General features: G+C 74.8%; 109 protein-coding genes, 3 tRNA genes and 3 pseudogenes (2 of these 115 cut by a window edge). 48 read left to right on the top strand and 67 right to left on the bottom strand.

From position 1 onward, the window contains the following. Nucleotides 1-130, bottom strand: partial view of an ArsR/SmtB family transcription factor gene (locus HOP40_RS00585; protein ID WP_172153890.1) — the beginning only. Its footprint begins 203 nt before the window's first position; the window shows 130 of its 333 coding nt (coding positions 1-130); its start codon is at nucleotides 128-130; the stop codon falls past the left edge of the window. Nucleotides 131-246: 116 nt separating this feature from the next. On the opposite strand from HOP40_RS00585, the gene HOP40_RS00580 reads away from it, so the two are divergent. Then, nucleotides 247-1011 (top strand): IclR family transcriptional regulator, encoded by a 765-nt coding sequence (locus HOP40_RS00580; protein ID WP_172153889.1) that lies wholly within the window; start codon nucleotides 247-249, stop codon nucleotides 1009-1011. Here HOP40_RS00580 and HOP40_RS00575 read toward each other — a convergent pair. Together HOP40_RS00575 and HOP40_RS00570 are read right to left on the bottom strand one after the other, a co-directional pair. Beyond that, nucleotides 1001-2338, bottom strand: coding sequence for an MFS transporter (locus HOP40_RS00575; protein ID WP_172153888.1), 1338 nt, complete (start codon nucleotides 2336-2338; stop codon nucleotides 1001-1003). The genes HOP40_RS00580 and HOP40_RS00575 overlap by 11 nt on opposite strands. A gap of 23 nt (nucleotides 2339-2361) precedes the next feature. Further along, nucleotides 2362-3129 carry an IclR family transcriptional regulator gene (locus tag HOP40_RS00570; RefSeq protein WP_172153887.1) on the bottom strand — a complete coding sequence of 256 codons (768 nt, stop codon included), beginning with the start codon at nucleotides 3127-3129 and terminating at the stop codon, nucleotides 2362-2364. Nucleotides 3130-3301: 172 nt separating this feature from the next. Between HOP40_RS00570 and HOP40_RS00565 the strand changes: the two genes are divergently transcribed. The 8 genes from HOP40_RS00565 to HOP40_RS00530 all read left to right on the top strand — a co-directional run bounded on the left by HOP40_RS00565 (nucleotide 3302) and on the right by HOP40_RS00530 (nucleotide 11373). Continuing rightward, the gene (locus HOP40_RS00565) at nucleotides 3302-4159 is read left to right on the top strand and encodes an NAD(P)-binding domain-containing protein (protein ID WP_172153886.1); all 858 of its coding nucleotides are present in this window, start codon (nucleotides 3302-3304) and stop codon (nucleotides 4157-4159) included. A gap of 45 nt (nucleotides 4160-4204) precedes the next feature. Continuing rightward, nucleotides 4205-5284: an extracellular solute-binding protein gene (locus HOP40_RS00560; RefSeq protein WP_172153885.1), complete on the top strand. Its 1080-nt coding sequence runs from the start codon at nucleotides 4205-4207 to the stop codon at nucleotides 5282-5284. Continuing rightward, entirely contained in the window at nucleotides 5281-6228 is a 948-nt protein-coding gene (locus tag HOP40_RS00555) for an NHL repeat-containing protein (RefSeq protein WP_172153884.1), read from the top strand. The genes HOP40_RS00560 and HOP40_RS00555 overlap by 4 nt, the downstream gene beginning before the upstream one ends. Then, nucleotides 6225-7121, top strand: coding sequence for an LLM class F420-dependent oxidoreductase (locus tag HOP40_RS00550; RefSeq protein ID WP_172153883.1), 897 nt, complete (start codon nucleotides 6225-6227; stop codon nucleotides 7119-7121). Before HOP40_RS00555 ends, HOP40_RS00550 begins: the two co-directional genes overlap by 4 nt. A 63-nt stretch (nucleotides 7122-7184) precedes the next feature. Further along, complete coding sequence (locus HOP40_RS00545) at nucleotides 7185-8918, top strand: ABC transporter permease (RefSeq protein WP_172153882.1); 1734 nt, start codon at nucleotides 7185-7187, stop codon at nucleotides 8916-8918. A 16-nt stretch (nucleotides 8919-8934) separates the two neighbouring features. Beyond that, nucleotides 8935-10065 (top strand): ABC transporter ATP-binding protein, encoded by a 1131-nt coding sequence (locus HOP40_RS00540; protein ID WP_172153881.1) that lies wholly within the window; start codon nucleotides 8935-8937, stop codon nucleotides 10063-10065. Between the two features lie 4 nt (nucleotides 10066-10069). Next, nucleotides 10070-10951 (top strand): SDR family NAD(P)-dependent oxidoreductase, encoded by an 882-nt coding sequence (locus HOP40_RS00535; protein WP_205347039.1) that lies wholly within the window; start codon nucleotides 10070-10072, stop codon nucleotides 10949-10951. Then, nucleotides 10942-11373, top strand: coding sequence for a cupin domain-containing protein (locus HOP40_RS00530; RefSeq protein ID WP_172153880.1), 432 nt, complete (start codon nucleotides 10942-10944; stop codon nucleotides 11371-11373). The genes HOP40_RS00535 and HOP40_RS00530 overlap by 10 nt, the downstream gene beginning before the upstream one ends. Here the strand turns inward: HOP40_RS00530 and HOP40_RS00525 are convergent. The 9 genes from HOP40_RS00525 to HOP40_RS00485 all read right to left on the bottom strand — a co-directional run bounded on the left by HOP40_RS00525 (nucleotide 11274) and on the right by HOP40_RS00485 (nucleotide 20852). Next, the gene (locus HOP40_RS00525; protein ID WP_240157441.1) at nucleotides 11274-12602 is read right to left on the bottom strand and encodes an alpha/beta hydrolase; all 1329 of its coding nucleotides are present in this window, start codon (nucleotides 12600-12602) and stop codon (nucleotides 11274-11276) included. The genes HOP40_RS00530 and HOP40_RS00525 overlap by 100 nt on opposite strands. After that, nucleotides 12599-12844 (bottom strand): hypothetical protein, encoded by a 246-nt coding sequence (locus tag HOP40_RS00520; RefSeq protein ID WP_172153879.1) that lies wholly within the window; start codon nucleotides 12842-12844, stop codon nucleotides 12599-12601. The genes HOP40_RS00525 and HOP40_RS00520 overlap by 4 nt, the downstream gene beginning before the upstream one ends. Further along, the gene (locus HOP40_RS00515; RefSeq protein ID WP_172153878.1) at nucleotides 12841-13455 is read right to left on the bottom strand and encodes a VOC family protein; all 615 of its coding nucleotides are present in this window, start codon (nucleotides 13453-13455) and stop codon (nucleotides 12841-12843) included. Before HOP40_RS00515 ends, HOP40_RS00520 begins: the two co-directional genes overlap by 4 nt. Before the next feature lie 10 nt (nucleotides 13456-13465). After that, nucleotides 13466-14227, bottom strand: a complete 762-nt coding sequence (locus HOP40_RS00510) for a maleate cis-trans isomerase family protein (RefSeq protein WP_172153877.1) — start codon at nucleotides 14225-14227, stop codon at nucleotides 13466-13468. After that, nucleotides 14224-15744 (bottom strand): FAD-dependent monooxygenase, encoded by a 1521-nt coding sequence (locus HOP40_RS00505; RefSeq protein WP_172153876.1) that lies wholly within the window; start codon nucleotides 15742-15744, stop codon nucleotides 14224-14226. The genes HOP40_RS00510 and HOP40_RS00505 overlap by 4 nt, the downstream gene beginning before the upstream one ends. After that, nucleotides 15741-17396: an AMP-binding protein gene (locus HOP40_RS00500; RefSeq protein ID WP_172153875.1), complete on the bottom strand. Its 1656-nt coding sequence runs from the start codon at nucleotides 17394-17396 to the stop codon at nucleotides 15741-15743. Before HOP40_RS00500 ends, HOP40_RS00505 begins: the two co-directional genes overlap by 4 nt. Continuing rightward, nucleotides 17393-18643: an MFS transporter gene (locus HOP40_RS00495; RefSeq protein ID WP_172153874.1), complete on the bottom strand. Its 1251-nt coding sequence runs from the start codon at nucleotides 18641-18643 to the stop codon at nucleotides 17393-17395. Before HOP40_RS00495 ends, HOP40_RS00500 begins: the two co-directional genes overlap by 4 nt. A gap of 140 nt (nucleotides 18644-18783) precedes the next feature. After that, on the bottom strand, nucleotides 18784-19494 hold the full coding sequence (locus HOP40_RS00490; RefSeq protein ID WP_172153873.1) for a TetR/AcrR family transcriptional regulator: 711 nt from the start codon (nucleotides 19492-19494) through the stop codon (nucleotides 18784-18786). A 140-nt stretch (nucleotides 19495-19634) separates the two neighbouring features. Continuing rightward, nucleotides 19635-20852 carry an ROK family transcriptional regulator gene (locus HOP40_RS00485; protein ID WP_240157440.1) on the bottom strand — a complete coding sequence of 406 codons (1218 nt, stop codon included), beginning with the start codon at nucleotides 20850-20852 and terminating at the stop codon, nucleotides 19635-19637. A gap of 265 nt (nucleotides 20853-21117) precedes the next feature. Between HOP40_RS00485 and HOP40_RS00480 the strand changes: the two genes are divergently transcribed. The 5 genes and pseudogenes from HOP40_RS00480 to HOP40_RS00460 all read left to right on the top strand — a co-directional run bounded on the left by HOP40_RS00480 (nucleotide 21118) and on the right by HOP40_RS00460 (nucleotide 27005). Further along, the gene (locus tag HOP40_RS00480; protein WP_172167603.1) at nucleotides 21118-22647 is read left to right on the top strand and encodes a sugar ABC transporter ATP-binding protein; all 1530 of its coding nucleotides are present in this window, start codon (nucleotides 21118-21120) and stop codon (nucleotides 22645-22647) included. Further along, nucleotides 22640-23677, top strand: a complete 1038-nt coding sequence (locus HOP40_RS00475) for an ABC transporter permease (protein ID WP_172153872.1) — start codon at nucleotides 22640-22642, stop codon at nucleotides 23675-23677. The genes HOP40_RS00480 and HOP40_RS00475 overlap by 8 nt, the downstream gene beginning before the upstream one ends. Before the next feature lie 91 nt (nucleotides 23678-23768). Next, a pseudogene (locus HOP40_RS00470) lies at nucleotides 23769-24826 on the top strand (substrate-binding domain-containing protein). Beyond that, a complete protein-coding gene (locus HOP40_RS00465) occupies nucleotides 24823-26007 on the top strand; it encodes a Gfo/Idh/MocA family protein (protein WP_420821778.1) in 1185 nt (394 codons plus the stop codon). Before HOP40_RS00470 ends, HOP40_RS00465 begins: the two are co-directional and overlap by 4 nt. Further along, a complete protein-coding gene (locus HOP40_RS00460; RefSeq protein ID WP_172167599.1) occupies nucleotides 26001-27005 on the top strand; it encodes a sugar phosphate isomerase/epimerase family protein in 1005 nt (334 codons plus the stop codon). The genes HOP40_RS00465 and HOP40_RS00460 overlap by 7 nt, the downstream gene beginning before the upstream one ends. A 20-nt stretch (nucleotides 27006-27025) precedes the next feature. Here HOP40_RS00460 and HOP40_RS00455 read toward each other — a convergent pair whose 3' ends face one another. The 5 genes from HOP40_RS00455 to HOP40_RS00435 are packed head-to-tail and all read right to left on the bottom strand — an operon-like array spanning nucleotide 27026 to nucleotide 30823. Beyond that, nucleotides 27026-27598: a TetR/AcrR family transcriptional regulator gene (locus tag HOP40_RS00455; protein WP_172153871.1), complete on the bottom strand. Its 573-nt coding sequence runs from the start codon at nucleotides 27596-27598 to the stop codon at nucleotides 27026-27028. A gap of 32 nt (nucleotides 27599-27630) precedes the next feature. After that, nucleotides 27631-28764, bottom strand: coding sequence for a CaiB/BaiF CoA transferase family protein (locus tag HOP40_RS00450; RefSeq protein WP_172153870.1), 1134 nt, complete (start codon nucleotides 28762-28764; stop codon nucleotides 27631-27633). Continuing rightward, the gene (locus tag HOP40_RS00445) at nucleotides 28761-29546 is read right to left on the bottom strand and encodes an SDR family NAD(P)-dependent oxidoreductase (protein WP_205347038.1); all 786 of its coding nucleotides are present in this window, start codon (nucleotides 29544-29546) and stop codon (nucleotides 28761-28763) included. Before HOP40_RS00445 ends, HOP40_RS00450 begins: the two co-directional genes overlap by 4 nt. 9 nt (nucleotides 29547-29555) lie before the next feature. Beyond that, nucleotides 29556-30371 carry an enoyl-CoA hydratase/isomerase family protein gene (locus HOP40_RS00440; RefSeq protein ID WP_172153869.1) on the bottom strand — a complete coding sequence of 272 codons (816 nt, stop codon included), beginning with the start codon at nucleotides 30369-30371 and terminating at the stop codon, nucleotides 29556-29558. Between the two features lie 5 nt (nucleotides 30372-30376). Then, nucleotides 30377-30823, bottom strand: a complete 447-nt coding sequence (locus tag HOP40_RS00435; RefSeq protein ID WP_172153868.1) for a thiolase C-terminal domain-containing protein — start codon at nucleotides 30821-30823, stop codon at nucleotides 30377-30379. Between the two features lie 272 nt (nucleotides 30824-31095). On the opposite strand from HOP40_RS00435, the pseudogene HOP40_RS00430 reads away from it, so the two are divergent. After that, nucleotides 31096-31455 (top strand): annotated as a pseudogene (locus tag HOP40_RS00430) (hypothetical protein); the annotation flags it as partial. Then, a complete protein-coding gene (locus HOP40_RS00425; protein WP_172153867.1) occupies nucleotides 31452-32792 on the top strand; it encodes an MFS transporter in 1341 nt (446 codons plus the stop codon). The pseudogene HOP40_RS00430 and the gene HOP40_RS00425, both read left to right, overlap by 4 nt. 151 nt (nucleotides 32793-32943) lie before the next feature. Here the strand turns inward: HOP40_RS00425 and HOP40_RS00420 are convergent, their stop codons facing one another. Both HOP40_RS00420 and HOP40_RS00415 read right to left on the bottom strand, forming a co-directional pair. Then, the gene (locus tag HOP40_RS00420) at nucleotides 32944-34371 is read right to left on the bottom strand and encodes an FAD-binding oxidoreductase (protein WP_172153866.1); all 1428 of its coding nucleotides are present in this window, start codon (nucleotides 34369-34371) and stop codon (nucleotides 32944-32946) included. Further along, nucleotides 34368-35660, bottom strand: a complete 1293-nt coding sequence (locus HOP40_RS00415) for an MFS transporter (RefSeq protein WP_172153865.1) — start codon at nucleotides 35658-35660, stop codon at nucleotides 34368-34370. The genes HOP40_RS00420 and HOP40_RS00415 overlap by 4 nt, the downstream gene beginning before the upstream one ends. 123 nt (nucleotides 35661-35783) lie before the next feature. Here HOP40_RS00415 and HOP40_RS00410 point away from each other — a divergent pair, with 123 nt between their 5' ends. Beyond that, on the top strand, nucleotides 35784-37493 hold the full coding sequence (locus HOP40_RS00410) for a helix-turn-helix domain-containing protein (protein WP_172153864.1): 1710 nt from the start codon (nucleotides 35784-35786) through the stop codon (nucleotides 37491-37493). 4 nt (nucleotides 37494-37497) lie between these two features. Here the strand turns inward: HOP40_RS00410 and HOP40_RS00405 are convergent, their stop codons facing one another. From HOP40_RS00405 to HOP40_RS00390, 4 genes are read right to left on the bottom strand one after another with little or no spacing between them, the layout of a single operon-like run. Then, nucleotides 37498-38319: an alpha/beta fold hydrolase gene (locus HOP40_RS00405; protein WP_172153863.1), complete on the bottom strand. Its 822-nt coding sequence runs from the start codon at nucleotides 38317-38319 to the stop codon at nucleotides 37498-37500. Nucleotides 38320-38327: 8 nt separating this feature from the next. Beyond that, nucleotides 38328-39395: an ABC transporter ATP-binding protein gene (locus HOP40_RS00400; RefSeq protein WP_172153862.1), complete on the bottom strand. Its 1068-nt coding sequence runs from the start codon at nucleotides 39393-39395 to the stop codon at nucleotides 38328-38330. Next, the gene (locus HOP40_RS00395; protein WP_172153861.1) at nucleotides 39392-40093 is read right to left on the bottom strand and encodes an ABC transporter permease; all 702 of its coding nucleotides are present in this window, start codon (nucleotides 40091-40093) and stop codon (nucleotides 39392-39394) included. Before HOP40_RS00395 ends, HOP40_RS00400 begins: the two co-directional genes overlap by 4 nt. Before the next feature lie 22 nt (nucleotides 40094-40115). Beyond that, nucleotides 40116-40955, bottom strand: a complete 840-nt coding sequence (locus HOP40_RS00390; protein ID WP_205347037.1) for an ABC transporter substrate-binding protein — start codon at nucleotides 40953-40955, stop codon at nucleotides 40116-40118. A 26-nt stretch (nucleotides 40956-40981) separates the two neighbouring features. Here HOP40_RS00390 and HOP40_RS00385 point away from each other — a divergent pair, with 26 nt between their 5' ends. Beyond that, nucleotides 40982-41905: a helix-turn-helix transcriptional regulator gene (locus HOP40_RS00385; protein ID WP_172153860.1), complete on the top strand. Its 924-nt coding sequence runs from the start codon at nucleotides 40982-40984 to the stop codon at nucleotides 41903-41905. 10 nt (nucleotides 41906-41915) lie between these two features. Here HOP40_RS00385 and HOP40_RS00380 read toward each other — a convergent pair whose 3' ends face one another. Then, nucleotides 41916-42428, bottom strand: a complete 513-nt coding sequence (locus HOP40_RS00380; RefSeq protein WP_172153859.1) for an antibiotic biosynthesis monooxygenase family protein — start codon at nucleotides 42426-42428, stop codon at nucleotides 41916-41918. 150 nt (nucleotides 42429-42578) lie between these two features. Between HOP40_RS00380 and pdxR the strand changes: the two genes are divergently transcribed. Continuing rightward, entirely contained in the window at nucleotides 42579-44078 is a 1500-nt protein-coding gene (gene pdxR, locus HOP40_RS00375) for a MocR-like pyridoxine biosynthesis transcription factor PdxR (protein WP_172153858.1), read from the top strand. A 69-nt stretch (nucleotides 44079-44147) separates the two neighbouring features. On the opposite strand, the gene HOP40_RS00370 is transcribed toward pdxR, so the two are convergent. Next, nucleotides 44148-44597, bottom strand: coding sequence for a cupin domain-containing protein (locus HOP40_RS00370; protein WP_172153857.1), 450 nt, complete (start codon nucleotides 44595-44597; stop codon nucleotides 44148-44150). A 108-nt stretch (nucleotides 44598-44705) separates the two neighbouring features. Between HOP40_RS00370 and HOP40_RS00365 the strand changes: the two genes are divergently transcribed. Beyond that, nucleotides 44706-45422 (top strand): winged helix-turn-helix transcriptional regulator, encoded by a 717-nt coding sequence (locus HOP40_RS00365; RefSeq protein ID WP_172153856.1) that lies wholly within the window; start codon nucleotides 44706-44708, stop codon nucleotides 45420-45422. Nucleotides 45423-45435: 13 nt separating this feature from the next. Here HOP40_RS00365 and HOP40_RS00360 read toward each other — a convergent pair whose 3' ends face one another. Then, the gene (locus HOP40_RS00360) at nucleotides 45436-45735 is read right to left on the bottom strand and encodes a hypothetical protein (RefSeq protein ID WP_240157439.1); all 300 of its coding nucleotides are present in this window, start codon (nucleotides 45733-45735) and stop codon (nucleotides 45436-45438) included. A gap of 116 nt (nucleotides 45736-45851) precedes the next feature. Then, complete coding sequence (locus HOP40_RS00355; protein ID WP_172153855.1) at nucleotides 45852-46148, bottom strand: hypothetical protein; 297 nt, start codon at nucleotides 46146-46148, stop codon at nucleotides 45852-45854. Between the two features lie 169 nt (nucleotides 46149-46317). Between HOP40_RS00355 and HOP40_RS00350 the strand changes: the two genes are divergently transcribed. Then, nucleotides 46318-47163, top strand: a complete 846-nt coding sequence (locus tag HOP40_RS00350) for a LuxR C-terminal-related transcriptional regulator (protein ID WP_172153854.1) — start codon at nucleotides 46318-46320, stop codon at nucleotides 47161-47163. Between the two features lie 96 nt (nucleotides 47164-47259). On the opposite strand, the gene HOP40_RS00345 is transcribed toward HOP40_RS00350, so the two are convergent. Genes HOP40_RS00345 through HOP40_RS00305 form a run of 9 tightly spaced genes read right to left on the bottom strand, consistent with a single transcriptional unit; the run spans nucleotide 47260 to nucleotide 54988 of the window. Further along, nucleotides 47260-48093 carry a mycofactocin-coupled SDR family oxidoreductase gene (locus HOP40_RS00345; RefSeq protein WP_338053045.1) on the bottom strand — a complete coding sequence of 278 codons (834 nt, stop codon included), beginning with the start codon at nucleotides 48091-48093 and terminating at the stop codon, nucleotides 47260-47262. Nucleotides 48094-48137: 44 nt separating this feature from the next. Next, nucleotides 48138-49160 (bottom strand): VOC family protein, encoded by a 1023-nt coding sequence (locus HOP40_RS00340; RefSeq protein WP_172153853.1) that lies wholly within the window; start codon nucleotides 49158-49160, stop codon nucleotides 48138-48140. A gap of 32 nt (nucleotides 49161-49192) precedes the next feature. After that, the gene (locus HOP40_RS00335) at nucleotides 49193-50353 is read right to left on the bottom strand and encodes an FAD-dependent monooxygenase (RefSeq protein WP_240157438.1); all 1161 of its coding nucleotides are present in this window, start codon (nucleotides 50351-50353) and stop codon (nucleotides 49193-49195) included. A 3-nt stretch (nucleotides 50354-50356) separates the two neighbouring features. Next, the gene (locus tag HOP40_RS00330) at nucleotides 50357-50746 is read right to left on the bottom strand and encodes a nuclear transport factor 2 family protein (RefSeq protein ID WP_172153852.1); all 390 of its coding nucleotides are present in this window, start codon (nucleotides 50744-50746) and stop codon (nucleotides 50357-50359) included. Then, complete coding sequence (locus tag HOP40_RS00325) at nucleotides 50743-51204, bottom strand: SRPBCC family protein (protein ID WP_172153851.1); 462 nt, start codon at nucleotides 51202-51204, stop codon at nucleotides 50743-50745. Before HOP40_RS00325 ends, HOP40_RS00330 begins: the two co-directional genes overlap by 4 nt. 42 nt (nucleotides 51205-51246) lie before the next feature. Beyond that, nucleotides 51247-52149, bottom strand: a complete 903-nt coding sequence (locus HOP40_RS00320) for a VOC family protein (RefSeq protein ID WP_172153850.1) — start codon at nucleotides 52147-52149, stop codon at nucleotides 51247-51249. 29 nt (nucleotides 52150-52178) lie between these two features. Beyond that, nucleotides 52179-52919, bottom strand: a complete 741-nt coding sequence (locus tag HOP40_RS00315; protein WP_172153849.1) for an SDR family NAD(P)-dependent oxidoreductase — start codon at nucleotides 52917-52919, stop codon at nucleotides 52179-52181. Then, nucleotides 52916-53839: a fumarylacetoacetate hydrolase family protein gene (locus tag HOP40_RS00310; protein WP_172153848.1), complete on the bottom strand. Its 924-nt coding sequence runs from the start codon at nucleotides 53837-53839 to the stop codon at nucleotides 52916-52918. The genes HOP40_RS00315 and HOP40_RS00310 overlap by 4 nt, the downstream gene beginning before the upstream one ends. 9 nt (nucleotides 53840-53848) lie before the next feature. Next, complete coding sequence (locus tag HOP40_RS00305; RefSeq protein ID WP_240157437.1) at nucleotides 53849-54988, bottom strand: alcohol dehydrogenase catalytic domain-containing protein; 1140 nt, start codon at nucleotides 54986-54988, stop codon at nucleotides 53849-53851. Nucleotides 54989-55181: 193 nt separating this feature from the next. On the opposite strand from HOP40_RS00305, the gene HOP40_RS00300 reads away from it, so the two are divergent. From HOP40_RS00300 to HOP40_RS00290, 3 genes are all read left to right on the top strand, one after another. Next, on the top strand, nucleotides 55182-55901 hold the full coding sequence (locus tag HOP40_RS00300) for a GntR family transcriptional regulator (RefSeq protein ID WP_172153847.1): 720 nt from the start codon (nucleotides 55182-55184) through the stop codon (nucleotides 55899-55901). 108 nt (nucleotides 55902-56009) lie between these two features. Next, nucleotides 56010-56915, top strand: coding sequence for a sulfurtransferase (locus HOP40_RS00295; RefSeq protein WP_205347036.1), 906 nt, complete (start codon nucleotides 56010-56012; stop codon nucleotides 56913-56915). Next, a complete protein-coding gene (locus HOP40_RS00290; protein WP_172153846.1) occupies nucleotides 56912-58165 on the top strand; it encodes an acyl-CoA dehydrogenase family protein in 1254 nt (417 codons plus the stop codon). The genes HOP40_RS00295 and HOP40_RS00290 overlap by 4 nt, the downstream gene beginning before the upstream one ends. 73 nt (nucleotides 58166-58238) lie before the next feature. On the opposite strand, the pseudogene HOP40_RS35715 reads toward HOP40_RS00290, so the two are convergent. Then, nucleotides 58239-58880: pseudogene (locus HOP40_RS35715) on the bottom strand (AMP-binding enzyme); the annotation flags it as partial. A gap of 107 nt (nucleotides 58881-58987) precedes the next feature. Next, the gene (locus HOP40_RS36680) at nucleotides 58988-59116 is read right to left on the bottom strand and encodes a DUF5710 domain-containing protein (protein ID WP_420821810.1); all 129 of its coding nucleotides are present in this window, start codon (nucleotides 59114-59116) and stop codon (nucleotides 58988-58990) included. A gap of 162 nt (nucleotides 59117-59278) precedes the next feature. Between HOP40_RS36680 and HOP40_RS00280 the strand changes: the two genes are divergently transcribed. Continuing rightward, nucleotides 59279-60526 (top strand): cytochrome P450, encoded by a 1248-nt coding sequence (locus tag HOP40_RS00280; RefSeq protein ID WP_172153845.1) that lies wholly within the window; start codon nucleotides 59279-59281, stop codon nucleotides 60524-60526. A 250-nt stretch (nucleotides 60527-60776) separates the two neighbouring features. Here the strand turns inward: HOP40_RS00280 and HOP40_RS00275 are convergent, their stop codons facing one another. From HOP40_RS00275 to orn, 4 genes are all read right to left on the bottom strand, one after another. Further along, entirely contained in the window at nucleotides 60777-61886 is a 1110-nt protein-coding gene (locus tag HOP40_RS00275; RefSeq protein ID WP_172153844.1) for a tyrosine-type recombinase/integrase, read from the bottom strand. A gap of 100 nt (nucleotides 61887-61986) precedes the next feature. Then, a tRNA-Lys gene (locus HOP40_RS00270) sits at nucleotides 61987-62059 on the bottom strand. 79 nt (nucleotides 62060-62138) lie between these two features. Continuing rightward, nucleotides 62139-62214, bottom strand: a tRNA-His gene (locus HOP40_RS00265). Nucleotides 62215-62250: 36 nt separating this feature from the next. Continuing rightward, nucleotides 62251-62874 carry an oligoribonuclease gene (gene orn, locus HOP40_RS00260; RefSeq protein WP_172153843.1) on the bottom strand — a complete coding sequence of 208 codons (624 nt, stop codon included), beginning with the start codon at nucleotides 62872-62874 and terminating at the stop codon, nucleotides 62251-62253. Nucleotides 62875-62979: 105 nt separating this feature from the next. On the opposite strand from orn, the gene HOP40_RS00255 reads away from it, so the two are divergent. Next, nucleotides 62980-64527: a helicase HerA-like domain-containing protein gene (locus tag HOP40_RS00255; RefSeq protein WP_205347035.1), complete on the top strand. Its 1548-nt coding sequence runs from the start codon at nucleotides 62980-62982 to the stop codon at nucleotides 64525-64527. Between the two features lie 6 nt (nucleotides 64528-64533). Here the strand turns inward: HOP40_RS00255 and HOP40_RS00250 are convergent, their stop codons facing one another. From HOP40_RS00250 to HOP40_RS00230, 5 genes are all read right to left on the bottom strand, one after another. Continuing rightward, on the bottom strand, nucleotides 64534-65604 hold the full coding sequence (locus tag HOP40_RS00250) for a glycosyltransferase (RefSeq protein ID WP_172153841.1): 1071 nt from the start codon (nucleotides 65602-65604) through the stop codon (nucleotides 64534-64536). Continuing rightward, nucleotides 65589-67097: a PH domain-containing protein gene (locus tag HOP40_RS00245; protein WP_172153840.1), complete on the bottom strand. Its 1509-nt coding sequence runs from the start codon at nucleotides 67095-67097 to the stop codon at nucleotides 65589-65591. The genes HOP40_RS00250 and HOP40_RS00245 overlap by 16 nt, the downstream gene beginning before the upstream one ends. Then, nucleotides 67094-67582 (bottom strand): PH domain-containing protein, encoded by a 489-nt coding sequence (locus tag HOP40_RS00240; RefSeq protein ID WP_172153839.1) that lies wholly within the window; start codon nucleotides 67580-67582, stop codon nucleotides 67094-67096. Before HOP40_RS00240 ends, HOP40_RS00245 begins: the two co-directional genes overlap by 4 nt. Nucleotides 67583-67646: 64 nt before the next feature. Next, entirely contained in the window at nucleotides 67647-68537 is an 891-nt protein-coding gene (locus HOP40_RS00235) for a sucrase ferredoxin (RefSeq protein WP_172153838.1), read from the bottom strand. A 48-nt stretch (nucleotides 68538-68585) separates the two neighbouring features. Continuing rightward, the gene (locus HOP40_RS00230) at nucleotides 68586-70157 is read right to left on the bottom strand and encodes an AMP-binding protein (protein WP_172153837.1); all 1572 of its coding nucleotides are present in this window, start codon (nucleotides 70155-70157) and stop codon (nucleotides 68586-68588) included. A gap of 511 nt (nucleotides 70158-70668) precedes the next feature. Between HOP40_RS00230 and HOP40_RS00225 the strand changes: the two genes are divergently transcribed. Further along, nucleotides 70669-71331, top strand: coding sequence for a DUF2461 family protein (locus tag HOP40_RS00225; RefSeq protein WP_172153836.1), 663 nt, complete (start codon nucleotides 70669-70671; stop codon nucleotides 71329-71331). Between the two features lie 238 nt (nucleotides 71332-71569). Here HOP40_RS00225 and HOP40_RS00220 read toward each other — a convergent pair whose 3' ends face one another. Then, nucleotides 71570-72139, bottom strand: coding sequence for a TetR-like C-terminal domain-containing protein (locus HOP40_RS00220; protein ID WP_205347034.1), 570 nt, complete (start codon nucleotides 72137-72139; stop codon nucleotides 71570-71572). Between the two features lie 38 nt (nucleotides 72140-72177). Here HOP40_RS00220 and HOP40_RS00215 point away from each other — a divergent pair, with 38 nt between their 5' ends. Beyond that, nucleotides 72178-73650, top strand: a complete 1473-nt coding sequence (locus tag HOP40_RS00215) for an acetyl-CoA acetyltransferase (protein ID WP_240157436.1) — start codon at nucleotides 72178-72180, stop codon at nucleotides 73648-73650. Next, nucleotides 73647-74789 (top strand): acyl-CoA dehydrogenase family protein, encoded by a 1143-nt coding sequence (locus HOP40_RS00210; RefSeq protein WP_172153834.1) that lies wholly within the window; start codon nucleotides 73647-73649, stop codon nucleotides 74787-74789. Before HOP40_RS00215 ends, HOP40_RS00210 begins: the two co-directional genes overlap by 4 nt. A gap of 48 nt (nucleotides 74790-74837) precedes the next feature. Here HOP40_RS00210 and HOP40_RS00205 read toward each other — a convergent pair whose 3' ends face one another. Beyond that, nucleotides 74838-75575 carry a siderophore-interacting protein gene (locus HOP40_RS00205; protein WP_172153833.1) on the bottom strand — a complete coding sequence of 246 codons (738 nt, stop codon included), beginning with the start codon at nucleotides 75573-75575 and terminating at the stop codon, nucleotides 74838-74840. Further along, nucleotides 75572-76168, bottom strand: a complete 597-nt coding sequence (locus HOP40_RS00200) for a TetR/AcrR family transcriptional regulator (RefSeq protein WP_172153832.1) — start codon at nucleotides 76166-76168, stop codon at nucleotides 75572-75574. Before HOP40_RS00200 ends, HOP40_RS00205 begins: the two co-directional genes overlap by 4 nt. 69 nt (nucleotides 76169-76237) lie before the next feature. On the opposite strand from HOP40_RS00200, the gene HOP40_RS00195 reads away from it, so the two are divergent. The 7 genes from HOP40_RS00195 (at nucleotide 76238) to HOP40_RS00165 (ending at nucleotide 85411) form a co-directional block, all read left to right on the top strand. Next, a complete protein-coding gene (locus tag HOP40_RS00195) occupies nucleotides 76238-77695 on the top strand; it encodes a flavin-containing monooxygenase (protein WP_172153831.1) in 1458 nt (485 codons plus the stop codon). A 4-nt stretch (nucleotides 77696-77699) separates the two neighbouring features. Continuing rightward, the gene (locus HOP40_RS00190) at nucleotides 77700-78629 is read left to right on the top strand and encodes an o-succinylbenzoate synthase (RefSeq protein ID WP_172153830.1); all 930 of its coding nucleotides are present in this window, start codon (nucleotides 77700-77702) and stop codon (nucleotides 78627-78629) included. 466 nt (nucleotides 78630-79095) lie between these two features. Next, nucleotides 79096-80022 (top strand): NAD(P)/FAD-dependent oxidoreductase, encoded by a 927-nt coding sequence (locus HOP40_RS00185; RefSeq protein ID WP_172153829.1) that lies wholly within the window; start codon nucleotides 79096-79098, stop codon nucleotides 80020-80022. 10 nt (nucleotides 80023-80032) lie between these two features. Next, nucleotides 80033-81409 carry an FAD-binding oxidoreductase gene (locus tag HOP40_RS00180; RefSeq protein ID WP_172153828.1) on the top strand — a complete coding sequence of 459 codons (1377 nt, stop codon included), beginning with the start codon at nucleotides 80033-80035 and terminating at the stop codon, nucleotides 81407-81409. After that, nucleotides 81406-82815 (top strand): AMP-binding protein, encoded by a 1410-nt coding sequence (locus tag HOP40_RS00175; RefSeq protein ID WP_172153827.1) that lies wholly within the window; start codon nucleotides 81406-81408, stop codon nucleotides 82813-82815. Before HOP40_RS00180 ends, HOP40_RS00175 begins: the two co-directional genes overlap by 4 nt. 18 nt (nucleotides 82816-82833) lie before the next feature. Next, entirely contained in the window at nucleotides 82834-84303 is a 1470-nt protein-coding gene (locus HOP40_RS00170; RefSeq protein WP_172153826.1) for a CYTH and CHAD domain-containing protein, read from the top strand. A gap of 85 nt (nucleotides 84304-84388) precedes the next feature. Beyond that, nucleotides 84389-85411: a PHP domain-containing protein gene (locus HOP40_RS00165; RefSeq protein ID WP_172153825.1), complete on the top strand. Its 1023-nt coding sequence runs from the start codon at nucleotides 84389-84391 to the stop codon at nucleotides 85409-85411. Nucleotides 85412-85532: 121 nt separating this feature from the next. Here the strand turns inward: HOP40_RS00165 and HOP40_RS00160 are convergent, their stop codons facing one another. The 6 genes from HOP40_RS00160 to HOP40_RS00135 all read right to left on the bottom strand — a co-directional run bounded on the left by HOP40_RS00160 (nucleotide 85533) and on the right by HOP40_RS00135 (nucleotide 88990). Next, nucleotides 85533-85910, bottom strand: a complete 378-nt coding sequence (locus tag HOP40_RS00160) for a cupin domain-containing protein (RefSeq protein WP_172153824.1) — start codon at nucleotides 85908-85910, stop codon at nucleotides 85533-85535. 170 nt (nucleotides 85911-86080) lie between these two features. Beyond that, complete coding sequence (locus HOP40_RS00155) at nucleotides 86081-87034, bottom strand: carbohydrate kinase family protein (protein ID WP_240157434.1); 954 nt, start codon at nucleotides 87032-87034, stop codon at nucleotides 86081-86083. Further along, entirely contained in the window at nucleotides 87027-87470 is a 444-nt protein-coding gene (locus HOP40_RS00150; RefSeq protein WP_172153823.1) for an SRPBCC family protein, read from the bottom strand. Before HOP40_RS00150 ends, HOP40_RS00155 begins: the two co-directional genes overlap by 8 nt. A 25-nt stretch (nucleotides 87471-87495) precedes the next feature. Beyond that, the gene (locus HOP40_RS00145; protein WP_172153822.1) at nucleotides 87496-88404 is read right to left on the bottom strand and encodes a WXG100-like domain-containing protein; all 909 of its coding nucleotides are present in this window, start codon (nucleotides 88402-88404) and stop codon (nucleotides 87496-87498) included. After that, on the bottom strand, nucleotides 88401-88694 hold the full coding sequence (locus HOP40_RS00140) for a type VII secretion target (protein ID WP_172153821.1): 294 nt from the start codon (nucleotides 88692-88694) through the stop codon (nucleotides 88401-88403). The genes HOP40_RS00145 and HOP40_RS00140 overlap by 4 nt, the downstream gene beginning before the upstream one ends. Then, complete coding sequence (locus HOP40_RS00135) at nucleotides 88694-88990, bottom strand: YbaB/EbfC family nucleoid-associated protein (RefSeq protein WP_172153820.1); 297 nt, start codon at nucleotides 88988-88990, stop codon at nucleotides 88694-88696. The genes HOP40_RS00140 and HOP40_RS00135 overlap by 1 nt, the downstream gene beginning before the upstream one ends. Before the next feature lie 79 nt (nucleotides 88991-89069). On the opposite strand from HOP40_RS00135, the gene HOP40_RS00130 reads away from it, so the two are divergent. Both HOP40_RS00130 and HOP40_RS00125 read left to right on the top strand, forming a co-directional pair. After that, nucleotides 89070-90017, top strand: coding sequence for an asparaginase (locus tag HOP40_RS00130; protein ID WP_240157433.1), 948 nt, complete (start codon nucleotides 89070-89072; stop codon nucleotides 90015-90017). Nucleotides 90018-90186: 169 nt separating this feature from the next. Further along, nucleotides 90187-90732, top strand: coding sequence for an FKBP-type peptidyl-prolyl cis-trans isomerase (locus HOP40_RS00125; RefSeq protein ID WP_172153818.1), 546 nt, complete (start codon nucleotides 90187-90189; stop codon nucleotides 90730-90732). 699 nt (nucleotides 90733-91431) lie between these two features. Here HOP40_RS00125 and HOP40_RS00120 read toward each other — a convergent pair. From HOP40_RS00120 to HOP40_RS00095, 6 genes are read right to left on the bottom strand one after another with little or no spacing between them, the layout of a single operon-like run. Then, a complete protein-coding gene (locus HOP40_RS00120) occupies nucleotides 91432-93627 on the bottom strand; it encodes a heavy metal translocating P-type ATPase (RefSeq protein ID WP_172153817.1) in 2196 nt (731 codons plus the stop codon). Beyond that, nucleotides 93624-94556 carry a hypothetical protein gene (locus tag HOP40_RS00115; protein WP_172153816.1) on the bottom strand — a complete coding sequence of 311 codons (933 nt, stop codon included), beginning with the start codon at nucleotides 94554-94556 and terminating at the stop codon, nucleotides 93624-93626. Before HOP40_RS00115 ends, HOP40_RS00120 begins: the two co-directional genes overlap by 4 nt. A 2-nt stretch (nucleotides 94557-94558) precedes the next feature. Further along, a complete protein-coding gene (locus tag HOP40_RS00110) occupies nucleotides 94559-94765 on the bottom strand; it encodes a heavy-metal-associated domain-containing protein (protein WP_172153815.1) in 207 nt (68 codons plus the stop codon). A 29-nt stretch (nucleotides 94766-94794) separates the two neighbouring features. Continuing rightward, nucleotides 94795-95076 (bottom strand): metal-sensitive transcriptional regulator, encoded by a 282-nt coding sequence (locus HOP40_RS00105; protein WP_172153814.1) that lies wholly within the window; start codon nucleotides 95074-95076, stop codon nucleotides 94795-94797. Continuing rightward, entirely contained in the window at nucleotides 95073-97046 is a 1974-nt protein-coding gene (locus tag HOP40_RS00100) for a copper-translocating P-type ATPase (protein ID WP_172153813.1), read from the bottom strand. The genes HOP40_RS00105 and HOP40_RS00100 overlap by 4 nt, the downstream gene beginning before the upstream one ends. Nucleotides 97047-97084: 38 nt before the next feature. Beyond that, nucleotides 97085-97402: a PASTA domain-containing protein gene (locus HOP40_RS00095; protein WP_172153812.1), complete on the bottom strand. Its 318-nt coding sequence runs from the start codon at nucleotides 97400-97402 to the stop codon at nucleotides 97085-97087. A gap of 108 nt (nucleotides 97403-97510) precedes the next feature. On the opposite strand from HOP40_RS00095, the gene HOP40_RS00090 reads away from it, so the two are divergent. The 7 genes from HOP40_RS00090 to HOP40_RS00060 all read left to right on the top strand — a co-directional run bounded on the left by HOP40_RS00090 (nucleotide 97511) and on the right by HOP40_RS00060 (nucleotide 104916). Then, nucleotides 97511-98974 carry an aldehyde dehydrogenase gene (locus HOP40_RS00090; protein ID WP_172153811.1) on the top strand — a complete coding sequence of 488 codons (1464 nt, stop codon included), beginning with the start codon at nucleotides 97511-97513 and terminating at the stop codon, nucleotides 98972-98974. Nucleotides 98975-99036: 62 nt separating this feature from the next. After that, nucleotides 99037-100311, top strand: a complete 1275-nt coding sequence (gene glnT / locus HOP40_RS00085; RefSeq protein WP_172153810.1) for a type III glutamate--ammonia ligase — start codon at nucleotides 99037-99039, stop codon at nucleotides 100309-100311. Then, a complete protein-coding gene (locus HOP40_RS00080; protein ID WP_172153809.1) occupies nucleotides 100311-101171 on the top strand; it encodes a class II glutamine amidotransferase domain-containing protein in 861 nt (286 codons plus the stop codon). Before glnT ends, HOP40_RS00080 begins: the two co-directional genes overlap by 1 nt. Continuing rightward, the gene (locus HOP40_RS00075; protein ID WP_172153808.1) at nucleotides 101159-101827 is read left to right on the top strand and encodes a glutamate synthase; all 669 of its coding nucleotides are present in this window, start codon (nucleotides 101159-101161) and stop codon (nucleotides 101825-101827) included. Before HOP40_RS00080 ends, HOP40_RS00075 begins: the two co-directional genes overlap by 13 nt. 1 nt (nucleotide 101828) lies before the next feature. Continuing rightward, on the top strand, nucleotides 101829-103121 hold the full coding sequence (locus tag HOP40_RS00070; protein WP_172153807.1) for an FMN-binding glutamate synthase family protein: 1293 nt from the start codon (nucleotides 101829-101831) through the stop codon (nucleotides 103119-103121). Beyond that, nucleotides 103118-104290, top strand: coding sequence for an NAD(P)/FAD-dependent oxidoreductase (locus tag HOP40_RS00065; RefSeq protein WP_172153806.1), 1173 nt, complete (start codon nucleotides 103118-103120; stop codon nucleotides 104288-104290). Before HOP40_RS00070 ends, HOP40_RS00065 begins: the two co-directional genes overlap by 4 nt. After that, complete coding sequence (locus tag HOP40_RS00060) at nucleotides 104287-104916, top strand: helix-turn-helix domain-containing protein (protein WP_172153805.1); 630 nt, start codon at nucleotides 104287-104289, stop codon at nucleotides 104914-104916. Before HOP40_RS00065 ends, HOP40_RS00060 begins: the two co-directional genes overlap by 4 nt. Nucleotides 104917-104935: 19 nt before the next feature. Here HOP40_RS00060 and HOP40_RS00055 read toward each other — a convergent pair whose 3' ends face one another. Together HOP40_RS00055 and HOP40_RS00050 are read right to left on the bottom strand one after the other, a co-directional pair. Continuing rightward, nucleotides 104936-106159: a PP2C family protein-serine/threonine phosphatase gene (locus HOP40_RS00055; protein ID WP_172153804.1), complete on the bottom strand. Its 1224-nt coding sequence runs from the start codon at nucleotides 106157-106159 to the stop codon at nucleotides 104936-104938. Nucleotides 106160-106234: 75 nt separating this feature from the next. Continuing rightward, a complete protein-coding gene (locus tag HOP40_RS00050) occupies nucleotides 106235-107131 on the bottom strand; it encodes an SDR family oxidoreductase (RefSeq protein WP_172153803.1) in 897 nt (298 codons plus the stop codon). A 151-nt stretch (nucleotides 107132-107282) separates the two neighbouring features. Between HOP40_RS00050 and HOP40_RS00045 the strand changes: the two genes are divergently transcribed. Then, nucleotides 107283-107807: a DUF1360 domain-containing protein gene (locus tag HOP40_RS00045; protein WP_172153802.1), complete on the top strand. Its 525-nt coding sequence runs from the start codon at nucleotides 107283-107285 to the stop codon at nucleotides 107805-107807. Nucleotides 107808-107817: 10 nt separating this feature from the next. Here HOP40_RS00045 and HOP40_RS35335 read toward each other — a convergent pair whose 3' ends face one another. Both HOP40_RS35335 and HOP40_RS00035 read right to left on the bottom strand, forming a co-directional pair. Next, entirely contained in the window at nucleotides 107818-108864 is a 1047-nt protein-coding gene (locus HOP40_RS35335; protein ID WP_205347032.1) for a hypothetical protein, read from the bottom strand. A gap of 157 nt (nucleotides 108865-109021) precedes the next feature. Continuing rightward, nucleotides 109022-109098: transfer RNA gene (locus HOP40_RS00035), tRNA-Arg, on the bottom strand. Nucleotides 109099-109219: 121 nt separating this feature from the next. Between HOP40_RS00035 and HOP40_RS00030 the strand changes: the two genes are divergently transcribed. Further along, on the top strand, nucleotides 109220-110020 hold the full coding sequence (locus tag HOP40_RS00030) for a PP2C family protein-serine/threonine phosphatase (RefSeq protein ID WP_172153801.1): 801 nt from the start codon (nucleotides 109220-109222) through the stop codon (nucleotides 110018-110020). A gap of 31 nt (nucleotides 110021-110051) precedes the next feature. On the opposite strand, the gene HOP40_RS00025 is transcribed toward HOP40_RS00030, so the two are convergent. Continuing rightward, nucleotides 110052-110642 (bottom strand): hypothetical protein, encoded by a 591-nt coding sequence (locus HOP40_RS00025; RefSeq protein ID WP_172153800.1) that lies wholly within the window; start codon nucleotides 110640-110642, stop codon nucleotides 110052-110054. Between the two features lie 49 nt (nucleotides 110643-110691). On the opposite strand from HOP40_RS00025, the gene HOP40_RS00020 reads away from it, so the two are divergent. Continuing rightward, nucleotides 110692-111135: the 5' portion of a bifunctional copper resistance protein CopD/cytochrome c oxidase assembly protein gene (locus tag HOP40_RS00020; RefSeq protein WP_172153799.1), read on the top strand. The gene runs 1740 nt beyond the window's last position; only the first 444 of its 2184 coding nucleotides appear in the window; its start codon is at nucleotides 110692-110694; the stop codon falls past the right edge of the window.

Here is a 111135-nt window from a genome sequence, read left to right as displayed (position 1 = left end):
GGGTCATCCCCAGCTCCCGGGCCAGCTCGGTGACCGGCCGCTCACCGCCGCGCAGCAGCGCCAGGATCTCCCGGCGCTGCGGCTCGGCGATCGCGTTGAAGACGTCCGACGTCGTCGCTGCCCGGGCCACGGCGCCCATCGTATGCCGATATCGGTATGCGTCAAGCCGCCGGGCGGCGCCTCCGCCAGTCGGAAAATCAGTGCCGCACTGTTCCGTCATGCGGGAGAACGTCGTACCCTCGGCGGATGACGCTGCAGTCGGTCGACCACGCGCTCACCGTCCTGGAGATCCTGCGCGTCGAGGACACGGTCGGGGTCACCGAGCTCGCCGAGCGGATCGGCGTGGCGGCGTCGACGGCCCACCGGCTGCTGGCGACGCTCGCCGAGCGCGGCTACGTGGCGCAGGACCGGGACGACCGGCAGTACCGCCTGGGCGACTGCGCCCTGGGCCTGCGCCGGACGATCGCCGCCGACGAGTGCGCGGTACTGGCGCGGGAGACGCTCGTCGAGCTGGCGCGCGACGCCGGGGAGACGGTGAACCTGGCGGTGCTCGACGGGCGCGACGCCCTGTACCTCGACTCCATCCCCGGGCGGCGCCGCGGCGCGATCCCGAGCCGGGCGGGCATGCGGACCGCGGCCCACTGCTCGTCGGCCGGCAAGGCGCTCCTCGCGGCGCACCCGCAGCCCGCCGTGGACCGCCTCCTCCCCGGTGACCTGCTGACGGTCCGGACCGGCGCCACGATCGCCACGAAGACCCAGCTCGCGCACGAGCTGGGATCGGTCCGGCGCCGCGGCTACGCCCGGGACATCGAGGAGTGGGAGCCCGGCACGCTCGCCCTCGCCGTCCCCGTGCGGGTCCGCGGGGCGCAGCGGCTGGCCCTCACGGTCGCCGCCCCCCGCAGCCGGCTCCGGATGGACCGGCGGAGCCCGACCCCGACGCCCCGTGAGCGCGAGCTGGTGCTGCGCCTGCGCGCCGCCGCCACGGAGCTGCAGGCCCGGCTCACCCGCTGACGCCCGTGCGGCGCCTGCCGAACGCGAGGGGCAGGCCCTCGAGGGAGCGGCCGTCGGGCATCAGCGCCACGGTGACCATGGCCAGGACGATCACGCCCGCCCACCAGGCGGCCACCGCGGCGACCCCGCCGAGGCCGACCAGCCAGGCGCACAGGAACGGCGTGGGGGCCGCGAACACCACGTTCACGCCGGTCAGGCCCAGCGCGGAGCCGGTGTAGCGCAGGTGGGTCGGGAAGGCCTCGGCGAACAGCGCGGCCTGGGCGGCGTTGCCGAACTGCGCCCCGCAGGACGCGACGACCACCGCGAGCAGCACCGCCGTGAAGTCCCCCGTCGCCACCGCGGGGAAGAAGGTCACCGCCGAGACGAGCGTGACGCCGCTGCCGATCAGGAGCACCGTCCGGCGGCCGATGCGGTCGGCCAGCCTGCCGCCCCAGAACGCGGCGCCCGTCGCGAGGACGTTGGCCACCGTCAGCATCGTGAAGGTCGCGCCCGTGGTGAAGCCGTTCGCGGTGATGTGGCTGATGCCGAACACGGTGACCAGGTAGAACGTCAGGGTGATCGGCGCGAAGCCCAGCACCAGCCGCAGGATCGCGACGCCGTGGAGGCGGACCACCGACAGCGGTCCCGGCAGGGCGCCGTCCGCGACCTGCTCGCGGAACAGCGGGGTCTCCTCGACCCGCAGGCGGACGTAGACGCCGACGGCCACCAGCGCGACGCTGAGCAGGAAGGGGATGCGCCAGCCCCAGGAGAGGAACTCGGGCTCGCTGAGGGTGGCCGCCAGCACCGCGAGGATCGAGTTCGCGGCGACCTGGCTGATGGGCGAGCCCATCCCCAGCACCGCCCCGTAGAAGGCGCGCCGGTCGGGCGGGGCGTGCTCCATCGTCATCAGCTGGACGCCGGTGGCCTCGCCGCCGAGGGCGAAGCCCTGCAGGAAGCGCATCGCCACGAGCAGGACCGGCGCCACGACGCCGACCGCGGCGTACCCGGGGATGAGGCCGATCGCGGTCGTCGCGAGGCCCATGACCAGGAACGTCGCCAGCAGGACGTTCCGGCGGCCCAGGCGGTCGCCGAGGTAGCCGAACACGACTCCGCCGAGCGGGCGGGCGAGGACGCCGACGCCGAACGTCGCGAACGAGGCCAGCAGCGCGACGGAGGGGTCCGAGCGCTCGAAGAACACGACGGGGAACACCGTCGCCGACATCGCGCCGTAGAGGGCGAAGTCGAAGTACTCGAGGGTCGCGCCGAACGCCCCGCTCGCGAGCGCCCGGCGGGACTGCCGGGTGGGCGCCTGCGGGACCGAGGAGGTCGTGGCCGGCTCGAGCTGCATCGGATCTCCCTCTCCGCCGAGGATCAGTACCGCAGGTCGGCCTCGACCGCGGCCGCCGCCTCCCGCAGGCGGCCGAGCAGGACCGCCTCCCTCGCCGACAGCTCCTCCCCGGGCCCGACCTCGATGCGCGAGGCCGGGCCGGCGATCGTCAGCGAGCAGATCGGGCGGCCCACCGGCCGCCGGATCGGGACGGCGAGGGCGTAGACGCCGTCCTCCGACTCGCCGACGTTGCGGGCGAAGCCGAGCCGCCCGGCCGTCTCGACCTCGGCCTCGAGGGCCGCCCGGGTCCTGAGGGTCCGGTCGGTCAGCGGGGTGAGCTCCGCGGCCGGGAGCAGCAGGTCGCGCTCCCGCGACGTGAGCGCGGCCATGAGGATCTTGCCCGCCGCCGCGGCGTGCGCGGGCACGGCGGACCCGAGCCGGGTGGAGACCTTCAGGGCCCGGTCCGGCTCGACGCCCGCGATGTACTCGGAGTGCCCACCGCTGAGGACGCTGACGTGCACGGTCTCCTGCGTGGCGGCGCACAGCGCGACGAGGTGCGGGTGCGCCACCTCGGCGCAGTGCGCCGCCGACTCCGCCTCGGCCGAGGCGCTCATGGCGGGCCCGAGCCGGTAGCTCCGCGCCGGGGTCTGGTCGACGTACCGGTCGGTCTTGAGGGTGGCGAGCAGGCGGTAGGTGGAGGACTTGCCGATGCCCAGCCGGTCGGCGATCTCGGTCAGCGTGAGGTCGTCGTGCCGCCGCAGGAGCGTGAGGATCCGCAGCGCCTGGTGCACCGACTGGAGGGTCTCGGCCACGGCCCCACTCTCTCGTTGTGCGGAACGTTGGACCGTGACTATCCCACATGGCGGAGTCGCACCAGGGATTCCGCAGAGAAGAAGAACGTCGACCGGTGCGCGGAGCGGGTGCCAACCTCGTCGCCACGACCCGGGGCGCGGCCCGGGACCCACCCGAGATCGAGGACGATCCATGGACGCACCCACCGAGGTTCCCGGAGCGGGACGGCGCGGGGCCGGACCCGGCCCGTCGGTCGTCGTCGTGGGTCTGGGGCCGATCGGCGCCGGTGTCGGCGCCGCGCTGGCCGAGCGGGGTGCGCGCGTGTTCGGCGTCGAGCCGGACAGCGAGCGCGCCGCCGCGTGGGCGGCGGAGACCGGGATGCCCGTCGCCGGCCGCCTCGACGAGGGACCCGACCGCGACGACGTGGACGTCGTGATCGTCGCCGTCCGGCTCGCGGCCCAGGTGTGGTCCGTCCTCGACGCCCTCCCGGTCGGCGACGGGCCGGTGCTCGTGCTGACCACCCTGGCCCTGGCCGACGCCCGCGCACTGGCGGGCTCGCCGCACCGGATCGTCGAGGCACCCGTCTCGGGCGGTCCGCGCGGTGCCCGCGACGGGGCGCTGACGGTGTTCCTGCACGCCCGCACCCCGCTCACGCCCGCTGCGGAGCGGGTCGTCGAGGACATCGCGGGCACGGTCTTCCGGTTCGACGCCCCCGGGCTGCCCGCCGTCGCCAAGCTCACGAACAACACGCTGGCCGGCTACATCGCCCTCGCGGTCGCGGGGATGGCCGACGTGGCGGCCGCGGCCGGGCTCGACCACGCCGGCTTCCTGGCGGTCGTGGCGGCCTCGTCGGGCCGGAGCTGGATGGGCGACCACTTCGCCGGGTTCCGGCAGGACCTGCTGTTCAAGGACGTCGAGCTGCTGCAGCAGGACGTCCCCGAGCTGCCGGTGATCCACATGGCCGGCGTCGCCGGCCGCGCGGCCGAGATCGAGAGCGCCCGCCGCCGGATGGCGGGCCCCGCCGTCGAGGCCGCGCCCGCCGCGACCTAGTCCCGTTCCCGATCCACCCCCACCACCCCACGCTCTGGAGCAACGATGCATCCGAAGGCCCGCAGGTCCGCGCGTCCCCGACGGGGGCACGCCGTCGCACTCGCCCTCGTCCTCGCCCTGCTGACCGCGTGCGGGTCGGAGGGGGGCGGCGGCGCGTCGAGCGGCGTCGACCCCGCCGCCGCCGGCGACCCCCGGTGGCAGGAGACGGTTCGGGCGGCCGAGGAGGAGGGGACGGTCGTCTTCTACACCAGCGCCGTCCAGGGCACGATCGACCGGCTGGAGGAGGCGTTCGAGGAGCGGTACCCGGCGATCGACCTGCAGGCCAGCCGGGTGCCGGGCGTCGAGCTGGGGACCGCCCTGGAGAACGAGCGCAACGCCGGCGGGAGCGGCGCGGACATCGCGCTGCACGACATGGTGCCCTTCCACTTCCGGAACCTGGCGAGCTTCACCCCGCCGACCGGGCCGAACACCCAGCGCCCCGAGTACCAGGACGAGGACGTCACGCTCCAGGGCGTCTCCCAGATGCACCACGTCGTGCCGTACGGCCTCGCCTACAACACGACCCTGGTCCCGAACCCGCCGACCGACTTCACCGCGCTGCTCGACCCCGCGCTCGCGGGCCGGATCGGGCTCCTGGACGGCGCCATCCCCGCGGCGTCCGACCTGTACGGGTTCCTCGAGCAGCACTACGGCGGCGAGGACTTCCTGAGGAGGCTCGCCGACCAGCGGCCGCAGTTCTTCCCGACGATGGCCCCCACCCTGCAGGCGCTGACCTCCGGCGAGATCGCGATGACCGACTACTCGAGCGTCATCGCGGTGCAGGACCTGGTCGACCAGGGTGCGCCGGTGGCCTTCGTCCCGACGAAGCCGCAGTGGGCGATCCAGTTCTACACCTACGTCGTCGGCTGGGCGGAGCACCCGAACGCGGCGCAGGTCCTCTACGACTTCATGGCGAGCCCGGAGGGGCAGGCCGTGATCAACGAGAACGCCATCAGCGTGCTGCCGGACGTCCCGGGCACCGTGGGCCGGATCGACGACGTGCAGACGATGAACGTGGAGAACGTCGTCGACACCGACCACGTCGACACCTACAACGCCCGCTGGCGACAGATCTTCGGCCGATGAGCACGACGTACCGCACGACGACGTACCGCGAGACGCCCGGCTGGCCGTCGCTTCCCGACGGCCTGACCTTCGCCGGCGACGCGGCCTCCGTGGCGGTCGGCGCGGACGGGCGGGTCCACGTCTTCAACCGCGGCCCGCAGCGCATGGTGGTGCTCGAACCGGACGGCACCGTCGCGGGGGGCTGGGGGACCGCGCGCGACTACCCCCGCCCCCACGGGGTCACCGTCTGCGCCGACGGCGACCTCCTCCTGGTCGACGCGGGGTCGCACGTCGTCGACAAGGTCCGCCCCGACGGCGAGCGCGTCCTGCGGCTCGGCACGCACGGCCGTCCGTCGCCCGCGTACTCCGGCGAGCCCTTCCACCAGCCCACCGACGCCGCCGAGCACCCGGTGAGCCGGGACGTCTTCGTCGCCGACGGGTACGGGAACTCCCGGATCCACCGGTACGACGCGACCGGCGCGCACATCGCCTCCTGGGGCGCACCGGGGTCCGGGCCGGAGCAGCTGTCGAACCCGCACGGGATCTGCCTGCTCGACGACGACCACCTCGCCGTCTGCGACCGGGAGAACTACCGGATCCAGGTCTTCGACCTCGACGGCGGGCTGGTCGACAGCTGGCACTGGCACCACCCCTGCGCGATCCGCCGCAGCGGGGACCTGCTGTTCGTCGCCGAGCTGGGCCCACCCCGGTACATGCACGGCTCCATCCCGGACATGGGGTGCTGCGTCACCGTCGCGACCCTCGACGGCACGGTCGTCGACCGCCTCGGCGGCCGCCACCCCGGTGTGGACGAGGGCCGGTTCCTGAGCCCGCACGGGATCGCCGTGGGCCCCGACGGGACGGTCTACGTCGCCGAGGTGAACGCCCTGTACCTCGGCCTGCTCGGGCAGCCGGTGCCGCCCGCGGAGGAACTGCCGTGCCTGCGGCGCTGGAGCCCCCGATGAGGATCGCCGCGGCCCTGCCGATGACGGAGATCGGCGCCGACACGGCGGCGGTGAAGCGCTGGGCGCTCGCCGTCGAGCGGCAGGGGTACGACGCCGTCGTCGTCTACGACCACGTCGTGGGGGCCGAGCGCCGGGACCGCACGCCGCCCATCACCCGGGACTACGACGAGGCGACCCCCTTCCGCGAGCCGCTGGTGCTGCTGGGCTACCTCGCGGCGGCGACCGAGCGGGTCGAGCTGGTCACGGGCGTGCTCGTGCTGCCCCAGCGGCAGACCGTGCTGGTCGCCAAGCAGGCCGCCGAGGTCGCGCTGCTCAGCGGCGGCCGGCTGACGCTGGGCGTGGGCATCGGCTGGAACGTCGTGGAGTACGACGCGCTCGGCGTCGACTTCGGCGGCCGCGGGCGGCGCCTCGACGAGCAGGTCCGCCTCCTGCGCGCGCTGTGGACCGACGGGCTCGTGAGCCTCGAGGGGAGCTTCCACCGGATCGAGCGGGTCGCCCTGTGCCCGCGCCCCGCGCAGCCGATCCCCCTCGTGTTCGGCGGCGGGTCCGAGGTCGCGGTCCGGCGGGCCGTGCGGTCCGGGGACGGGTTCCTGTTCGCGACCCCGTCGGCCGAGTCGCTCGACCTGCACGCGACGCTCGTCGAGCACCTGGTCGCGGCCGGCCGGGACCCGGAGCGGTTCCGCGTGCTGGTCCAGGTGCACGCCCTGCGCGGCGAGGAGGACCTGAAACGCGGTCTCGACGGCTGGCGGGGCAGGGGCGTCGACGACGTGGTCGTGTCGACGATGCGCAACCGGATGCTCGGTGCGGTCGACGGTGGCTGCCGCGGCACCGACGAGCACCTCGACCTCCTCGGCCGCACCCGCGAGATCGTCCTGGAGGTGCTGGGTGGGTAGCGCGCTGCCCGGGCTCCGGGCCCCTCGTCCGACCTCCACCACCACCCCGAGGAGTGCTGCACCGTGACCTCCCCGCCGTCGTTGATCGTGGCCACCGAACCGGAGCGCGACGCGCGCCCGTCCGCGCCCGCCGTGCGGCGCGTCGCCCGCTCGTCGGGCACCGCCCTCACGGCGGTGCTGGCCGCCGTGCTCGTCTACCTCGTCCTGTTCCCGATCGTCCGACTCGTCGTCCTGGCACTGGGGGACGGCGGGGAGAACCTCGCCCGCGCGGTCGGGACGCCCGGTCTCGGCCGGACGCTGCTCACGACGCTGGTCCTGGCCCTCGTCAGCGTCGTGGCGGCGGCCGTCCTCGGGACGCTGCTCGCGTGGCTGGCGATGCGGCTGCCGGTCCGGCACCGCTGGGCCGCCGTCCTGCCGGTGCTCCCGATCGTCCTGCCGCCGATCGCGGGCATCAGCGCCTTCGGGTTCCTCCTGGCCCCCCGCTCGGGGCTGGTCAACGACCTGCTGCGCAGCCTGCCGGTGTTCTCCGGGTACACCGCCGCCACCGGCGGTCCGATCGACGTCTACGGCTTCGGCTGGATCGTCGCGATCACCGGGCTGTACCTGACGTCGTTCATGTTCGTGTTCATCCGGGCCGGCCTGGCCCGGGTCGGCCCGCAGGTGGTCGAGGCGGCCCGGTCGAGCGGCGCCACGCCGTCGCGGGCGTTCCTCACGGTGGTGCTCCCGCTGCTGCGGCCCTCCCTGACCTACGGCGGCGCGATCTGCCTGCTGCTGGGCTTCAGCCAGTTCACCGCGCCCCTGATCCTCGGCGCCAACAACAACGTCCGGGTGCTGACGACCGAGGTCTACTACTTCGTCAACCTGAACGAGTACGGGATCGCCTCCGCGCTGTCGATGCCGCTGCTGGTCCTGGGGACCGCGCTGGTCCTGGGCCAGCGCGGGCTGCTCGCCAACAGCAAGCGCTTCGCCACCGACTCGGGGAAGGGCGTGCAGGGCGGCGGCCGCGCCTCGCGGTGGGCGCTGCCCGGACTGGTGGTCTACGGGCTGCTGGCGGTGGTCGTCCCGGTCCTGACGCTCCTGGTGGTCTCGTTGTCGCCCTTCTGGACCGGGCACGTGGACGTCGGCACCTTCACGCTGCGGAACTTCACGGAGACGCTGGGCTCGCCGGCCGCGCGCACCGCCGTCCGGACGAGCCTGCTGACGTCGGTGGCCGGGGTGCTGCTGGCGCTGCCGATCGGGTACCTGGCCGCGGAGGTGATCTACCGCCGGCGCGGTGGCCGCGTGCTCTCGGCGCTGGTCGACTTCGTGGTCGGTCTGCCCCTGGGCATCCCCGCCGTCGTGTTCGGGCTCGGGTTCCTCTACTCCTACTCCCAGCCCGGGTTCCGGCTCTACGGGACGCCGTGGATCATCGTCCTGCTCTACGTCACGCTGATGCTGCCGTACTCGGTGCGCCTGCAGCTCACCGCCCGGCTGTCGCTCGGCGACTCCTACGAGGCGGCGGCCCGGTCGTCCGGCGCGGGGGTGCTCCGCACGCACCTGCGGATCGTCGTGCCGATGATGCGCAGCTCGATCGCCGGTGCGGCCGCGCTGATGTTCGTCCTGCTCAGCCACGAGTTCACCGCGTCGGTGTTCGTCCGGTCCGTCCGGACCCAGGTGATGGGGACGCAGCTCTACGACTTCTGGTCCACCGGGACCGCGTCGAAGGTCGCGGTCATGGGGATCGTCATGTGCGTGATCACCGCGGTGGGCGTCGCCCTCGCGGCCCGGGCGGGCTCCGGAACCCTTGAGAAGCTCTGAGAACGAGGAGAACCCGATGCTGGCGGTCGAAGGTCTGGAGAAGTCGTTCTCGGCGAAGGGCGACGTGGTCCGTGCGGTCGACGACGTCACGTTCGACGTCGCCGACGGGGAGCTGCTGGTGCTGCTCGGTCCGAGCGGGTGCGGCAAGACGACGGTCCTGCGGTGCATCGCGGGGCACGAGACGGCGCAGGGCGGCAGCATCCGCCTCGCCGGTGAGCCGGTCTTCGACGCCGCCCGCGGGGTGGACCTCCCGCCGGAGCGCCGCCGGATCGGGATGGTCTTCCAGAACTACGCCCTGTGGCCGCACCTCACGGTGCAGCGGAACATCGAGTTCCCGCTGCGGGCGCAGAAGATGAAGGCCGAGCTGGCCGCCGGCGACGCCGTGCAGCAGGCCGCGGGCCTGGTGGACTGCGTGCCCTACCTGCAGCGGTTCCCCAGCGAGCTGTCCGGCGGGCAGCAGCAGCGGGTCGCGCTGGCCCGCGGGCTGGTGGCGGGGCCGCGGTTCATGCTGTTCGACGAGCCGCTGAGCAACCTCGACGCGCTGCTGCGCGCGCAGGTCCGCCACGACCTGCACGAGCTGCACCGGACCGTGGGCTTCAGCGGCATCTACGTCACGCACGACCAGAGCGAGGCGTTCGCGCTCGGCGACCGGCTCGCCATCATGCGCGCCGGCCGCGTCGAGCAGATCGGGACGCCGCAGGAGATCTACGGGCGGCCGCTCACCGAGTACGCCGCGAACTTCGTGGGGCTCAGCAACCGGCTCGAGCTCGAACCCGGCGGTGCGGGGGCGTGGACGCTGCGGGGCGGGCCCGGCCGGGAGGTCCCGGTCGACGCGGGCGGGGCCTGCGACGCGCTGACCCTGCGGTTCCGGCCCCACGACGTGGACCTGCTGCCGGGCACGACGACCGACTACGACGGCCTGGTGCTGGAGGGGCGGGTCGCGGACTCGGTCTACGAGGGGCGGCACTACGACGTGAGCGTGACGGCCGGGTCCGCCACGCTCAACGTGCACGTCGCGGCGGCGGAGGGGGCCCGGCTCGGTCCGGGCGACCCGGTCCGGATCGGGCTGCGGTGGCACGACGGATCGTGGTTCGGCGACGGGCGCAGGGTGGAGGTGGCGGCCCGTGCGGCGACCGCCTCGGCCTGACCCCGTGACCGCGTCGCCGCAGGAGAAGGCGTGGAACCCGAGCGGCCTGCCCGTGGTGGTGATCGTCGGCGCGACGTCGAAGTGGCGGGCCGACGGCCCGAACACGGTCTTCGTGCACGGCCGGAGCCTCACGGCCGCCGACGTGCCCGACGACGTCCGCTGGGGCCTCGGGGGCGCGCTCGCGAGGACGTTCGCGCAGGAGGGCTGCTTCGTCGTGCTCACGACGCGGACCGCGGCGAACGCGGCCCCGCTCGTCGGGAGCCTCCAGCAGGACGGCGGCCACTGCGCCGCGGTGGAGCTGGACCTCGGGGACCCGGACTCGATCCGCCGCGCGTTCGCCCGGATCCGGGACGCTGCGGGCGATCCCGAGGTGCTGGTCTACAACCCCGGCTACATGGCGGGCCGGGAGCTCCCGCCCGAGCAGGAGCTCCTGGAGCTCTTCCCGCCGGAGCTCTTCGAGACCGCGCTCGACATCGCCTGCCGCGGCCCGTTCCTCGTCGCGCGCGAGGTGCTGCCCGCGATGCGCCGCCGCGGCCGGGGAACGATCCTGTTCTCGAACAACCAGTACTCGCTGCGCGGCCGGAGGCGGCGCACGGGGGAGTCGCTCTACTACCCGCGCACGATGATGCGCGCTCTCGCGCAGGCCCTGACCGACGAGTACACCGAGCACGGCGTGCACGTCGTCAACGTCGTCGTGGACGGGGTCATCGACTCCCCGGGGACGCGGGCGATGCCCGGCGCCGCCGGCGCGCCGCAGGCGCTGATCAGCCCGCGGAGCATCGCCGACGCGTTCCTCTACCTGCACCGCCAGGACCCGAGCTGCTGGACCCACGAGCTGCAGCTGACCGCACGACCCCACCACCAGGAGGTCCCGTCATGTCCGTAACCGACCGCCCCACCAGCCCGTACTCCCTGTCGGTCTCGCACCTCGACGCCGACTCCTTCGCCACGACCGGCACACGGAGCTTCTTCGCGTACCGCGACCTCGGGATCCTGGCGGCGACGAACGGCGAGTTCAACGCCCAGCACGTCCGGGCCCTGCCCGGGGAGCACGGCACGACCGGCTGGCACTACCACCCGCTGGCGCTCCAGATCGTGTACTGCCTGCGCGGCTGGGAGGACATCGCCTTCGAGGACGGCAGCCTCGTCCGCCTCGCCGCCGGCACCTGCGTGAACATCCCCCCGGGCGTCGGGCACAACGAGCTCGCCTACTCCGACGACTTCGAGGCGCTGGTGCTGTGGGCGCCGGAGGAGTTCGAGACGGTGTCGATCCCCGGGCCCGACCCGGCAGCCAGTTCGAACCGCTGACCGAGCCAGGCGAGGATCCGCTCCCCGGCCAGCCGGGAGCCGGGGGGCGCGCCCTCCTCCACGGGCCCGCCGAAGTGCGTGCCGCGGACCTTCTCGGCCGTCAGGTCGGTCGAGCCGAGCGCGGCGAGCATCGCGCGGGAGTCGGCCGGGAAGGCGGCCTGGTCACCGGTCAGCTCGACGAACAGCGTCGGTGCCGTGACCGACGGGGCGCAGCGGACGAAGTCGGCGTTGGTGCTGAGCCCCGACCAGGTGGAGAGCCAGGCGTCCGGGGTGGTGAGGCGGCCGAACCCGACGAGGCCGTGGTTGATGAGGTCGGGCCTGCGGCCGAACAGCGAGCCGTAGGGGCGCTCGTTGGGGTCGAGGGACAGGTCCACGGTCCGCGGGTCGGCGTCGGTGCGGTACACGGTGATCAGGCGCGGGGCGAGGGCCGCGCGACGGTCCCGGGGGTCGCCCGAGGCCTTCCCGCGGGCGCGCGCCTGCGCCGCCTCCGCGACCCGCTCGCGGGCGCGGGCGTCGATCCGGGCGACGCGGTCGTGCTGGGCGGCGCGGTAGCGCCGGAGGAACTCCGGCGGGTACCGGGAGCTCGCCGGGGGGTCGGCGAAGCCGTTGGCCGGGTCGTAGGGGTCGAGCTCCGGTGTCCGGGAGAGCGGGTCGTCCTCGTCGGAGACCGACGGGTCGATGCATGCGAGCAGCAGCAGTCCCTGGCCCGGGTGAGGGGCGAGGAAGACCGCGGCGTCGGCCGCGGGCAGGTCGGCGTCGGGCAGGCCGGTCGGCCGACCGGCCGGGGTGAGCGCCACCCGGCGGGCGGGGTCCAGCCCGGCCTGCTCGTGGTAGTAGGCGTAGAGGGTGCCGCCCCCGGAGTGGCCGAGGGTCACGACGTGCTCGAAACCGAGGTCCCGCAGGTGACCGAGGCCGACGGCGACGTCGAGGAGGGTCTGCTCGTGGACGAGGGCCAGGTCGTTGTTCACCGACCGCGACACCTGCGTCCACACCGCCGCCCCGCCGCGGAGCAGGACCGGCACCAGCGGGTGGTGGGTCTGGTCCTGGCGCGGGTGCATGATGCAGACGACCGTGGTGGCGCCGGGGACGGTCCGCAGCACGCCCGTGACGATCGCGCCGTCGGCCGTGGACAGCTCGTGGAGGCTCGTGCGCGTGGCGTCGGGCAGGGGCTCGCTGCGCACGTGGCGCCCCGCGCCCAGCCGTGGTGCGGCGAGCCGGGGCCCGGTCACGACGGCTCCAGGCGCAGCGCGTCCTTGTCGTGCTGCACGACCGTGGCCGCGGTGAGGCCCGCGACGCAGCTGTACCAGACGGCGTGGCGGCAGCCGGTCGCCCGGCGGTCGATCGTGATGGTGCCCTCGGCGGTGATCGCGAAGTAGGGGCCGACGCGGTCGACGGTCACGGCGGGGTCGGCGTCGGCGACCGCCGGCACGCCGACGTTCTCCGGGACGTCGAGCACGTAGAGGGTGGTCACGACGGCACCGCCTCCCACTGCGGTGCACGGGCGACGATCAGCTCGGCCTTGCGGGTGAGCAGCTTCGCGAGCGTCGGCTCGGGACCGGACGCCACCTCGACGAGCGCCTCGATCGTCAGCTCGGCGTCGAGGTCCTCCTGCGGGGTGACCGGGCGCAGCGCCCGCGTCAGCTCGACCATGTAGCCGTTGGGGTCGTGGGTGTAGATCGACTCGATGGTCTCGTGCTGCACCTGCATCTCCACCGGCCACGCACTGGCGTCGAGCCGCCTGCGGTACTCGAGGAGGTCGTCCTCGGAGTCGACGTGCAGGGCCAGGTGGCGGGAGTTCACGAAGTAGGTGGGGACCTCCGGGCCGAAGCCCGCGTACACGTCGCCCCGGTCGTGGGCGTGGAAGGGCTGCACGCCGAAGTAGTAGAAGAACGCGATGCGGTCGTCGTTGCCGATGTCGAAGAAGAAGTGGATGAAGTCGGGGTGGTCCTCGGGGCCCCAGCCGGCCGCGCAGATCGAGTGCACGACGGGGAAGCCGAGCACGTCGCGGTAGAAGCGCACGGTGGCGGCGGGGTCGAAGGTCGGGAAGGCGGCGTGGTCGACGCCGTTGACGAGGTGGTCCATGGGGTCCCTCTCAGTGGGTGGTGGCCGCGACGGCGCGGTCGCGGGCGAGCAGGCGCCCCGCGCCGGGGAGGTCGACGGGCAGGCCGAGGCCGTCGAGCAGGGTGAACGCGCCGGCCGTCGCGGCGGAGAGCACGGGCATGCCGAGCTCCTGCTCGGCGTCGGCGACGAGGTCGAGCGAGGGCATCTGGACGCACGCCGACAGCACGAGCGCGTCGGCCCCGGACAGGTCCAGCCCGCGGGCCGCGGACCGCACCCGGTCGCCCGGGATGCAGCCGACCTGCGCGTTGTCGCCGACCTCCAGCGCGGTCCAGGCGACGACGTCGAACCCCTCCGCCGCCAGGTAGTCGACGACGAGCCGGGCGATCGGTGCGAGGTAGGGCATGACCAGGCCGATCCGGCGGGCGTCCAGGGCGCGGAGCGCGGTCACGAGGGCCCCGGCGCTCGACGCGACGACCGGGTCGAGCCCCCGCTCGTGGAACTGCTGCCGCACCAGGGCCTCGGTGCGCGTGTGCTCGCCCGCGCCCTGCGCCATCAGCGCGACCAGGCAGGCGTACAGGACGGCGTCGACGCCCGCGTCGGCGATCTCGTCGACGCAGCGCCCGCGCTGGGCGTTCATCGCCCGCAGCTCCTCCTCGGACACCGAGTGCAGCCGCATGCGGCTCGCGTGGAAGGAGAACGCGGCGTCCGGGTGGCGGGCCAGCAGGCGCGGCATCTCGGTCTCCACGGTCACGTTGGAGCTCGGGACGACGAGCCCGATCCGGTGGTGGCTCACGGGTTCCCTCCGAGGGCGATCAGGTCGGTCCGGCCGGCGGCGAGGCCCGCGGCCAGGTCGGGCAGGAGCTCGGGCGGCCCCTCGGTGACGACGCGCTGCCCACGAAGGCGCAGGCGCTCGGCGACGTCGAGGCGGGTGAGCAGGCCGGCGCGGTCGACCGCGCCGGTGACCCAGGCCGTGCGCCCGTCGCGGGAGACCCGCCGGACGAGCGCGTCGGCCGCGGGGCCCCACGGGTCGTCGGGCACGGCGTCGACCTCCACGAGCGCCCCCTCGGCGAACGACGTCCGGTCCACGAGCCGTCCGGGCAGGTCCCGGTGCGGCCGCGCGACCGTCCACGGCACGGGGGCGGCGAGGTCGACCTCCTGCGGCGCGACGTCCGCGTACTGGGCGAGCCCCCGCCGCGTGACCTCGGGGCTGCTGGCGGCGAAGCGCTCCAGCGAGACGTTGCCGGCCCGGGTCATGTACGCGACGGTGAGCTGGTCGACGGGCAGGTGCGTGCGGGCGGGGAACGAGTCCCACCACCACTGGCTGCGCCGGGCGATCTGCTGCATGCGCGTCACCGCGGGCTTGCGCTCGGCCTGGTACCGGGCGAAGGCGCGGTCCCGGTCGTCCTCGGCGGTGAGCGCGGCGCACAGCGCGATCGCGTCCTCCATGGCGAGCTTCGTCCCCGAGCCGACCGAGTAGTGCGCGGTGTGGGCGGCGTCGCCGAGGAGCACGAGGCGGCCGTGCGACCAGCGGTCGCAGGTGACGGTGCGGAAGCGCAGCCAGCGGGTGCGGTTGCCGATGAGCCGGTGCCCGCCCAGGTGCCCGGCGAACGCGTCGGTGAGGTACCCCAGCGCCTCCTCGTCGGAGTCCTCGGGTGCCGTGGCCACGGTGGTGGCGTCGAACCCGGCGCGGCGCCAGGTGTCCTGGTCGACCTCGACGAGGAACGTGCTGCGGTCCGGCGCGTAGGGGTAGGCGTGGGCGACGAAGGTGCCGTGCGGCGTCCGCGCCGGGGCGAACACGGCCTCGTCGAGGGCGAACCCGGTGCCGGCCCACAGGTACAGGCCGCGCCCCACCTCGACGCGCTCACCGAGCTCGGGGGCCAGCGCGGTGCGGGTCGCGCTGTTCACGCCGTCGGCGACGACGACCACGTCGGCGTCGAGGTCGCGGGCGTCGACCCGCTCGCCGTACCGGAGGTCGACCCCGGCCTTCTCCGCGTGCCGGGTGAGGACGGCGAGGAGCTCGGTCCGGGCGATGGCGACGAGCCGTCCACCCGGCACGCGGGCGACGTCGTCGCCGACGCGCATGCTCATGTCGTGCGGGTGGGACGCGGCCAGGATGTCGCGCAGCGAGTCGCGGTCGGCGTCCTCCAGGTTGCGCTGGGTCCGCGCCCCGAGCGCGACCCCGAAGCCGAAGGTCGTCTCCGGCAGGCCCTGCTCGTGCACGGTGACCTCGGCGTGCGGGTCCGCCAGCCGCAGGAGCCGGGCCGCGTACAGCCCGCCCGGTCCACCGCCGACGACGGCGACGCGCCTCATGCCGACACCGCCTCGGCCAGCCGGTCCCGCAGGTCCTTCTTGGACACCTTGCCCACGTTGGTCAGCGGGAGCTCCGCGACGACCTCGACCCGCTCCGGCCACTTGTAGCGGGCGAGGCCCTCGCCCCGGAGGAACTCCCCGAGCCCGGCCACGTCGAGCGGCGGGGCCCCGGCGGCCAGGATCAGGAAGACGCACGCGCGCTCCCCGAGGACCGGATCGGGCATGGCGACCAGCGCCGCGGTGGTCACGTCCGGATGGCGCACGACGATCTCCTCGACCTCCTCGGCGTGGATCTTCTCCGCGCCGCGGTTGATGACGTCCTTGATGCGGCCCTCGATGGCGTAGTAGGTGCGGCCGTCGACGACGTGCCGGACCGCGAGGTCACCGGTGCGGTAGAACCCGTCGCCGGTGAAGGTGGCGGCGTTGTGCGCGGCCGCCCGGTAGTAGCCCGGCACGGTGTACGGGCCGCGGCAGGCGAGCTCGCCCAGCTCCCCGTCGGGCACCTCGTCCTCGCCGCCGATCTCCAGCACCCGGATCTCGTCGCCCGCGGAGATCGGCGTGCCGACGGTCCGCTCCCGCACCCACCCGGGCGCGTCCGGGGGAGTGGCCAGGAACATGCCCTCAGCCATGCCGAACATCTGGGCACACGGCACCTTCAGCACCGGCTCGACGCGGGCGGCGGCCTCCGCGGGCAGCTTCTGCCCGCCGACCAGCATCCGCTCGACCGGGCGCAGGTCCTCGCCGGTGGTCGCGGCGCGCTCCAGCAGCCGGATGACGACGGCGGGCGGCAGCAGCGGGATGGTCGTCACCCGCTCCCGGTGCACGATCTCGAACACCGCCGCGGCGTCCGCGGACGCGCCGAGGACGAACGTCGCCCCCGCCCAGTGCGCCGGCTGCATGGCCGCGGCAATCCCGGCGTTGTGCATGATCGGCAGGACGTGCAGGACGACCGACCCGGGGCCGATCCCGAGCGGGCCGGTGAAGGCCTCGGCGTTGTGGACGTACTCGCGGTGCCGGCGCGGCGCCACCTTCGGCAGGCCCGTCGTGCCTCCGGAGAGCTGGAACGCGACCAGCCCGTCGGGGTCGATCTCGACGGCCGCGAGGGCCGCGCGGGCGGGGGCGGTGGCCCCGGCCGCGAGGATCTCGTCGTACCCGACCGCGCCCGGCAGGCGCCCGCGCAGGGAGATCACGACGTCGAGCCCCACGGTCGCGGACAGGGCGGCGAGGTCCTGGCGCCCGAAGTCGGCCTGCACGACGTGGCCGCGGGCGCCGGTGTGCTCGGCGAGCAGGCCGATCTCGCGGTGCCCGTGCGCGGGCAGGGTGCAGACCGGCAGCAGGCCGGCCTTCACGCAGCCGTAGTAGGCGACCACGGTCTCGGCGACGTTGCCCGCCGAGAACATCACGCGGTCGCCGGGGCGCAGCGCGGTCGTCGCCAGGACGCCGGCGGCGAAGGCGTCGGTCGCGTCGTCGAGCTCGCGGTAGCTCAGCCGCTGCTCGGCGGTGACGAGCGCGGGCCGTCCGGCGAAGCGCTCGGCCGAGTCGCGCAGCCGGTCGCCGACGGTGCGGCTGCCCCACAGCCCGTCCCGGAGGTAGGCGGCGGCGCGGTCCGGGTCGAAGGGCGGCAGGTCGGTGGCCGGCTCGGGGGCGCTCATCGGGCGACCGCCTCGGAGGAGGGCGCCGTGGTCGTCGCGCCCGGCCCGGCCGCCGGGGCGAGGACGGGGACGGCGACGGCGGCCAGCGCGCCGACGAGGGCGACGGCGGCGAACGCCGCGAAGTTCCAGCCCAGCGGGAGCCCGGACGCGATGAGGTAGCCCCCGAGGATCGGGCCCGCGGCCGCACCGAGGCGGCCCACGCCGCTGGTGACGCCCAGCGCGGTGGCGCGGTCGCGGAGCGCGAAGTGGGTCGCGACGTAGCCGTAGACGACGATCTGGGTGCCGACCGACGCGGCGCCGGCCACGGCGATCAGGGCGTAGAGCACGAGGGTCGGCAGGGGCAGCGCGAGCAGGGCGATCGACACGACGCCGATGCCGAACGCCGCGGTGGCCACCGGGCGGGGGCCGTGCCGGTCGGCGAGCGCGGACCCCGCCAGCCCGCCGGCGACGGCGCCGAGGTTGAACACGAGCAGGAACGCGATGGCGGAGCCGAGCGCGTAGCCGGCCTGGCGCATCAGCTGGGGCAGCCAGGTGTTCAGGCCGAACACGAGCAGGAACCCGGCGACGTTGGCCACGGCCAGCAGTGCGAGCGCGACGGCGGGCCGGCCGCGCAGCAGGCCGGTGGAGCGGACCTGCCGCGGTCCTCCGGCGACGAACCCCGGCGACTCCGGGAGCAGCAGCAGGGCCAGCGGGACCAGGGTGACCAGCGGCAGCGCGCCGAGGGCGAACAGGGTCCGGAAGCCCGCCGGCTCCAGCAGCGCGATGCCCGCGAGCGCGGCGAGCACCCCGCCGACCGGGAAGCCGCAGAGCATCACGGCGTTGAGCAGGTTGCGCCGCCCGGGCGGGGCCCACTCGACGACCAGGGCGATGGCCACCGGCGCGATGCCGCCGAAGCCGAGACCGGCGAGGAACCGGGCCGCCCCCAGCAGCTCGGGCGTGGGAGCGGCCGCGACGGCCAGCATCATCAGCGAGAACCAGGTGACGCAGGCGATGAACATCCGGCGCCGGCCGATGCGGTCGGTCAGCGCGCCGACGCCGATCGCCCCGACGAACATGCCGAGCAGCGCGTAGCTGCCGATGGCGCCGACCTGGGGCGGCGTCAGGTTCCAGTCGGGGTGCGCGAGCAGGGCCGGGACGGCCGATCCGTAGACGATCAGGTCGTAGCCGTCGAACACGATCGCGGCGAAACCCAGGGCGACGACGGCCCACGGCGAGCGGGTCCGTCGGGTGGTGAGCAGTGCAGTCATTGCGCCTCCTCGAAGCGGGTCGACATCAGTGTTGGTTTCCCGACATTAATGTCACAAGCCGCCGTTCGGGTGGTGGCACGGGCGCTGCGGGCAGGGCGGTGCCGCCGACGGCCGGCGGCCGGCGGCGGGGAGGGTCGGCGTCAGCCGGGGCGGTCGGTCTCGGGCGGCACGACGGCGGCCAGCGTCCGCTCGAGCTGCGCGAGGTCCTCCCTGAGCTGGGTGACCGCGGTCCAGGGGCTCGTCGCGGGGGAGCGGCCGTCGTCGCGCTGGATGCCGGCCATGGTCATGCGGGTCATCACGTCGGCGACGTCCTCGGCCGGGTCGTCGACCCCTGCGCGGTACCACCAGGCGATCCAGTTGAGCATCCCCAGGATCGACAGGGCCGCGGTGCGCGCCGGCACGGGGCGCACGGCCCCCGCCGCGATCGCGTCCTCGACGAGCGTGACGAGGAGGGCCAGCACGCGCCGCCGGGAGTCGCGGTGCTCGGCGGCCAGCTCGGGCGGGAGGTGCGGCTCGCTGCGGTCGAGCAGCCGGAACCGCGTGGTGTTGCGGCAGTTGTGCACCGCCATCGCGTGGACCGCGTCGGTGAGGCGCACGTCCGCCGCGGCGTCGGTCCGCGCGATCGCCTCCTCGAGGATGCGCACCGTCGGACCGAGGACGTCCTGGACGAGCGCGGCGAGCAGCTCCTCCTTGTTGCGGACGTAGGTGTAGAGGGACGGGCGGCTGATGCCCATCGCGTCGGCGATGTCCTGCAGCGACGTCGCGGCGAACCCCTTGTCGGTGAACAGCCGCGCGGCGTGCTCGAGCAGCTCGTTCGACACGAGCTGTCGCCTGCTGCTCGGCCTCGCCATCGTGCTGTCTCCCCGTCCGCCGATCGGGCGGCCGGCCCCGACCGTCCCTCCGTCCGCCGGACCAGTGTCGCCGACCGCGTCGCCGACGCCACCGTCAGGTGCCGGGGCGCCCACCGACGAGGCTCCTCGAGGAGGCGTCGTCAGCCGTCGGGGCGTCCGGCCCGCCTCATGACCGGTCCCGGGTCGGCCACGACGGCGTCGAGCACCGCGACCGCGCCCCCGAGCACCGCCGAGTCGTCGCCGAGCGCGGAGGCGAGCACCGGCGGTGCGCTGCCCCGCAGGTTGCGCAGCCGGGCGGCCAGGTTGGTCTCGAGGGTGTCCAGCAGCCGCGGTCCGATCGCGGCGAGCGGCCCGCCCAGGATGATCGCGCCGGGGTCGAGGAGGTTCACCGCCGCCGCGAGGGCGACGGCGAGCGCCCGGGCGGCGGCGTCGACGGCGGCCAGGGCCCGGGGCTCGCCGGATCCGACCCCCTCGATCAGCGGGCGCAGCCCGTCGCGCGGATCGAGGCCGGCCGCCCGGAGCAGGGCCTCCTTCCCGGCGACGGTCTCGAGGCAGCCGCGGGCACCGCAGCCGCACAGGTCGCCGTCCGGCGTGACGACGACGTGGCCGAGCTCGCCCGCGTACCCGCCGGCCCCGGAGTGCAGCGCCGAGTCGATGACCAGCCCGGCCCCGATGCCCACCTCGCCGGTGACCAGCATGAACGAGTCGTAGAGGGTGCCCGCGCCGAGGCGGAGCTCTCCGATGGCGGCCAGGTTGGCCTCGTTGTCGACCTGTGTCGGCAGCGCGGCCGCCCCGAGGACGCTCCACCGGTGGTCGAGCGGCACGTCGTGCCACCCGAGGTTGGGGGCCACGGTGATCCGCGACGACGCCCGGTCGAGCAGGCCCGGGACCGCCACCGTCGCGCCGACCACCGAGAGGCCCTGTTCGCCGGCCAGTCGCACCGCCTCCGCCGCGAGCCCGCTGATCTCGCCGAGGACGGTCATCGGGTCGCGTCGGTTGTCGGCCCACCGCTCCAGGCGCACCCGCTGGCGCATCCGCAGGTCGAGGACGCTGACGGCGAGGCGGTCGACGCTGATCTCGCACCCGAGCGCCGCCACGTGGTCCCCGTCGAGGCTGAGCCCCGATCCGGGGCGGCCCCGGTCGCCCTGCCCCCGGACCGCCTCGGCCTGCGTGACGAGCCGGTCCCGGACCAGGTCGGCGACCAGTGCCGACACCGTGGTCTTCGTGAGTCCGGTGGCCGCCGCGACGCGTGCGCGGCTCACCGGCTGCTGCCGCGCGACCTCCCCGAGCACCACGGCCAGGTTGTGCTCGCGCATCCCGCCGGGGCGCATGGGCGTGGCTCCACCGACCGGTCTCATCGGACCACCTCATCACGGCCGAGCGGCGGGATCCAGAGTCTGGACCACAGGATCGATACACGATCGAGATGCGATCCTCCCAGCGCGCGTAGCTGGAGGGAAGCAGTCGGAACACTTCGTCCACTTTCCTGACTAACGGTCTTGGCAGGTGCCGGGGGCTCGTGCAGGATGGGCGCGTTCGTTGTGATCGGTGCCACTCACCCGAGGCGAGGGTCGTCCTGTGACAGCTGCTCCCGCTGCTGCGTCCGCTCCACCCCTGCTCACGATGCGCGGGATCGTCAAGCAGTTCCCGGGCGTCCGCGCGCTCGACGGCGTCGACCTCGACGTGGCCGCCGGCGAGGTGCACTGCCTGCTCGGCCAGAACGGCGCCGGGAAGTCCACCCTGATCAAGGTCCTGGCCGGTGCGCACCGGCCGGACTCCGGCGAGGTCACCTTCGTCGGGCAGCCGGTCTCCTTCGCCTCGCCGCACGCGGCCGACGTCGCCGGGATCGCCACGATCCACCAGGAGCTCGACCTGGTGCCCGGGCTGTCGGTCGCGGAGAACGTCGTCCTGGGCCGGGAGCCGTCGCGCTACGGGTTCACCCGCCCCCGGGACGCCGACCGCCGAGCCCGCGAGCTGCTCACCCGGCTGGGGCACCCGGAGATCCCGGTGCGCCGTGAGCTGGGCCGGCTCTCGGCGGCCGGGCAGCAGGTCGTCAGCATGGCCCGCGCACTGGCCCGGGACGCCCGGCTGATCGTCATGGACGAGCCGTCGGCGGTGCTCGACCCGGAGGAGGTGCGCAACCTCTTCCGCGTGGTCCGCGAGCTGACCGCCGAGGGCGTCGCCGTCGTCTACATCTCCCACCGGCTGGAGGAGATCCGCGCGATCGGCGACCGGGTGACCGTCCTCAAGGACGGGCGCACCGTGGCCCGGGACCTGCCGGCCCGCACCACTCCCACCGCCGACGTCGTGCGCCTGATGACCGGGCGCACCGTGGAGCACGCGTTCCCGCCGCGGACCGGGGAGCCCTCGGACGAGGTGGTCCTGGAGGTCGAGGGGCTCTCCCGCGCGGGGGAGTTCGCCGACGTCTCCTTCACCGTGCGCGCCGGCGAGGTGCTCGGGCTCGCGGGGCTGGTCGGCTCCGGACGCTCGGAGGTCCTGGAGACCGTGTACGGCGCGCGCACGCCGACCGCCGGGACCGTGCGGGTGCGTGGCGCGGCGCTGAGGCCCGGGGCGGTGCCCGCGGCGGTGCGTGCGGGGCTGGGGCTGAGCCCGGAGGAGCGCAAGAGCCAGGGCCTGCTGATGGCCGAGCCGGTGTCGCGCAACGTGTCGCTGCCCGGGCTGCGCCGCTTCGCCCGCGGCGGGTTCCTCGGGCCGGAGGCGGAGCTGTCCGCCGCCCGTGAGGTGACCGGGCAGCTCGACGTCCGCCCGGCCGACCCCCGGCGCCCGGTGCGCACGCTGTCGGGCGGCAACCAGCAGAAGGTCGTCCTGGCCCGCTGGCTGCTGCAGGGCTGTTCGGTGCTGCTGCTCGACGAGCCCACGCGGGGCGTCGACGTCGGCGCCCGGAGCGAGATCTACGCGGTGATCCGTTCGCTGGCCGCGTCGGGCGTCGCGGTCGTCGTGGTGTCCAGCGAGGTGCCCGAGGTGCTCGGGCTGGCCGACCGCGTGCTCGTCCTGCGCGAGGGCCGGGTCGTGCACAGCGCGCCCGCCGACGAGCTCGACGAGGGCCGCGTGCTCGACCTGGTGATGGAGGGCCATCACGTGACGGACCGGGACACGACGGACCGGAAGACGGAAGGGAGTTCCCATGGCTGACCAGGAGCTGGTCACGGCGCCGGCCGCCGACGAGAGCGGACGGGTCGAGAAGGCCGCCTCGGCCGCGGGCCGGGGCCCGTCGCGTGCGGCGCGGCTGCTCGACAGCGGGGCCGGGCGCAACCTGGGTCTGGTCGCGGTGCTGGTGCTGCTGTGCGTGGTGGGGGTGTCGACCGCCGACACGTTCGCCACGACGTCGAACCTGCTGACGATCCTGACCTCCGCGTCGATCATCGGTGTGATCACCGTGGGGGTCACGTTTGTGATCATCGGCGGGGGTATCGACCTGTCGGTGGGCAAGGTGATGGCCCTGGCCTCGGTGTGGGCGACCACGGTCGCGACCCAGTCCTACGGGCCCTGGGTGATGATCTTCTGCGCGTTGGCGGTGGGGGCGGGGGCGGGTCTGGTCAACGGCCTGTTGATCGCCTACGGCCGGATCGTGCCGTTCATCGTGACGCTGGCGATGCTGATCACCGCGCAGGGGTTGGCGGAGCGGATCTCGGGGCGGCGCAGCCAGATCGTGGTCGACCCGGTGATCGCCGGGATCGCCAACACCCGGCTGTTGGGGATCCCGCTGCTGGTCTACATCTTCGCCGCGGTGGTGGCGCTGGGGTGGGTGCTGCTCAACCGGACCACGTTCGGGCGGCGCACGTTCGCGATCGGCGGCAACCCCGAGGCGGCCCGTCTGGCCGGGCTGGACGTGAAGCGGCACACGATCGCGCTCTACGTGCTGTCCGGGCTGTGCTGCGGCATCGCCGCGATCATGATCGCCTCGTTGACGACGACGGGGTCGAGCACCCACGGCACGCTCTACGAGCTCGACGCGATCGCCGCGGTGATCATCGGCGGGACGTTGTTGACCGGTGGTCGCGGCACGCTGATCGGTTCGATCCTCGGGGTGCTGGTGTTCACCACGATCACGAACCTGTTCGTGCTGAACAACCTGGCGACCGAGGTCCAGAACATCGCCAAGGGCGTGATCATCGTGGTCGCGGTCCTGATCCAGACCCGCGCCCAGCGCACCTCCACCTGACCCGTTCCCCCTCTTCCCGGTTCCCCCTCTTCCCGGTTCCCCTCTTCTCGGCCCCCGCACGTCCCCCTTTGCACGAAGGAGTGCCCTTCTCATGTCCGACTCGTCCGCTCTCGCGCGCCGCGGTTTCCTCGTCGGCGCCCTCGGTGTGGGTGCCGCGCTGACCACGGCGTGCACCAGCAACGCCGCCGCCCCGACCGCGGCCGGTACCAACACCGCCCCCAGCCGCGGGGGGACAACGCCGAGCCCGGCACCCCGGTCACGATCGGGTTCTCGGCCCCGGCCGCGGACCACGGCTGGATCGCCGCGATCGCGGCGAACGCCCAGGCGCAGGCCGGGCAGTACCCGGATGTGACGTTGGAGGCGGTGAACCCGACCAACGACATCACCCAGCAGATCGCCGCGGTCGAGACGCTGATCAACCAGGGTGTGGATGCGCTGGTGATCCTGCCCAACGACGGCAGCCAGCTCACCTCGCTGGGCCGTCGGGCGATGGACGCGGGTATCCCGGTGATCAACCTGGACCGGATCTTCGACTCGCCGCTGGCCTACCGGACCTGGATCGGTGGGGACAACTACGGCATGGGCGTGTCCGCGGGCACCTACATCGGGACCCGGCTGCGTGAGGCCGGGGTGGCGAACCCGATCATCGGGGAGATCGCCGGGATCGACAACCTGCCCCTGACCCAGGCCCGGAGCCAGGGGTTCTCCGACGCGCTGGCCTCGTTCGGGTTCGCCGTCGGGCCGCGGCAGGCCGCGGACTTCACCGCCCAGGGCGGGCAGCGGGTGACCGCGAACCTGCTGCAGGCCGCCCCGCAGCTGGACGCGGTGTGGAACCACGACGACGACCAGGGCATCGGCGTCCTGGCGGCGATCACCCAGGCCGGGCGCAGCGAGTTCTTCATGGTCGGCGGCGCGGGCTCGGCCAACGCCATGCGCGAGATCAAGGCCGACACCTCGGTGCTCAAGGCCACCGTCACCTACAGCCCGACGATGGCGTCCTCGGCGATGGCGCTGGCCCGCCTGGTCGCACAGAACCGCGGCATGGGCGACCTGGTCGAGAAGGAGGTGCCGACCTCGATCACGCTGGCCTCGGCCACGATCACCAAGGAGAACGTGGACACCTACCTGCCCCTCGGGTTCGAGTCGTGACGCCCGGCCCCCCGAAGCCCGCGCTCGGGATCGGCCTCGTGGGCCACGCCTTCATGGGCGCGGCCCACTCCCAGGCGTGGCGCACGGCGGGGCGCTTCTTCGACCTGCCGTGGGAGCCGGACATGGCGGTGCTCTGCGGCCGCGACGCGGGGCGCGCCCGCGCGGCAGCAGCCCGGCTGGGCTGGCGGGAGGCCGAGACGGACTGGAAGGCGCTGCTGCGGCGTGACGACGTCGCACTCGTCGACGTCTGCACGCCGGGCGACACGCACGCGGAGATCGCGGTCGCGGCGCTGGACGCGGGCAAGCACGTGCTGTGCGAGAAGCCGCTGGCCAACTCGGTGGAGGAGGCCCGGGTGATGGTGGCCGCGGCGGAGCGGGCCCGGGCGCGGGGCGTGCACGCCATGGTGGGGTTCAACTACCGCCGCGTGCCCGCCGTCGCGCTGGCCCGGCGGCTGGTGGAGCAGGGCCGCATCGGGGAGGTGCGCCACGTCCGCGGCGCGTACCTGCAGGACTGGATCGTCGACCCGGAGTTCCCGCTGGTCTGGCGGCTGCAGGAGGAGCGGGCCGGGTCCGGGGCGCTGGGCGACATCGGGGCGCACGTCGTCGACCTCGCCCAGTTCGTCACGGGCCAGGCGCTCACCGGTGTCTCCGCACTCACCGAGACGTTCGTGCGCGAGCGGCCCCTGCCGGCCGACGCGCACGGCCTCGCCGCGTCGGGCGGGACGGGCCGCGGGCCGGTCACCGTCGACGACGCCGCACTGTTCGTCGGCCGGCTCGCCGGGGGCGGCCTGGCGAGCTTCGAGGCGACGCGCTTCGCGACGGGCCGCAAGAACGCCCTGCGGCTGGAGGTCAACGGCAGCCTCGGCTCGCTGGCGTTCGACTTCGAGGCCATGAACGAGCTGGAGTTCTACGACGGCACCGAGGACGCGGTCACGGCGGGCTTCCGCCGGATCCTCGTCACCGAGGCCGACCACCCGTACGCGGGCGCCTGGTGGCCGCCCGGCCACGGGCTGGGCTACGAGCACACCTTCGTCCACGAGGTCGCCGACCTCGTGCGTGACCTGGCCGCCGGGACCGGGCCGTCGCCGTCGTTCGCCGACGGGCTGCAGGTGCAGCTCGTGCTCGACGCCGTCGCGCGCTCGGCCGCCGGGGGCAGCAACTGGGAGGAGATCGGATCATGAGGCCCGTCACGCTGTTCACCGGCCAGTGGGCCGACCTGCCCTTCGAGGAGGTGGCGCGCCTGGCGGGGGAGTGGGGCTACGACGGCCTGGAGATCGCCTGCTGGGGCGACCACCTCGACGTTGTCGCCGCCGCGGAGGACCCCTCCTACGTGCAGGGCCGCCGCGACATCCTCGACGAGCACGGGTTGCAGGTCTTCGCGATCTCCAACCACCTCGCCGGGCAGGCCGTGTGCGACGACCCGATCGACGAGCGCCACCGCGGCATCCTGTCCGACCGGGTGTGGGGCGACGGCGACGCCGAGGGCGTCCGCCGCCGAGCCGCCGAGGAGATGCAGGCCACCGCGCGGGCCGCCGCCGCGCTGGGCGTCGACACGGTCGTCGGGTTCACCGGGTCGAGCATCTGGAAGACCGTGGCGATGTTCCCGCCGGTGCCGCAGTCGATGGTCGACGCCGGCTACCGCGACTTCGCCGACCGCTGGAACCCGATCCTCGACGTGTTCGACGAGGTCGGCGTGCGGTTCGCCCACGAGGTCCACCCCAGCGAGATCGCCTACGACTACTGGACGACCGTCGCGGCCCTGGAGGCTGTCGAGCACCGCCCGGCGTTCGGCCTCAACTGGGACCCCAGCCACTTCGTGTGGCAGGACCTCGACCCGGTCGGCTTCCTGTGGGACTTTAAGGACCGGATCTACCACGTGGACTGCAAGGACGCGAAGCGCCAGGTCGGCAACGGCCGCAACGGGCGGATGGGCTCGCACCTGGCGTGGGCCGACCCGCGCCGCGGCTGGGACTTCGTGTCCACCGGGCACGGCGACGTCCCGTGGGAGGCGTGCTTCCGGATGCTCAACACGATCGGCTACGACGGCCCGATCTCCGTGGAGTGGGAGGACGCGGGGATGGACCGGCTCGTCGGGGCGCCCGAGGCGCTGGAGTTCGTGCGCCGCCAGGCCTTCGACCCGCCGTCCGCGGCCTTCGACGCGGCCTTCTCCTCCTCCTGACCGCTCCGGCGGGGGAGGGCTCAGTGCCGGAACAGCGCCCCGAGCAGCTCCTCGATCTGCTGGGAGAGCTGCTCGGGCGTGACCGGCCCCGCCGGGTCGTACCAGCGGTAGAGGGTGGAGAGCATGGACAGGACCAGGTTCGCCGCGATCGTCGTGTCGATGCGGCTGCCCTCCGGGACGCACTCGTCGAGCAGCAGCCGGAAGTCGCGCGTGCGGTCGTGGGCCCAGGCGCGGAACGACGCGCGGCCCTGCTCGGACAGCTCGACCTCCTCGCTGAAGACGATCGCGTAGAAGGTGCGGTTGGCCGACGCGGCCTCGATGTGACCGGAGATCATCCCGCGCAGCCGGGTCTCCGGCGGCTCCCCGCTGTCGAGGACCTCCGCGAGCCGACGCCGCAGGTCGCTGGTGACCTCCTCGACCATCAGGTCGAGGAGGTGCTGCTTGCTGCGCGTGTACTTGTAGACGGTCGGGCGGGAGATCCCGGCCGCCTCGGCGATGTCGTCGATCGTGGCGTTGCGGTACCCCTTGCGGCGGAACGCCTCTCCCGCGGCGGCGACCAGAGCGGTGGTGTCCGTCGCCCGTCCTCGCGCCATGAGACCAATACTGCCCCATCAGTCTTGCCCCATCAGCCTCGCCCCGTCAGCGCCGCCCCGAGCACCGCCGCCACCGTCTCCTCCGCCACGCCCGCCTCCCGCAGGACCTCCCCGGTGTGCGCCCCGAGCCCGGGCACGCCGCTGCGCGGACCGGGAGCGGTGCCGTCGACGACGAGCGGCTGCCGCAGGTGGCGGCGGCCCTCGACGGTCTGCAGGAGCCCCCGACCCCGCAGGTGCGGGTCCTCGACCAGCCCGGCCAGGTCCTGCACGGCGCCGTACGCGACGCCCGCCGCCGGCAGCACCCGCTCCCAGTGGGCCAGGGGCTCGGCGGCGATGCGCCGGGCCAGCTCGGCCCGCACCCCGTCGCGCCGGGCGGCGCGCTCCGGCGCGGTGAGGCCGGCCAGCGCGTCGAGCCCCGATACCGCGCAGAGCGCCCGCCAGAAGTGGTCCTCGAACACGATGGAGAGCGAGATCCAGCGCCCGTCGGCGGTGGCGAACAGGCCGTACCCGGGGTCCTGCCCGAGCGCGTCGGCCGGCATCCCGTTCGCGACGGGCACGAGCCGGGTGACCACGAAGGACACCAGCGCGTCGAACATGCCGACGTCGTAGTGCCCGCCGCGCCCCCCGGTCGCCCGCCCCGCCAGGCCGGTGAGCGCGGCGATCGCGGCGAACAGCCCGGCGGCGACGTCGGCCAGCGCGACCTGGGGCACCACCGGCGCCTCCGCGTCGAGCAGGCCCGCGACGGCCTGGAACGACAGGTCGTGGGCCGGCCGGTCGCGGTAGGGGCCGTCCTGGCCGAAGCCGGAGACGGAGACGACCACCAGGCCGGGGTGGTCGCGGGTGAGGTCGGCGGGGGAGAGCCCCAGCCGGTCGAGCACGCCCGGGCGGAAGCCCTCCACCAGCACGTCGGCCCGTGCGACCAGGGCCCGGCACGCCGCGAGCCCGGACGGCGTCTTCAGGTCCAGCGCGACCGAGCGCTTCCCGCGGTTGAGCGCGGCGTGGTGGCCCGGGAAGGCCCGGGACGGGTCGCCGCCCTGCGGGCGCTCCACCTGCACGACGTCCGCCCCGAGGTCGCCCAGGACCATCGTGGCGAAGGGGCCGGGGTACTGCTCGGCCAGGCTGACGACGCGGTACCCGTCCAGCGGCCGGACCGGCTGGGCGCTCACGGCGTGATCGCGTATCCGCCGTTGACCGGGTACGTCTGCCCGGTCACCCACGACGCCGCGTCCGAGGCGAGGAACAGCACGGCGTTGGCGGCGTCGGTCGGCTCGCCGAAGCGGCGGACGACGTAGCTGCGCAGCGCCTTCCTGGCCACCTCGGGATCGGCGATGACCGAGGCGACCCCCGGGGTGTTGATCGTCGACAGCGCCACGCAGTTCACGGTGATCCCGTGCCGCCCCACCGCCTTCGCGAGCCCGCGGCTGAAGCCGGCCGCGCCCGCCTTGGCCCCGCCGTAGACGGCGAGGTGGGGCTCGCCCGTGCGGCCGGCGTCGGAGATCACGGAGACGACCCGGCCGTAGCCGCGCTCGACCATGCCGGGCAGCACGGCCCGGCAGGAGTGCAGGACCCCGTAGAAGTTGGTCGCGATCCAGGGCTCCCAGTCCTTCGGGCCGGTCTCCCAGAACGGCGGTGTGCGGTCGAGCGCGTTCTCGGCGGGTCCGGCGTTGCCCGCGTTGTTGACCAGCACGTCGATCGGTCCGAGCCGTTCGGCCCCCTGCGCCACCATCGCGGTCACCGCGTCGAGGTCGGTGACGTCGCAGCGCAGGCCGACGGCCCGGCCGCCCTGCCCGGTGATCTCGGCGGCGACCGACTCGGCGCGGTCGAGGTGGTAGTCGTTGACCACCACGGCGCCGCCGTGGGCGGCGATGTGCAGGGCGACCTGCCGGCCGACCCCCTGTCCGGCGCCGGTCACGAGGGCGACGCGGTCGGTCATGTCCAGGACGTTCACGGGTGTCTCCTAGTGGCCGGGGAAATCGGGGGTGCGCTTCTCGGCGAAGGCGGTGATGCCCTCCCGCCAGTCGGCGGAGCGCTCGTGCAGGGCGGAGGCCTCGAGCTCCCGCAGGACCGCGACCGGCAGCGGGGTGTCGTGCGCGTCGTTGGCCAGCCGCTTCATCGTCGCGAGCCCCACGGGGCTGCGGCCGGCGACCGTCGCGGCCAGCCGGTCGACGGCGGGGACGAGCTCGTCGGGGTCGACCACGTCGACCACGAGGTCGGTGCCGAGGTAGCGCTCGGCGGGGTGCAGCTCACCGGTGAACAGCAGGTGCTTCGCGGTGGAGAGGCCGAGCCGCCGGACGAGCCGGACGGAGGCGCCCCCGCCGGGGATCTGCCCGTAGACCGCGTGACCGTCGCCGATCCGCGCGGTGCGGGAGGCGACGACCAGGTCGCACACCAGGAGCAGCTCGAGGCCGCCGCCGACCGCGATCCCGTTCACCGCGGCGATCACCGGCTTGGGGAAGGACTCGACGACGTCGAGGACGGCGCGGACGCGGTGCAGGAACGCGTTGCCCGCACTCGCGCTGCCGGGCGGCGCGGGGACGTCGGCGAGGGACCGGGCGTAGCGCAGGTCCGCACCGGCGCAGAAGGCCGGGCCGGCCGCCGCGAGGACGACGACGCGCACGTCGGGGTCCGCGGCGGCGGCGTCGAGGCCCGCGGTGAGGCCGTCGAGGACGTCCTGGTCGATGCCGTTGAGCACGTCGGGCCGGTTGAGCCGCAGCCAGAGCGCGGCGCCACGGCGTTCCCGCAGCACGGTGGTGCCGGTCAGGGTGGAGGTCATGGTGATCAGTCCTTGCTGAGGATCGTGACGACGCACGCTGCGCCCTCGGGATGGGTGTGGCCGCCGGCGTTCTCGGCGAGCGCGACGCGGGCGGAGTCGACCTGCCGGTCGCCCGCCCGGCCGCGGAGCCGGGTGACGAGCTCGACGAGCTGTGCCGCGCCGGTCTCGCCGACCGGTGCCCGCGGGAGACGAGCCCTCCGCTCGGGTCGACCGGCACGCGTCCGCCGAGCCGGGTCGCCCCCGAGTGCAGGAGCTTCAGGCTTTCTCCCGGGCCGCACGGGCACGGCGGTCGAGCTGCCCGCGGCGTGCACGACCAGGTCCACGTCGACGGGCGCGAGACCGGCGTCGGCGAGCGCCTCGTCGATCGCGGCGGTGCCCGGTGCGCGCAGGGAGGTGTCGGGGAACGTGCCGGAACCGGTGATCCCGACCCCGGCGATGCTGACGTCTCGCACGGCGCGCCTTCCGTCCACGGTGACTACCTGCCGTCCGAGGATTGCAAAATACTTACTGATAAGTCAATATTGCCGCCGACGCCGAGCGCGCGCCGTGGCGCAGCGCGGAGAGGGGAGAGCGACGTGGCTCCCGGACCGACCCTCCACCACCGGGTGGGCCCCTCCTGCAGCGACGTGATCGTCGAGGCCCTCGCGCGCTACCCGGCCCGAGACGCGTTCGTCCTCGGTGAGCGGCGCGTGACCTACGCGGTGCGGGCAGCGCCGCGGACCCGCACGACGAGCAGGCCCGGACGGACTGCCTGCTCGGCACCTGGCTGTCGATCTTCGGGCTGCCCCACGTCGGGGTGGGCCTCTCGCACGGCATCGGGCACCAGCTCGCCGCCGAGTTCGACATGGTCCACGGGGTGACCTCCGCGATCATCATGCTGCCGCTGGTCATGGAGTTCACCCGGGCGCAGACCCTGCCCCGGCTGCGGGTGATCGCCGACGCGATGGGCGTCGACACCCGCGACCTCGACGACGACGCCGCCGCCGACGCCGCGATCGGCGCCGTCGGGGACCTCGTGTCCCGCCTGGTGAGCCGTACCTGCACGTTCCTGTCCCGCAGTGCGAGCGAAGGAGCTCCACCATGACCGTCCCCGCAGACAGCGCCCCCTCCGGGACCGCCGAGCCCGACACCGTCGCCGTCGTCGAGCGGCCCACCGCGGCCGTCCGGCGCCGGGCGGTCGTCGCGATCGCCATGGGCAACCTGCTGGAGTGGTACGACTTCGCGGTCTACGCGACGCTCGCCAGCATCCTCGGGCCGCTCTTCTTCCCGTCCACCAGCGCCTCGGCCAGCCTGCTGGCGAGCCTGTCCGTCTTCGCCGTCGGCTACGTCGCCCGGCCGATCGGTGCGCTCGTGTTCGGCCGGCTGTCCGACCACCGCGGCCGCAGGTCCGGGCTCGTGGTGATCATCGTCCTGATGGGGGTCTCGACCGTCGGGATGGGGCTGCTGCCCACCTACGCCGCGATCGGGGTGGCGGCGCCGGTCCTGCTCGTCCTGCTCCGGGTCGCGCAGGGCATGGCCATCGGCGGGGAGTTCGCCACGGCCACGACCTACCTCGTCGAGGTCGCGCCTCCCCGGCGCCGCGGGCTGTACGGCTCGATCACCTACGTCACCGCGGCACTGGGCTTCGCGCTCGGCCTCGCCGTGGTCGTGGTGCTCAACGCGGTCGTCACGCCGCAGGGCGTGGCCGACGGCTGGTGGCGGCTGGCGTTCCTGCTCAGCGTCCCGCTCCTGCTGATCGGCCGCTACCTGCGGCGCCGCGCGACCGAGTCCCCGGCCTTCCAGGCGATGAAGGCCGAGGCCGCGGCGGCCGCGCCGGGGCAGGCCGCCCCGTCGCGTTCGATCCGGCCGATGCTGCAGGTCTTCGGCATCGGCATCGCCGTCGCCGTCGGCTCCTACACCGTCCTCGGGTTCGTCCTGTCCTACCTGCTCGTCGTGGTGCAGCAGCCGCCGGGCGTCGCCTACGGCACGGCCCTGGTCGCCACCACCATCGGCTCGCTGCTCGTCCTGGCCGCCGGACACCTGTCCGACCGCGTCGGACGCAGGCCGATGATGCTCGCCTCGGCCGTCCTGCTCGCCGTCCTCGCCTTCCCCGCCTACCTGCTGCTGTCGACGGGCGGGTTCGGGCCGGCGCTCGCCGGGCAGCTCCTGCTCTGGGTCCCCGTGGCGATCGGGCTCGGCGTGATCCCGTCGCTCTTCGCCGAGATGTTCCCCGCCCGCAACCGCACCACCGCCATGGCCTTCCCGCACGCACTGGTGACCGCGATCTTCAGCGGTACCGCCCCGCTCGTGTCGACGCTGCTGGTGTCGGCGACCGGCAGCGTGATCGCCCCAGCGTGGTACCTGCTCGCCGCCGCCCTGCTGAGCGGCGCCGTGTCGCTCGGGATCCGCGAGACGGCCTGGTCGGACCTGCGCACGCACTGAGACGAGCAGGCACGGAGACGAGCAGGCACCGAGACGAGCAGGCACCGCGCTTGACCGACGACCGATCGGCGCGGTCGTGAGACGGGAGGAGAGGCACCCGCATGTCCTTGACCGTGCACACCCGCGTGGTGGTCGTGTGAGGGCTGCCGCTCTACGGCCGCGCGGCGACGACCTTGCCGGGGTTGAGGATCCCGTGCGGGTCGAGCGCGCGCCGCAGGGCGCGGTGCATCTCGGTGACGGCCGGGTCGAGCTCGGCCTCCAGGCCGTCGCGCTTGAGCAGGCCCACGCCGTGCTCGCCGGTGACGGTCCCGCCGAGGTCCAGCGCCGCCGTGATGATCTCGGCGAAGGCGCGCTGCGCCCGCTCGCGGGCGGCGTCGTCGCCGGGGGGCGTGATGAGCAGCGGGTGCAGGTTGCCGTCGCCCGCGTGGGCGATGGTCGCGACCCGGACGTCGTGGCGCCGCCCGATCTCCTCGACGCGGGCGAGCATCGCGGGGACGGCGCCCACCGGGACGCAGACGTCCTCGGTGAGCACCGGGCCGAGCCGTTCGAGCGCGGGGTAGGCGAGGCGGCGCGCGGCGAACAGCGCGTCGGCCTCCGCCTGGTCGCCGGACCGGGCCGCCCAGCTCGCGCCGGCCGTCTCGAAGGCGGCGAGCACCGCGTCGGCCTCGGCGTCCCCGGCCGGCCCGGGGGCGTCGACGCGGGCCAGCAGGATCGCGACGGCGTCGGCGCGCAGGCCGGTGTTCTTCCACGCGTCGACCGCGGCGAGGCACTGCTCGTCGAGCAGCTCGAGCGCGGACGGGACCACGCCCGCCGCGGCGACGGCGGCGACGGCCCCGCCCGCCGCCACCAGCGAGTCGAAGTAGCCGACGACCGTCTGCTCGGCCGGCCGGGCCGGGCGCAGCCGGACGGTGACCTCGGTGACGATGCCGAGGGTGCCCTCGGACCCCACGAGCAGGCCGACCAGGTCGTAGCCCGCGACGCCCTTGGCGGTGCGCCGCCCGACCCGCACGAGCTCGCCGGTGCCGGTGACGACCTGCAGCGCGAGCACGTAGTCGCGCGTCACGCCGTACTTCACGCAGCAGACGCCACCCGCGTTGGTGGCCACGTTGCCGCCGATCGTCGACCAGGGGGAGCTGGCCGGGTCCGGCGGGTACCAGAGCCCCACCTCCGCGGCGGCCGAGCGCAGGTCGTCGTTGACGACGCCCGGCTGCACGACCGCGTAGCGCTCGAGGGTGTTCACCTCGACCACCGCGTCCATCCGCTCCAGGCTGACGACCACGCCGCCCTCGACGGCGTTGGCGCCGCCGGACAGGCCGGTGCCCGCCCCGCGGGCGACGACGGGCGCGCCGTGCCGCAGGCACAGCCGCACCACGTCGCGGACCTGCTCGGCGGTGGTCGGCCGCACCACCGCGACCGGGAGGGCGGACGGCGCCCACTCGGCCTCGTCATCCCGGTACTGCTCGCGGGACTCGGGGGCGGTGAGGACCGTCCCCTCGGGGAGCAGCAGCACGAGGGCGGAGCGCAGCGCGTCCTCGGCGTGGTGCCGGTCCCGGTCGACGTCGGGCAGGACGGCGGTCATCGGACCGACCGGATCGGCAGGACGGCCACCGCGCCGATGATGACGAACACGATGCCGGAGACGAACACGGCGGGGTAGCCGCCGGTGGCGCTCACCAGGCCGGCCGCGATCGACGGGCTCAGCGCCTGCGGCAGCGTGGTGGCCAGGCCGAGGACGGCCAGGTCGCGTCCCGCGGTGCTCTGCCCGCCGGCGGGCCGGGCGGGCAGGACCTCGGTCATCAGGGCGAGGTCGATCGAGATGTAGGTCCCGAAGCCCAGGCCGAGCAGGAAGCTGTAGACCAGCACGCCGGTGACGGTCGGCACGAACAGCGGGACGGCCAGGGCGATCGCCATGACGACCGAGGACCACACGATGAAGGGCTTGCGCCGGCCCACCTTGTCCGACAGCCAGCCGCTGGCCAGAGCCGAGAGGAGGACGCCGACGAGCAGCACGATGCCGACCTGGGCGGCGACGGCGGTCGACTCGGTGTCGGACAGGCCCACGTAGTCGCGCAGGATGTAGAGGCCGTAGGTCTGGGCGCCGTAGAAGCCGATCACCATGAGGAAGCGTGACGCGAAGGCCCAGGCGAAGTCGGGGTGGCGGCGCGGCGAGACCCAGAAGCCGGCGAGGAACGCCGTCGGCGAGAACGGCTCGCGCGGGGCGTCGGTGAGGCTGGACGAGTCGCGGTTGACCAGCACGAACGAGCCGACGACCACGACCATCAGGACGGCCAGCACCAGATAGGGGAGCGCGCCCTGCGCGGCCAGCGAGCCCGCGACGATCGCGCCGACCGCGTTGCCGATGGTGATGCCGAGGCCGACCATGCCGGAGACGCCGCCGCGGCGGGCGGGCGGGAAGCGGTCGGGGACGAGCGCGGTGGCCGCGGCCTGCAGGGCGTTCACGCCGAGCTGCACGGCGAGCCAGACGATCGCGACGGTGACGACCGAGCCCGCCATCGGCAGCCCGACCATGAACCCTGCGGCCACGAGTCCACCGCCGACCATCCACGGCGTCCGGCGGCCGAACCGCGAGCGCGTCGCGTCGGACAGGGCGCCCGCGATCGGCTGCGCGAAGACGTTGGCGAGGAACGCGACGGTGGAGACGATCGCGAGGTTGCCGACCTTGTTCGCCTCGTCGATGCGGCTGACCAGGTCGGGGATCAGGATGCCGAGGCCGCCGGAGTTGATGGCGAGGATGGACACGTACACCATCAGCAGCCCGAACGACAGGCGGCGCAGGCCGGACGGCCGCACCCCGGCGGCCGGGGCGTCGGCACCGTCCGTGGTGGGCGACGGGATCGCTCGGGTCATCGTGTTCTCCTGGAGTCGGCGGCGCTGTCGCTCGGTGGTCGCACCAGGGTGCGGTGCGGGCACCCCGCCGCGTAATGGACGGATCCTCCGTCGTCCCGCCGATCCGGTGGCAGGATCCTCCACATGACGTCGGACTGGGTGCACCTGCTGGCCGGCCAGGCGTCGCTCGACGCGCTCGAGGCGCACCGGCGCGCCCTCGTCGCCGCGGGGACGCCCCCCGAGCGGGCCGACGCGCAGGCCCGCGCGGCGCTCGAGGTGGCCGCGCTGCTGGCCGAGCGCCGCCAGCGGGCGGTCGAGCTCGCGGCGCTCAACGACGTGGCGGGACGGCTCGCCGTGGTGCTCGACCCGGAGGACCTGCTGCGCGAGGTCGTCGCGCAGGCGCGGCGGCTGCTCGGCGTCGACCTCACCTACCTGGCGCTGGTCGAGGGCGAGGACCGGGCCATGCGGATCGCGGTGGCCGACGGTGCCCGCAGCCCGCGGCTGGTGGGCGTGCGCCTGCCCGCGGGCGGCGGCCTGATCGGCCGGGTGATCGCCTCGGGCGAGGCGATGTGGACCCGCGACTACCGCACCGAGGCCCGGATCGAGCACGAGGAGACGGCCGACCGGGCGGCGTCGGCCGAGGGGCTGCGCGGCCTGCTCGGCGTCCCGCTCGCCGTCCGCGGCCGGGTCCTGGGGGCGCTGCTGGCGGCGAAGCGCCAGGAGCGGGTGTTCGACGACGACGAGGTGCGGCTGCTGCAGGGCCTGGCCGCGCACGCCGCCCTCGCCATCGACAACGCGCGGTCGCGGCAGCGGCTGGCGGAGTCGGAGGCGGTGCTGCAGCGCACCCTGGCGCTCGACGCCGAGCTCACCGCGGCCGTCCTCGAGGGCGGCGACCTGGACTCGCTGCTGGAGCGGGTGCGGGCGATGACGCCCACCCCGCTGCGGTGGCTCGACCCGGACGCCGCGCGGGGCCCGCACGTTGGCGTCGTCCGCCCCGTCGTGGCCGCGGGCGACCTCCTCGGCGCCCTCGCCGTCGACGACCCCGATCCGGACCCGGCCGTCGTGCTCCTCATGGAGCGGGCGGCGCCGGTGCTGGCGCTCACGCTGACCGGGCGCCGCGCCGCGGAGCGCGCCGACCGCCTCGGGCGCGACATCGCGACCGTCGACCTGCTCACCCGCGCCGAACCCGACGCCGCGGCGGAGCGGCGCCGGCTGCGCGGTGCCGGCCTCGACCCGCGCCGCGAGCACCTGGTGCTGGTGGCGGACGGCGACCCCGAGGCGGCGCGCCGGTGGGCGGCCGGGCTGCCCGGCGAGCCGGGCGCCGCCGCCGCACTACGGGGCCAGCTCGTGCTGGTGCGCCCGGTGGGTGCGGGCGCGGACGGCGCGGACCTGCACGACGCCTGGACCCGCGCGGGGGCGCCGACGGCCGGCCTCGCCGGGCCGGTGCCCGCGTCGGAGCTGCGCCGGGCCTACGCCGACGCGAGCCGGACCGCCCGGGCGCTCACCGCGCTGGGACGTGACGGCGAGCTGGTCCGCGCGGGCGACCTCGGCGTGTTCGCCGTGCTGCTCAGCCACTCCGGGCGCCGCGAGCTCGCCGACCAGGTGCAGCGCGAGCTCGGCCGGGTGCTGGCGGAGGAGCGGGTGCGCCGGGTGCCGCTGGTCGACACGCTGCGCACCTACCTCGAGCACGGGCGGCGCCCGACCTCTACCGCCGCCGCGCTCGGCGTCCACGTCAACACGCTCTACCAGCGGCTGGCGACGCTCGACCGCCTGCTCGGGGACGGCTGGCAGAAGCGGGCGCTGGACCTGCAGGTGCTCCTGGTCCTGCACGCGGCGTCGGGCCGGCTCGGCTGAGGGATCAGCCCAGGCCCTGCACGAACTCCAGCAGCGCCCGGTTGAACGCCGCGGGCTGCTCCATGTTCACCGCGTGGCCGGCGCCGGGGATCGTGACCGCGCGGGCGCGGGGGGTGAGTGCGGCCGACGCGTCGGCGTGGGCGGCGGGCCACAGCTCGCTCTCGGCCCCGGCGACGAAGAGGACGGGCACGTCCACCGCACGCACCGTGCCGCGCCAGTCGGCGGCGCCGTGGTCGTCGAGGAGCACGTGGTCGGCCGGGCTCAGCGTGCGCCGCGCGCCCCGCATCGCCCGGAGCAGCCGGACCAGGCGCAGGCCCCGGCGCCACAGCGGCGTGCCGTGCCCGGTGCCCGGGATGCCGTCGTCGAAGAACGCCTCCCGGTTGGCCTCGGTGTAGCCGTAGAACCCGTGCGGCCAGTCGGCCGTGTTGACCATCGTCGGCGTCTGGTCGGCGATCACGACGCCGGCCAGCCGCCCGGTGCCGTGGGCCGCCACGCGCGCCCAGATCGTGTTGCCGCCCATCGAGCCGCCGACGAGCACGGCGCCGTGCAGGTCCAGGTGCTCGAGCAGCGCGTGCAGGTGGTCGGCGCGGCCCGCCATGGTGCTGCCGTCCGGCGTCGGGCCCGCGGTGCCGTGGCCGGGCAGGTCCACGGTGACCACCCGGTGGTCCGCCCGCACGAGCGCGGGCACCTGGTGCAGCCACGAGGTCGCCGGCGCCCCGAACCCGGCGAGCAGCACCACCGGGCGGCCGGCGCCGGAGCGGTGGTGCTCGGTGTAGTCGACGCGCGCGCCGTCGGTCGCCGTCGTGGAGTGCGTCGTGGCGGTCATAGTCCCTTCTACCACCGGTGACGCCGCCCGCCCCGGAGGACGGGTGCGGGCAGGGGAGCTGCGTCGCCGGACGCCGCGACCGCGCGCAGATCGGCGCTCCCGACGGTGACGACCGTGGGCGTGCCGCGGTGCAGGTCTCCGTCGGGGCCGGTGGGAACGAGGCAGGTCAGTGCCGGACCGCCGGTCCCGGGGTCGACGTCGACGCGCACGCCGGCACCCCACGGCACGATCCGGCGGACGGTGCCCCGCACCCGGACGTCGCCGTCGCCGGGCGGCGCGCTGTCGTCGGGCCGCAGCGGGCGGCAGTGCTCGGGACGGGCGGCGAGCAGCCCGGACCGCCCGGTGAGGGAGGGCGGGAACAGGTTGGTGCAGCCGACGAGCTGCGCGCAGTCGGCGTCGGCGGGCCGGTCGAGCACCTCGGCGGTGGGGCCGTGCTGGCGGATCCGCCCGGCCACGAGCAGCGCGGTGCGCCCGGCGAGAGCACGGGCCTCGTAGCGGTCGTGGGTGACGAGCACGGTGGCGGTGTCGAGGTCGTCGAGCACCGCGCGCAGGTCGGCGAGCAGGTCGGTGCGGGTGGTGGCGTCCAGTCCGCTGAAGGGTTCGTCGAGCAGCAGCACCCGTGGCCCGACGGCGAGCGCGCGGGCGATCGCCACCCGCTGGGCCTCGCCGCCGGACAGCGTCCGGGCGTCGCGGCCGGCCAGGTGCCCGACGCCGAGGGCGTCGAGCCAGGGCGCGGACCGGCGGGCGGCCTCGGCACGGCCGGCACCGCGCAGCCGCAGTCCCGCGGCGGCGTTGGCCGCGACCGTCCCCCGGCGCAGGATCGGGCGCTGCAGCACCGCGGCGACCGCGCCTCGCATCGCCCGGGCGTCGACGGGGCGCCCGTCGAGCAGGACCTGTCCGGTGCGGTGCAGCCGGCCGATCTGGGCGAGCGCGCGCAGCAGCGTGGACTTCCCGGCGCCGTTGGGTCCGAGCACCGCCAGCGCCTCACCGGCCTCGACGTCGAGGTGCTCCACGTGCAGCAGTTCGCGGTCGCGCACGCCGACCCGCAGGTCGCGGCACCCGATCCGGGGGCTCACGGTCGGGCGGGCTCGCGGTGGTGGGCGAGGGTCAGCACCAGGTTCACGGCGAACGCGATGAGCAGCAGGATCATCCCGAACGCGATGGCCAGGGCGAAGTCGCCGCGGCTGGTGGCGAGCACCGCCGCGGTGGTGAGCACCCGGGTCTCCCCGGCCAGGTTGCCGCCCACCATCTGCGCCGCACCCACCTCGCTGACCACCGCCCCGAACGCGGCCATGGCCGCGGCGAGCAGCGGGAGCCGCGCCTCACCGAACAGCGCGAGCAGCGCCCGGCCGCGGGTCGCGCCGAGGCCCTGCATCTGGACGAGGAAGTCCGGGTCGACCTGGTGCAGCGCCACGGTGGCCAGCGCGACCACGACGGGCGTGGCGATCGCCGCCTGCGCGACGATCATCGCCGTCGGTGTGTAGAGCAGCTCGAACGCCCCGAGCGGGCCGCTGCGCCACAGCAGCACGGTGACGAACAGCCCGATCACCACCGGCGGCAGCCCGAGGCCGGTGTTGGCGGCGGCGAGCACGACCCGTCGCCCCCGGAACCGGGTCAGCGCGACCACCGCGCCCAGGGGCACACCGAGGACCAGTGCCACGGCGGTCGCGGTCAGCGAGACCCGCAGCGTCAGTGCGGTGATCTCCCAGGTGTCCGCGTCGCCGCCGACCAGCAGCCGCCACGCCTCCACCAGGCCGTCGAGCAGGACGTCCATCAGGCCACGCCCACGGGCCGGCTCATCCGGTGGGATCGGGCTTGCCGGCGTCGGGCACGAACAGCGGCTGCCCGTACTCCGCGCGGCCGAAGTCGCCGATCATCTCCTGAGCGGGGGCGCCGAGGATCCAGTCGGCGAAGGCGGCGGCGCCGTCGGCCTGCACCCGCTCACCGGCGCCGGTCGTCATCTCGATCACGTGGTAGACGTTGAGCAGTCCCGGGTCGCCCTCGCCCAGCACCACCAGCGAGCCCGCCTGGCTCAGCCACGTCGCCCGGTCCGAGAGGGTGTAGCCGCCGTTCTCGTCGGCGACCCGCAGCGTCGCCCCCATGCCCTGCCCGGTCTCCTGGTACCAGGGTCCGCCCGGAGCGATCCCGGCCGACTCCCAGAGCCGGTCCTCCCGGGCGTGGGTGCCGGAGTCGTCGCCGCGGGAGACGAACACCGCGCCCGAGCCGGCGATCCGCGTCATCGCCTCCACCGCACCGGCCCCGCGGACGCCGGCGGGATCGGACGCGGGCCCGACGAGCACGAAGTCGTTGTGCATCACCAGCCGGCGCCGCCCGGCGGTGCCCTCGGCCACGAACTCCTCCTCCGCCGCCGGGGAGTGCACGAGCAGCACGTCGGCCTCGCCGCGGCGGCCCAGCTCGATGGCCTGACCGCTGCCCACGGCCACCGTCTTCACCTGCCATCCGGTGTCGGCGGTGAACGCCGGGAGCAGCGCGTCGAGCAGGCCGGAGTCCTGCGTGCTGGTGGTGGTGGCCAGGATCAGCGACCGCTCCGCCGACGGCCCGGCCGCCGGGGCGCCGCACCCCACGAGCAGCAGCAGCGCGAGTGCGGCGAGGACTGTCCTGTTCTGACCTATCACAGAGCGGGAGCCTAGGGTGCGGGGCTGTGACGCGATACCGGGAGATCTGCACCGATCTGGCCGAGAGGATCAGCGCGGGCGACATCGCCGCCGGCGCCGAGCTCCCCCCGGTGCGCGAGCTGGCGCAGCGGTTCGGGACGACGGCCACGACGGTCGGCCGCGCGCAGCGGACCCTGGTCGACGCCGGGGTGATCGTCACCGCCGACCGGCGACGCACCCGGGTGGCGGCCGCAGGCGCGGTCGCCGCCCGCCGGTTCCTGCACGCCGAGCTGGTGTTCCGCCTCGCCGGCAGCGACGACCCGGCCCTCGACGTCGTCACCCGGACCCTCGGCCAGTCCGTCCACAGCATCGGGACCGACGGCAGCTTCGACGGGCTGCGCGCGGTCCGCCAGGGCCGGGCCGACGGCGCCGCGGTGCACCTGCTGCACCACAGCGGCGTCTACAACGCGCCGTTCGCCCGCAGCCTCCTGCGCGACCGGCGGCCGCACCTCATCCACCTGTGGCGACGCGAGCAGGGCATCATCGTGGCCCCCGGCAACCCCCGCGGGCTGTCCGGCGCCGCCGACCTGGGGCCGCTGCGGGTCGCCAAGCGCCGACCCGGCACCGGCACCCGCATCCTGCTCGACACGCTGCTGCTCGCCGCCGGTCGGGACCCCGACGCGCTGCGCGGCCCGGAGACCGGCTCGCACATGGAGGTGGCGCTGTCCGTCGCGTCCGGGACCGTCGACGCCGGCCTCGGGGTCCGGTCCGCTGCGCACGACCTGGACCTGGACTTCCTGCCGCTGGTCACCGAGGACTACGACATCGTCCTCGGTGCGGCGGCGCTCGACGCCGCCGCACCGCTGATCGCCGCGCTGCACGAGCCCGCCGTGCGGGCCGCGGTCACCGCGCTCGGCGGCTACGACACCACCCGCAGCGGTGAGGTGTCCGACCTCGCGGCGACCCCCTGACGGGCGGCGCCTACGCCTGGACCGCCTGCCGTTCCGCGGCGGCGGGTTCCTCGATCTGACCCAGTGGCGCGTCCTTGAACACGGCGAAGCTCGAGGGCTGCTCGGTCAGGTAGGGGAAGTGGAAGCCGCACTTCGGGCACTGCTCCCGCAGGACCGCCTGCTCCTGGGCCAGCTCGTAGACCTTGTCCTGGAGCTCGTTGCAGCAGGGGCAGATGCGCAGCAGGCGCGTCCCGACGAGCTCGAAGTTGGTGATGATGTCCTCCATGATCGCGCCGTTGGCGGCCCAGGCCTTGGCGTGCTTGTGGTAGGTGTCGGTGTGCCAGTCGTAGAGCGCGGTCTTGCTCGTCCAGAAGCTGCACTCGTTGAACCACGTCGGGTCGTCCGGGTGCTCCCACCAGGTGAGGTGCAGGAAGCCGGGGAGCTTCATCAGGTGGTGCCGGGTGTCGCCGAAGACGACCTTGAACTTCTCGTAGGCGTCGGGGCTGGAGAACCGCACGCGCTGCATGCTCAGGTAGATGGGCACAGCTCTGCTCCTGTTCGACTCGGTCATCGGTGCTGGACAGGGCGCTGCTGCAGCAGCCTCGGGCTAGTCTGACCCGGCCTGTTGGTTCCTGACGCTAGCCCGGATCCGGGCATCGGCCAGAGCCAATCGAGCGGCGACGGGGGGAACCACGTGTCATCTGCGCGCAACACGCCGGATGCGGACGGGACCAATCCGGGTCGGGCGAGGACACCGGCCTACAAGGCGCTCTACGAGCAGCTGCGGTCCAGCATCCTGACCGGGCAGCTGGGAGCGGGGACCCGGCTGCCGCCCAGCCGCACCCTGGCGGTCGAGACGGGCCTGTCGCGCAACACGGTGCTGGCCGCCTTCGAGCAGCTGCAGGCGGAGGGGTACATCACCGGCCGCCAGGGATCGGGCACCTACGTCGCCCACCTGCTGCCCGAGCAGCTGCTCACCAGCGGGTCGGTGAGCGCGAGGGCGGGCGCGGCACCGCCGTCCGTGAGCACGACGGCGAAGCTGTCCGCCCGGGGCGAACGGCTCGCGATGACCCGCCGAGTGCCCCTGCCCTCCGTGCTGGGCCGCGCGCCCCGGGGCACGTCCTTCCTCATCGGCCTCCCCGCGCTCGACGCGTTCCCCCGCGAGATCTGGCTGTCGCTGTACACCGAGCGGTTCCGCAGGTCCGGGGTCCGCCTGATGCGCTACGACGACCCCGCCGGGTACCGCCCCCTCCGCGAGGCGATCGCCGGCTACATCAGCACCGCCCGCGGCATCCACTGCCGCGCCGAGCAGGTCATCATCACCACCGGCTCCCAGCAGGCCCTCGAGTTCTGCGCGCGGATCCTGCTCGATCCCGGGGACGCGGCGTGGCTCGAGGACCCGGGGTACCTCGGCGCGCGCGCGGCGCTGGTGTCGGCGAGCGCCCGGATCATCCCGGTCCCCGTCGACCGGAACGGGCTCGACGTCGACGCCGGCCGGATGCTCGAACCGCGGGCGCGCCTGGCCGTCGTCACCCCGTCGCACCAGTTCCCGCTCGGTCACACGATGACCCTGGAGCGCCGCCTCGCCCTCATCGACTGGGCCAGCACGCACGACTCGTGGATCGTGGAGGACGACTACGACGCCGAGTTCCGGTACCTCGGCCGGCCCCACGCCGCGCTCATGGCGATCGACTCCCGCCAGCGCGTCATCTACGTGGGCACGTTCAGCAAGGTGCTGTTCCCCGGCCTGCGGCTCGGCTACGTCATCGCCCCACCCGATCTCGTCGACGGCTTCCTGGCCGCGCACCTGTCCACCGACATGCACGCCCACGTCATCGACCAGGCCGTCGTCACCGACTTCATCGAGCAGGGCCACTTCGCCCGCCACCTGCGCCGCACCCGGGTGCTGCACCGCGAGCGCCAGCAGGAGCTGCTCCGGCTGGCCGAGCCGCTCGGGGAGCAGCTGCGCCTGGTCCCGTCGGACGGCGGGCTCCACCTGGTCGGCCTCCTCGAGGCGCACCGCGACGACCGCGCCGTCGCCAAGAACGCGCTGCGCCAGGGCGTGCACGTCTGGCCGCTGTCGAACCACTACCTGCGCCCCGAGCAGATGCCCGCGCTCCTGCTCGGGTACGCCGGCACCACGACCGAGGACATGCGCCACGGCATCGCCACCCTGGCGACGGTGCTGGCCTGATCGCGGGGCGCGGGGCGACCCCGGGGCGGGCGCGCCCTGACATCCGGTCCCGCAGCGCGGCCCCGCCCGTCAGACGGGGACCGAGTCGTACCGCGCGGATATCGCTGCTCGCACGGCCGGGTCGCGCAGGCTGTCGGCCCCCAGGGCTCCGAGCTCGTAGAACATCTCCTCCTGGCCGCCGGGCACCATCAGGACGAGGCAGCGCGCGTGCTCGGTCGTCGCGGCCAGGACGTGCGGGGTGTCGCGCGGGACGAGGAGGTAGCTGCCCGTGCCACCGGTGACCTCCTGCTCGCCGATGGTGAAGGCGAACTCGCCGTCGAGCACGAAGAACGACTCCTCCATGCCCCGGTGCAGGTGCGGCACCGTCCACGGTCCCGCGCCGCCGCTGAACTCGGCCAGCGTGAACGTGCCCCGGGTGACGTCCTGTCCGGCGGCGAGCACCCTCATCCTGGTGACGCCGAGGTCGACGACGCGGCCCTCGCCCGGCGCCACCACATGTCCCTGCCCCGGAATGAGCATCCGGCCCACCACCTCTCTGTCCGAAGGCCAGGCTCCTGGCTCGGTCGCCGTGGGGAAAGCCCAGAAACTGAAGTTGTGTCGCCCTCGCACTCGGCCCACGCTGGGCGGATGCAGACCTACGGGCAGTTCTGCCCGATCGCGCGTGCCGCGGAGCTGTTCGCGCAGCGCTGGACGCCGGTCATCGTGCGCAACCTGCTGGTCGGGTGCCGCACCTTCACCGAGATCCGGCAAGGTGCCCCCGGGATCTCCACGGCGCTCCTCGCACAGAGGCTGGACACCCTGGAGCGCAACGGCGTGATCACCAGCAGGCCTGCCCCGACCGGCCGCGGACGCTGGTACAGCCTCACCGACATGGGGCGCGAGCTCAAGCCGGTCTGTGACGCCCTGGGACGGTGGGGCGCCCGCTGGATCGAGGTCGAGCCGCACCACCTGGACCCTGCCTACGTGTTGTGGGCCACGACGAGACTCGTCGACGTGGATCGGCTGCCGGACCGGACCGTCGTCGTTCGGGTCGACCTGCGCGACCGCCCCGAGGAGCACTACTGGATGATCCTCCACCGCCCGGCCTCCGAGCTGTGCACGCGAGGAACGGGCTACACCGAGGACCTGGTGGCGCGGACCGACGCCGCCTGTCTCGTCGACATCCACCTCACCCGGACCACCTACGCCGATGCCCTGCGGTGTGGCCGGTTGGAACTGGCCGGCGCGACCGGCCTGATCCGTGAGTTCTCCTCGTGGATCCGCCCCAGTCCCTTCGCCGCACACGTTCCGGGCACAGCGGCCCATCGAGCCGCACGGACGGACTCGATGCCGCCGTCGCGCTGACCGGCAACACCGATCAGGACGGCACGACGGGAGCAAGGGGGGTGCGCAGCACCTCGGCCACGAGACGGGTGAGCAGGTGATCGGCAGCGAAGCGGTAGCCGAACTCCGCGTGGGCCGTGAGCTCGCGCGCCAGGAGCTCGCCGATCGGTCCCGGGTAGGCGCGTCTGGCGTGGTGGGCGGCGGCGCGGAGGCGGGAGGCCTCGTGCAGGGGCAGGCGGCCGCGCGGATCGCCGGTGATCGGCGGCTCGGACGGAGGGAAGAGCCGGATCCCGCCGGCCGGCGCGCGGGGGACGAGGCGCGTGTTCGCGTCCATCGTGTTCCTCTCGGCGTGCTCAGGTGTGTCCGGTGCGGTGATCGGCTCGTCGACGAGCCGGCCGGGGCAGAGCCGACGGACGTGGGCGGGAGTCGGGCCGCCTCGCCCGGGTCGCGTCACGGCCGTGCGTCGACCACGACCTCGCCCTGGGCGATCGTCGGCGGGTTCGGCACCAGCTCCGCGAGGCCGGTCTCGCGCAACCACCGGCCTGCTGCCCGCGTCGACTCCTCGGCGCCCGACCGGTCGTCGAAGACGCCGACCGTCGTCACCGCGCCGTTGCCGAGGTCCAGCAGGTAGTAGGCCACGACGCCGTCGATGCCGTGCATCACGTCGCGGAGGCCGTCCGCTCGCGTGCGGATCTCCTCGACCACTCCCGGCGCCTCGTCCTCGTAGGTGCGGATGACAGCGAACACGTCGTCCCCCTTCGTCGAGGGCTGCCCGGGTGGGCGGCCCGCGGGGACGAGCTTCGGCGGCGACGCCGGCTCCGGTCACGTCCGAAAGGAGGAGGAGCCCGGTGGTCGCCGCGTGCCACACTCGGCCCCAGCCCACTCGAGGCGTGGGTGCGTCCGATCCGAGGCCATCATGATCGACACCGCGACGGGTCCAGACCTGGGCCGCCCCCTGCGCCACGCGCTGCCCCGGTTGCAGCGGGCCACCGGGCTGGACGGTGCCATGGCCGGCACGGTCACCCAGGACGGGCGGCGACTGGTCGTCACCCAGCTGCACGGCATGCTGACCGAGACGATGCGCGGCTTCGTCGTGACGCGGGGCATGGGCGCCGGGGGCAAGGCGCTCCAGCTGGGGCGGCCGATCCTGGTGAACGACTACCTGCACGCGACGACCATCAGCCACGTGTACGACCACAAGCTCGTCGAGGAACGGACCCACGGTCTGCTGGCCGTGCCGGTGCACGTCGGCCGGGATGTCCGGGCACTGCTCTACGGGTCGGCGCGGACGACCCAACCGCTCGGCGAACGCACTCTCGACGCCTCGGCCCGCGTCGCGGCCGCACTGGCACGGGAGTTCGCCGTCGAGTACGAGGTGGCCCGCCGGCTGCGGATCGTCGACGAGCTCCGGCGGCGTGAGGAACCGCGGCCCGTCGCCGCCCTGCACGAGATCCACGAGGAACTGCTGTCGATCGCCCGGGCCACGTCCGACGACGGCCTGCGCGACCGCCTGCACGTGCTGTGCGATCGACTGCGGCCGCCGTCCGTGCGCGGCGGGAGTGCCGTTCCCCACCTGACCGGGCGGGAGCACCAGGTGCTCGCCGCAGTCGCGCTGGGCCGCACGAACGCCGAGGTCGCGGAGCAGCTCGCCGTCATGCCCACGACGGTGAAGACCTACCTCCAGAACGCCATGCGCAAGTTGGGCACGCGCAACCGCACGGAGACGGTCCGCGCGGCCCGGGAAGCCGGTCAGATCGACTGACCCGAGCTGCGGCGTGGGGCACGTCAACCTCGACGACATGCCCCACGCCACCCACTTCATCGCCGACTGGGTCGCCGAGACCTTCGGCACCGCCGCTCACTTCACGGCGTACCCCGCGTCCACCGGCAGGGCGACGCCCGTGATGTAGCGCCCCTCGTCGGAGGCGAGGAACAGCACGGCGTTGCTGATGTCGTCGGGGTCCAGGTAGGCGACCGGCAGCGCGTTGAGCGTCCGGTACACGGGCCGGACGTCCTCCTCGGTCGGGTCCTCCAGGTCGGGTCGGAACAGGCCGAAGTTGACCGGGTTGAGCAGCATCGGGGTCCCGACGGTGGTCGGGTTGACGGTGTTGACCCGGATCGAGTGCTCCGCCAGCTCCAGCGCGAGGGTGCGCATGAGCCCGGTCAGCCCGGCCTTCGCCGCTCCGTAGGGGGCGAGGTTCGGCACGGACCGGAGCCCGATCGACGAGCTGGTGATCACGATCGAGCCGCCACCCCGGGCGATCAGGTGCGGGATCGCCGGCCGGACCGTGTGGAACACCCCGGTGAGGTTGGTGTCGATGACCGCCTGCCAGTCGGCCGGCGAGGTCGACGCGGCCGGGCCCGGGTTGCCCTGGATCCCGGCGTTGGCGATCACGACGTCGAGCCCGCCCAGCTCGGCCACGCCGCGCTCGACCAGCTCCGCGACGGCGTCGGGGTCGCGGACGTCGGCCCGCGTGGCGACGATGCGCCGGTCGCGGTCCTCCACGAGCCGCACGGTCTCGGCGAGGTCCGCCGGTGTCGCCGCCGGGGCGCCCTGCGCGGGCACCGCGGCGGCCACGTCGAACGCGATGATGTCCGCGCCCTCCTCGGCCAGCCGCAGGGCGTGGTTGCGGCCCTGGCCGCGGGCCGCGCCGGAGACCAGCGCGACCTTCCCTTCCATCCGTCCTGCCACGTTCCCCTCGTTCCCGTCCGTTCCGGCTGTGGTCGGTGCGCCCGTCAGACGAGGTCGCGGTCCTTCCAGCCGTCGAGGAGCTTGTCCTGGCCGTCGGTGGCGGGGGTGCCGTAGACGAAGTAGGTCTCGGCGGGCAGGGTGGCGCCGCCGATGGCCAGGCCGGTGTCGAAGTCGGCGAGGTCCCAGGTGACGGTGTCGTGGTCGGGTTCGAACTGGAGGATGCCGGAGTTGCCGAACAGTTCGATGCGGTTGCCGCCGGGTTCGAAGACGTAGAGGAATGCGCCTTGGGTGATGCCGTGGACGTCGGGGCCGGCTTCGATCTGGATGCCGTACTCGCGGCAGAGTTCGGCGGCGTCGGTGTTGTGCTGGGGCACCCCGTACCAGAACGCGAGGTGGTGCAGGCGGCCCCGGGAGCCGGTGGAGTCGCGCATGACGGCCATCTCGTGGCCGAGGTTGTTGACGCTGAGCCAGGCGCCGATCTCGGTGCCGCCGCCGGCGGCGTCGATGACGCGTTCGCGGGTCTGGAACCCGAGGGTGCGTTCGAACAGTTCCTTCTGGGTGGTGACGTCGGAGGCCATGAGGTTGACGTGGTCCAGGCGTCGCGGGGGGAGGCCGTGGAGGGGGCGCTTGGAGCGGCGGGTGAGGATCCGGGACTGCAGTGCGGGTGGGGCGGTGTACTTCTCGATGTCCCAGACGAGTTCCATGGGGTGTCCGTCGGGGGAGGTGAAGCCGAAGGTGCGGCCGACGCCGATGTCGCCGGTGGTCCAGCCGGTGCCGAGGCCGGCTTGGTCGAGGGCGGTGGCGCGGCGTTGGAGGGCGTCGGGGGAGGTGGTGCGCCAGCCGATGTTGCCCAGGCCGGGTCGGTCGTGGGCGGTGAGTTTGAGGCTGTGGTGGTAGGGGTCTTCGTAGCAGCGCAGGTAGATCGAGTCCTGGTGGCGGGCGGTCTCGCGCATGCCGAGGAGCCGGGTGAAGAACCAGAGGCTGCCCTCGAGGTCGGGGGTGTGGAGCTCGGCGTGGGCCATGTGCGCCAGCTCGAAGCGGGCGGCGGCGGTGTCGTACGCGGTCATGATCGGGCCTTCCGTGCGGTCGGGGCTGGGGGTCAGGACCGGAGCGCGGGCTCGCGGTGGTCGTAGGCGTGGATCCAGCTGAAGTCGTCGACGAGGGCCCGGAGCTTCCGGTCCCGGTGCGTCGCGGCCTCGCCGTCGGGCAGGTGGAGCAGGGGCGAGGTGACCCAGGAGCTGCGCTGGACCTGGCGGGTGCGGGAGCGGCGCAGGCGCTCGTAGCGGGCCACGGCGGTGTCGACGTCGACGGATCCGTCGAGGCAGTCGGCCAGCACGGCGGCGTCCTCGATGGTCTGGTTGGCGCCCTGGCCGTGGTGGGGCAGCATCGCGTGCGCGGCGTCGCCGAGCAGCACGACCCGGTCCCTGCTCCACCGCGTCAGCGGGGGCAGCGCGAACATGCCCCACCGCGGGCTCTGGGGGACGGCCCCGATCATCTGCCGCACCGCGGGGTGCCAGTCGCGGAACGCCGCGGCGAGCTCGCCGTCCGCTGCCGGTGCGACGCCTCCCGGTCCGTCCCAGGTGCCGGGTCCCTCGATGACGGCGAGGAAGTTGACGACGTCGCCGATCGCGTAGTGCAGCAGGTGCGCGTCCGGCCCCATCCAGAACTGGACGGCGTCGGGATCGGGGAGGTCGGGCAGCGCCGAGCGCGGGACCAGCCCCCGGAAGCCGGTCGTGCCCGAGTAGACCGGCTCGGCGTCGGTGATCCACCGGCGCACCCGCGAGCGGATGCCGTCGGCCCCGACCACCAGTCCGGCACTCGCGGTGGTGCCGTCGGCGAAGGTCAGCTCGGTCGTGCCGTCGCGCTGCTCCAGGCCGACGACCGCCCGGCCCAGGTGCAGGTCCTCGGTGCCCCACGCCTGCGCGAGGGCCCTCTGCAGGTGCGCGCGGTGCACGCCCCAGAACGGGGCGCCGAACCGCTCGGTGTACCAGTCGCCCACCGGGTGGTCGGCGAGCCTGCGGCCGTCGGCCCAGTGCCGGTAGACCAGTTCGGACGGGACGGTCGAGCACGTCCCGAGGTCGATGCCCAGTGAGCGGAGGATGCGCGTGCCGTTGGCGGCCAGCGCCACGGCCGCCCCCACCTCGCCGAGCTCCGGCGCCTGCTCGTAGATGCGGGCCCGGATGCCGAGCCGGCGCAGCGACAGGCCCAGCGTCAGCCCGCCGATGCCCGCTCCGATGATCGCGATGTCGGGACGGTCCACGCTTCAGCCCGCCTGCACGGGTGTGGGGTCGATGTAGATGCGCATGTCGTCGATGACCCCGTCGCGGTGGTCGATGACGGTGAGCGCCGGCACGGAGACCTCGCGGCCGTCGGGGCGCCCGTAGGTGACGGTGGCCTCGAGCAGCACCGTCGAGCCGGACTGCCAGACGCCGCGGAACTCGTGGCCGATGCGGCGGTAGGACGTGAAGAGGAACGTGAGCCCGGCCCGGATCCCGTCGTGCCCGGGCATCGGGTCGCCGGAGCCGTAGCGCATGGTCGCGTCGGGAGCGAACCCGGCGAGGACCCCCTCGGTATCGAGGGCGTCGACCTTCTCGTAGAACCTGGTCAGCCAGGCGGGCGCAGCGACGGCCCGGGCGGCGGTCGCCCCGGTCATCGGGCCGGCTCCACGACCTGCGCGCGCACCGCGGCGAGCGTCGACTCCACGGCCGCCTGGTAGGCGGCCGTCATCTGCACGGAGAGCTCCTCCTCGGTGACGGGCAGGTCGTCGCCGGGGCGGATGACCAGCGCGAACCCGAAGCGGAGCGTCAGCTCGCCGTCGGACTCGAGGACCTCGTTGGTGATGGTGCCCAGGACGGGGCCATCGGTGCGGGTGAACACGACGCGGTCGGGCTCGCCGAGCCAGACGCGCTCGACGTAGCGCTGCCCGTGGAGCAGGACCTCGCGGTCGAAGACGCTGTCGCTGATCTCGTCGATCACGCGGCACTCGGTGATGGCCGCGACGTACGGCACGGCGTCGCGGGCCTTCTGCTCGAGGCCCTTCCAGATCTGGGCCCGGTCGAGCGGGACGGCCCCGGGCGGGTTGGCGGGCAGGGCGAACTCGCTGAAGATCATGACTTCCTCCACGTCGTCGTGCGGCTGGCTGGCAGGCGGGGATCAGTGCTCGAGGACCTCGGGCAGGACGGGGCCCCAGGCGTTGGCCGTCGCGATGTCGACCTCCCAGGTCTTGGGCACCTGGGGGCGGTCCTCGTGCCACGGGCGGGGCTCGAAGTGGCCGGCGCCCTCGTCGATCATCTGGTCGAGCTGGGTGAAGAGCTCGACGGTGTTGCCGTCGGGATCGCGGTGGTAGGTGAAGACGTTGTGGCCCGGCCCGTGCCGCCCCGGGCCCCAGTGGAGCCGGACGTCGTTGCGGGCGAGGTGGTCGAGCGTGGTCTGCAGGTGGTCCAGGTCGCGCATCTCGTACGCGACGTGGTGCATGCCGGTGAACCGGGTGCTCTGCAGGAAGTTCGCGGCGTGGTGGTCGGCGTTGCAGCGCAGGAACACGAAGAAGTCGCCGATCGTGTCGGACCAGCGGAACCCGAGGAGGTCCTGGTAGAAGCCCTGGATCCGGTCCAGGCTCGGGCTGAACGCCGCGACGTGGCCGAGCTTGGTCGGGCGGTGCGCCGGGCCCTGGCCCCCGTCGCTCGCGGCCTGGACGTCGTAGAGGTGCAGCGGCACGTCCGTGCCCGGCTCGTGCAGGACGAGGACGTCCGGGGTGCTCGGGGCCACGTCGGTGCGCCGGGAGACGGGGACGCCGGCGTCGGCGAGCCGTTCGTGCGCGTCGTCGAGGGGCACGGCGAGCCGGTAGCCGACGGACGTGCGGGCGGCGGCCTCGCCCTTGCGGACGACCACGCTGTGGTGGTCCAGCCCGGTGGTGAGGAAGGTCAGGTCGGGTGAGCCGTCCTCGACGTGGAAGCCCAGGCAGGTCCGGTAGTACTCCACGAGGCGGTCCGGGTCGGGGCTCGTGAACTCGACGTAGCCGAGCGTCGAGACGCGGGCGGCCGGGATGTCGTCGGGCATCGGGTCTCCTTCGGAGGTCGGGTGGCGGGTCAGGCGGCGAGGTAGCCGCCGTCGACGGGGAGCACGACCCCGTTGACGTAGGCGGCGGCGGGCGAGCAGAGCCAGACGACGGCCTCGGCGACCTCGGGGGCCTCCCCGTAGCGGCCGAGCGTGGTGCGACCGAGGACCGGGGCCATGGCCTCGTCGGGCACGGCGGCCGTCATCGCGGTGCGGATGGGGCCGGGCGCCACGGCGTTGACCCGGATGCCCCGGCCGCCGTAGTCGATGGCCGCGGCCCGGGTCAGGCCGGCGACCCCGTGCTTGCTGGCGACGTAGGCGGCCTGGGCGGCGGAGCCCTGCTCCGACCAGATCGAGGCCGTGTTGACGATCGCGCCGCCGGTCTCGAGCAGGTGCGGGATCTGGTGCTTCATCCCGTGGAAGACCCCGCCCAGGTTGACCGCGATCACCCGGTTCCAGTCCTCGTCGGCGAGGTCGGCGAGCGGCGCGACGGCGAAGGTCCCGGCGTTGTTGTGCGCGAAGTCGAGCCGGCCGAAGGTGCGCACGGTCGCGTCGACCGCCTCGCGCACCGCGGCCGCGTCCGACACGTCGAGCTGCACGGCCAGGGCCTGCACCCCGTGCTCCCGCACCTCGGCCGCGGTCTCCGCCGGGTCCTTCAGGTCGCAGACCACCACGGAGGCCCCGCGGGCGGCGAAGGCGAGCGCGCTGGAGCGGCCGATGCCGCCGGCGGCGCCGGTCACGTACGCGACCCGCCCGTCGAACTCGCGGCTCATGCGGTCCCCCCGACCTGCGCGACGGCGCGGTCGCGGGGGAGGGCGCCGTCGACGACCGGGTTGCGCAGCACACCGAGGCCCGCGATCTCGATCACGACCTCGTCGCCGGGCCGCAGGAAGTCCCCGCGGGCCGCACCGACACCGGCCGGGCTGCCCGTGGCCACGATGTCGCCCGGTTCCAGGGTCATGATCCGGCTGGCCGCCGCCACCACGGCGAAGGCGCTGTTCATCATGTCGGCGGTGCTCGAGTCCTGCTTCACCGCGCCGTTGACGCTCAGCGTGATGCGCAGGTCCTGGGGGTCGTCGACGAACCAGGCCGGGGTGACGCCGGGACCGGTCGGGCAGAACGTGTCCTCGCCCTTGGCCGAGGTCCAGTCGAACCCGAAGGGCGGGGCGACGGCGTCGTCGCGGCGGAGCCGGTCGCGCGCCGAGACGTCGTTGACGATCGTGTAGCCCGCGACGTGCGCGGCGACCGCGGACTCGTCGAGGTCGCGGGCGCGGCGCCCGATGACGACGCCGAGCTCGGCCTCCCAGTCGATCCGCCGGTCGGGGCGGTCCGGCAGCACGATCGCGTCACCGGGCCCGATGACCGTGGTCGACGGGGGCTTGAGGAAGAAGAACGGTGGTCCGACGGGGTCGGGCCGGTCGACCTGCATCTCCGCCAGGTGTGCGAAGTAGTTGGCGCCCGCGCAGACGACCTTGTTCGGGCGGACCGGTGCCAGCAGGCGGACCACGCCTGCGGGCGGCAGGTCGGCGACGACGGTGGCCCGCAGGTCGTCGGCGACCACCTCCCAGCGCCCGAGCAGGTCGAGCAGGGAGTACCCGGCGTAGCGGGGCAGCGCGCGCACGGTGCCGCTGTCGAGGACGCCGACGGCGCTGCCGCCGTCGCCGGTGTCGTAGGTGACGAGTGACCAGGTCATGGTTGTCCTTCAGGCGTTCGGGGCCGGGGCCCAGTCGTCGTCGGTCGTGGTGAGCACGACCCGGCCGGTGTTGGCGGAGTCCTCGAGGTGGCGGTGCGCCTCGGCGGCCCGCGCGACGGGGAAGGTGCGGTCGATGACGGGCCGGAGCCCCTCGGCCACGGCGGCCCAGACCTTCCGGGCGCTGCCGGGGTTGCCGCTGCGCACGCCGATGAGGCGCTGCGAGCGGGAGTAGAGCGTGAGCAGGTCCAGCTCGACCTTCCCGCCGAGGAAGGCGCCGGAGGTGACCAGGCGGCCGCGGATCGCGAGGACGTCCACGGCCGTGTGGAACAGGTCCGGGTCGCCCAGGTCGTCGACCACGAGGCCGACGCCCGCGCCCCCGGTCAGCTCGCGGATCCGGTCGGCGACGCCGGGCTCCACGGGGTCGACGACGGCCTCGGGGCGCAGGGCCAGCAGCCGCTCGCGCTTGGCGGCCGAGCGGGAGGCCGCGATCACCCGCGCGCCGCGGTGCACGGCGAGCGCGGTGGTCAGCGAGCCCAGCGCGGAGGAGGCCCCGAGCACGAGCACCCACTCGCCGGCCCGCAGGCCGGCCGCGTCGAACTGGTTCTGGGCGACCGCACCGGACAGCGCCAGCGCCGCGGCCTCCGCGGGCCCGACACCGGGCGGGACGACAGTGACGTTGGCCTCGGGGACCACGGTGTACTCCGCGTAGGCGCCCCGGGTGTGCAGGCCGGTGATCCGGGCGGTCGGACACGCCTCGGTGGCGCCGTCGGCGCACGCGGCGCAGTCGCCGCAGCCCAGGAGCGGGAAGACGGCCACGTGGTCGCCGGGCCGGACCGACCCGACCCCGGCACCGACCGCGGCGACGGTGCCCGCGTGCTCGGCCCCGGGCACGTGGGGCAGTGCGATCCGGGCGTAGGGGTGGGTGCCGGCCCGCGCGCTGACGTCCAGGAGACGCCCCACGCTGACCGCGGCCACCCGCACGGCCACCTCGCCCGGTCCGAGAACGGGTGCATCCACTTCGCGGACCGTGAGGACCTCGGGAGGGCCGAAGGCGTCGAAGGCGACGGCCCGCATCCGCGACGGCAGGGTGATCCCGGCCGGGTCCACACCTGGCCACGAGGTGGCGGTGGCCACGAGCGACTGGGACATCTGTGTCCTCCTCGTCCCGGGCGACGCGGAGTCGTCGCCGGTCGATGCTGGTCAGGGCCGGATGGCTGACATGCTCGCCACCTGTCGTGCGGCAAACTGTACGCACTTTGTGCGCAGAGGGGAAGGGGGAGGTGGTCGATCGGGTCGCTGCTCCGGATGTCGCGGAGCGCATCGGTCTGCATACACTGGCGCCATGAGCGCAGATCCCGTGGTCGAGCCCAGACCCGGTCGGCGGCTGGCCCTGGACGTCCACGCCGCCGTGCGGGCCATGATCCTCAGCGGTGAGCTCCCGCCGGGGGAGCCGATCCTGCAGGCCGCGCTGGCGCGCCGGCTCAACGTCAGCCGCACCCCCATGCGCGAGGCGTTCCGGCTCCTCCAGGAGGAGGGGCTCATCGACAGCGAGCCCGACCAGCGCGCGGTGGTGCGGGCGGTCGACCCCGCCGAGCTCGACGCGGTCTACGCCGAGCGGGTCCTGCTCGAGTCGGTGGCGGTGAGCATCACGGTCCGCTCCGCGCGCCCCGAACTGGTGGCACGGCTGGAGGAGTCGCTGGCGCTGATGCGCGCGCAGGCCGGAGCGGGCGACGTCGAGAGCTGGCGGGAGACCCACCGCGAGTTCCACCGGCTCACGACCGAGGGCGCGCCGATGCTGGCGGACGCGCTCTGCACCCTCGGGGAGCGCGCCGACCGCTTCCTGCGGCTGGCGCAGTTCGGCACCCCCGTGGCCTCGTCGCGCTGGGACGCCGACCACGGGACGCTGGTGGACGCGTACCGCACCGCCGACCACGACCTCGCGGTGCGCACCATCGCCCAGCACCTGGCCCGCACCGCGTTCACGGCGCTGGCCGACATCGCGCCGTGCGAGGACGCCACGGCCACCCGCGCCGCACTCAAGCTGCTGATGGCCGAGGGCTGACGCCGGTCACCGCTCGTCGCAGAGATCGCCCGGAGGTCGGCGCTGATCGTCATGTCGACATGTGATGACGTGTTGGCGCGCGAGGCCCTCACGGGGCAGGATGCGGCGGTGCCCGCTGCTCGCGTTCCCCCGGAGGACCAGATGCACCCGCTCGTCGACGCCGCCCGGCTCGAAGCCCGCCTGGGCGACGCGGACCTCTGCGTGCTCGACTGCTCGATCACGCACCAGTCCTACGACGACAGGCCCGCGTACGGCAACGGCCGCTCGTCCTGGGTCGAGGGCCACATCCCCGGCTCCCAGCACGTCGACCTCGTCGGTGACCTGTCGGACCCGACGGCCGGCATCCCTCTGATGATGCCCCCGGTCGAGCGGTTCCGGGACGCGATGCAGGCCGTCGGCGTCCGGGACGGGCAGCAGATCGTGCTGTACGACAACAACTTCAGCATGTGGGCCGCTCGCGTCTGGTGGATGCTGCGCGCGGCCGGCGTCGACGCCGCGGTGCTCGACGGCGGGTGGCGGACGTGGACCCGGGAGCAGCGGCCGGTCGAGACCGGGGAGCAGGCGCCCCGCGCGACCGGCACCCTGACGGTCTCGCCCCGGCCCGACCTCTTCGCCACGAAGGACGACGTGCTCGCCCAGCTGGACGACGACACCACCTGCCTGATCGACGCCCTCCACCCCGCGGTCTTCCGCGGCGACCGCCTGGACTACGCGCGCCCCGGGCACATCCCCGGCGCCCGGAACGTGTCCTCGATCCACCTCGTCGATCGCGAGACGCACCGCTACCTGCCGATCCCGGAGCTGCGCGAGCGCTTCGACGCCGCGTCGCCCGACACCGCCGAGCGCGTGATCACCTACTGCGGCGGCGGGGTCGCCGCGTCCTCCGCCGCGCTCGCGCTCACGCTGCTCGGGGTTCCCCGGGTGGCGGTCTACGACGGTTCGCTGAACGAGTGGTCGAACGACCCCGCCCTGCCGATGGTGAGCGGGTCCACCGAGGAGACGGGACGACGATGACAGCCACCGAGGAACGACCGACCGAGGTGATCGCGGGTCCGCCGCGGATCGCCGACCGGCTCTACCACGACATGCTCGCCCCGGCGGAGATCGTCGAGCTGCGGGCGCGGGTGCGGGGGATCGCGTCCCGGGTGGTGGCGCCGGTGGCGGCGCGGATCGCCAACCAGGACGAGCGCACCGACGGCTTCCCCCGGGACGTGTTCGACGCCCTGGGTGCGGAAGGCCTGTACCGGATCCCGTTCGAGGCCGACGTCGACGGCGACGGCCTGACCCACCGCGCCACGGCGACGGCGGTGGCGGTGGAGGAACTGGCGTACTACTCCAACAGCGTGGCGGCGATCTTCGACGTGCACTGCATCCTGGCCGGGAACGCGGTCAACCAGGGATCCCCGGAGCAGCGCGAGCGCTGGCTCAAGGCGTTGATCAAGGGCGAGACGGTGGGGGCGTTCGCGACCTCGGAGCCCGGTGCGTCGTCGGACCTGTCCCCGGACGCGGTGGCCACCCGCGCCGAGCGCGACGGCGACGGCTGGGTGATCGAGGGCCGCAAGCGGTGGATCACCAACTCGGTCGCGGCCGGGTTCGTCGTCGTCCTGGCCGGCACCGGCAGCAGGCTGTCGACGTTCATCGTGCCCACGAACACGCCGGGTCTGACGATCGGCACGGCGGACCGGAAGATGGGCAACCGGGGCCAGATCACCGCCGACGTCGTCCTCGACCGGGTCCGCGTCGGCCCGGAGGCGCTGCTGGGCACCGAGGGCGGTGGCCTGAAGATCGCGCTGCAGACCCTGACCTACGGCCGGATCGGGATCGCCGCGGCCGGGGTGGGGATGGCGCAGGCGGCGTTCGACCACACCGCCCAGCACCTGAAGACCCGGCACGCGTTCGGGGGGCCGCTGGCGGGGATGCAGCACTGGCAGTTCCTGATGGCCGAGCGGGCCACCGAGATCGAGGTCGCCCGCGACCTCTACCTCAAGGCGGCGCTGCGGCTGGATTCGGGGATCCCGTTCCCGGAGCCGGAGGCGGCGATGGCCAAGCACTACGGCACCCGCCTGGCCGGGGACATGGCGCGGGACGCGGTGCAGGCGTTCGGCGGGTTCGGGTTCACCTCTCAGCGGGGCGCGGACGACGAGCCGGGTCCGGTGGAGGCGATCTACCGCGACTCCAAGATCGGGGAGATCTACGAGGGCGCCAACGAGGTGCAGAAGTGGGTCATCGCCCGGCAGATCTTCGGCCGCGACATCACCGGATGAGGAACCGCCGTGCCCGCGACGATCGCGGGCACGGCGGCGGCTCCCGGGCTCCGTGTCGACGCGGGGTGGCCGCTCAGCCCTGGACGCGCGAGCCGCGGCCGGCCCACTCCTTCTCGCGCAGTTCGAACTTCTGCACCTTGCCGGTCGACGTCTTGGGGAGGCTGGTCACGATCTCGACCTCGCGGGGGGCCTTGTACCGGGCTATCCGGCTCCGGACGTGGTCGATCAACTCCTGCCCGTCGACCTGCTGCCCCTCCTCGAGGACGACGAACGCCTTCGGTCGTTCGCCCCACCGGTCGTCCGGCACGCCGATGACGGCGGCCTCCAGTACGGCGGGATGGGACGCGATCGCGTGCTCGACCTCGATCGTCGAGATGTTCTCCCCTCCGGAGACGACGACGTCCTTCGCCCGGTCGCGCAGTTCCACGTAGCCGTCCGCGTGCATGACGCCGAGATCCCCCGAGTGGTACCAGCCACCGGCGAAGGCCTTCTCCGTCGCGGCCGGGTCGTCCAGGTAGCCGAGCATGACGTTGTTGCCGCGCATCACCACCTCGCCCATCGTCCGGGCGTCGGCGGGGACGTCGACCATGTCGGCGTCCACCACACGGAGGCGGTCGGAGCAGAGCATGCCGACCCCCTGGCGGCTCTGCAGCAGCGCGCGCTGTTCGGGGTCGAGCTCCTGCCAGGCGGGCTGGTCCTGGTTGACCGAGTACGGCCGTCGAGCTGGTGAACACCGACCACGCCGGGGTGGGCGAGCTGCAGGTGCGCGCGGAGTTGGTGGTGCGCGGCGACCCGGGCTGACCAGGTAGTGGCGGACGCGGATCAGCATCCGCAGGCCGATCGTGGCGTCGGTATCACCAGTGAGCGGGGTGAGGCGGTGGCGCGAGCACCGAGAGCCTTCGCCTCGTCCTTCTCGGCGAACGGAGCATCGAGGTAGAACGACGTCCTGATCGACCGTGAATGACCCCCGATCGTTCGATGTAGCCGCTGTGGCGGGCGCGTGAACGGGGCCCACGAGGTGCCCGCTGGGCGGCCCCTGAACTAGCCATCGGATCGATGGCATTGACTGTTGACTCAATCGTCGAATAGTCTTCGGTTGAGTCAGTTCGCGAGATGCAGGCGCTCGATCAGTGCACGATCAGCTGCGCAAGGGAGCATGTGGTGGTCAGTCGTGAGAAGGTCCACAACGAGGCCGGGGGGTCGTTCGATCCGTTTGCTACGGGTCCGTCCCACACGGTCCGGCGCGAACTCGCCCGGGTACGCGACAGCGGATGCCCGTTCACCGGCGTCGCACCGGGGCTCGAGTTCATCGCTCACCATGACCTCGCCCGGCAAGCGCTGCTCTCACACGCCGCTCTCAGCAACGCGGGCAACTTCGTGCTCGACGCGGGCGATGGTCCTGCCCCACCCGACCTCATCACTCAGAGCGACCCGCCCGAGCACACCTCCCTGCGCGCCCTGCTGCGGCCCGGCTTCGCCCGGGCGTCGATCGTTCAGGCCGACCCTTGGATCCGGGAGTACACAGAGGCCCTGATCGACGGGCTACCCGCTGGGGGCCCCGTCGATCTGGTGGGCGAGGTTGCGCTGCCACTGACCGCGAGCGTGATCGCGCGGCTGGTCGGCGTCCCTCAGGAAGACGCTGACGCGCTGAGTCGTGACTCCCTCGCGATCACCGCGATACTGCCCGCTGCCTTCACTGACACCGAGGCTTGGCACCGAGTGGAGACCTACTTCGCCGCGGCGGCCCGACAGCGGCGCGCCGCCACGGATCCTCCCGACGATCTCGTCACCACACTCGCACTCAGCGAAGTCGACGGCAGGCGGTTCACCGAGCAGGAGGTCGCCTTCCACGCCTGGCAGCTCTTCGTCGCGGGCCTGGAGAGCACCGCCTACACGATCGGGTCCACAGTCCACCAACTGCTCGCTGACCGCGGCCGTTGGGAGGCGCTGCTTGCAGACCCCTCGCTGCTCGACAATGCCCGGGAGGAAGGGCTACGCCACGGGTCTGCGATCCGCTGGGTGCTGCGCACGGTCACCGGGCCGACCGACCTCGGCGACGAATCGTTGGCGGAGGGCGATCGGGTGATCGTCGGGCTCGAGTCCGCGAACTTCGACGAGGCCGTCTTCGGCGACACTGCCGCCGAGTTCGACCTGCACCGCCCGACCGCACGCCGGCACCTCTCCTTCGGCCACGGCATCCACCTCTGTCTGGGGGCCGAGCTCTCCCGCACGGAGATCTCGGTTGTCCTGGCGACGCTGCTGGACCGCCTTCCGACCCTTCGACTAGCGCCCGGCGCGCGCCACGAGGAGGTCGACAGCCCCATGTTCTGCGGCCCGAAACGGCTCGACGTCGTGTGGTGAGGGCGCCCAGAACTCGAACGCCATGCCTGCGACCGACTCGGAACGCCATGCCGTGCAACCGTTCGTGACCGCGTTCCCACCTCGGCCGGCCGGATGGGTAGGACGGATCGCCACTCCCGTCCCCGTTTCCGCGGAAGCCGCCGAACGGCCACCATCTGCTGACAGCCGCCGCAGCCATGTCGGCCTTCGGTCAGGAAGACCGATCCACATGAGTAGGCGGAGCAAACGGAGCACTCTGGAGCCTGGCTGCTCATCGCGGCGCCGCGTCGAGTAGCACGGCGGCGTCGGGGTGTAGCTCCCCACGGCTGACGTAGGCGTCCTTCAAGAACTTGGCCTGGCCCATGAGGTCGGCTTTGGCTCGATCGGTCAGGGTCATCTCGTCGTCGAGGATCGTGGCGTAGGTGCGGCGCCAAGTGTGCGGCGGCTCGTCGCCGTGCCGGCGCAGCCGGAGGCGGTCGGCCACGAACTCGGGAAGCGGCACGATGCGCAGTGCCATCGAGGTCTTGCCGCCGTGGACGGAGAGGCCCTTGCCCTTCACCGGGTAGACGTTCTGGCGCACGGCCACGACCGGGAGGAGGCGCATGTCGTCCTCGTTGACGACGGCGATGCCCTCCAGGTTCACGTCCCGCCAACGGACGGCGCACAGCTCGCCGATGCGCAGGCCGGTGCCGATGGCGAAGCGGATGAGGTCGGGGAGGTCGGCGGCGACCGAAACCGGGTCGGTGTCGACGTAGGCGAAGAGCCGGCGCCGTTCCTCGGGTGTCAGGCCGCGGGGCTGGATCGGGGTGTGCCCCTTCGGCGACTCGATGCGCTCGAGCTCGCGGACGGGGTTGGCGGCGATGGCCTGGTGCAGCACTGCCTGCTGCAGGATCCCGGAGACGATGCTGCGCACCGTGCGCCGGCTGTTGGCCGAATAGTGCGGCCTCTCGCTGGTCGTCCCGTCCTCGTGGGTGACGGTGCGCCGAGCTCGTTCGAGCCGGGAGAAGAAGGCGTCGATGTTGGCCACGTCGCACTCGGCCAGGCGCAGTTCGCCGAGCTGGGGGAGGACCAGCTTGTTGAGCCAATGGGTGTAGATGTCGAGGGTCGAGTCAGCACGCTTTTCGGCGATCTTCTTCAGCCAGATCTCGGCCGCGTCGCGGAACCGGGAGTTCATCCGCAGAGCCTCGACCCGCTCGCCGTGTCGCCGGCGAAGGTCGTCCTGCAGGGCGCGCTGCGCGGCGGCCTTGGAGGTACCCCAGCGGGCCACGCGGCGGGTGACGCCATCGAGATCGCGAACCCGGCAGCGGGCGACCCAGCGGCCGTCCTCGCGCTTGGTGGTGATCGTGCCGTGGTGCCCGAGGGCGAGGGGAGGACGAGCCATGGCGGACGCTCCAGGAGGGTTTGCGTCGAGTAAACGACGAGTGGATCTCCTGAAACGAGTAGCAGGCCAGAGCGACAGAGCTCTGACCTGCTACTTTCGGTGCGCCGTCAGGGACTTGAACCCCGAACCCGCTGGTTAAGAGCCAGCTGCTCTGCCAATTGAGCTAACGGCGCCTGCCTCGCGCCCTACCGCCCGGCGCCGGAGAACCTTAACAAGGCCGATCCGGTGTCCGTGCGGCGGGGTCCCGCGGCATGGGGTGAGTGACGGGACTTGAACCCGCGGCCCCCTGGACCACAACCAGGTGCTCTACCAGCTGAGCTACACCCACCATGCGTTCCCGACCGCGGCCGGCAACTCGTCCACCCTACCGCGGCGTCGCGGGCGCCGGACCACGGGGGGCGAGGGCGGCCGCGACGGCCTGGGCCTCCTCGGTGGTCGGGCCGGGCTGGGGGACGAAGAGGGTGCCGCGGTAGTAGGCGAGCTCGCGGATCGACTCCTCGATGTCGGCCAGCGCCCGGTGCGCGAGGCCCTTCTCCGGCTTCGCGTAGAACACCCGCGGGAACCAGCGTCGGCACAGCTCCTTGAGCGAGCTGACGTCGACGAGGCGGTAGTGCAGGTGGGCGTCGAGCTCGGGCATGTCGCGGGCGAGGAAGCCGCGGTCGGTGCCGATGGAGTTGCCGGCCAGCGGGGCGGTGCGAACGTCGGGCACGTGCTCGCGGACGTAGGCCAGCACCTGCTCCTCGGCCTCGCGCAGCGTCACGGTCGAGCGCCGCACCTCCTCGGTCAGGCCGGAGCGGGCGTGCATCTCGCGGACGACGTCGGGCATCCCGGCGAGCGCCGACTCGTCGGCGTGGATGACGACGTCGACGCCGTCGCCGAGCACGTTCAGCTCACCATCGGTGACCAGGCAGGCGATCTCGATCAGCGCGTCGCGCTGCAGGTCGAGCCCGGTCATCTCGCAGTCGATCCACACCAGACGATCGTTCACCCCGCCACCCTAGGTGACGTGCGGCGACCGGGCAGGACGCCGTGCGGCGCGTCGCCGGGCGTCACCCGGGCGCCGCTGTCGGAGGGCCCCGCTAGGGTTCGCCGCGTGGGGAATGACACCGCAGCACAGGAGATCGCGTCCGGGTACGCCACCGAGGGGTCGGCGCTGGAGCTGGGGGCGGTCGTCGTCGACGGTGTCGTCGACCCGACGGCGCGCGTGCGCATCCCCTTCGCCACGCTCAACCGGCACGGTCTCGTCGCGGGCGCCACCGGCACCGGCAAGACGAAGACGCTGCAGGGGCTGGCCGAGCAGCTGTCGAACGCGGGCGTGCCGGTGCTGCTGGCCGACGTCAAGGGCGACCTGTCGGGCATGTCCAGGCCCGGCGAGCCCGGGCCGAAGATCGACTCGCGGGCGCACGACACCGGAGACGACTGGACGCCCACCGCGTACCCCGTCGAGTTCCTGAGCCTGGGCGGGTCGAGCTCCGCGGTGCCGATCCGGGCCACGATCACGCAGTTCGGGCCGATCCTGCTGAGCAAGGTGCTCGACCTCAACGACACGCAGGAGTCGACGCTCGGGCTGATCTTCCACTGGGCCGACAAGCGGGGCCTGCCGCTGCTCGACACGAAGGACCTCCGCGCGGTCATCCAGCACCTCACCTCCGACGAGGGCAAGGCCGACCTCAAGGGCATCGGCGGCGTCTCCCCGGCCACGGCGGGGGTGATCCTGCGGGCGCTGGTCAACCTCGAGGCCCAGGGCGGGGAGGACTTCTTCGGCGAGCCGGAGTTCGAGCCGTCCGACCTGCTGCGCCTGGTCGACGGCCCCGACGGTCCTCGCGGCGTCGTCACGCTCCTGGAGCTGGCCGACCAGGCCGCCAACCCGCGCCTGTTCTCCACGTTCCTCATGTGGCTGCTCGCCGAGCTCTACGAGGAGCTGCCCGAGGCCGGCGACCTCGACAAGCCCAAGCTCGTCTTCTTCTTCGACGAGGCGCACCTGCTGTTCAACGACGCGTCCAAGGCGTTCCTGGAGCGCATCGAGCAGACCGTGAAGCTCATCCGGTCCAAGGGCGTCGGCGTGTTCTTCTGCACGCAGCTGCCCACCGACGTGCCCAACGCCGTGCTGAGCCAGCTCGGCGCGCGCATCCAGCACGCCCTGCGCGCCTTCACGCCGGAGGACCAGACGGCACTGAGCAAGACGGTGCGCACCTACCCCAAGACCGAGCACTACGACATGGAGAAGGCGCTCACGTCGCTGGGCACCGGCGAGGCCATCGTCACCGTGCTGTCGGAGCGCGGCGCCCCGACGCCCGTCGCCTGGTCGCGGATGCGCGCGCCCCGCTCGCTCATGGCGGCGATCGGCGAGGACGCGGTCACGGTGGCCGCGAAGGGCTCGCCGCTGTTCGGCAAGTACGGCACGACGGTCGACCGCGAGTCGGCCTACGAGAAGCTGACGGCCCGGATCGCCGAGACCCCGCCGCCGCCCGCCCCCGCCGACGACGCGCCCGCGCCGCGCGCCCGCGAGGAGCGCCCCGAGCCCGGGTTCGTCGAGAAGGCGTTCGCCTCGCCCGTCGTCCGCTCGTTCCTGCGCTCGGCGGCCAGCGCGCTGGGCCGGGAGATCACCCGGGGGATGTTCGGGACGCGCCGCCGGCGCTGAGAGCGGTCAGCCCGGCACCAGCGCCTCGACCTCGTCGGCCACGGCCCCGGCGCCGTCGCGCGACCGGATCCGCGCGCCGACGGCGGCCGCCGCGGCCCGGTGCGGACCGTCGCCGAGCAGGGACGTGATCGCCGCGGCGATCACGTCGGGCGCGCTGTCCGGCCGCAGCGCCCGCCCGGCCGCCGCCGCCTCCACGGCCGCCCCGAGCATCGGGTGCACGAGGTCGGGGTGCCCGGGCAGGACGAGCACCGGCAGGTCGTTGGCCAGCGCACGCAGCGTGGTGTCGTGCCCGCCGTGGCCGACCAGCAGGTGGGCGCGGGCGAGGACGTCGGCGTGGTCGAGGCGGCGGTACAGCGTCACGGTGTCCGGCGACCGCAGCGCCTCCCCGTCGACCCCGTCCCCGATGCCGACGACGGCCTGCCCGCCCCACGCGCCCAGCCCGTCGAGCACCCGTTGCAGCAGCTCCTCCTTGCCCGGGTAGGCGCCCGCGCCGAGCGCGACGGCGACCAGCGGGTCGGGCTCGCGCGCCGGGGGCCGCAGCCGCCCGACGACCGCGCCGGTGTGCACCGCCCCGTCGGGCAGCGGGCCGTCGAGGTCGGGATCGGTGGCCACGAGCACCCGCGCGGCCCGCGCCCACAGCGTCGCGGGCCGCAGCCGCCGCAGCCGCGTGGCGAGCCCGACGGGACCGCGGGCCCAGCGCCCGGCGAGGTAGCGGTGCAGCGTGGGCATCAGCACGGCGGTCGGCAGGCCGGAGCGCTCGGCCTCGCGCAGGGCGGTGAGGCGGCCGGCGTCGACGAGCACGACGTCGGGCCGGCGGCGCACGAGCTCGGCGCGGACGTCGAGACCGGCCCCCGGGTCCATCGCCAGCGCCACCTGCGCGGCCAGGAACCGGTTCGCGGGCACGGTGCCGGTCAGCTGCGCGGCGTGGGTGTACGCGGCGAAGCCGAGGCCGGCTCCGTGCACGTCGGCGTAGCGGTCGGCGTGGTCGAGCACGCGCACGTCGTGGCCGCGGCGCAGCAGCTCGGCGCCGGTGCCCAGCGCGGCCGGGCCGCCGCCGATGATCAGGATGCGGGCCATCGGGCGTCCTCCGGGCGGGAGAGCAGGAACGGGGTGAGCAGCCGGGGCACGGCCGCGTCGGCGAGGGCGACGCCGTCGGCCGCGGCCACGTCGAGGACGGTGTAGCCGCCCTGGCCCGCGGCCGTCACCGCCTCCACGGTGACGACGCCGGCCCGGCGCTGGAACGGGCTCTGCCGCACCGTCCAGCCGATCACGCCGTCGCGCTGCAGTGCGACCGTGCCGCGGACCAGCGACCCCTGCCGCGTGACGAGGTGGCGGGCGGTGAGCTCGTGGCCGAGCTGGCGGTAGCGGTCGAGGCCCAGCAGCAGCGCCGCGGGGAGCAGCAGCAGCGACAGCGGCCCGGCCCAGCCGGGACCGAACGCGAACAGGCCCGCGCACACCACCGCGGCGGGCACCAGCGTGCGGGTGAGCCGGCGGGTGCGCGCGGCCGGGGGATGACGCCGCAGGACCGCACCGGTGATCTCCGCGGGGTGCTCGCGCAGGGCGGCGGCCGCGACGCGGTGCGCCTCGGCGCGCGGCGCGGGCGGCAGCAGCGCGCCGCCCTGGGCGTCGCCGGACAGCCCCGTCGACAGCGCCCGGCACTGCGCACCGCGCCCGGCCCGCAGCAGGATCGGCTCGACGACCTCCGCGCCGCGCAGCCGCTGCTCGGCCACCGACAGCGACCGCCGCGTGAGCAACCCCCGCTTCACGCGCAGGGTGCCGTCGGGCTCGCGGGTGAGCCGGTAGTCGTACCAGCGCTCGGCGTAGAGCAGCAGCGCGCCGACCACGGCCAGCACCAGCAGCACCGCCACCACGACGAGCACGCCCGCCCAGATCGGGGCGCTCGCGAAGCGGTCGGCGGCGTCGTCGACGGCGCCGATGTCGCGGGGGTCGACGCCCAGGTCGTCGACGAGGTTGAACACGGTGGCGCCGATCGCGCCGATGCCGGCGACCGAGGAGAACGTCAGCGGGGCGAAGCGCAGCCACGACCAGTCGAGCCGGGCGAGCAGCTCGCTCGGCGGGGCCGCCTCCTGCGGGGCGACGGGGCCGGAGCGGTCGAGCAGCTCGCGGCGCAGGAGGTCGGCCTCGCCCTTGCTGACGGCGTCGAGGCTCAGCCCGGCCGCCTCCAGCGGCGACCCCGACGCCGCCCCGACCTGCACCACCGACAGCCCGAACACGCGGTGCAGCAGCCGGGCGGTGAGGTCGACGGTGCGGATGCGGTCGCGCGGCACGGAGCGGCGCTGGCGGCGCAGCCAGCCGGTGTGCAGCTCCACGCGCTCGGGGGTGATCCGGTAGCGGGTGGTGCGCCAGCGCACGATCCCGGCCAGCACGACGAGACCGGCGGCGCCCAGCGCGATCCACACCCGGACCGGGTCGCCGGTGCCGCCGGTGACCAGCAGGATCACGACCAGCGGCAGCAGCCGTCCGAGGCTGCCCAGCGGTCCGACGACCAGCATCCGCGCGTCCAACCGTCGCCACGGGGTGGTGATGACGGCGCTCCCGGTGTCCGTCACGTCGCATCACCCGGCGTGGCCTGCGTCGTCTCGGTGAGGGTGCGGGCGAGCTCGGCGGCGTCGCGGGCGTCCAGGCCGGCGATCTTGACCGCGCCGCGGGCCGACGCCGTCGTCACGGTCACCGTCGCCAGCTTGAGCAGCTGCTGCAGCGGGCCGTGCTGCGTGTCGACCGTCTGCACCCGCGAGATCGGCGCGATCCGCCACTCCCGCACGAGCCATCCCGACAGCGTGTAGACGGCCTCGTCGGTGATCTCCCAGCGGTGGATGCGGAACAGCAGCCGCGGCACGACGAGCAGGTAGGCGAGCACGAGGACGCCGGTGACCGCGAGCGTGACGCCCCACGCGGTGGCGCCCGTCGTCACCAGGAGGACGACCTGCGGCGCGGCCAGCACCACGAGCCACGGCAGGGTCCGCAGCTGCCACCAGCGGACGGCCCGCGGGTTCACCTGGTGCGCCGGCGGTCGCAGCGGCGGGTCGACGGTCATGGGTCGAGTCTGCCGATGATCGGCACCCGGCGCCCGACCCGGGGCCTCGCCCAGGACCGGCTGCTCAGGGCAGGGGGGTGACGGCGGTGGCGTGCAGCGCGACGAACGGCAGCGCCGCCACGCCGCACGAGGCCGGGCGGGGCTCCGTGCCGGGGCGTTCCGAGACCTCGACGGCCCACCGCCGCCCCGACGGCCCGTGCACGATCACGGTGCCGGGACGGGCGAGGGGGTCGAGCGTGAGCGCGTCGGCGTCGCGCAGGCCGGTGGCGTCGCGGACGGCGAGCTCGGCGACCTGCCCGGCCGCCGACCACGTCGACCGCCCCCGGCTCAGCCCGGTCTCCACCTCGCCGAGTGCGGCGGCCTTGCGGGCGGAGATCGCGGTGGCCGGGTCGAGGCGGCCGTAGAGGTAGCCGGTGGGCAGCACGAGCGCGGTCGGGGCGAAGCGGTGCCCGCCGAGGTGGCTGCACTCCCAGACGTCCGGCTCGCCGACGGCGGTGACGGCCAGCGCGAGCGTGCGCCCGTCGACGGCGCAGCAGCGGTCGCGGCGGCCGTGCGTGCAGACCAGCAGCAGCGGGTCGTGCAGCGTCTCGCCGGGCAGCGGGCCCGTCGACGGCAGCGGCACGGCGCCGAGCTCGCGGGGGCCGGCGACGGTGAGCTGCGTGGCGCGGGTCGTGCCGGGTGCGGTGTCGGCGAGGACGACGCGGGTGGGGCCCGCCGGTTCGCGGCGGCCGGGGCGGCGGATCAGCAGCGGCCGCCAGCCCGCCGCCGACGCCCGGGCGGCGAACCCGGCGATCGACGGGTCGGGGTGCGCGTTGATGTCGCGCGGCCAGGCGCCGCGGTGCTCGAGCGCCACCCAGCGGGCGGCCTGGGGGGCCGTGCCGGCCAGCGGCTCGTCGACCGCGCGGGCCAGCACCGCGCAGCGGCCGTGGGCCGCCGGGTTCGCAGCCGGCGTCATCGGTGGAGGGTAGCGTAAGGCTGTCCTAACACGCTCGGGTGAGCCCCGTCACCCGGCCAGCTCCCTGTGGACGACCTTCCCGGTCGCGTTGCGTGGCAGCTCGTCCAGGAAGACCACGTCCCGGGGGACGGCGAAGCGGCTCAGCTCGGCCCGGACCCACTCGCGGACGGTGTCGGCGTCGACCGTCGCACCCGGTTCGAGCACGACGTAGGCGGCGAGGCGCTGCCCGTACTCGTCGTCGTCGACGCCGGTGACGGCCGCCTCCCGCACCTCCGCCCGCGCGACGATCAGGTCCTCCACCGGCCCGGGGTGCACGTTCTCCCCGCCGCTGACGATCATGTCGTCGCCGCGACCGGTGAGGTGCAGGCGCCCGTGCTCGTCGACGCGGCCGACGTCGCCGGTGCCCATGAGGTCGCCGTGGCGCTCCACGTCGGCGCCCTGGCGGGTGTAGCCCTCGAACGGCATGTCGTTGCCGACGAACACCCGCCCCTCGACGCCGGGCGGCACCTCGTCGCCGTGCTCGTCGAGGACCTTCAGCCGGGTGCCCAGCGGTGCACGGCCCGCCGTGCCCGGGGCCGCGCGCAGGTCCTCGGGCCCCGCGATGCTCACCCAGGAGACCTCGGTGGAGCCGTAGAGGTTGTAGAGGCAGTCGCCGTAGCGGTCGAGGAACGCGGTGGCCATGCCCGCGGGAAGCGCCGACCCGCTGACGGCGACGACCCGCGCCATCCGCCCCTCCAGGTCCTGCTCCAGCAGCCGCTGCAGCATCACCGGCACGGCGAACACGGCGTCGCAGCCGCCCGCGATCTGCAGGAACCGCTCCGGCTCGTACTTGCGCGCCAGCACCACCGGCGAGCCGAGCAGCATCGCGATCTGCAGCGCCGCGTGCCCCCAGGTGTGCAGCAGCGGCGCGGCGATGTGCACCGGCTCGCCCGCGCGCAGCGGGATGGAGCCGAGCACCGCGGCGATCGGCGCGAGGTTGTGCGGCGGCGGGCGGCGCGCGCCCTTGGGCGGGCCGGTGGTGCCGGACGTGAGGACGATCGTGTGGCCGGCGGGCGGGCGGAACGGCAGGGGGTCGGGGCCGCCGCGGGCGATCAGGCCGGAGAGGTCGCGGACCACGCGGCAGCCGTCGGGGAGGTCGGTGAACTCGTCGTCGGCGAGGAGGGTGTGCACCCCGAGCTCCTCGACGACCGCCGCCCGCTGACCGGCCGACATCCCCGTGTTGAACAGCACGACGTCGGCGCCGAGCTTGCCCGTGGCGATCTGGACCTCCACCGGGCCGCGGTGGTTGCGGCACAGCACGCCGACCCGGGTGCCGGGGCCGACGCCGTCGGCCGCCAGCGCCTGCGCGATCCGGTCGGTGCGCTCGTGGAGCTCGCCGAAGGTGAGGCGGCCGTCGTCGTCGAGGATCGCGGGGCGGTCGGGGTGGCGGGCGGCGCCGGCCTCGTAGCCGGCGGTGACGGTGAGCCGGTAGCGGAGTGCGGCCGTCGCCATGCGGGCCAGGCGGTCGGGCCGGACGGGGCCGATCAGCCCGGCCCGGTTCAGCTCGCGCAGGGCCACGGCGGAGCCGACCGCCTCGTCCGCCACCGCGCGCACACCCGTCCACACCCGCTGCACGACCATGGTCGAGATCCTGTCAGCGGGGAGGGGTGGATGCAGCCCCCGGCGCCTCGACGCTCCGCGCCCCCGCCGCCCGCCCGCCCCGCTGCCGCCCGCCCCGCCCGCCCCGCCCGCCCGCCGCGCCCGCCCGCCGCGCCCGCCCGCCGCGCCCGCGCGCCCGCTGCCGCCCGCGCCGCTGCCGCCCGCGCCGCTGCCGCCCGCGCCGCTGCCGCCCGCGCCGCTGCCGCCCGCGCCGCTGCCGCCCGCGCCGCTGCCGCCCGCGCCGCTGCCGCCCGCGCCGCTGCCGCCCGCGCCGCTGCCGCGTGCGCCCTCCCTCGCGTGCGCCCCTCGCGTGACAGTGGAGTGGCTTTACTGGCGCCCAGTGGCAGTAAAGCCACTCCACTGTCATCGGGGGCGGAGCGGGCGGGGGCGGGCGCGGCGCGGCTGTTCCTTCGCTGTCGGGAACTCGTGCGTCTCCGGCGGAACCGGCGGCCTCCCGGATCCGTCTGTTGCGCATCCGATCCGAGGAGGACCCGTGTTCCCCACCGACGCGACCGCGTTCCTGGCCGACATCGCCGACGACAACACCCCCGAGTTCTTCGCCGCGCACCGCGGGCGCCACGCCGAGGCGGTCGACGCCCCGATGCGCGCGCTGGCCGCCGCGCTCACCGAGGAGTTCGGGCCGATCCGCGTGCTGCGGGCGCAGCGCAACCGCCGCTTCCGCCCCGACCTGCCGCCGTACCGCACCGACGCCGGCATCGTCGGCACCGTGGGCCGCGCGTTGCTGCTGTCGGCCACGACGTTCACGGTCTCGGCCGGGCCCTGGCGCTTCGACCCGGGGCAGCGCAGGCGGTACCGCGCGGCCGTGGGCGACGAGCTCGCCGGCCTGCTCGACGGCTGGACGCTCACCTCGCCCGCGCTCACGGGCCTGCCCCGCGGCGTCCGCTCCGACGCCCCGCACCTGCGCCTGCTGCGCCTCGACGGGCTGCAGGTGGCCCGGTCCTGGCCGGTCGGCGACTGGCTGACGACCGACGCGCCGCTGGAGCGCGTGCGCGAGACCTGGCGCGCAGCCGCCCCGGTGCTGGCCTGGCTCGACGAGCACGTGGGGGAGGCGGAGCCGGTGGAGCCGCGGCCGCGAGCGGCGGCCCCGACACAGGCGGAAGCGGCGGTCGCGCAGCCGGCGGAGGCGGCGGGCTGAGCGCGCCGCCCCGCCGGCCGGCACAGAGGCGGCTCGCACACAGGTCGCGGGGCTCGCACACAGGGCCGGACCTGTGTGCGAGCCCCGGAGAGTGTGTGCGAGCGGAGCGGCGGGGCGAGCGCGGGCGAGCGGCGGCGAGCGGGGGCGGGGCGTGAGCGAGTGGGGGGCGCGGGCGAGCGGGGGTGGGGGCGTGGGCGAGCGAGGGGGCACGGGCGAGCGGGGGCGGTGGGGCGAGCCGCTACCGCGTCACCGCCCGCAGCGCCGCGTCCACCACCACGTCCGCGTAGGCCGGGTCGCGCGGGCCCGACGGCGCGAACAGCACGTGGCTCAGCACCGCCCCCGTCACCAGCTCCAGCAGCAGGGTGGTGGGGGTGCCCTCGGGCAGCTCGCCCCGCCCCACCCCCCGCCGCACGATCTCGCGGGCGGCGAGCAGGCGGCTGGAGTTGAGCGTCTCGGTGAGGCCGGCGAGCAGGTCGGGGTGCACGCGGGCCTCCATCGCGGCGCGCAGCGTGACCAGCCCGGCGGCGCCGGTGTAGCCGTCGAGGAGCTGGCGGGCGAGCTCGGCGAGGTCGCCCCGCACCGAGCCCGTGTCGACCGGCACCGGCAGCGGGCTGCGCACCTCCAGCGCCTCCACCAGCAGCGCGGCCTTGCCCGACCAGCGGCTGTAGAGCGCGGCCCGCCCGACCCGCGCGCGCCGGGCCACGGCGTCGAGCGTGAACCCCGCCCAGCCCGTCTCCCAGTACACCTCGAGCACGGCGTCGTGCACGCGCCGCTCGAGGTCGGGATCGCGGGGACGGCCACGGGTCACGTTTACGGACACTACCTGTCTGTATTAACGTCCGGCCCGTGAGTGTGGACGAACGATGGCCCGTGCTGGTCGGGGTCGGGCAGCTGCGGAGCAACCGGGAGCGCACGGTCGAGGGCGCGCGGGAGCCCCTGCCCCTGATCCTCGACGCCGTGCGCGCGGCGGCGGCCGACGGCGGCGTCGACCTCACCGCCCTCGACTCCGTCCTCTCCGTGCACGTCGCCAGCTGGGCCTACGACGAGCTCGCGGCCCGCGTCGCGCGCGAGGTCGGGGCGGCGCCGCGGCACGTCGTCGACACCACCGTCGGCGGGCAGCGCCCCGCCGAGCTGCTGGAGCTCGCGGCCGCCCGGATCGCGGCGGGGGAGTCGCGCGTCGCGCTCATCGTCGGCGGCGAGTCCCAGGCGTCGGTGCAGGCGCTGTGGAAGGTGGGGATCGACCCGGCCGACCACGGCTGGAGCGCGACGCCCGGCGGGCCGCCGTCGTTCGAGGCGAGCGGGCTGCGCAGCGAGGCGATGGCGCGCACCGGCCTGATCCTGCCGACGCGCGTCTACCCGCTGTTCGAGAACGCCCTGCGCGCCGCGCGCGGCGAGACGCCCGAGCAGGCCGCGCGCGCGTCGGCCGAGCTGTACGCGGCGTTCTCCCACGTCGCGGCGGCGAACCCGGCGGCGTGGAACCCCGAGCCGCGCACTGCCGACGAGATCGGCACCGTCGGTCCGGGCAACCGGATGGTGTGCGAGCCGTACCCGCTGGCCGTCAACGCGATGCCGCACGTCGACCAGGCCGCGGCGGTCCTGGTGATGTCCGCGGCCGCCGCGCGCGAGGCGGGCGTGCCGGAGGACCGGATGGTGTACGTCCGGGGTGGCGCGGGCGCCCACGACGCCGTCGACGTGCTGGCCCGCCCCCGCTTCGACGCCTCGGCCGCGCTGTCGGACGTGCTCGACCGCGCGCTCGCGGGCGTCGACCGGCCCGACCTCGTCGACGTCTACAGCTGCTTCCCCGTCGTGCCCAAGCTGGTCGGCGCGCACCTGGGCACCGCCCCTCCGGTGGGCGTGACGGGCGGGCACTCGGCGTTCGGCGGGCCGCTGTCGAGCTACACGCTGCACGCGCTCGTCGCCGTCACCGGGCACCTGCGCGCCCGCCGCGGCACCGCGCTCGTGCACGGCAACGGCGGCTACCTCACCCACCAGCACGCGCTCGTCGTCAGCACGACGGCGCAGGACTACGCGGGCGATCCGGAGCCGCGCGACACGGCGCAGCCCGGGCCGCCGGTGGCCGGGAGGGTCGACGGGGAGGTGGTCACGGTCGAGACCTCGACGGTCGAGCACGGCCGCGACGGCGCCCCGGCGCAGGCCTGGCTCGTGGCGCGGACGGCGTCGGGGGAGCGGTACAGCGCGGCGACGGCTCCCGGCGACGCGGCGAGCGCGCGGGCGCTGTCACTGGAGCACGGCGAGAACGTCGGGCGCGCGGTCCGCGCGACGACGAAGGGGGAGTTCGTCGTGGTGGAGGACCTGTGAACGACCCGTGGCGCACCGACGAGCGGCAGGCGCTGCGCGCGCTCGTCGCCGATTTCACGACCCGCGAGATCGTGCCGCACCTCGCCGACTGGGAGCGCGACGGCGAGGTCCCGCGCGCGCTGCACCGGAAGGCGGCGGAGGCCGGGCTGCTCGGCGTCGCGTTCCCCGAGGAGGTCGGCGGGGGCGGCGGCGACGCGATCGACGGGTTCCTCGTCGCCGAGCAGATCATCCTGTCCGGCGGCTCGGGCGGGCTCGTCGCGGCGCTGCTGACGCACGGGATCGCGCTGCCGCACATCGTCGCGGCGGGCGACCCCGACCTGGTCGACCGGTTCGTGCGCCCCACGCTGGCCGGCGAGACGATCGGCGCGCTGGGGATCACCGAACCCGAGGGCGGTTCCGACGTCGCCGGCATCCGGACGCGGGCGCGGCGCGAGGGCGACGAGTACGTCGTCGACGGGGCGAAGCTCTACATCACCTCCGGGGTCCGCGCCGACTTCGTGACGACCGCGGTCCGAAGCGGCGGTCCCGGGCACGCGGGCGTCTCGCTGCTGGTGGTGGAGAAGGGGACGCCGGGGTTCACGGTCTCGAAGAAGCTCGACAAGACCGGCTGGCTCTGCTCGGACACCGCGGAGCTGTCCTACGCCGGGGTGCGGGTGCCGGCAGGGCACCTCGTCGGCGCGGAGGGCACCGGGTTCCTGCAGATCGCGCAGCAGTTCCAGAGCGAGCGGCTCTCGCTGGCCGTGCAGGCCTACGCCACCGCGCAGCGCTGCGTCGACCTCACGAGCACCTGGATCCGGGAGCGCGAGACGTTCGGGCGGCCGCTGTCGTCGAGGCAGGTCGTGCGGCACCGGATGGCGGAGACGGCCCGGCAGATCGACGTCGCGCGGGTCTACACGCAGACCGTCACGACCCGCTGGCTGGCCGGGGAGTCGATGCTGATGGAGACGGCGATGGCGAAGAACACCGCCGTCGCCGCGTGCGAGCACGCCGTCTACGAGTGCGTGCAGCTCCTGGGCGGGCTGGGGTACATGCGCGAGCACGAGGTGGAGCGGCACAGCCGGGACGCCCGGCTGCTCAGCATCGGCGGCGGCACGACGGAGATCATGAACGAGATCATCGCGAAGCTGCTGGGCTACTGACCCGTGAGTGGGTACGAGTGCTGGAGCACTCGTATCCACTCACGGGGGTCAGCGCGCCCGCCAGTACCCGGTCGCGTAGACGGCGCGGCGGTCGAGGCCGCGCTCGTCGAGCAGGTGCTTGCGCAGGTCCTTGACGCACGCGCTCTCGCCCGAGAGCCACGCCTGCCCGCGCCCCGCCGGGAACTCCGCGGCGCGCACGGCCTCGGCCAGCGGGACGCCGGCGTCGCGGTCGCCGCGGTGCACCCACGTGACGCCGTCGCCGAGCCCCTGCTCCTCCGACGCGTCGGCGACCTCGAGGAACACGAGAGCGGGCACGCCGCCGGGTAGGGCGTCCAGGACGGTCGCGACGGCCGGCAGCGCGGTCTCGTCGCCGATGACGACGTGGAAGTCGGCCGTCGGGTCCGGGACGTACCGCCCGCCCGGCTCCGACACCGCCACCCACGCGCCCGGCTGCGCCTCGCGCGCCCACGCGGCGGCCGGGCCGTGGCCCTCGTGCAGCACGAAGTCGACGTCGAGCTCGTTGGCGCCGGCGTCGAAGCGCCGCACGGTGTAGGTCCGGATCGCCGGGCGGGCCTCACCGGCCGGCCACACCGGCCCGCCCGACGCGGCCCGCGGCACGGCCGGGCGCTCCTGGCCGGGGACGGGGAAGAACATCTTGATCCGCCGGTCGGGACCGTCGCCGCCGAAGCCCGCGAGCTCGTCGCCGGTGAGCGTCACACGGATCATCCGCGGCGTGATGCGCGTGCTGCGGCGGACCTGCAGGAGGCGGGGGGCGGTGGTCGTCACGCGCCCGATTCTGCCGCAAGGCCGGTCCAGACCAGGTCCATGAGGTACTCGGTGGCCTGCTCGGGGGTCACGGTCCGGGCGCTGCCGCGCCACACGGCCAGCCGCTCGCACGCCCCGACGATCACCTGCGCCCACCCGGCGAGCCGCTGCGGGTCGGCGTCCGGCGCCTGCGCGGCGAGCAGGGCGGCGATGAAGTCGGTCTGCTGCGCGCGGATGCCCTCCAGCGCCTCCCCGGCGACGGTCGACTCGCAGTAGAGCAGCGACCACTCCGGCTCGTGGCGGTCGAGGTGGTCGAAGAACGCGCGCGTGCCGCGGCGCAGCATCTCCTCCGGCGTGCTCGCCGAGGCCGCCGCGCCCGACGTCACCTCCAGCAGCTCCGCCCGCGCCCGCGAGATGCAGGCCAGGAGCAGCCCGTCCTTGGAGCCGAAGTGCGTGTAGACGACGGGCTTGGTGACGCCCACGCGCTCGGCGACCGCGTCCATCGACGCGTTCTGGTAGCCCCGCTCGCTGAACACGGCCACGGCGGCGTCGAGGATCTGCTGCTCGCGCTCCGCCCGCCCGACCCGGCGTCGGGGGACCCGTGCTGTGGTCACCGGCGGACCCTACCGCAGGTAGGTTACCCGTGGTAACTTACCGCCGGTAACACCTACCGGGAGGACGAGATGACCGATCAGACAGTGGACGTGGCCATCGTCGGCAGCGGTTTCGCCGGGCTCGGTGCGGCCGTCACGCTGGCCGAGGCGGGGCGCACCGACGTCGTCATCCTGGAGAAGGGGAGCAGCGTCGGCGGCACCTGGCGGGACAACACGTACCCGGGCTGCGCGTGCGACGTGCAGAGCCACCTCTACTCGTTCTCCTTCGCCCCCAATCCCGACTGGACGCGCACGTTCGCGCGGCAGCCGGAGATCCGCGCGTACCTCGAGTCGGTCGTCGACCGCTACGACCTGCGCGGGAAGCTCCGCTTCGGCCGCGAGGTCACCGCGATGGAGTGGGACGGCGCGCGCTGGGCCGTCACCACCGCCGACGGCTCCGTCGTGCACGCGCGGGCCGTCGTGTGGGGCACCGGGCCGCTGCACCTGCCGTCGACACCGGAGATCGAGGGCGTCGAGGAGTTCCGCGGCACCGTCTTCCACTCCTCGCGCTGGGACCACGACCACGACCTGCGCGGGCGGCGCGTCGCCGTCATCGGGACCGGGGCGAGCGCGATCCAGTTCGTGCCGCACATCCAGCGCGAGGTCGCGTCGCTGACGCTGTTCCAGCGCACCGCTCCCTGGGTGCTGCCCAAGCCCGACCGGCCCATCCCCGCCCTCGTCCGCGCTCTCTACCGACGGATTCCCCTCGCGCAGCGGATCCAGCGCTCGCTGGTCTACGCGCGCAACGAGATGCTCGTCGGCGGGTTCCTCAAGCCGGCCCGCATGAAGGTGATCGAGGCGTTCGCGCGGCTCCACCTCGACCGCACGTTCGCCGACCGTCCCGACCTCAAGGCCAAGCTGACACCCGACTTCACCATCGGCTGCAAGCGCATCCTCATGTCCAACGACTACTACTCCGCGCTGAAGCAGCCCAACGTCGACGTCGTGACCGACGGCATCACGCGCGTCACGCCGACCGGCGTCGTCACCGCCGACGGGGTCGAGCACGAGGTCGACACGATCATCTTCGGCACCGGGTTCCGGGTCGGGGAGAGCCTGCGCGACGTCGCGGTCACCGGGCGCGACGGCGTCAAGCTCGCCGACGAGTGGGCCGACGGCCCGCAGGCGCACCTCGGCACGACCGTCGCCGGCTTCCCCAACCTGTTCCTCATGATCGGCCCGAACACCGGACTGGGGCACAGCTCGATGGTCTTCATGATCGAGTCGCAGACCCGCTTCATCCTCGACGCCCTCGCGCTCCTCGACGCCCACGGCGCCACGGCGATCGACACGCGCCGCGACCGGCAGGACGCGTTCAACGCCGAGGTCCAGCGGCGGCTGCAGGGGTCGGTGTGGAACTCCGGCGGCTGCAAGTCCTGGTACCTCGACGCCCACGGCAACAACCGGACCGTCTGGCCCGGCTACACGTTCGACTACCGGCGCCGCCTCCGGAAGGTGCACCGCGCCGACCACGAGCTGGTTTCCTGACGGGGTGTTCGTCTACGCCCTCCCCATGACCACCCGCTTCCGCGGGATCACCCTCCGGGAGGGCCTGCTCCTCGAGGGCCCGGCCGGCTGGGGCGACTTCTGCCCCTTCCCCGAGTACGACGACGCCGAGGCGCGCTCCTGGTACGCCGCGGCGCACGAGGCCGCGTTCGACGGGTGGCCGGAGCCGGTGCGCGCGTCGGTGCCCGTCAACGCGATCGTGCCCGCGGTGCCGCCCGCCGTCGCGCACGCGCTGGTCGTGGCGTCGGGGTGCGGCACGGCGAAGGTCAAGGTGGCCGACGCGCCCGGTTCGCTGGCCGACGACCTCGCGCGCGTCGAGGCCGTCCGCGACGCGCTGGGGCCGGGCGGGCACGTGCGGGTCGACGCGAACGCGCGGTGGGAGGTCGACGAGGCCGTCACCGCGATCCGCGCGCTCGACCGCGCCGCCGGCGGGCTGCAGTACGTCGAGCAGCCGTGCGTGACGCTGGAGGAGCTGGCCGCGGTGCGGCGCCGGGTCGACGTGCGGATCGCCGCGGACGAGTCGATCCGCCGCGCCGAGGACCCGCTGCGCGTCGCCGTCGCGGGGGCGGCGGACGTGGCGGTGCTCAAGTGCGCGCCGCTGGGCGGGGTGCGGCGGGCGCTGGAGGTCGCGCAGGCGTGCGGGCTGCCGTGCGTGGTGAGCTCGGCGCTGGAGTCCGGCGTCGGGCTGGCGGCGGAGATCGCCCTGGCCGGGGCGCTGCCCGACCTGGAGTTCGCCTGCGGCCTGGGCACGGGGGCGCTGTTCACCGCCGACGTGACCGCGCCGCTCGTGCCGGTGGGCGGGGAGCTCCCGGTGCCCCGAAGGCCGCCCGAGCCGGAGCTGCGGGCCGGGGTGGCGGCGGAGGGGGAGCGGGTGGAGTGGTGGGAGGCGCGGCTGGCGCGCGTCCGCGCCCTCTGACCGGAAAGCCCGCGAGTCGGGGTCTGGTGGCGAGCGAGTCGGGCTCTGGTTGCGCGCAATTCGGGTGTGCGAGTCCCGCGAGTCGGGGTCTCGTGGCGAGCGAGTCGCGCTGGTCGTGCGCGGGCGGCGCCTGCGTGGAGGATCAGCCGTGACTGTGGGCCGGGCCGGCGTGATCGTCGGGAGTGTGGCGTCAGGGTCGGTCGGAGGGTCGTGGCGGCGCGGTTCCGATGATCACGGGACGTACTGCGCATCTCGTTGCTGGTCGCGCACCGCCGGACGTGCACGGAGGCGCCAGAAGGTGCGCGGCGCCGGGGGCCCGACCTGCCGATGGTTCCCGACTCGCGCGCCGTGACACCCGCGACTCGCGCGCAACGAGACCCCGACTCGCGCGCAATCAGACCCCGACTCGCGGGGGGTGCGCCGGAGGCGCCCGGCGGACCCACGGGCCCTGACCTACGGTGGCGCCATGTCGGTGATCGTCGTGGGGGCCGGGATCGCCGGGATCGCGTGCGCACGGGTGCTCACGGCGTCCGGGGTGCCGGTCCGGGTGCTGGAGCGCTCCCGCGTGGTCGGCGGGCGGCTGGCCAGCAAGCGCCTGGCAGGCCGCCCGGTCGACCTCGGCGCCGCCTACTTCACCGCCCGCGACCCCGAGTTCACCGACGTCGTCACCGCCTGGCAGCACGCCGGGCTCGTGCGCGAGTGGACCTCCGAGCTCGCCGTGCTCGGCGACGGGCAGCGGGGGAGCGCCCCGGGCCCCGTCCGCTACGCCGCCCCGGGCGGGCTGCGCAGCCTCGTCGCCGACCTGGCCACGGGCCTGGACGTGCGCCTGGAGCACGAGGTCGCCCGCGTCGGGCCGGGGCCGGTCGTCGACGGCGACCCGTGCGACGCGGTCGTGCTCGCCATGCCCGACCCCCAGGCGGCGCGCCTGCTGGGCGCGCCGTCGGACGCGCCGGAGTGGTCGCCGGTGATCTCCGTGGCGGCGGGCTGGTCGCGGCGGCGCTGGGAGCCGCTGCCCGCGGCGTTCGTCAACGACCACCCGGTGCTCACGCTCGTCGCCGACGACGGCGACCGCCGCGGCGACGGCGCGCCCGTCCTCGTCGCCCACACGACCGCCGACGTCGCCCGCGAGCACGACGCCGACCCCGACGGCGCCGTCCCGCTGGTCCTCGACGCGCTGGCGCGCCTGCTCGGCGTCACGGCCGAACCGGAGTGGACCCACGCCCACCGCTGGCGGTTCGCGAGCCCCGGGCAGGACCGCGAGGAGACCCACCTCCTGCGCGACGACGGCATCGCCTTCGCCGGCGACGGCTGGGGGAAGGCGCGCGTCGAGACGGCGTGGCGCTCGGGCACCGACCTGGGACGCGCGCTGGCCGCGCGCAGCGGCGGGAGCTAGCGTCGGGCCCATGACGGTGCTCGACGACCTGCGCGCAGCTCTGCCGGCGCAGCACCTGCTCACCGACCCCGACACCGTCGCGCCCTACCTGCACGACGAGGCCGAGTGGGCGCCGCACGGCGCCGCGGTCGCGGTGGTCCGCCCGGGCACGACCGCGGAGGTGGCGGCGGTGGTGCGGGCGTGCGCCGCGCACGGGGTGCCCGTCGTCGCGCGCGGGGCGGGCACCGGGTTGTCGGGTGGGGCGAACGCCGTCGACGGCTGCGTGGTCCTGTCGACGGAGCGGATGCGCGACATCGTCGAGATCGACCCCGCCGAGCGCCTCGCCGTCGTGCAGCCCGGCGTCGTCAACGACGACCTGCGCGCCGCCGCGGCGAAGGAGGGCCTCTGGTACCCGCCGGACCCGGCGAGCGCCCCCTGGTCGACGATCGGCGGCAACGTCGCGACGAACGCGGGCGGGCTGTGCTGCGTCAAGTACGGCGTGACGCGCGACTACGTGCTCGCGCTGGAGGTCGTGCTCGCGAGCGGCGAGGTCGTGCGGCTGGGGCGGCGCACGGCGAAGGGCGTCGTCGGCTACGACCTGGCCGGGCTGATGGTCGGCTCGGAGGGCACGCTCGGCGTCGTCACCGAGGTGACGGTCAAGCTGCGCCCGGCGCGCACGACCGCGCCGCGCACCGTCGTCGGCTTCTTCGACACGCTCGCCGCCGCGGGCGACGCCGTCTCCCGCGTCACGGCGGCGGGGCTGCAGCCGGCGATCTTCGAGCTGGTCGACCGGGTGTGCCTGCAGGCGGTGAACGACTGGAAGCGCGCCGGGCTGCCGGAGGGGGCCGCCGCGCTGCTGCTCGCCCAGACCGACCTGCCCGAGCCCGCCGCGGAGTACGAGGCCGAGGCGATGCACGCCGAGTTCCTCGCCGCGGGCGCGAGCGACGCGATGCTCTCGACCGACCCGGTCGAGGCCGAGGCCCTGTTCGACGCACGACGCCTCGCCTACCCGGCGCTCGAGCAGCGCGGGATGGCCATGCTCACCGAGGACGTCTGCCTGCCGCGCGGGCGCATCGCGGAGATGCTCGCGCGGATCGAGGAGATCGGCGCGGCGCACGACACGCAGATCGCCACCGTTGCCCACGCCGGCGACGGCAACCTGCACCCGCTGCTGCTCACCCCGCACGGCGACGACGCGGCGCGGCGGCGCGCGCAGGCCGCCTTCGACGACATCGTCGACGCCGCGCTCACCCTCGGCGGCACCGTCACCGGCGAGCACGGCGTCGGCCTGCTCAAGCGCGACGGCGCCCTGCGCGAGCTCGGACCGGCCGTCGTCGCGATGCACCGCGCCGTCAAGGCGGCCCTGGATCCGGCCGGGATCCTCAACCCGGGCAAGGTGATCGCGTGACGCTGCTGCCGACGCTGCTCGACCCGTCCGACCGGCCCGCCCTGCGCGCGGGCGACGACGCGCTGACCCACTCCGAGCTGGCCGCCGTCGCCGCGGCGCTCGCCGAGCGGATCCGCGGCAGCGGCGCGGGCCGGGTCGCGGTGCACGCGGTGCCGGGGATCCACACGGCCGTCGCGGTCGCCTCGGCCGTCCTCGCCGGGGTCCCGGCGGTGCCGCTCAACCCGAAGCTGGGGCAGCGCGAGCTCGCGCACGTCCTGTCCGACTCCGCACCCGGTGCGGTGCTGGCCGCGCCCGGAGCGGTCCTGCCGGACGCGCTCGGCGAGCTCCCGCGGATCGACGTCGAGCTCGGCAGCACCGGCGGCGGCGCGCCCCCGCGCGACCCCGGCCCGGCCGCGCCCGCGCTCGTCATCTACACCTCGGGGACGACCGGGCCGCCCAAGGGCGCGGTGCTGTCCCGCGGCGCCGTCGCGGCCAACCTCGACGCCCTGGCCGACGCCTGGGCCTGGACCGGCGACGACGTTCTCGCCCACGCGCTGCCGCTGTTCCACGTCCACGGTCTCGTGCTCGGCGTGCTCGGGCCGCTGCGCCGCGGCGGGGCGCTGCACCACCTCCCCGCGCTCGACGCGGCCGGGCTCGCCGCCGCCGTCGACGGGGGAGCGACGATGGTGTTCGGCGTGCCGACGCAGTACCACCGACTCGCCGACCAGCTGGAGTCCGACCCGGAGGCGGCGAAGCGGATCGGCCGCGCGCGCCTGCTGGTCTCGGGCTCGGCCGCGCTCACGACCGTCGACCACGCCCGCCTGCGCGCCGCCACCGGCCTCGCGGTCCGGGAGCGCTACGGCCTCACCGAGTCCCTCATCCTCACCGCCGCCCGCGCCGACGAGGAGCCCGAGCCCGGCAGCGTCGGGCGTCCGGTGTCCGGCACCGAGGTGCGCCTGGACCCGGTCGAGGGCGACCCCGACCTCGGTACCGTGCACGCGCGCGGGCCGGGCCTGTTCGACGGCTACCTGGGCCGCGACGGCGGGCTCGACGCCGACGGGTGGTTCGCCACCGGCGACATCGGCCGCTGGACGGAGTCGGGGGCGCTCGCGCTCGTCGGCCGCCAGGCCACCGACCTGATCAAGTCCGGCGGCTACAAGATCGGCGCGGGTGAGATCGAGAACGCGCTGCTGGAGCACCCGGGCGTCGCCGAGACGGCGGTGTTCGGCGTGCCCGACGACGACCTGGGGGAGCGGGTGGTGGCCGTCGTCGTCGCGGCGGGGGAGGCGCCGGAGGCGCGCGAGCTGATCGACCACGTCGCCGCGCAGCTCGCCCCGCACAAGCGCCCGCGCGAGGTGCGCTTCGTCGACGCGCTGCCCCGCAACGACATGGGCAAGGTACTCAAGGCGCGTTTGCGCGAGAGCTGATTCCGGGCACCCACCGGGATGCCCGACACCACCGCAACGACCACCGTCCAGTACTTCCGCGGCGCCGCGGAGGCCGGCGCGCCGAGGCTGGCGGGGCTGCCGGGGGTGCACCGCGACGAGCCGGGGCCGACGGAGGTCCGCGAGGTCGAGCGGTACGACACCGACGACCGCCGCCTCGCCGCCGCCGGGATCACGCTGGCGCTCTACCGCGGCGACGGCCCGCCGCAGTGGCGGCTCGCGCTGCCCGACGGCGACCACGACGAGCACCTCCGCGTGCCGCTGGCCGCCGACGCGCCCGACCCCGCCCCCGTGCCCGTCGAGATCGAGGAGCTGACCCGCGGCGCCGCGCGCGACCGCATCGTGCGCCCCGTCGGCCGGGCCCGGACGACGCGCGGCGTGACGCGGCTGCTCGGGGACGGCGACGCGGTCGTCGCCGACGTCGTGCACGACCACGTCACCGTCGCCACGCTGGGCCGCTCGACCGAGCTCGTCTCGTGGACCGAGGCCGCGGTGCACCCGCACGAGGGCGCGTCCGAGGAGCTGCTCGCCGAGCTGGCCGTCCGCTTCGCCGACGACGGGCTGGAGCCGGCCGAGCCCGGCGTCGAGACCGAGCTCGACCGCCTGCTGCGGCCTGCCGGCGCTCGGCGTCGACGGGCCGGGAAGAAGGGGTCGTCCGGGGCCGCCCTGATGGAGTACCTGGCGACGCAGGCCGAGCGGCTCGCCGCCGAGGACCTGCGGGTGCGCCGCGACGAGCCCGACGCCGTGCACCAGCTGCGAGTGGCGTCGCGGCGGATGCGGAGCGCGCTGCAGGCGTTCCGGCCGCTGCTCGACGTCGCGCGCACCGAGCCCGTCGTCGAGGCGCTGCGCGAGCTGGGCCGGGCTCTGGCCCCCGCCCGCGACGCCGAGGTGCTGCGCGAGCGGATCCTCGCGGGGCTCGCCGACCTGCCGCCCGAGCTGCGGCTGGGGCGCGCCGAGGCGTTCACGACGCGGCACTTCGCCCGCGTCGAGGCCGAGGCCAGGGCGGCCGTGCTCACCGAGCTCGACGGGCCCCGGTACGCCGCACTGCGCGGCGCGCTCGACGCGCTGCTCGACGAGCCGCCGCTGACGAAGGCGGCGCGCTCGCTGTCGGGACTGGATGACGGCGTGAAGAGGGCGCGGCGGCGGCTGCGCAAGGCGGTCGAGGTGGCCGTCGAGCCCGGTCCGGAGCAGGAGACGGCCGTGCACGCGGCGCGCAAGGCGGGCAAGCGGCTGCGGTACGCGACGGAGGTCGCGGGGACGAAGGACAAGCGGCTCAAGCGGCTGCAGACTGCGCTCGGCGAGCACCAGGACGCCGTCGTGGCGCGGGACGCACTGCGCGAGCTGGGGGCGGCGGCGCACGCGAGCGGGGAGAACGGCTTCAGCTTCGGGGTGCTGCTGGGCCGGGACGTGGAGCGGGCGGTGCGAATCGAGCAGGAGCTGCCGGCGCTGTGGAGGGCAGCGCGGGGCTGAGGTCGGTCCCGTTCCCCCGGGTCAGGAAGGCCACCTTGCTGCAACGGATCGTCCTCAAGGTGGCCTTCCTGCAACAATCGCGGCCGTGAGCGACGAGCGCGACCCCGTGGCCGACCTGCGACGGGCGGCGTTCCTGCTCGAGCGGGCCCACGAGTCCACGTACCGCGTGCGGGCCTTCCGCACGGCCGCGTCCGTGCTGGCCCGCCGCGACCGCGACGAGCTGGTGCAGCTCGCGCTGTCCGGTGAGCTCGTGCGGCTCAAGGGCGTCGGCGAGGTGACGGCGCGGTGCGTCGTGGAGTCGCTCAACGGCGAGGTGCCCGTCTACCTGCGACGCCTGGAGGCCACCGAGGGCACGCCGCTCGACGAGGCGGCGCTCGCCCTCAAGCAGGCGCTGCGCGGTGACTGCCACAGCCACACCGACGCGTCCGACGGCGGCTCGCCGCTGCGCGAGATGGTGCAGACCGCGCGCGAGCTCGGGCACTCCTACCTCGTCGTCACCGACCACTCGCCGCGCCTCACCGTCGCCAACGGCCTCTCGCCCGAGCGCCTGCGCGCGCAGCTGGAGCAGATCGCCGAGCTCAACACCGAGCTCACCGACTTCCGCGTCCTCACCGGCATCGAGGTGGACATCCTCGACGACGGCGCCCTCGACCAGGACCCCGACCTGCTCGACCAGCTCGACCTCGTCGTCGCCAGCGTCCACTCCAAGCTGCGCATGCCGCGGGCGGAAATGACCGAGCGGATGCTGACGGCCGTCGCGAACCCGCACGTCGACGTCCTCGGCCACTGCACGGGCCGGATGGTGACGGGGAAGCGGTCGCGCCCGGAGTCGGAGTTCGACGCCGACCGCGTGTTCGCCGCCTGCGCCGAGTACGGCGTCGCGGTGGAGGTCAACTCGCGCCCCGAGCGCCTGGACCCGCCCAAGCGCCTGCTGCGCCTGGCCGTCGAGGCCGGCTGCGACTTCACGATCGACACCGACGCCCACGCCCCCGGCCAGCTCGACTGGCTGGGCAACGGGTGCGAGCGCGCGGTCGCCTGCGCCGTGCCGACGGAGCGAATCCTCAACACCTGGCCGGTGGAGAAGCTGCTGGACCGCACCCGCGCCTGACCCCAACCCCCCGCGAGTCGGGGTGTCGTGGTGACCGAGTCGGGGTGCGGGAGGTCCGACTCGCGCGCAGTCACGCCCCGACTCGCGCGCAGTCACAGCCCGACTCGCGGGGGAGCCGTGCTCAGGCCATCTCGAAGTCGGCGAAGTCGAAGCCGGGGCTCACCACGCAGCTCACCAGGGCCGGCTCCGGCCCGAGCAGCCGCGCCGACTGCCACACCCCGGCCCCCACCACCTGCTGCGGACGTGCGGCGTCGAGGACCACGGGCACGTCGTCCACCGTCAGTTCCACCGGCGAGCCGGAGTGCCACAGCCACACCTCGGCCGACGCCACCCGGTGCCGGGCCGAGACGCCGTCGAGGAGGTAGAGGATCGCGGTGGCCGACGGCCGCGCGCCGCGCGGCGTGTCGACGACGACCGGCGAGGTCCACGTGCGCCGGTACCAGCCGCCCTCCGGGTGGGGTGCGAGGTCGTGAGCTGCGGCTTCGGGAGGGATCGACACCCCCGCATCCTGACGCAACGCGACGCGCCGACCCGATGGAGGGCCGCCCGAACCGGTGCCTGGACTGGCGCCGGGCACCCTGCGCGGTCGATGATTCCTGCGGGGTCGCAAGCAGACCCGAGGGTGGGGCGGCGGCGAATGGATCTGGGGCGTCGCCGTCCCACCCTGGGTCAGGTCGCCGTCGCGACCCGCAGCTCGTCGGCGGTGGGCGGGTCGGCCCCGCGCCGCGAGCAGGTGATGGCCGCGGCCCGCGCGGCGAGGTCGAGCAGGGCGTCGAGCTGTGCGGCGTCGAGCGCGCGCAGAGCGTCGCGCCGGTCGGCCCCCAGCAGGTCGCGCTCGTGGAGCCCGGCGAGCAGCGCGGCGGAGAACGTGTCGCCCGCGCCGACGGTGTCGACCACCGTGACCGCCACCCCCGGCCGCCGCGTGCGCAGGCCGGACGCGGTGCCGGCGAGCACGCCGTCGCCGCCCAGGGTGACCGCGACGAGCGCCGGCCCGCGCGCGAGCCAGTCCTCCAGCGCGGCCTCCGGCGAGAGCCCCAGCCACTCGAGGTCCTCCGAGCTGACCTTGACGACGTCGGCCACGCCCAGCAGCGCGTGCACCCCGCGCAGGACGTCGGCCGGGTCGCCCATCAGCAGCGGGCGGCAGTTCGGGTCGTAGCTGACGGTCGCGGTGGCCGCGGCCCGGGCGAGCAGTGCGCGCAGCGGCCCGTCGCCGGGAGCGGTCGTCAGCGCGAGCGACCCGGAGTGCACCGCGACGACGGGACCGTCGAGCGCGTCCGCGAGCTCGTCCTCGGTCCACTGCCAGTCGGCCGTGCCGGCGATGCGGAAGTCGTAGCTCGGCACGCCCTCGTCGTCGACGGTGACCAGCGCCATCGACGTCTGCTCGACGGCCGGCACCGCGTGGTCGAGCTGCACGCCGTTGTCGGCGAGGTGCGCGCGCATCCGGGCACCGAGCGGGTCGCCGGCCAGGCGGGCCAGCATCCGCGCGGGGACGCCGAGCCGGGCGAGCCCGACCGCGACGTTCGCCGGGCTGCCGCCGGGCGCGATCTCCAGGTACCCGCCGACGGGGGCGGGCACCAGGTCGACGAGCGCCTCGCCCGCGACGGCGACGATGCCGTCAGCCACGCACGGCGCCGTCGAGGTTGGCCAGCACGCCGTCGTAGATGCGGGCGAGGCCCTTCGGCGCGAACAGCCGCTCGAAGAAGCCGCCGATGCCGCCCGCACCGTTCCACGTCGAGGTGACGGTGACGGTGCTGCGGTTCGTGCCCTCCGACCGCACGCGCCACGTCGTCACCATGCTGGAGTTGGCGTCGCGCTCGACGAGCGTGGTGTGGTCGGGGGCCTCGACGTCGACGAGCTGGTCGCGCACCCGCTTCTCGGTGGCCGCGAGCTTCCAGTGCACCCGGCTGCCCGCGCCCTGTCCGCCCGACTCGACCCGGTACTCCGTGAACCGGTCGGTCAGGATCTGCGGCCGGACCTTCTCGTAGTCCGCGAGCGCCGCGCTGATGTCGGTCGCGGGGGCGTCGATCACGCGTTCGGCCGTCGCCGTCACCTGTGCCATGCCGCCATCCTGCCCGGTGACCGGCTCAGGACGGGGCGGGGGCCTCCCAGCCCGCCTGGCTCGCCCGCACGCCTGTGTGCTGCTTGCTCAGCTCGATGACCTCGGCAGCCGGGATGTCGTCGAGGTCGTCGGCGGTCTCCCGCACACTGCGGTGCGCGGGCCGCAGCACGACCCGCGCCTGCGCGGCGGTGACGCGCAGTGCACCGGCGATCTGCCCGGCCGTGCCCGCCGCGTTCTCGACGGCCCCGAGGAGTTCGGAGACGTCGTGGGCGAGGCTCGCGCCGAGCGCGACGGCCTCGCCGTAGGCCCATCCGGCGAGGAACGCGACGCTGCCGCCGAACGTGAAGAACGCGGAGACGCCCGCGACGACGATCTGCTTCGCGAGCCACCAGACGAAGGCGGCGATCCGGTCGCGGATCAGGGCGCGGGTGGTGCCGACCATCGCGCCGGTCTGCAGGATCAGCGCGGCCAGCGCTTCGGCGTCGTCGCCGGCCCGGTGCAGCCGGTCGGTGAAGTCCGCGACCGCGCCCCCGTACGCCTCGCGCGTCGCGCCGTCCCATCCCGGGACCGCGCCGGCGCCGTCGCGGTAGGCCACGGCGACGCGGTGCAGCTCCTCCCCGACGTTGTGCCACGTCCTGGCCTGCGCGGCGATCTGCGTGGGGTCACCGGCCAGCGCGTCCAGCACCTCGTGCAGGAAGTCCACGTGCTCGAACAGCCAGCCCAGCCCGGCCGTCGCGAGGGCGTCGAACGGATCGGCCAGGGTGCCGAGTGCGTCGAGACCGAGCCCGACGGTGGTGGCGATGATCTGCGCCCCGTCGGCGGCGGCCCACGCCGAGCCCACGTCGGCGGTGCTCGAGTACAGGCCTGCGCCCTCGGCGCTGTCCCACGCCGCCTGGTTCTCGTTCTCGGGCTCGACGATCAGGGGGTTCGTCACGACGGCCGGCCGAGCAGCCCGCGGTTCTGCGCCTCGGTGCGCCGGTAGCCGTCCTGGGTGGCCCGCAGGCCGTCGGCGAAGCTCGCGCCCGCCGCGGCGAGCTCGCCGACGGCCCGGGAGGCATCGGCGGCCGCCCGCGTCGCGGCGTCGGCGAAGACCGTGCCGATGATCCCGTAGGCGCCGCGGTCCAGCGGTCGCCCGGCCTGCGCGGCGCGGTGCAGAGCGGCGGCGACGTGCTCGTCGACCCAGGCGATGTGGTCGTCGACGCCGGCGAAGGCGAAGCCGTCCATCACGCCTCCAGCAGCGGCGCGACCGCCTCGGCCACCAGCCGGTCGGCCTCGGCCCTGGCCCGGGCGGCGGTCTCGACCACCAGCGCCGCGAGCTGCACGCGCGAGAGCCCCTCGCTGCGTTCGGCGAGCACGAGCCGGCGCAGCGCCCCGCCGGGCACCACGGTGACCGTGACCGCGCCGTCCGCGCTGGCCGCCGTGCCCTCGACGCCGGCGATCGCGGCCCGCGCGCGGTCGGCCCGGGACGTGAGGTCCGCGAGGCGGTGCTGGTAGCCGTCGAGCCACTGTCGTCCGTCCATGGGCGCGGACCGTACGGAGCCGGCCACGTCCCCGTGGCCGTTCGGAGGAATCCGTCGCGCTCCCGTAGCGTCCCGGCCCGTGATCGACGATCGGGCGCAGGCCCTGGCCCATGTGGTGCGCGGCGGAGCGGTGGAGTCGGTGCACCGCGGGCACCTCGTCGCCCTCGACGGCGGCGGCGCGGTCGTGCTGCACCGCGGCGACCCCGACGCCACCGTCTTCGCGCGGTCCGCGCTCAAGCCCGTGCAGGCCGTCGCGATGCTGCGCACCGGCCTCGACCTCGACGGCGAGCTCCTCGCCCTCGCCTGCGCCAGCCACTCGGGCGAGCCGCGCCACGTCGACGGGGTCCGCCGCATCCTGGCCGGCGCCGGCCGCACCGAGGACGACCTGGCCAACACCCCCGCCTTCCCGCTCGGTGAGGACGTCGGCGCGACCTGGCGGGCCGACGGGTTCGGGCCGTCGTCGCTCGCGCAGAACTGCTCGGGCAAGCACGCCGCGATGATCGCGACCTGCGTCGGGGCGGGCTGGCCCGTCGACGGCTACCGCGACCCGGCGCACCCGCTGCAGGAGGCGATCCGTGTGACGGTGCAGGAGCTCACCGGCGACGAGGCCGAGCACGTCACCGTCGACGGCTGCGGTGCCCCGCTGTACTCGTGCACGCTCACCGGCCTCGCGCACGCGTTCGCGCGGCTGGTCCTCGCCGCGCCCGGTACGCCCGAGCACCGGGTGGCGGCGGCGATGTCGGCGCACCCGGAGTGGGTCGGTGGGCTGGGCCGCGACGTCAGCGCCCTCATGGCCGGCGTCCCCGGGCTGGTGGCGAAGGACGGGGCCGAGGGCGTGTTCGCGGCGGCGCTGCCCGACGGGGGCGCGGTGGCGGTCAAGGTGCTCGACGGTGCGGCCCGCCCGCTGCCGGTGGTGGTGTCCGAGGCCCTGCGCGCCCTGGGTGCGGACGTCCCCGAGGCGCTGGGCCGCCGTCCGGTGCTGGGTGGGGGACAGCCGGTGGGGGAGGTGCGGGCGGTCCTGCGGTGACCGGCCCGCGAGTCGCGGTCCTGCTGCGCGCGAGTCGGGGTGTGGCTGCGCGCGAGTCGGGGTCTCGATGCGCGCGAGTCGCGGTCTCGATGCGCGCGAGTCGCGGTGTGGCTGCGCGCGAGTCGGGCCCGGCTGCGGTGACGACCGCCGTGTCTGGTCTGCTGGCCGGATGAGACGGCTCCTGCTCCCCGCACTCCTCGTCGTGACGCTCGCCGGTTGCGGCGGCGCCGCCGAGACCGCCGCCCCCACCGCCACGTCCCCGTCCGCCGCCCCGTCGGCCGCCGCGACCGCGGCCGCACCCGCCGGGCCCGAGGGCGGCGTCCCCGGCCTCACCGGCGAGCCCACGGACCTCACCGCCCCGACCCAGGCCGGACCCGGCACCGGCGCCCCGCCGACGGAGCTGCTCACCGAGGACGTCGTCGTCGGTGAGGGCGCGGCGGCGACGCTGGCCGACACGGTGCAGGTCCGCTACACCGGGACGCTCTGGTCGGACGGCTCGGTCTTCGACAGCTCCTGGTCGCGCGGCGACGACCCGATCGAGTTCCCGCTCGACCGGGTCGTGCCGGGCTTCTCCCAGGGCATCGAGGGCATGGCGCCCGGCGGCCGGCGGGTCATCGTGATGCCCCCGGACCTGGCCTACGGCGACAACCCGCCTCCCGGCCTCCCCGCCGGCGCCACGCTCGTCTTCGTCGTGGACCTGGTCGGGATCAGCTGACGCGCTCTATCCAGCGGTGATCGTCGGGAGTGTCACGTGGCGGTCGTTCCGGGGACCGTGTGGTGCGGTCCTGGTGATCAGGCGCCGGTGATCGTCGAGACCGCATCATCACGGCCCCGCCGGAGACCGTGACGTCACACTCCCGGTGATCACGGGCTGGCGGTGGGCGGCCTGGGGTGCGGGACGCCGAGACCGACGCCCCAGCGAGTGATCATCGGGAGTGCGCCCTGGCGGTCGCGCCGAGGGCGCTGGTGGCGCGGTCCCGGTGATCACACGCCGGTGATCGTCGACACCGCACCACCACGGCCCCGCCGGAGACGGTGACGTCGCACTCCCGGCGATCACCGCCCCGCCGCACGCCGTCGCCGATCCAGGGCGGCGCCGGCCGGGCGCCCGTCGCCGACCCGGCGACCTGCGCACCTCCTGGCGTCCTGCGCACCTCTCGTCGTGCGCAGGACACGAGAAGCAGACCGGGGGTGACGCGACGGGTGCGGGGCCGGACCCGGGTGGTGATCGTCGGGAGGGCCGTCAGGGCGCACTCCCGACGATCACGGGGATCGTGAGGGCCCGGCGCAGCCGGACGGCCGGCGCCCGTCCGCGCACGGCCCCGTCGGCGCAGTGCCACCAGGTCCGCACCACCACCCCGACACACTCGCAACGAGACCCCGACTCGCGGGTCTGGGTGAGCGGCCGGACGCATCACCCCGCCGCCCGGAACCCCCGCAACCGCAGGCTGTTGGCCACCACGAACACCGAGCTGAACGCCATCGCCGCCCCCGCGATCATCGGGTTCAGCAGCCCGGACGCCGCCAGGGGCAGGGCCGCCACGTTGTAGGCGAACGCCCAGAACAGGTTCCCCTTGATCGTGCCCAGCGTGCGGCGGGAGAGGCGGATGGCGTCGCCCACGGCCCGCAGGTCGCCGCGGACCAGGGTGAGGTCGCTGGCCTCGATCGCCACGTCGGTGCCGGTGCCCATCGCGAGGCCGAGGTCGGCCTGGGCGAGCGCGGCCGCGTCGTTGACGCCGTCGCCCACCATCGCGACGACCCGGCCCTCGTCCTGCAGCCGCTTGACGACGTCGAGCTTGTCGGCCGGCAGCACCTCGGCGATCACCTCGTCGATCCCGACCTCCGCCGCGACCGCGTGCGCGGTGGTGGCGTTGTCGCCGGTCAGCAGCACCGGCCGCAGGCCGAGGCGGCGCAGCTGCGCGACGGCCTCGCGCGAGGTCGGCTTCACCGTGTCGGCGACGACGAGCACCGCCCACGGCTCCCCGTCCACCGCGACGACGACGGCGGTGCGGCCGTCCCCGAGCGCGGTCTCCAGCACCTCGGGCAGGGGCGCGTCGACGAGCGCGCGGCGCCCGACCACGACCTCGCGGCCGTCGACGGTGCCCCGCACGCCCAGCCCCTCGACGTTCGCGAACGCATCGACCGCGGGCAGCGGCCCCCGCTCCCGCGCCCCCGCGACGACGGCCGCGGCGACCGGGTGCTCCGACGCCGCCTCCACCGCCCCGGCCAGGCGCAGCGCGAGGTCGGCGTCGACCCCGTCGGCGACGTGCACGCCGACCAGCGCCATCCGGCCGGTCGTGACCGTGCCGGTCTTGTCGAGCACCACGGTGTCGACGCGGCGGGTCGACTCCAGCACCTCCGGGCCCTTGATCAGGATGCCCAGCTGCGCGCCGCGCCCGGTGCCGACCAGCAGCGCCGTGGGCGTGGCCAGCCCGAGCGCGCAGGGGCAGGCGACGATCAGGACCGCGACCGCCGCGGTGAACGCCGTCGCCGCGCCGGCGCCGGTGCCGAGCCAGAAGCCCAGGGTGGCCGCGGCCAGCGCGATGACGACCGGCACGAACACCCCGGACACGCGGTCGGCCAGGCGCTGCACCTGCGCCTTCCCGCTCTGCGCCTCCTCGACGAGCCTCGCCATCTGCGCGAGCTGGGTGTCGCCGCCGACCCGGGTGGCGCGCACGACGAGCCGCCCGCCGGAGTTGACGCACGACCCGACGACGGCGTCGCCCGGCCCGACCTCGACCGGCACCGGCTCGCCGGTCAGCATCGACACGTCGACCGCGGAGCTGCCGTCCTCGACGACCCCGTCGGTCGCGATCTTCTCGCCCGGACGCACGACGAACCGGTCGCCGACGCGCAGCGCGTCGGTCGGCACCCGGACCTCGTGGCCGTCGCGCAGCACGGCGACGTCCTTCGCCCCCAGCTCCAGCAGCGCCCGCAGCGCCGCCCCGGCCTGCCGTTTGGACCGCGCCTCGAACCAGCGCCCGGCCAGCAGGAACGTCGTGACGCCGGTGGCGACCTCGAGGTAGATGTTGCCGGCGCCGTCGCTCGGGGCGATCGTCAGCTCGAAGGGGTGCACCATCCCGGGCGTGCCCGCGGTGCCCCAGAGCAGGGCGTAGAGCGACCACGCGAACGCGGCCAGCACGCCCATCGACACCAGCGTGTCCATCGTGGCCGCGCCGTGGCGCAGGTTGGTCCAGGCCGCGCGGTGGAACGGCGCCGCCGCCCACACGACGACCGGGCCGGACAGCGCCAGCGCGATCCACTGCCAGTACGTGAACTGCCACGCCGGCACCATCGACAGCGCGACGACCGGCACCGTCAGCACGATCGAGGTGATCAGCCGCTCGCGCAGCGGGTCGGCCTCCTCGGCGGGCACGGGGTCGTCGGCGGGCAGCACGGCGGTGTAGCCGGCCGCCTCCACCTGCGCGACGAGCGCCGCCGGGTCGACGCCGCCGGGCGCCTGCACCCGGGCCTTCTCGGTGGCGTAGTTGACGCTGGCGGTGACGCCGTCGAGCTTGTTGAGCTTGCGCTCGACGCGGTTCGCGCAGGACGCGCAGGTCATGCCGCCGATCGCCAGCTCGATCTCGGTGACGGGGGGCGCCGTGCTCATCGGGGTGCCTCCTCGTGCGAGTGCGGCAGCAGTTCGGGATCGACAGGAGCGACAGGGGCGACGGGGGCGACGGGACCAGCCGCGGTCCCCGACGTCGGCACGGTGAACTCCGCCGTCCGCACCACCCCGCCGTGGGAGAAATCCAGGAACAGCCGGTAGACGGCGTCGCTCGGCACCTCGGCGACGAACCCGATCGCCGGCCCGGGCGGCCCGTCCGACGGGTGCACGTGCAGGTAGGCGAGGTCGCCCCCGCGCAGCGCGACGAGGTGGCCGGAGGCGCCGAGGTAGGGGTCGAGGTCGGTGACGGGCGCGCCGTCGCGGGTCACGGTGAGCGTGACGGGCGACGCCTGCCCGGCCGTGAGCTCGCCGTCGAGGGTGACGGTGTACCCGTCGACCTCCGCCGTGCGACTCGGCGCGTGCTCGACGGGCGTGAACGTGCCCGGCACCGCCAGATCGACGCCCAGGGTGACGGGCTCGCCGCCGGTGGGGGCGAAGTCGGCGAAGGCGCGGTAGCTGCCGCCCTCGGGCAGGTCCAGCGGCACGGTCCACGTGCCGTCGGCCGCCATCTCGGGGTGGACGTGCCGGAAGCCGGTGCCGTCGCGGCGCACCACGACCAGGTGCATCCGCTTCTCGTGCTCGACGTCGAACGCGGTGACCGGGGCGCCGTCGGGACCGGTGATCCGGAACGCGAACGGGCCACCGGTGTGGGTGGTGGCGGCCGGGTCGAGCGTGTAGCCGTGCTCGGTGCGGGCCAGCCCGGCGGGCAGGCCCGGTGCCTCCGCGACGGTGCCGCTGTGAGCGTCCCCGTGGGCCGCTGCGGCGGGTGCCGCGGCGACCGGGGGACCGACAGCGGATCCGACGCCGAACGCCCCGGCCGTGACCAGGACGAGCGCCGCACCGTAGGCGGTCAGCGTGACTGCGGGTCGCATCGTCAGACGGCCACGACGTACCCCGCCTCCACGACGGCGGCGCGCACGGCGTCCTCGTCGAGGGGGGCGGTGCTGCGGACGGTGACGGCGCCGGTCGGGAGGTCCACGGCCACGGCGGTGACGCCGTCGATCTCGGTGATCTCCTCGGTGACCGACGCGACGCAGTGCTCGCAGGTCATGCCGGTGACGGTCCAGGTGTGCTCGGTCATGCGATCTCTTCCTTCGCTGCGTGGGGGAGTCAGGAGCGGACCAGGCGCGCGATGGCCGCGCTGGCCTCGGCGACCTTGTCGTCGGCCGCCTGCCCGCCCTGCGCCACGGCCTCGGTGACGCAGTGGCGCAGGTGCTCGTCGAGCAGGCCCAGCGCCACGGCCTCGAGGGCCTTGGTGGCGGCGGAGACCTGCGTGAGCACGTCGATGCAGTACTTGTCGTCCTCGATCATCTTGGCGATGCCGCGCACCTGGCCCTCGATGCGCTTCATGCGCTTGAGGTACGCGTCCTTGTCCTGGGCGTATCCGTTCACGACTCCACCATACTCTGGGGGGGTAGGGTACGCAGATCGACCCGGCGCAGGAGCTGCGCGTTCAGCGCGACCACCACCGTCGACAGGCTCATCGCGACGGCCGCGGCCGCCGGCGGCAGCACGAACCCGACGCCCGCGAGCACGCCCGCGGCCAGCGGCACCGACAGCACGTTGTAGCCGGTGGCCCACACCAGGTTCTGCACCATCTTCCGGTAGCCCGCGGTGGACAGGCGGCGGACGGCGAGCACCGCGCGCGGGTCGTCGGAGGCCAGCACGACCCCGGCCGAGCGCCGCGCGACGTCGGTGCCCGCCCCGATCGCGATGCCCACGTCGGCGCGGGCCAGCGCGGGGGCGTCGTTGACGCCGTCGCCGACCATCGCCACCCGCAGCCCGCGCTCCTGCAGCCGCGTCACGGCGGCGTCCTTGTCGGCGGGCAGGACCTCGGCGACGACCTCGTCGACGCCGACCTCCGCCCCGACGGCCTCCGCGACGTCCCGGGCGTCGCCGGTGAGCAGGACGACCCGCACGCCCGCCGCGTGCAGCCCGTCGACGGCCGCGCGCGACTCCGGACGGACCGCGTCGGCCAGCGCGATCGCCCCGGCCACCACCCCGTCGCGGACGACGTGCAGCACCGTGGCGCCCGCCGGGAACGCGGCGTCGAGCGGGGCGAGTCCGAGCTCGCGCAGCAGCGCGGGACCGCCGACGGCGACCTCGTGCCCGTCGACGACGGCCCGGACGCCGCGTCCGGTCAGCGATCGGAAGTCGCGGGCGGGCGGCACGTCCGCCGCCGCGGCCACGACCGCGCGGGCCAGCGGGTGCTCGGAGTCCGACTCCGCCGCGGCGACCAGCGCGAGCAGCTCGGCCCGGTCGACGCCCGGTGCGGGGGAGACGGCGACGACGGCGGGCTCGCCGCGCGTCAGGGTGCCGGTCTTGTCGAACAGCACGGCGTCCACGGAACGCATCCGCTCCAGCGCGAGCCGGTCGGTGACGAGGATGCCCGCGCGGGCCGACATCGACGTCGAGAGCGCGATGACCAGCGGGATCGCCAGGCCCAGCGCGTGCGGGCACGCGATCACCAGGACGGTGACGGTCCGCTCGACGGCGGAGCCGACGTCGCCCAGCGCCGTCCAGACGGCGAACGTGAGCGCCCCGGAGACCAGCGCGAACCAGAACAGCAGCGCGGCGGCGCGGTCGGCGAGGGCCTGCGCCCGCGACCGCGAGGCCTGCGCGTCGGCGACGAGACGGCGGATGCCGGCGAGCGCGGTGTCCTCGCCCACCGCCGAGACCCGCACGCGCAGCGCGGAGTCGGTGGCGATCGTGCCGGCGACGACCCGGTCGCCCGCGGCGCGCGGCACGGGCCGCGACTCGCCGGTGACCGTCGACTCGTCCACCTCGGCGGACCCCTCGGTCACCGTCCCGTCCGCCGGCACCCGGCCGCCGGAGCGCACCAGGACGACGTCGCCGACGGCGAGCGCGGCGAGCGGCACGGCTATGACGGCGCCGTCGGGGCCGACGCGCTCGGCGGAGTCGGGGAGCAGCTCGGCCAGCGCGTCGAGCGCGCCCGAGGCCTGCCCGAGCGCCCGCATCTCCAGCCAGTGCCCGAGCAGCATGATGACGACCAGCAGCGCGAGCTCCCACCAGAAGTCGAGCATCAGGCCGCCGACGCCGAGCGTGGTGGCGGCGCTCGCCCCGGCCGCGACGGTGATCGCGAGCGCGACCAGCGTCATCATCCCGGGGCGCCGTCCCCGCAGCTCGGCGACGGCGCCGGTGAGGAACGGCCACCCGCCGTAGAGGTAGAGGACCGACCCCAGCACCGGCGGGACAGGGGCGGCCCAGCCGGGCACGGCGTACCCGAGCAGGTCGGCGAACATCGGACTCGCGGCGACGACGGGGACGGCGAGCGCGAGGCTCAGCCAGAACCGGTCGCGGAACTGCGCGGCGTGATCGTGGGCGGCGTGTTCGTGGTCCATGTCCGCCCGAACTGCATACCCCCCGGGGGTATTCCCGCCTAGCAGTCCTCGTCCCGCCGCACCACGCCGAGATCGATCATCGAGTCCTCGGTGAGGTCGGTGCCGGCCTCCGGGGTCTGGTCGCAGACGCGCCACTCCTCGTCGACGACCTGCATCCGGTTCGCGCCGGTGCGGTCGTGCGAGGTGACCGGCACGCCGAAGCTCGTGAGGACCTGCACCGTGTCCTGGGCCGACTGCAGGTCGACGCCGACGACGTCGGGCATCTCCCACGTCGGGCTCCCGGCGCAACCGGCGGCGCCCAGCACCGCGAGGCACAGCACCGTGAGCAGGGCGGGGACGATCCGGCGTCGGGTCACGCCTGTATGTCGGGGACGTACCTCCGGTGTTACCGCCGGGTACACGTGCGCGGGTCCGGTGCGCCTCGTAACGTCCCCCGCGCAGACCCGCACGGCGAGGAGGACGGCATGACCGAACGGTTCCGGATGCTGATCGGGGGTCGGGCGGTCGACGCGGCCTCGGGCCGGACGTTCGAGTCGGAGAACCCCTACACCGGGCAGCCGTGGGCCGAGGTGCCCGACGGCGGCCCGGAGGACGTCGACGCCGCCGTGGCCGCCGCCCGCGCCGCGCTCGACGGCGAGTGGGGCTCGCTGACCGGCTTCGCCCGCGCCGCGCTGATGCGCCGCCTCGGCGACCTGATCGGCGAGAACGCGGAGCGGCTGGCCCGCCTGGAGGTCAACGACTCCGGCAAGCTCTACCGCGAGATGATCGGCCAGCTCACCGGCCTGGGCTCCTGGTACCACTACTACGCGGGCCTGGCCGCCACCCTCGAGGGCCGCCAGATCCCCGCGCCGAACCCGAACTTCCTCGTCTACACCCGCCGCGAGCCCGTCGGCGTGGTCGCGGCGATCACGCCGTGGAACTCCCCGCTGCTGCTCATGACGTGGAAGCTCGCCCCCGGCCTCGCCGCGGGCTGCACGTTCGTCGTCAAGCCCTCGGAGCACGCGCCGGCCTCGACGCTGGGCTTCGCCGAGCTGTTCGAGCAGGCCGGGTTCCCGGCGGGCGTGCTCAACGTCGTCACCGGGCTCTCGCGCGAGACCGGCGCCGCCCTGGCCGGGCACCCGGGCGTCGACAAGGTGGCGTTCACCGGCTCGACGGCCACCGGCCGCGCCGTCGCGCACGCCGCCGCGGAGAACCTCAACGCCGTCACGCTCGAGCTGGGCGGGAAGTCGCCGCAGATCGTCTTCCCCGACGCCGACCTCGCCGCCGCGGCCAACGGCCTGATCGCCGGGGTGTTCGCGGCCACCGGGCAGACCTGCATGGCCGGGTCGCGCCTGATCGTCCACGAGTCGGTGCACGACGAGCTCGTGCGGCTCGTCGCCGAGCGCGCGGCGACGATCAAGCTCGGTGACCCCAACGACCCCGACACGGAGATGGGCCCGGTCGCCAACGCCCCGCAGTACGAGAAGGTGCTCGGCTACCTGCGGACCGCGCAGGACGAGGGCGCGACCGTGGCCCACGGCGGTGCCGCGTCCGACGTCGGCGGCTACTTCGTGCAGCCCACGGTGCTGTCGGTGAAGCCGTCGGACACGGTGTTCCGCGAGGAGGTCTTCGGGCCGGTGCTCTCGGCCGTCACCTTCAGCACGGAGGAGGAGGCGCTCAAGCTCGCCAACGACACCCCCTACGGCCTGGCCGGCGCCGTGTGGACCAAGGACGTGCACCGCGCGCACCGGGTGGCGGCGAAGGTCCGGGCGGGCACGGTGTGGATCAACGCCTACCGCGTGGTGGCGCCCAGCGTGCCGTTCGGCGGCATGGGGCAGTCGGGCGTCGGGCGGGAGAACGGCGTGGAGGCGGTGCTGGCCTACACCGAGAACAAGTCGGTGTGGGTCGAGCTGACGGGCGGCACGCGGGACCCGTTCGTCATCGGCTGACCCGCGGCACCGTTCACCGCACCGTAACCCGCTCCGGGTTTCTCTGCGTGATACTTCGTCTCATGTCAGGAGACCTCGCGGCCCGGGCGGCCGCGGACGGCGTCACGTTCCTGCTCGCCGTGTTCGTCGACCTCGCCGGGAAGCCGTGCGCCAAGCTCGTGCCGGTCGAGGCGGCCGACGAGTTCGAGTCCGACGGCGTCGGGTTCGCCGGGTACGCGGTCGGCGCGATCGGCCAGCAGCCCAGCGACCCCGACCTCGTCGCGATGCCGGACGTCGCCACGTACACGCCGTTGCCGCAGGTGCGCGAGGGGCTGGCGCTGGTGCACTGCGACCCGCACGTCGACGGCGTCCCGTGGCCCTACGCCCCGCGCGTCATCCTCAAGGCGGCGCTGGAACGGGCGGGCGACCTGGAGCTGCACGCGGGCGCCGAGGTCGAGTACTTCCTCGTCACCCGCGACGCCGAGGGCCGTCTCAGCCCGGCCGACGCGCGCGACACCGCCGCCCAGCCCTGCTACGACGCCCGCGGCCTCACGCGGATGTACGACCACCTCACCGAGGTGTCCACCGCGATGAACCGCCTCGGCTGGGGCAACTACGCCAACGACCACGAGGACGGCAACGGGCAGTTCGAGCAGAACTTCACCTTCGCCGACGCCCTCACCACGGCCGACCGCGTCGTCACCGCCCGGTACCTCATCTCGGTGCTCGCCGAGCGCCGCGGGATGACGGCCACGTTCATGCCCAAGCCCTTCACCGACCGCACCGGCAGCGGGATGCACCTGCACCTGTCGCTGTGGCGCGACGGCACGGCGCTGTTCCCCGGCGACGGCGGGCTCTCCCCGCTCGCGCGCGCGTTCCTCGCGGGCGTGCTCGACCACGCCTGCGGGCTGCAGGCGGTGATCGCGCCGACCGTGAACTCCTACAAGCGGTCCGGCGCCACGTCGACGCGCTCGGGGGCCACCTGGTCGCCGCGCCGCGCGACCTACGGCGGCAACGACCGCACCCACCTCGTCCGGGTCCCCGACGCCAACCGCATCGAGCTGCGCGGCGCCGACGGCTCGGCCAACCCCTACCTCGCGCTGGCCGCCACGCTCGCCGCGGGCCTCGACGGCGTCGCGCGTGACCTCGACCCCGACGCCGTCGACGGCGGGGAGCTGGCCCCGACGCTGCTGCACGCCGTCGACGCCCTCGTCGCCGACCCCGTCGTCAGCGGGGCGCTCGACGCCGCGGGCCCCGGGGTGTGCGCCTACGTCGCCGACCGGGCCCGGACGGAGTTCCTGGACTGGCACGGCACGGTGGGCGAGTGGGAGATCGACCGCTACCTGACGGCCTTCTGATGTGCGGCATCGTCGGTCTGCACCTGCGGGACCCGGAGCTGCACCCGCGCCTGGGCGTCCTGCTGGAGACCATGCTGGGCCACATGTGCGAGCGCGGCCCCGACTCGGCGGGGGTCGCGGTGTACGGCGACCGCAGGCGCTGCCCCGAGGGCTGGGCCGCGGTGTCGCTGCTGGACGCCCCGCCCGACCTGGCCGTCCCGGACGCTCTGGTCACCGTCGCGGGGGACACCACCGTCGTCGCCGCGCCGCTGACGGTCGACGAGCTGGTCGCGGCGGTGCGCGGCAGCGGCGCACTCGTCGTCGGGTCCGGCACCGACCTCACCGTCTACAAGGGCACCGGCCACCCCCGCGACCTCGCCCGCACCTACGACCTCGCCGGCGCCCAGGGCTGGCAGGGCCTCGCGCACACCCGGATGGCCACGGAGTCGGCGGTCACGGCGTCGGGCTGCCACCCGTTCTCCGTCGGGCCCGACCAGTGCCTGGTGCACAACGGCTCGTTCGCCAACCACGCCACGATCCGCCGCGAGCTGGAGGCCGACGGCGTGGTGTTCGACAGCGAGAACGACTCGGAGGTCGGCGCGCGGTTCGTCGCCTCCCGGCTCGCGGCGGGCGACGACCTCGACAAGGCGCTGCGGCTGCTCTGCGAGCGCTTCGACGGCTTCTACACGCTGCTGGTGACCAGCGCCGACGGGTTCGCCGTCGTCCGCGACGCCATCGCGTGCAAGCCGGCGATCATCGCCGAGACCGACGCGTGGGTGGCGATGGCGTCGGAGTTCCGGGCGCTGGCCGAGCTCCCCGGCATCGACCGCGCGCGGATCTGGGAACCGGAACCGGAACGGGTGCACGCATGGGTGCGGTGATCGACCTGGCCTCGTCGACGGTGCGGGAGCTCAACTCCGAGCTGCACGCCCCCTCCGCCGACGCCTACGAGGTCCTCAACCCGCGCGGCGCGCACGCCGTGGCCGCGGGGCTGCACCACCCGATCGCCGTCGACGTCCGCGGGCACGCCGGGTACTACTGCGCCGGCATGAACCAGCTCGCCGAGGTCACCGTGCACGGCAGCGTCGGCACGGGCGTCGCGGAGAACATGATGTCGGGCGTCGTGCGGGTGCGCGGCGACGCGTCGCAGTCGGCGGGCGCCACCGCGCACGGCGGGCTGCTCGTCATCGAGGGCAGCGCGTCGATGCGGTGCGGGATCTCGATGAAGGGCGTCGACCTCGTGGTCGGCGGCGACATCGGCCCGATGAGCGCGTTCATGGCGCAGGCCGGACGGCTCGTCGTCTGCGGCGACGCCGGGGAGTCGCTGGGCGACTCGATTTACGAGGCGCGGATCTACGTGCGCGGTGCGGTGGCGTCGCTCGGCGCCGACTGCGTCGAGAAGCCGATGGCCGACGAGCACCGCGCCGAGGTGGCGGAGCTGCTCGCGGCCGCCGGGCTCGACCACGACCCGGCCTCCTTCCGCCGCTACGGGTCCGCGCGGCGGCTCTACCACTTCACGGCGGGGAACGAGTACTGAGATGCGCGAGTCAGCGACCTTCGACCGCGGGGTCATCGCGGAGATCCAGCGCGCCGCCGAGACCGGCGTCTACGACATCCGCGGCTGGGGGGCCAAGCGCCCCGTCCCGCACTTCGACGACCTGCTGTTCCTCGGCGCGAGCATGTCCCGGTACCCGCTGGAGGGCTACCGCGAGCGCTGCGACACCGACGTCGTCCTCGGCGACCGCCACGCCACCCGCCCGCTGCACCTCGACATCCCCATCACGATCGCCGGGATGAGCTTCGGCGCGCTGTCGGCGCAGGCGAAGGAGGCGCTGGGGCGCGGGGCGTCGGCGGCGGGCACGTCCACCACCACCGGCGACGGCGGGATGACGCCCGAGGAGCGCGGCCAGTCGCGCCACCTCGTCTACCAGTACCTCCCCAGCCGCTACGGCATGAACCCCGACGACCTCCGCAAGGCCGACGCCATCGAGGTCGTCCTGGGGCAGGGCGCCAAGCCCGGCGGCGGCGGGATGCTGCTCGGGCAGAAGATCACCGACCGCGTCGCCGGGATGCGCACCCTTCCCCCCGGCATCGACCAGCGCAGCGCCTGCCGCCACCCCGACTGGACCGGCCCCGACGACCTCACGATCAAGATCCTCGAGCTGCGGGAGATCACCGACTGGCGCACGCCGGTCTACGTCAAGATCGGCGCCAGCCGCACGTACTACGACGTCAAGCTCGCGGTGGCCGCGGGCGCCGACGTCGTCGTCCTGGACGGGATGCAGGGCGGCACGGCGGCCACCCAGGAGGTGTTCATCGAGCACGTCGGCATCCCGACGCTCGCCGCGCTGCCGCAGGCCGTGCAGGCGCTGCGCGAGCTGGGGCTGCACCGCACGGTGCAGCTCGTCGTCTCCGGCGGCATCCGCACCGGCGCCGACGTGGCGAAGGCGATGGCCCTGGGCGCCGACGCCGTCGCGATCGGCACCGCCGCGCTCATCGCGCTGGGCGACAACCACCCGCGCTACGCCGCCGAGTACGCCGACCTCGGCTCCGGCGCCGGCTTCTACGACGACTACCAGGACGGCCGCGACCCCGCCGGCATCACCACGCAGGACCCGGACCTCGCCTCCCGCCTCGACCCGGTCGAGGGCGGCCGCCGCCTCGCCAACTACCTGCGCGTGCTCACGATGGAGGCGCAGACCCTGGCCCGAGCCTGCGGCAAGGCGCACCTGCGGCACCTGGAGCCCGAGGACCTGGTGGCGCTGACGATCGAGGCGGCGGCGATGGCGCGGGTCCCGCTCGCGGGCACGAACTGGATCCCCGGCACGTGAGCGCCCCCGACACCGCCGACGTCGTCGTCGTGGGCGGCGGGATCGAGGGCGCCGCCGCCGCGTGGGCGCTCACCGCCCGCGGGGTCGCCGACGTCGTCGTGTGCGAGCGGCACACCGTCGGCTCGGGTGGCACCGGCAAGTCCAGCGGCGTCGTGCGCTGCCACTACGGGATCCCGGTGCTCGCGGAGATGGCGTGGTCGAGCCTGCGCGTGCTGGAGGACTCGCTCGACGTGCTGGGCGACGACGTCGGCTTCGTGCGCACCGGGTACGTCGTCGCCGTGGGGGAGGGCAACGTCGACGCGCTGGACGCGAACCTCGCCGCCCAGCGCGCGGTGGGCGTCGAGACCGGCCGGATCTCCCGCGACGACGTCGCCGCGCTCTGGCCCACCGCCCGCCTCGACGACGCCGCCGCGTTCGGCTGGGAGCCCCGCGGCGGCTACGGCGACGCCTACCGCACCGCGCAGGCCTTCGCGGCCGCCGCGCGCCGGGGCGGGGCGCGGATCCGGCAGGGCGCGCCGGTCGCGGAGGTGCTCGTCGACGGGTCCGGCGTCGCCGGCGTGCGGCTGGCGTCGGGGGAGGAGATCGCGAGCCGCGCTGTGGTGGTCGCGGCCGGGCCGTGGTCGGTCGGGCTGCTGGCCCCGCTCGGAGTCGACGTCCCGGTCACGGTGCACCGCGAGCAGCTCGTCCTCGTCGCGCCGGGGGTGGACGTCCGCGGGGTGCCGGTGCTCTCGGACCTCGTGTCGCTGCAGTACGTGCGCTCCGAGCCCAGCGGTGAGCTGCTCGTCGGCAACTCCGACCTGAGCCGTCCCGCCCCGGCCGACCCCGACCACTACTCCGACCGGCCGGAGCCCGCGCAGCTGGAGCGGGCCGTCGAGAAGATCGCGCACCGCTTCCCCGGGCTGCCCGACGCGGCGGTCAGCCGCACCTACGCCGGCTGCTACGACGTCACGCCCGACTACAACCCGGTGATCGGCCCGACCGGCGTCGAGGGCCTGCTGGTCGCCGCGGGGTTCAGCGGACACGGCTTCAAGATCTCCCCGGCGGTGGGGGAGCTGGTGGCGCGCCTCGTCGTCGACGGGGGCCCCACGCCGTTCCCGCTCACCCGGTTCGCCGACGGCGCGCCGCTGCGCAGCCCGCACCCCTACGTCGGCGCGGGCGAGATGCGGTGAGGCCCGACCACGGCCCGGCCGCGCGGGAGGTCGACGAGCCCGCGCCGTCCGACGGCGTGCTGGAGCGGGCGATCGCGGTGCAGGTCCGCCGCCACCGCCTCGCGGGCGGGCTCACCCTCGGCGAGCTGGCGGCCCGGGCGGGGATCTCCAAGCCGATGCTGTCGAAGATCGAGAACGCCCAGACCTCCTGCAGCCTCACGACGCTCGCCCGCCTCGCCGCCGCGCTCGACGTCCCGGCCACCGCGCTGTTCCGCGGCGCCGACACCCCGCGCGAGGCCGTACACACCCCGGCCGGCTCGGGGGCGCGGATCACCGCCCGCGGCACTCGCGTCGGCCACGACTACACCCTGCTCGGCGCCCTGCGCGGCCCGCACAAGCGCATGGAGGCCCACCTCGTCACGCTCACCGAGCGCAGCGAGGTCTTCCCGCTGTTCCAGCACCCGGGCACGGAGCTGCTGTTCATGCTGGAGGGCGAGATGGTCTACGGCCACGGCGACAGCGCCTACACGCTGCGCCCCGGCGACGCCCTGCAGCTCGACGGCGAGGGCGTCCACGGTCCGCAGGAGCTGGTGGAGCTCCCGATCCGCTTCCTCTCGGTGGTGGCGCACGGCGACGGCGAGCCCTGACCCACCGGGTGGTACGCGGTCAGGGCGAGGCGATGCTCCGGCTCGCACCGGCCGTGCTGTCGCGCAGGCGCGGTGGCCCGCCGTACCAGTCCAGGCACATGACGGTGGCGTCGTCGCGCAGCTCGCCCCCCGTCGCGCGCAGCACCGCGGCCCCGAGCGCGCGCACCACCTCGCGGGGGTGCAGGTCGCCGCTGTGCGCCAGGACGTCGGCGACGTCGACGGCCGCCGCGTTGCGCTCCAGCATCCCGTCGGTGACGAAGACGATCCGGTCGCCCGGCGCGATGGGGAACTCCTGCAGCCGGTAGGTCCGTCCCGCCTCGATGCCGAAGGGGAGGTCGATGTCGAGCTCGATCTCCTCGACCCGGCCCTCGCGCAGGCGCAGCGGGAACGGGTGCCCCGCGTTGACGACCGTGGCCGACCGGGAGTGCAGGTCGATCCGGACCAGCTGGCCGGTGACGAACTGGCCGACCGTGGAGTGCGCGGCGAGGGCGTCGTTGGCGCCGCAGGCCTGCTCGAGCAGGGTGAGACCGCCCCGGCGGCCGTTGCGCAGGCTGCCCACGAGCAGGGTCGCCAGCAGCGCGGCGGCGACGTCGTGCCCGGCGGCGTCGGTGATCGACAGCTGGAGCGCGTCCTCGCCGAGGACGTAGTCGAAGGTGTCGCCCCCGACGGAGCTGGCGGGCTCCATCCACGCGGAGACCGTGAACTGCCCCGCCTCGCAGGTGAACGAGCTCGGCAGCAGCCGCCGCTGGATCTCCGCGGCGAGGGAGAACGGCGTCGAGCGCTGGCCCCACTCGAACAGGTCGGTGTGGCGGCGGTTGGCCACGACGATGTAGGCCAGCGCGTGCGCGGCCGCGACGACGTCGGCGACGACCTGCTCGGTGGGGTAGTCGGGCAGGAGCAGCTCCAGCAGACCGATGGCGTCGCCGCGGTCGGTCACCGGCAGGATCAGCTGCGCCCCGTCGCCGAGCCGGCTCAGGTCGGCCTGCTGGGTGCGCAGTACCTGCTCGTAGACCGTGCCGTCGAGCTGCAGGGTCTCGCGGCCGCGGGCGTCCCGGACGCCGGTGTGCCCGAAGCGGACCACCGCCCGGCCGCTGAGGTCCGCGATCAGGAAGCTCACCTGCCGGGCCCCGACCATCTCCGCCAGCGCGTGCGTGACGACCTCGACGGCCCGCGTCGGCGCGGCGGCCTCGGCGTGCTCCAGGAGTGCCCGCAGGTCGGTCGTCGCGGGCGGCAGGACGGACATGCGCGCACCCTAGCCGTGGCGGGCCGGGCGCGGACCGCCTCGCGCTCCTCCGCGTCGCCGCACGTCGGTCGCGGCTCAGGTGATGGGCGATCCTCCCGTCACGCCGAGCACCTCCGAGGTCATGTAGCTCGACTCCTGCGAGGCCAGGAAGACGTAGAAGGGCGCCAGCTCCGCCGGTTGGGCCGCCCGGCCCATCGGGGCCTGCGCGCCGAACGACTCGAGCTTCTCCTCGTCCATCGTGGCCGGGATCAGCGGGGTCCAGACCGGTCCGGGCGCGACCGAGTTGGCGCGGATCCCCTTCTCGATGAGGTCGTGGCCGAGCCCCTTGGTGAAGTTGACGATCGCGGCCTTCGAGGTCGCGTAGTCGAGCAGGTGCGGGGAGGGCTGGAACGCCTGGACCGACGACGAGGTGATGATCGACGACCCCGCGGGCATGTGCGGCACCGCCGCCTTGCACAGCCAGAACAGGGCGTAGACGTTGGTCTTCATGACGCGGTCGAACTGCTCGGTGGTGATGCCGGCGAGGCCGTCGGACTGCGACATCTGGTAGGCGGCGTTGCTGACGAGGACGTCGATCCGGCCGAACTCCTCGACCGCCCGGCGGACGACGTCGTGGCAGGTCTGCTCGTCGGTCAGGTCGGCCGCCACCGCGAGCGCGGTCCGGCCCGCCTCGCGGACCAGGCCGGCGGTCTCCTCGGCGTCGTCCTTCTCGGCGTCGAGGTGGGTGATCAGGACGTCGGCGCCCTCGCGGGCGAACGCGATCGCCACCGCCCGGCCGATGCCCGAGTCGCCGCCGGTGATCACGGCCTTCCTGCCCTCGAGCCGGCCGGTGCCGCGGTAGGTCTGCTCGCCGTGGTCGGGCCGGACGTCCAGGTCGGCGGTGCGGCCGGGGTGCTCGACCGTCCGGTCGCCGCTGCCGGGTGCGGCGTGCTGCTCGGTCGGGTCCTGCTGGGTGAACTGGTCCTGGGTCACGGGGCCTCCTCGGTGTGGGTGCCGGCGCGGGGTTCCCCGTCGGGGCCGAGCGACACCGCCTCTTCCCGCTGCGCCCCGGTGTAGCGGGACGGGCCCCGGGTAGTCGGTCGCGGGCCGCGGTGGTCGCGGCGGCCGGACAGGGGGACGGGACATGGGTGGGCTGCGGGACCAGGTGGCCGACGGGGCGCGGCAGCACGCCGCCGCCTACAGCGGTGACCAGGACCGGCCCCTCGCGGGGTACGCGCGGGTCATGGGGGTCTTCGGTGCGCTCGTCGCCACCGCCACCGGGGTCGCGGCCGCCACCGGGCGCCGGGCGCCGGCCGACGTCCGGCCGTGGGACGTCGTGCTGCTGGCGGCGGGCACGCACAAGCTCTCCCGCACGATCACCAAGGACGCGGTCACGGCTCCGCTGCGGGCGCCGTTCACCCGGTACGCGGGCCGGGGCGGACCGGCCGAGGTGATGGAGGAGGTGCGCGACACCGGCGGCCTGCGCCACTCCGTCGGCGAGCTCCTGACCTGCCCGTTCTGCCTGGACGTGTGGATCGCCACCGGATTCGCGGTCGGCGTGGTGTTCGCCCCCCGGCCCACCCGCCTGGTGACGGCGACGCTCACGGCCCTGACCGGTGCCGACTTCCTGCAGCTCGCCTACGCCCGGGCGCAGCGGGCCGCGGGCTGAGCGGCGCCGCTCACAGCGCGGACCTCGGTTCCGGCGGCACCTGCCCGCCCACGGACCGCCACGCCGCGACCAGCAGGAGGAGGCGGGCGACTCCGAGCAGCCACGGGATCGGCAGGGAGAGCCCGTACCAGAACAGCGCCTCGACGGGCAGCAGGACGGCGGCGAGCACCGCGCCGGCGCGCGACCCGTGGCGGACCAGGCCGGCCGCCCACGCGGCGGCGAGGGTCAGGACCAGGAAGGCGGTGGCGAGCACGAGGAGCGTGCGGGGCGGGGCCTCCACCGACCACGGGCCGCCGTACATCCGGAAGACCCCGAAGAAGGACGGCAGCTGCCCGGACTCGAGCAGCGACGCCACGACGGGGACGCTCGAGCTCCCGAACGCGGCGACGTAGACCCACGTCACCACGGCGTAGGCGCGGGCGGGCCTCCCCGCGCGCTCGGCCGCGGGCGGCCGGGGTCGCCGCACCAGCACCAGTCCCAGCAGTGCGAAGAGCAGCAACCAGACCGCCACCGCCCAGCCGGCCGCAGTGGGCGCGAACGCGAGCGCCGGGACCACCGCGACCAGCAGCCACAGGCCGAGGACCGCGGTCAGCCACCGCCGCGGGCCCTGCCAGGTCCCGTCGCGCGCCACCTCCGCACCGAGCACCAGCAGCGCGATCCCGAGGACGACCGTGTAGACCGCGTAGACGACGGCGAACGCCCGGGGTGTCGCGCCGGAGGCCGACACCGGCACCGAGATCGCCACGCCCTCGGCGACCGCGAGCCCGGCCAGTGCGGCCACCGCGGTGCAGAGGGCGAGCCGGGCACGCCGGGATCCGGCCACGACCCCGCTCGACCACAGGGACAGCAGCCCGAGCAGCAGCCCGATGCGGCAGAGGGCGAGCACGATCTGCAGGGCTGCGGAGCCCGGCACGGGGTGCGGATAGACGCCGGCGGCCCCGCTCGACCCCGCGAGGTAGCCGGCGAGCACGGCCCCCAGGACGCCGCACACGAGGCAGACGGCGGCGGCCACGTCCACCCGGCCGCTACCGCGCGAGACCCCCGCCGCGTCCGTCATCGCGCCCCCTCGATGGGTGGTCGGATCGTCCGTGCTGTGTGTAGGTGATCCGGGCCGTGGCGTCCAGGAGGTCGAGGACGACCCGTCGGCGTAGCCGGGTGCGGTGCGGCCGGGGGAACGCGGGTGGCGGTCGTCGACGTCGATCACGTCTCTGACCTGGTGCCCCCGGCAGGACTCGAACCTGCGACCTAGAGATTAGAAGGCTCTTGCTCTATCCAGCTGAGCTACGGAGGCCGGGCCGGACGAACCGCCCGTGGCGAGCGTAGCGGGACCACCGCGCACCCCGCGCGCCGAGCAGGGGCCCGTCAGGGTGTCGTCGTGGTGGTGGAAGTTGACCTCGTGAGAAGGTGTGCACATGCCCCTGACGCTGCGCTCGGCGGCCGGGTCCGACGTCGGTCGGCGCCGTCCGCTGAACCAGGACTCCGCGGTCACGAGTCCGCGCCTGCTCGCCGTCGCCGACGGCATGGGCGGGCACGCGCACGGTGAGGTGGCCAGCTCCGTCGCCGTGAGAGCCCTGGCCGATCTCGACGCGGAGCTGGCCGGCACCGACCTGGCGGGTCTCGACCTGCTCGGCGTGCTGGCCAGGGCCGTCACCGCCGCCGCCGACCGGCTCACCGGCCTGGCGCGGGAGAACACCGCGCTGCGCGGGTCGGGCACCACGGTCGTCGCCCTGCTGTTCGACGGCGGACGGGTCGGGATCCTGCACGTCGGCGACTCCCGCGCGTACCTGCTGCGCGGGGGCGAGCTGCTGCGGCTGACCCGTGACCACACCCTGGTGCAGGCCCTCGTCGACGAGGGGCGCATCTCGCTCGAGGAGGCCGCGGAGCACCCGCGCCGCTCGATGCTCATGCGCACGCTGCAGGACGGCAACACCGTCGAGCCCGACCTCTTCCACCACGAGGCGCTGGCGGGCGACCGCTACCTCGTGTGCTCCGACGGCGTCACCGCCGTGCTCGGCGACGCCGACATCCAGCGGGTCCTCGCCGAGTCCGCCGAGCCGCAGGCCGCGGTCGACCGGCTGATCGAGCTCGCCAACGAGGGCGGCGGGCCCGACAACATCACGTGCGTGGTCGCCGACGTCGTCGACAGCGAGGAGCCGGTGTCCGACGCCGGTCCCGAGCTGGTCGGGGCCGCGGCGGCTGCTCCGGCGGACTGACGCACGCCGCCGGCGGCCCGCCGCGCCGGCCCTACCGGCGCGCGACGAGCCGGCGCAGCGGCACCGGCAGCCGGCAGGTGGGCCCGGCGCGCTCGGCCAGGCGCTGCGCGAGCTCGGCCCGGACGTCCGGCGCGAGGTCGGGCCAGATCCCGGCGGCGGGCAGGGCGTCGACGGCGCGGCGGGCGGCCGCGGCGTCGGGCAGGGGGAGGGCGAACGGGACGCGGTCGTCGCCGAGCACGGCGAAGTCGGCCGCGGTGAGCAGCCAGGACGCGTCGTCGAGCGCGGAGCGGTGCCGCCACGGCCCGCGGTGCACCGGCCGCAGCACGCCGCGCCAGCGCAGGTCCGCGACCGAGCGCGCCGACACCGACGGCGTGACGACGACGAGCGTGCCGCCCGGTCGCAGCGCGCGGCGCAGGTCGGCGAAGGCGGCGTCGACGTCGGCGGTGCGGTGCAGGACGAGCAGCAGCACGATCCCGGCGGCGGCACCGCGCACGGTGGTGTCGACGTCCAGGCGCCCGTCGACGACGCGGGGGAGGAGCACCGGCTCGAGGTCGCGCACGGGCGCGGCCGCCCACGCGCGGGCGTCACCGCCGTCGAGCGCGTCCAGGAACACCTCGGTCACGCCCGCAGTCTGCCGGGCGGGGACCGCCACGGCGGTTAGCCTGGACGCCATGGCGCAGACCCCCGTCGAGACCGCCGCCCCACCGCGCACGTCCGGGTCGTCCGGCCTGGTCCTGCTGGGCACGGCGATCGCCGTCCTGGTGGCCGCGGGGCTCACCGCGCTGTCCGGCGCCCGGCCGCTCGTCGCGCTCGGGCTGCCCGACCCGGGGGTGCTGACGACCGTCGGGCTCCCCGCCGTGCGGGCCGTCGCCGAGGTGGCGATGGTGCTGACGATCGGCGCACTGCTGCTGGCGGCGTTCCTGGCCCCGCCGCAGAAGTCGGGCTACCTCGACGTCGCCGGCTACCGCGCGCTGCGGAGGGCCGGGTGGACGGGCGTGCTGTGGGTCGCGGCGGCGGTGCTGCTGGTGCCGCTCACCGTCGCCGACGCCCTGGGCCGGCCGGTCGCCGACGTCCTGGACGTCGGGCTGCTGGTCGAGGTCGTGCCGCAGCTGGCC

This window comes from Pseudonocardia broussonetiae (assembly GCF_013155125.1).
Classification (GTDB): Bacteria; Actinomycetota; Actinomycetes; order Mycobacteriales; family Pseudonocardiaceae; genus Pseudonocardia; species Pseudonocardia broussonetiae.
The sequence above is the reverse complement of the archived record's forward strand: the minus strand, read 5'-3'. Positions and strand labels throughout refer to the sequence as shown.

Coding starts and splice junctions, on each gene's coding strand:
- HOP40_RS00030 (WP_172153801.1), top strand. CDS start 109,220: ATGCCCCTGACGCTGCGCTCGGCGGCCGGGTCCGACGTCGGTCGGCGC.
- HOP40_RS00415 (WP_172153865.1), bottom strand. CDS start 35,660: ATGACCCGAGCGATCCCGTCGCCCACCACGGACGGTGCCGACGCCCCG.
- HOP40_RS00485 (WP_240157440.1), bottom strand. CDS start 20,852: ATGAGACCGGTCGGTGGAGCCACGCCCATGCGCCCCGGCGGGATGCGC.
- HOP40_RS00075 (WP_172153808.1), top strand. CDS start 101,159: ATGGGTGCGGTGATCGACCTGGCCTCGTCGACGGTGCGGGAGCTCAAC.
- HOP40_RS00275 (WP_172153844.1), bottom strand. CDS start 61,886: ATGGCTCGTCCTCCCCTCGCCCTCGGGCACCACGGCACGATCACCACC.
- HOP40_RS00365 (WP_172153856.1), top strand. CDS start 44,706: ATGCAGACCTACGGGCAGTTCTGCCCGATCGCGCGTGCCGCGGAGCTG.
- HOP40_RS00495 (WP_172153874.1), bottom strand. CDS start 18,643: ATGACTGCACTGCTCACCACCCGACGGACCCGCTCGCCGTGGGCCGTC.
- HOP40_RS00280 (WP_172153845.1), top strand. CDS start 59,279: ATGCAGGCGCTCGATCAGTGCACGATCAGCTGCGCAAGGGAGCATGTG.
- HOP40_RS00575 (WP_172153888.1), bottom strand. CDS start 2,338: ATGCAGCTCGAGCCGGCCACGACCTCCTCGGTCCCGCAGGCGCCCACC.
- HOP40_RS00330 (WP_172153852.1), bottom strand. CDS start 50,746: ATGACCGGGGCGACCGCCGCCCGGGCCGTCGCTGCGCCCGCCTGGCTG.
- HOP40_RS00455 (WP_172153871.1), bottom strand. CDS start 27,598: ATGGCGCGAGGACGGGCGACGGACACCACCGCTCTGGTCGCCGCCGCG.
- HOP40_RS00305 (WP_240157437.1), bottom strand. CDS start 54,988: ATGTCCCAGTCGCTCGTGGCCACCGCCACCTCGTGGCCAGGTGTGGAC.
- HOP40_RS00070 (WP_172153807.1), top strand. CDS start 101,829: ATGCGCGAGTCAGCGACCTTCGACCGCGGGGTCATCGCGGAGATCCAG.
- HOP40_RS00325 (WP_172153851.1), bottom strand. CDS start 51,204: ATGATCTTCAGCGAGTTCGCCCTGCCCGCCAACCCGCCCGGGGCCGTC.
- HOP40_RS00315 (WP_172153849.1), bottom strand. CDS start 52,919: ATGAGCCGCGAGTTCGACGGGCGGGTCGCGTACGTGACCGGCGCCGCC.
- HOP40_RS00120 (WP_172153817.1), bottom strand. CDS start 93,627: ATGAGCACGGCGCCCCCCGTCACCGAGATCGAGCTGGCGATCGGCGGC.
- HOP40_RS00580 (WP_172153889.1), top strand. CDS start 247: ATGACGCTGCAGTCGGTCGACCACGCGCTCACCGTCCTGGAGATCCTG.
- HOP40_RS00550 (WP_172153883.1), top strand. CDS start 6,225: ATGAGGATCGCCGCGGCCCTGCCGATGACGGAGATCGGCGCCGACACG.
- HOP40_RS00180 (WP_172153828.1), top strand. CDS start 80,033: ATGACGGTGCTCGACGACCTGCGCGCAGCTCTGCCGGCGCAGCACCTG.
- HOP40_RS00480 (WP_172167603.1), top strand. CDS start 21,118: ATGCGCGGGATCGTCAAGCAGTTCCCGGGCGTCCGCGCGCTCGACGGC.
- HOP40_RS00540 (WP_172153881.1), top strand. CDS start 8,935: ATGCTGGCGGTCGAAGGTCTGGAGAAGTCGTTCTCGGCGAAGGGCGAC.
- HOP40_RS00135 (WP_172153820.1), bottom strand. CDS start 88,990: ATGGACGGACGACAGTGGCTCGACGGCTACCAGCACCGCCTCGCGGAC.
- HOP40_RS00110 (WP_172153815.1), bottom strand. CDS start 94,765: ATGACCGAGCACACCTGGACCGTCACCGGCATGACCTGCGAGCACTGC.
- HOP40_RS00300 (WP_172153847.1), top strand. CDS start 55,182: ATGAGCGCAGATCCCGTGGTCGAGCCCAGACCCGGTCGGCGGCTGGCC.
- HOP40_RS00080 (WP_172153809.1), top strand. CDS start 100,311: ATGTGCGGCATCGTCGGTCTGCACCTGCGGGACCCGGAGCTGCACCCG.
- HOP40_RS00310 (WP_172153848.1), bottom strand. CDS start 53,839: ATGACCTGGTCACTCGTCACCTACGACACCGGCGACGGCGGCAGCGCC.
- HOP40_RS00350 (WP_172153854.1), top strand. CDS start 46,318: ATGATCGACACCGCGACGGGTCCAGACCTGGGCCGCCCCCTGCGCCAC.
- HOP40_RS00420 (WP_172153866.1), bottom strand. CDS start 34,371: ATGACCGCCGTCCTGCCCGACGTCGACCGGGACCGGCACCACGCCGAG.
- HOP40_RS00360 (WP_240157439.1), bottom strand. CDS start 45,735: ATGGACGCGAACACGCGCCTCGTCCCCCGCGCGCCGGCCGGCGGGATC.
- HOP40_RS35335 (WP_205347032.1), bottom strand. CDS start 108,864: ATGACGGACGCGGCGGGGGTCTCGCGCGGTAGCGGCCGGGTGGACGTG.
- HOP40_RS00100 (WP_172153813.1), bottom strand. CDS start 97,046: ATGGACCACGAACACGCCGCCCACGATCACGCCGCGCAGTTCCGCGAC.
- HOP40_RS00555 (WP_172153884.1), top strand. CDS start 5,281: ATGAGCACGACGTACCGCACGACGACGTACCGCGAGACGCCCGGCTGG.
- HOP40_RS00250 (WP_172153841.1), bottom strand. CDS start 65,604: ATGGCCCGCATCCTGATCATCGGCGGCGGCCCGGCCGCGCTGGGCACC.
- HOP40_RS00505 (WP_172153876.1), bottom strand. CDS start 15,744: ATGAGGCGCGTCGCCGTCGTCGGCGGTGGACCGGGCGGGCTGTACGCG.
- HOP40_RS00340 (WP_172153853.1), bottom strand. CDS start 49,160: ATGACCGCGTACGACACCGCCGCCGCCCGCTTCGAGCTGGCGCACATG.
- HOP40_RS00515 (WP_172153878.1), bottom strand. CDS start 13,455: ATGGACCACCTCGTCAACGGCGTCGACCACGCCGCCTTCCCGACCTTC.
- HOP40_RS00320 (WP_172153850.1), bottom strand. CDS start 52,149: ATGCCCGACGACATCCCGGCCGCCCGCGTCTCGACGCTCGGCTACGTC.
- HOP40_RS00230 (WP_172153837.1), bottom strand. CDS start 70,157: ATGGTCGTGCAGCGGGTGTGGACGGGTGTGCGCGCGGTGGCGGACGAG.
- HOP40_RS00410 (WP_172153864.1), top strand. CDS start 35,784: ATGACGTCGGACTGGGTGCACCTGCTGGCCGGCCAGGCGTCGCTCGAC.
- HOP40_RS00490 (WP_172153873.1), bottom strand. CDS start 19,494: ATGGCGAGGCCGAGCAGCAGGCGACAGCTCGTGTCGAACGAGCTGCTC.
- glnT (WP_172153810.1), top strand. CDS start 99,037: ATGTCAGGAGACCTCGCGGCCCGGGCGGCCGCGGACGGCGTCACGTTC.
- HOP40_RS00370 (WP_172153857.1), bottom strand. CDS start 44,597: ATGCTCATTCCGGGGCAGGGACATGTGGTGGCGCCGGGCGAGGGCCGC.
- HOP40_RS00290 (WP_172153846.1), top strand. CDS start 56,912: ATGACAGCCACCGAGGAACGACCGACCGAGGTGATCGCGGGTCCGCCG.
- HOP40_RS00395 (WP_172153861.1), bottom strand. CDS start 40,093: ATGGACGTCCTGCTCGACGGCCTGGTGGAGGCGTGGCGGCTGCTGGTC.
- HOP40_RS00170 (WP_172153826.1), top strand. CDS start 82,834: ATGCCCGACACCACCGCAACGACCACCGTCCAGTACTTCCGCGGCGCC.
- HOP40_RS00500 (WP_172153875.1), bottom strand. CDS start 17,396: ATGAGCGCCCCCGAGCCGGCCACCGACCTGCCGCCCTTCGACCCGGAC.
- HOP40_RS00140 (WP_172153821.1), bottom strand. CDS start 88,694: ATGGACGGCTTCGCCTTCGCCGGCGTCGACGACCACATCGCCTGGGTC.
- HOP40_RS00195 (WP_172153831.1), top strand. CDS start 76,238: ATGACCGATCAGACAGTGGACGTGGCCATCGTCGGCAGCGGTTTCGCC.
- HOP40_RS00235 (WP_172153838.1), bottom strand. CDS start 68,537: ATGACGCCGGCTGCGAACCCGGCGGCCCACGGCCGCTGCGCGGTGCTG.
- HOP40_RS00150 (WP_172153823.1), bottom strand. CDS start 87,470: ATGGCACAGGTGACGGCGACGGCCGAACGCGTGATCGACGCCCCCGCG.
- HOP40_RS00475 (WP_172153872.1), top strand. CDS start 22,640: ATGGCTGACCAGGAGCTGGTCACGGCGCCGGCCGCCGACGAGAGCGGA.
- HOP40_RS00565 (WP_172153886.1), top strand. CDS start 3,302: ATGGACGCACCCACCGAGGTTCCCGGAGCGGGACGGCGCGGGGCCGGA.
- HOP40_RS00055 (WP_172153804.1), bottom strand. CDS start 106,159: ATGTCCGTCCTGCCGCCCGCGACGACCGACCTGCGGGCACTCCTGGAG.
- HOP40_RS00240 (WP_172153839.1), bottom strand. CDS start 67,582: ATGACCGTCGACCCGCCGCTGCGACCGCCGGCGCACCAGGTGAACCCG.
- HOP40_RS00425 (WP_172153867.1), top strand. CDS start 31,452: ATGACCGTCCCCGCAGACAGCGCCCCCTCCGGGACCGCCGAGCCCGAC.
- HOP40_RS00045 (WP_172153802.1), top strand. CDS start 107,283: ATGGGTGGGCTGCGGGACCAGGTGGCCGACGGGGCGCGGCAGCACGCC.
- HOP40_RS00405 (WP_172153863.1), bottom strand. CDS start 38,319: ATGACCGCCACGACGCACTCCACGACGGCGACCGACGGCGCGCGCGTC.
- HOP40_RS00440 (WP_172153869.1), bottom strand. CDS start 30,371: ATGACCTCCACCCTGACCGGCACCACCGTGCTGCGGGAACGCCGTGGC.
- HOP40_RS00125 (WP_172153818.1), top strand. CDS start 90,187: ATGAGACGGCTCCTGCTCCCCGCACTCCTCGTCGTGACGCTCGCCGGT.
- HOP40_RS00090 (WP_172153811.1), top strand. CDS start 97,511: ATGACCGAACGGTTCCGGATGCTGATCGGGGGTCGGGCGGTCGACGCG.
- HOP40_RS00560 (WP_172153885.1), top strand. CDS start 4,205: ATGCATCCGAAGGCCCGCAGGTCCGCGCGTCCCCGACGGGGGCACGCC.
- HOP40_RS00115 (WP_172153816.1), bottom strand. CDS start 94,556: ATGCGACCCGCAGTCACGCTGACCGCCTACGGTGCGGCGCTCGTCCTG.
- HOP40_RS00185 (WP_172153829.1), top strand. CDS start 79,096: ATGTCGGTGATCGTCGTGGGGGCCGGGATCGCCGGGATCGCGTGCGCA.
- HOP40_RS00530 (WP_172153880.1), top strand. CDS start 10,942: ATGTCCGTAACCGACCGCCCCACCAGCCCGTACTCCCTGTCGGTCTCG.